The sequence below is a fragment of the Candidatus Centipeda massiliensis genome, assembly GCF_900290285.1.
GTDB classification, from domain to species: Bacteria; Bacillota; Negativicutes; order Selenomonadales; family Selenomonadaceae; genus Centipeda; species Centipeda massiliensis.
In genome coordinates, this window is the sequence record NZ_LT985754.1 from 334514 (window position 1) to 449856 (window position 115343).

At 57.8% G+C, this 115343-nt stretch carries 108 protein-coding genes, 3 tRNA genes and 6 pseudogenes (1 of these 117 cut by a window edge); 85 read left to right on the plus strand and 32 right to left on the minus strand.

Annotated features, from left to right (window positions below; all coding sequences use genetic code 11):
- Window positions 1-4672: 4672 nt before the first annotated feature.
- A pseudogene (locus C8273_RS01640) lies at window positions 4673-4924 on the plus strand (hypothetical protein); the annotation flags it as partial.
- On the opposite strand, the pseudogene C8273_RS12910 reads toward C8273_RS01640, so the two are convergent.
- Window positions 4920-5071: pseudogene (locus tag C8273_RS12910) on the minus strand (secretion protein HlyD). The pseudogenes C8273_RS01640 and C8273_RS12910 sit on opposite strands and share 5 nt — an antisense overlap.
- On the opposite strand from C8273_RS12910, the pseudogene C8273_RS01650 reads away from it, so the two are divergent.
- The 4 genes and pseudogenes from C8273_RS01650 to C8273_RS01665 all read left to right on the plus strand — a co-directional run bounded on the left by C8273_RS01650 (window position 5012) and on the right by C8273_RS01665 (window position 8717).
- Window positions 5012-5637: pseudogene (locus C8273_RS01650) on the plus strand (hypothetical protein). The pseudogenes C8273_RS12910 and C8273_RS01650 sit on opposite strands and share 60 nt — an antisense overlap.
- A 103-nt stretch (window positions 5638-5740) precedes the next feature.
- Entirely contained in the window at window positions 5741-7078 is a 1338-nt protein-coding gene (locus tag C8273_RS01655; protein WP_407695395.1) for a lipase family protein, read from the plus strand.
- Between the two features lie 160 nt (window positions 7079-7238).
- Entirely contained in the window at window positions 7239-7637 is a 399-nt protein-coding gene (locus C8273_RS01660) for an endonuclease domain-containing protein (protein WP_106626104.1), read from the plus strand.
- A gap of 408 nt (window positions 7638-8045) precedes the next feature.
- Window positions 8046-8717 (plus strand): trimeric intracellular cation channel family protein, encoded by a 672-nt coding sequence (locus tag C8273_RS01665; RefSeq protein ID WP_106626105.1) that lies wholly within the window; start codon window positions 8046-8048, stop codon window positions 8715-8717.
- A gap of 111 nt (window positions 8718-8828) precedes the next feature.
- On the opposite strand, the gene C8273_RS01670 is transcribed toward C8273_RS01665, so the two are convergent.
- A complete protein-coding gene (locus tag C8273_RS01670) occupies window positions 8829-9041 on the minus strand; it encodes a TOBE domain-containing protein (protein ID WP_106626106.1) in 213 nt (70 codons plus the stop codon).
- Window positions 9042-9203: 162 nt separating this feature from the next.
- A complete protein-coding gene (locus C8273_RS01675) occupies window positions 9204-10286 on the minus strand; it encodes an LPP20 family lipoprotein (RefSeq protein WP_106626107.1) in 1083 nt (360 codons plus the stop codon).
- A 207-nt stretch (window positions 10287-10493) separates the two neighbouring features.
- Here C8273_RS01675 and C8273_RS01680 point away from each other — a divergent pair, with 207 nt between their 5' ends.
- From C8273_RS01680 to C8273_RS12915, 6 genes and pseudogenes are all read left to right on the plus strand, one after another.
- Complete coding sequence (locus C8273_RS01680) at window positions 10494-11216, plus strand: DUF4198 domain-containing protein (protein WP_106626108.1); 723 nt, start codon at window positions 10494-10496, stop codon at window positions 11214-11216.
- Window positions 11217-11528: 312 nt separating this feature from the next.
- Window positions 11529-12983: a ShlB/FhaC/HecB family hemolysin secretion/activation protein gene (locus C8273_RS01685; protein WP_106626109.1), complete on the plus strand. Its 1455-nt coding sequence runs from the start codon at window positions 11529-11531 to the stop codon at window positions 12981-12983.
- A gap of 881 nt (window positions 12984-13864) precedes the next feature.
- The gene (locus C8273_RS01690) at window positions 13865-16321 is read left to right on the plus strand and encodes a two-partner secretion domain-containing protein (RefSeq protein WP_106626110.1); all 2457 of its coding nucleotides are present in this window, start codon (window positions 13865-13867) and stop codon (window positions 16319-16321) included.
- Between the two features lie 105 nt (window positions 16322-16426).
- Window positions 16427-16699 (plus strand): type II toxin-antitoxin system Phd/YefM family antitoxin, encoded by a 273-nt coding sequence (locus C8273_RS01695; protein WP_106626111.1) that lies wholly within the window; start codon window positions 16427-16429, stop codon window positions 16697-16699.
- Window positions 16692-16958 (plus strand): Txe/YoeB family addiction module toxin, encoded by a 267-nt coding sequence (locus C8273_RS01700; RefSeq protein WP_106626112.1) that lies wholly within the window; start codon window positions 16692-16694, stop codon window positions 16956-16958. Before C8273_RS01695 ends, C8273_RS01700 begins: the two co-directional genes overlap by 8 nt.
- Window positions 16957-17115: pseudogene (locus C8273_RS12915) on the plus strand (ABC transporter substrate-binding protein); the annotation flags it as partial. The gene C8273_RS01700 and the pseudogene C8273_RS12915, both read left to right, overlap by 2 nt.
- Before the next feature lie 60 nt (window positions 17116-17175).
- Here C8273_RS12915 and C8273_RS01710 read toward each other — a convergent pair.
- Window positions 17176-17571: a type II toxin-antitoxin system HicB family antitoxin gene (locus C8273_RS01710; RefSeq protein ID WP_106626113.1), complete on the minus strand. Its 396-nt coding sequence runs from the start codon at window positions 17569-17571 to the stop codon at window positions 17176-17178.
- A 40-nt stretch (window positions 17572-17611) separates the two neighbouring features.
- Window positions 17612-17872, minus strand: coding sequence for a hypothetical protein (locus tag C8273_RS01715; RefSeq protein WP_106626114.1), 261 nt, complete (start codon window positions 17870-17872; stop codon window positions 17612-17614).
- A 365-nt stretch (window positions 17873-18237) separates the two neighbouring features.
- Between C8273_RS01715 and C8273_RS01720 the strand changes: the two genes are divergently transcribed.
- The 11 genes from C8273_RS01720 (at window position 18238) to C8273_RS01770 (ending at window position 26376) form a co-directional block, all read left to right on the plus strand.
- Window positions 18238-18621, plus strand: a complete 384-nt coding sequence (locus tag C8273_RS01720; protein WP_106626115.1) for a hypothetical protein — start codon at window positions 18238-18240, stop codon at window positions 18619-18621.
- Between the two features lie 51 nt (window positions 18622-18672).
- Window positions 18673-19353, plus strand: a complete 681-nt coding sequence (gene atpB / locus C8273_RS01725) for a F0F1 ATP synthase subunit A (protein ID WP_006305518.1) — start codon at window positions 18673-18675, stop codon at window positions 19351-19353.
- A 70-nt stretch (window positions 19354-19423) separates the two neighbouring features.
- On the plus strand, window positions 19424-19675 hold the full coding sequence (atpE, locus tag C8273_RS01730) for a F0F1 ATP synthase subunit C (protein WP_006305519.1): 252 nt from the start codon (window positions 19424-19426) through the stop codon (window positions 19673-19675).
- A gap of 39 nt (window positions 19676-19714) precedes the next feature.
- The gene (atpF, locus tag C8273_RS01735) at window positions 19715-20239 is read left to right on the plus strand and encodes a F0F1 ATP synthase subunit B (RefSeq protein ID WP_106626116.1); all 525 of its coding nucleotides are present in this window, start codon (window positions 19715-19717) and stop codon (window positions 20237-20239) included.
- Window positions 20233-20772, plus strand: a complete 540-nt coding sequence (locus C8273_RS01740) for a F0F1 ATP synthase subunit delta (protein ID WP_106626117.1) — start codon at window positions 20233-20235, stop codon at window positions 20770-20772. The genes atpF and C8273_RS01740 overlap by 7 nt, the downstream gene beginning before the upstream one ends.
- A gap of 17 nt (window positions 20773-20789) precedes the next feature.
- Window positions 20790-22307 carry a F0F1 ATP synthase subunit alpha gene (atpA, locus tag C8273_RS01745; protein WP_106626118.1) on the plus strand — a complete coding sequence of 506 codons (1518 nt, stop codon included), beginning with the start codon at window positions 20790-20792 and terminating at the stop codon, window positions 22305-22307.
- Between the two features lie 17 nt (window positions 22308-22324).
- Window positions 22325-23176, plus strand: a complete 852-nt coding sequence (gene atpG / locus C8273_RS01750; protein WP_106626119.1) for an ATP synthase F1 subunit gamma — start codon at window positions 22325-22327, stop codon at window positions 23174-23176.
- Window positions 23177-23218: 42 nt separating this feature from the next.
- Window positions 23219-24631, plus strand: a complete 1413-nt coding sequence (atpD, locus tag C8273_RS01755; protein WP_106626120.1) for a F0F1 ATP synthase subunit beta — start codon at window positions 23219-23221, stop codon at window positions 24629-24631.
- Between the two features lie 3 nt (window positions 24632-24634).
- The gene (locus C8273_RS01760; RefSeq protein WP_006692487.1) at window positions 24635-25069 is read left to right on the plus strand and encodes a F0F1 ATP synthase subunit epsilon; all 435 of its coding nucleotides are present in this window, start codon (window positions 24635-24637) and stop codon (window positions 25067-25069) included.
- Window positions 25070-25219: 150 nt separating this feature from the next.
- Window positions 25220-25423 (plus strand): helix-turn-helix domain-containing protein, encoded by a 204-nt coding sequence (locus C8273_RS01765; RefSeq protein WP_106626121.1) that lies wholly within the window; start codon window positions 25220-25222, stop codon window positions 25421-25423.
- A 2-nt stretch (window positions 25424-25425) separates the two neighbouring features.
- Window positions 25426-26376: a DNA-methyltransferase gene (locus tag C8273_RS01770; RefSeq protein ID WP_106626122.1), complete on the plus strand. Its 951-nt coding sequence runs from the start codon at window positions 25426-25428 to the stop codon at window positions 26374-26376.
- Here the strand turns inward: C8273_RS01770 and C8273_RS12610 are convergent.
- Window positions 26297-26935 carry a hypothetical protein gene (locus tag C8273_RS12610; protein ID WP_159060727.1) on the minus strand — a complete coding sequence of 213 codons (639 nt, stop codon included), beginning with the start codon at window positions 26933-26935 and terminating at the stop codon, window positions 26297-26299. The two genes, C8273_RS01770 and C8273_RS12610, sit on opposite strands and share 80 nt — an antisense overlap.
- Window positions 26936-26969: 34 nt before the next feature.
- Between C8273_RS12610 and C8273_RS01780 the strand changes: the two genes are divergently transcribed.
- Window positions 26970-27746 carry a TIR domain-containing protein gene (locus C8273_RS01780; protein WP_106626124.1) on the plus strand — a complete coding sequence of 259 codons (777 nt, stop codon included), beginning with the start codon at window positions 26970-26972 and terminating at the stop codon, window positions 27744-27746.
- Window positions 27747-27872: 126 nt separating this feature from the next.
- Here the strand turns inward: C8273_RS01780 and C8273_RS01785 are convergent, their stop codons facing one another.
- From C8273_RS01785 to C8273_RS01800, 3 genes are all read right to left on the minus strand, one after another.
- On the minus strand, window positions 27873-28121 hold the full coding sequence (locus C8273_RS01785; protein ID WP_106626125.1) for a DUF2442 domain-containing protein: 249 nt from the start codon (window positions 28119-28121) through the stop codon (window positions 27873-27875).
- A gap of 13 nt (window positions 28122-28134) precedes the next feature.
- A complete protein-coding gene (locus C8273_RS01790) occupies window positions 28135-28371 on the minus strand; it encodes a DUF4160 domain-containing protein (protein ID WP_106626820.1) in 237 nt (78 codons plus the stop codon).
- Between the two features lie 171 nt (window positions 28372-28542).
- Window positions 28543-28821, minus strand: coding sequence for a hypothetical protein (locus C8273_RS01800; protein WP_106626127.1), 279 nt, complete (start codon window positions 28819-28821; stop codon window positions 28543-28545).
- 298 nt (window positions 28822-29119) lie between these two features.
- On the opposite strand from C8273_RS01800, the gene C8273_RS01805 reads away from it, so the two are divergent.
- The 5 genes from C8273_RS01805 (at window position 29120) to C8273_RS01825 (ending at window position 35262) form a co-directional block, all read left to right on the plus strand.
- Entirely contained in the window at window positions 29120-30151 is a 1032-nt protein-coding gene (locus C8273_RS01805; protein ID WP_106626128.1) for an AI-2E family transporter, read from the plus strand.
- Window positions 30152-30320: 169 nt separating this feature from the next.
- Complete coding sequence (locus tag C8273_RS01810; protein WP_106626129.1) at window positions 30321-31370, plus strand: hypothetical protein; 1050 nt, start codon at window positions 30321-30323, stop codon at window positions 31368-31370.
- Between the two features lie 18 nt (window positions 31371-31388).
- Complete coding sequence (locus C8273_RS01815; RefSeq protein WP_106626130.1) at window positions 31389-33458, plus strand: zinc-ribbon domain containing protein; 2070 nt, start codon at window positions 31389-31391, stop codon at window positions 33456-33458.
- 40 nt (window positions 33459-33498) lie between these two features.
- On the plus strand, window positions 33499-34263 hold the full coding sequence (locus C8273_RS01820; RefSeq protein ID WP_106626131.1) for a vWA domain-containing protein: 765 nt from the start codon (window positions 33499-33501) through the stop codon (window positions 34261-34263).
- Between the two features lie 27 nt (window positions 34264-34290).
- Window positions 34291-35262 (plus strand): PP2C family serine/threonine-protein phosphatase, encoded by a 972-nt coding sequence (locus C8273_RS01825; RefSeq protein ID WP_106626132.1) that lies wholly within the window; start codon window positions 34291-34293, stop codon window positions 35260-35262.
- Window positions 35263-35390: 128 nt separating this feature from the next.
- On the opposite strand, the gene C8273_RS01830 is transcribed toward C8273_RS01825, so the two are convergent.
- From C8273_RS01830 to C8273_RS01855, 6 genes are all read right to left on the minus strand, one after another.
- Window positions 35391-35843 (minus strand): Dps family protein, encoded by a 453-nt coding sequence (locus C8273_RS01830; protein WP_234343784.1) that lies wholly within the window; start codon window positions 35841-35843, stop codon window positions 35391-35393.
- A gap of 186 nt (window positions 35844-36029) precedes the next feature.
- Window positions 36030-37367 (minus strand): L-fucose:H+ symporter permease, encoded by a 1338-nt coding sequence (gene fucP, locus C8273_RS01835; protein WP_106626134.1) that lies wholly within the window; start codon window positions 37365-37367, stop codon window positions 36030-36032.
- A gap of 250 nt (window positions 37368-37617) precedes the next feature.
- Window positions 37618-38307, minus strand: coding sequence for a class II aldolase/adducin family protein (locus tag C8273_RS01840; protein ID WP_106626135.1), 690 nt, complete (start codon window positions 38305-38307; stop codon window positions 37618-37620).
- 12 nt (window positions 38308-38319) lie between these two features.
- Window positions 38320-38763, minus strand: coding sequence for an RbsD/FucU family protein (locus C8273_RS01845; RefSeq protein WP_106626136.1), 444 nt, complete (start codon window positions 38761-38763; stop codon window positions 38320-38322).
- A complete protein-coding gene (locus tag C8273_RS01850; RefSeq protein ID WP_106626137.1) occupies window positions 38757-40229 on the minus strand; it encodes a rhamnulokinase in 1473 nt (490 codons plus the stop codon). The genes C8273_RS01845 and C8273_RS01850 overlap by 7 nt, the downstream gene beginning before the upstream one ends.
- A gap of 14 nt (window positions 40230-40243) precedes the next feature.
- On the minus strand, window positions 40244-42034 hold the full coding sequence (locus C8273_RS01855) for an L-fucose isomerase (RefSeq protein WP_106626138.1): 1791 nt from the start codon (window positions 42032-42034) through the stop codon (window positions 40244-40246).
- Between the two features lie 251 nt (window positions 42035-42285).
- Here C8273_RS01855 and C8273_RS01860 point away from each other — a divergent pair, with 251 nt between their 5' ends.
- From C8273_RS01860 to C8273_RS01880, 6 genes are all read left to right on the plus strand, one after another.
- Window positions 42286-43152: an AraC family transcriptional regulator gene (locus tag C8273_RS01860; RefSeq protein WP_106626821.1), complete on the plus strand. Its 867-nt coding sequence runs from the start codon at window positions 42286-42288 to the stop codon at window positions 43150-43152.
- 72 nt (window positions 43153-43224) lie between these two features.
- On the plus strand, window positions 43225-44514 hold the full coding sequence (locus tag C8273_RS01865) for an O-acetylhomoserine aminocarboxypropyltransferase/cysteine synthase family protein (protein WP_106626139.1): 1290 nt from the start codon (window positions 43225-43227) through the stop codon (window positions 44512-44514).
- A gap of 95 nt (window positions 44515-44609) precedes the next feature.
- Window positions 44610-44698, plus strand: a tRNA-Ser gene (locus tag C8273_RS01870).
- Window positions 44699-44955: 257 nt separating this feature from the next.
- A complete protein-coding gene (locus C8273_RS12615) occupies window positions 44956-45162 on the plus strand; it encodes a hypothetical protein (RefSeq protein WP_159060728.1) in 207 nt (68 codons plus the stop codon).
- Complete coding sequence (locus C8273_RS01875; protein ID WP_106626140.1) at window positions 45131-45667, plus strand: hypothetical protein; 537 nt, start codon at window positions 45131-45133, stop codon at window positions 45665-45667. Before C8273_RS12615 ends, C8273_RS01875 begins: the two co-directional genes overlap by 32 nt.
- Window positions 45664-46050 (plus strand): hypothetical protein, encoded by a 387-nt coding sequence (locus tag C8273_RS01880; protein WP_106626141.1) that lies wholly within the window; start codon window positions 45664-45666, stop codon window positions 46048-46050. Before C8273_RS01875 ends, C8273_RS01880 begins: the two co-directional genes overlap by 4 nt.
- A gap of 66 nt (window positions 46051-46116) precedes the next feature.
- Here the strand turns inward: C8273_RS01880 and C8273_RS13355 are convergent, their stop codons facing one another.
- The 5 genes from C8273_RS13355 to C8273_RS01900 all read right to left on the minus strand — a co-directional run bounded on the left by C8273_RS13355 (window position 46117) and on the right by C8273_RS01900 (window position 48248).
- A complete protein-coding gene (locus C8273_RS13355; protein WP_267895793.1) occupies window positions 46117-46452 on the minus strand; it encodes a tyrosine-type recombinase/integrase in 336 nt (111 codons plus the stop codon).
- Window positions 46368-47222, minus strand: coding sequence for a tyrosine-type recombinase/integrase (locus tag C8273_RS13360; protein ID WP_267895785.1), 855 nt, complete (start codon window positions 47220-47222; stop codon window positions 46368-46370). The genes C8273_RS13355 and C8273_RS13360 overlap by 85 nt, the downstream gene beginning before the upstream one ends.
- A gap of 152 nt (window positions 47223-47374) precedes the next feature.
- The gene (locus C8273_RS01890) at window positions 47375-47608 is read right to left on the minus strand and encodes a type II toxin-antitoxin system MqsA family antitoxin (protein ID WP_106626142.1); all 234 of its coding nucleotides are present in this window, start codon (window positions 47606-47608) and stop codon (window positions 47375-47377) included.
- Complete coding sequence (locus C8273_RS01895) at window positions 47605-47958, minus strand: DUF4258 domain-containing protein (RefSeq protein ID WP_106626143.1); 354 nt, start codon at window positions 47956-47958, stop codon at window positions 47605-47607. Before C8273_RS01895 ends, C8273_RS01890 begins: the two co-directional genes overlap by 4 nt.
- A 20-nt stretch (window positions 47959-47978) precedes the next feature.
- Complete coding sequence (locus C8273_RS01900) at window positions 47979-48248, minus strand: hypothetical protein (protein WP_106626144.1); 270 nt, start codon at window positions 48246-48248, stop codon at window positions 47979-47981.
- Between the two features lie 81 nt (window positions 48249-48329).
- Between C8273_RS01900 and C8273_RS01905 the strand changes: the two genes are divergently transcribed.
- The 3 genes and pseudogenes from C8273_RS01905 (at window position 48330) to C8273_RS12930 (ending at window position 49894) form a co-directional block, all read left to right on the plus strand.
- A complete protein-coding gene (locus C8273_RS01905; RefSeq protein WP_106626145.1) occupies window positions 48330-48668 on the plus strand; it encodes a transposase in 339 nt (112 codons plus the stop codon).
- A complete protein-coding gene (locus C8273_RS01910) occupies window positions 48665-49573 on the plus strand; it encodes an IS3 family transposase (RefSeq protein ID WP_106626146.1) in 909 nt (302 codons plus the stop codon). Before C8273_RS01905 ends, C8273_RS01910 begins: the two co-directional genes overlap by 4 nt.
- Window positions 49574-49743: 170 nt before the next feature.
- Window positions 49744-49894: pseudogene (locus C8273_RS12930) on the plus strand (secretion protein HlyD).
- Here the strand turns inward: C8273_RS12930 and C8273_RS01920 are convergent.
- Entirely contained in the window at window positions 49880-50503 is a 624-nt protein-coding gene (locus C8273_RS01920) for a helix-turn-helix domain-containing protein (RefSeq protein ID WP_106626147.1), read from the minus strand. The pseudogene C8273_RS12930 and the gene C8273_RS01920 sit on opposite strands and share 15 nt — an antisense overlap.
- 191 nt (window positions 50504-50694) lie before the next feature.
- Here C8273_RS01920 and C8273_RS01925 point away from each other — a divergent pair, with 191 nt between their 5' ends.
- A complete protein-coding gene (locus C8273_RS01925) occupies window positions 50695-50913 on the plus strand; it encodes a helix-turn-helix domain-containing protein (RefSeq protein ID WP_106626148.1) in 219 nt (72 codons plus the stop codon).
- Window positions 50914-51127: 214 nt separating this feature from the next.
- Window positions 51128-52204 (plus strand): IS30 family transposase, encoded by a 1077-nt coding sequence (locus tag C8273_RS01930; protein ID WP_106626149.1) that lies wholly within the window; start codon window positions 51128-51130, stop codon window positions 52202-52204.
- Window positions 52205-52852: 648 nt separating this feature from the next.
- Here the strand turns inward: C8273_RS01930 and C8273_RS01935 are convergent.
- From C8273_RS01935 to C8273_RS01985, 9 genes and pseudogenes are all read right to left on the minus strand, one after another.
- Window positions 52853-53272, minus strand: a complete 420-nt coding sequence (locus C8273_RS01935) for a type II toxin-antitoxin system HicB family antitoxin (RefSeq protein WP_106626150.1) — start codon at window positions 53270-53272, stop codon at window positions 52853-52855.
- Between the two features lie 115 nt (window positions 53273-53387).
- A pseudogene (locus tag C8273_RS01940) lies at window positions 53388-54002 on the minus strand (IS3 family transposase); the annotation flags it as partial.
- On the minus strand, window positions 54002-54151 hold the full coding sequence (locus C8273_RS12935; protein WP_106626151.1) for a secretion protein HlyD: 150 nt from the start codon (window positions 54149-54151) through the stop codon (window positions 54002-54004). The gene C8273_RS12935 and the pseudogene C8273_RS01940, both read right to left, overlap by 1 nt.
- A 4-nt stretch (window positions 54152-54155) precedes the next feature.
- Complete coding sequence (locus tag C8273_RS01950; RefSeq protein ID WP_234343790.1) at window positions 54156-54461, minus strand: IS3 family transposase; 306 nt, start codon at window positions 54459-54461, stop codon at window positions 54156-54158.
- A complete protein-coding gene (locus C8273_RS01955; RefSeq protein ID WP_106626152.1) occupies window positions 54458-54796 on the minus strand; it encodes a transposase in 339 nt (112 codons plus the stop codon). The genes C8273_RS01950 and C8273_RS01955 overlap by 4 nt, the downstream gene beginning before the upstream one ends.
- A gap of 209 nt (window positions 54797-55005) precedes the next feature.
- The gene (gene serC / locus C8273_RS01960) at window positions 55006-56091 is read right to left on the minus strand and encodes a 3-phosphoserine/phosphohydroxythreonine transaminase (RefSeq protein WP_106626153.1); all 1086 of its coding nucleotides are present in this window, start codon (window positions 56089-56091) and stop codon (window positions 55006-55008) included.
- A gap of 26 nt (window positions 56092-56117) precedes the next feature.
- Window positions 56118-57434, minus strand: a complete 1317-nt coding sequence (locus tag C8273_RS01965) for a hemolysin family protein (protein ID WP_106626154.1) — start codon at window positions 57432-57434, stop codon at window positions 56118-56120.
- Between the two features lie 397 nt (window positions 57435-57831).
- Window positions 57832-59481 (minus strand): DUF3329 domain-containing protein, encoded by a 1650-nt coding sequence (locus C8273_RS01980; protein WP_106626155.1) that lies wholly within the window; start codon window positions 59479-59481, stop codon window positions 57832-57834.
- On the minus strand, window positions 59474-60340 hold the full coding sequence (locus tag C8273_RS01985) for a ChbG/HpnK family deacetylase (protein ID WP_106626156.1): 867 nt from the start codon (window positions 60338-60340) through the stop codon (window positions 59474-59476). The genes C8273_RS01980 and C8273_RS01985 overlap by 8 nt, the downstream gene beginning before the upstream one ends.
- 151 nt (window positions 60341-60491) lie before the next feature.
- On the opposite strand from C8273_RS01985, the gene C8273_RS01990 reads away from it, so the two are divergent.
- From C8273_RS01990 to C8273_RS02205, 41 genes are all read left to right on the plus strand, one after another.
- Window positions 60492-61280, plus strand: a complete 789-nt coding sequence (locus tag C8273_RS01990) for a molybdopterin-binding protein (RefSeq protein ID WP_106626157.1) — start codon at window positions 60492-60494, stop codon at window positions 61278-61280.
- Window positions 61281-62687 (plus strand): SGNH/GDSL hydrolase family protein, encoded by a 1407-nt coding sequence (locus C8273_RS01995; RefSeq protein ID WP_106626158.1) that lies wholly within the window; start codon window positions 61281-61283, stop codon window positions 62685-62687.
- Between the two features lie 15 nt (window positions 62688-62702).
- Window positions 62703-63389 carry a hypothetical protein gene (locus tag C8273_RS02000; protein WP_106626159.1) on the plus strand — a complete coding sequence of 229 codons (687 nt, stop codon included), beginning with the start codon at window positions 62703-62705 and terminating at the stop codon, window positions 63387-63389.
- A gap of 30 nt (window positions 63390-63419) precedes the next feature.
- Window positions 63420-63836, plus strand: coding sequence for a bacteriohemerythrin (locus C8273_RS02005; RefSeq protein ID WP_106626160.1), 417 nt, complete (start codon window positions 63420-63422; stop codon window positions 63834-63836).
- A gap of 238 nt (window positions 63837-64074) precedes the next feature.
- Window positions 64075-64482 carry a bacteriohemerythrin gene (locus C8273_RS02020; protein WP_106626161.1) on the plus strand — a complete coding sequence of 136 codons (408 nt, stop codon included), beginning with the start codon at window positions 64075-64077 and terminating at the stop codon, window positions 64480-64482.
- Window positions 64483-64857: 375 nt separating this feature from the next.
- A complete protein-coding gene (locus tag C8273_RS02025) occupies window positions 64858-65193 on the plus strand; it encodes a hypothetical protein (RefSeq protein WP_106626162.1) in 336 nt (111 codons plus the stop codon).
- A gap of 259 nt (window positions 65194-65452) precedes the next feature.
- Window positions 65453-66394 carry an Rpn family recombination-promoting nuclease/putative transposase gene (locus C8273_RS02030; protein ID WP_106626163.1) on the plus strand — a complete coding sequence of 314 codons (942 nt, stop codon included), beginning with the start codon at window positions 65453-65455 and terminating at the stop codon, window positions 66392-66394.
- A gap of 257 nt (window positions 66395-66651) precedes the next feature.
- Window positions 66652-77586 (plus strand): autotransporter outer membrane beta-barrel domain-containing protein, encoded by a 10935-nt coding sequence (locus C8273_RS02035; protein WP_106626164.1) that lies wholly within the window; start codon window positions 66652-66654, stop codon window positions 77584-77586.
- Window positions 77587-78017: 431 nt separating this feature from the next.
- A complete protein-coding gene (locus C8273_RS02040; protein WP_106626165.1) occupies window positions 78018-81713 on the plus strand; it encodes a nitrate reductase subunit alpha in 3696 nt (1231 codons plus the stop codon).
- A complete protein-coding gene (gene narH / locus C8273_RS02045) occupies window positions 81703-83124 on the plus strand; it encodes a nitrate reductase subunit beta (RefSeq protein WP_106626166.1) in 1422 nt (473 codons plus the stop codon). The genes C8273_RS02040 and narH overlap by 11 nt, the downstream gene beginning before the upstream one ends.
- Window positions 83124-83654: a nitrate reductase molybdenum cofactor assembly chaperone gene (narJ, locus tag C8273_RS02050; protein ID WP_106626167.1), complete on the plus strand. Its 531-nt coding sequence runs from the start codon at window positions 83124-83126 to the stop codon at window positions 83652-83654. The genes narH and narJ overlap by 1 nt, the downstream gene beginning before the upstream one ends.
- On the plus strand, window positions 83654-84319 hold the full coding sequence (narI, locus tag C8273_RS02055; RefSeq protein ID WP_106626168.1) for a respiratory nitrate reductase subunit gamma: 666 nt from the start codon (window positions 83654-83656) through the stop codon (window positions 84317-84319). Before narJ ends, narI begins: the two co-directional genes overlap by 1 nt.
- A 101-nt stretch (window positions 84320-84420) precedes the next feature.
- A complete protein-coding gene (locus C8273_RS02060; RefSeq protein ID WP_106626169.1) occupies window positions 84421-84765 on the plus strand; it encodes a type II toxin-antitoxin system RelE/ParE family toxin in 345 nt (114 codons plus the stop codon).
- Window positions 84762-84950, plus strand: a complete 189-nt coding sequence (locus tag C8273_RS02065) for a hypothetical protein (protein WP_199820978.1) — start codon at window positions 84762-84764, stop codon at window positions 84948-84950. Before C8273_RS02060 ends, C8273_RS02065 begins: the two co-directional genes overlap by 4 nt.
- 29 nt (window positions 84951-84979) lie before the next feature.
- On the plus strand, window positions 84980-85273 hold the full coding sequence (locus C8273_RS02070; protein WP_106626170.1) for an RpnC/YadD family protein: 294 nt from the start codon (window positions 84980-84982) through the stop codon (window positions 85271-85273).
- A 46-nt stretch (window positions 85274-85319) separates the two neighbouring features.
- On the plus strand, window positions 85320-86723 hold the full coding sequence (locus C8273_RS02075) for a glycoside hydrolase family 1 protein (RefSeq protein WP_106626171.1): 1404 nt from the start codon (window positions 85320-85322) through the stop codon (window positions 86721-86723).
- A 448-nt stretch (window positions 86724-87171) separates the two neighbouring features.
- Window positions 87172-88449 (plus strand): ArsB/NhaD family transporter, encoded by a 1278-nt coding sequence (locus C8273_RS02080; protein ID WP_106626172.1) that lies wholly within the window; start codon window positions 87172-87174, stop codon window positions 88447-88449.
- Window positions 88450-88619: 170 nt separating this feature from the next.
- A complete protein-coding gene (locus tag C8273_RS02085; protein WP_106626173.1) occupies window positions 88620-89198 on the plus strand; it encodes a Maf family protein in 579 nt (192 codons plus the stop codon).
- Entirely contained in the window at window positions 89185-89862 is a 678-nt protein-coding gene (gene radC / locus C8273_RS02090) for a RadC family protein (RefSeq protein WP_106626174.1), read from the plus strand. The genes C8273_RS02085 and radC overlap by 14 nt, the downstream gene beginning before the upstream one ends.
- 329 nt (window positions 89863-90191) lie before the next feature.
- On the plus strand, window positions 90192-90572 hold the full coding sequence (locus C8273_RS02100) for a universal stress protein (protein WP_106626176.1): 381 nt from the start codon (window positions 90192-90194) through the stop codon (window positions 90570-90572).
- A 37-nt stretch (window positions 90573-90609) separates the two neighbouring features.
- A complete protein-coding gene (locus C8273_RS02105) occupies window positions 90610-91617 on the plus strand; it encodes a deoxyguanosinetriphosphate triphosphohydrolase (RefSeq protein WP_106626177.1) in 1008 nt (335 codons plus the stop codon).
- A 12-nt stretch (window positions 91618-91629) separates the two neighbouring features.
- Window positions 91630-93411 (plus strand): DNA primase, encoded by a 1782-nt coding sequence (gene dnaG, locus C8273_RS02110; RefSeq protein ID WP_106626178.1) that lies wholly within the window; start codon window positions 91630-91632, stop codon window positions 93409-93411.
- A gap of 117 nt (window positions 93412-93528) precedes the next feature.
- A complete protein-coding gene (gene rpoD, locus C8273_RS02115) occupies window positions 93529-94671 on the plus strand; it encodes an RNA polymerase sigma factor RpoD (protein ID WP_106626179.1) in 1143 nt (380 codons plus the stop codon).
- Window positions 94672-94709: 38 nt separating this feature from the next.
- Window positions 94710-95828 carry an RNA polymerase sigma factor RpoD gene (gene rpoD, locus C8273_RS02120; protein ID WP_106626180.1) on the plus strand — a complete coding sequence of 373 codons (1119 nt, stop codon included), beginning with the start codon at window positions 94710-94712 and terminating at the stop codon, window positions 95826-95828.
- 647 nt (window positions 95829-96475) lie between these two features.
- A tRNA-Asn gene (locus C8273_RS02125) sits at window positions 96476-96551 on the plus strand.
- 73 nt (window positions 96552-96624) lie between these two features.
- Window positions 96625-97380, plus strand: coding sequence for a tRNA (adenine(22)-N(1))-methyltransferase (locus C8273_RS02130; protein WP_106626181.1), 756 nt, complete (start codon window positions 96625-96627; stop codon window positions 97378-97380).
- A 96-nt stretch (window positions 97381-97476) separates the two neighbouring features.
- A complete protein-coding gene (locus tag C8273_RS02135; RefSeq protein ID WP_106626182.1) occupies window positions 97477-98286 on the plus strand; it encodes a Nif3-like dinuclear metal center hexameric protein in 810 nt (269 codons plus the stop codon).
- A 32-nt stretch (window positions 98287-98318) separates the two neighbouring features.
- Window positions 98319-100118 (plus strand): translation elongation factor 4, encoded by a 1800-nt coding sequence (gene lepA / locus C8273_RS02140; RefSeq protein ID WP_106626183.1) that lies wholly within the window; start codon window positions 98319-98321, stop codon window positions 100116-100118.
- Window positions 100108-101280 carry a radical SAM family heme chaperone HemW gene (gene hemW, locus C8273_RS02145; protein WP_106626184.1) on the plus strand — a complete coding sequence of 391 codons (1173 nt, stop codon included), beginning with the start codon at window positions 100108-100110 and terminating at the stop codon, window positions 101278-101280. Before lepA ends, hemW begins: the two co-directional genes overlap by 11 nt.
- Before the next feature lie 214 nt (window positions 101281-101494).
- Complete coding sequence (locus tag C8273_RS02150) at window positions 101495-101776, plus strand: glutaredoxin domain-containing protein (RefSeq protein WP_106626185.1); 282 nt, start codon at window positions 101495-101497, stop codon at window positions 101774-101776.
- Between the two features lie 186 nt (window positions 101777-101962).
- Window positions 101963-102319 (plus strand): OadG family protein, encoded by a 357-nt coding sequence (locus tag C8273_RS02155; RefSeq protein ID WP_106626186.1) that lies wholly within the window; start codon window positions 101963-101965, stop codon window positions 102317-102319.
- A gap of 17 nt (window positions 102320-102336) precedes the next feature.
- The gene (locus C8273_RS02160) at window positions 102337-103464 is read left to right on the plus strand and encodes a sodium ion-translocating decarboxylase subunit beta (RefSeq protein ID WP_106626187.1); all 1128 of its coding nucleotides are present in this window, start codon (window positions 102337-102339) and stop codon (window positions 103462-103464) included.
- 270 nt (window positions 103465-103734) lie between these two features.
- Window positions 103735-104433, plus strand: coding sequence for a precorrin-2 C(20)-methyltransferase (gene cobI / locus C8273_RS02165; RefSeq protein WP_106626188.1), 699 nt, complete (start codon window positions 103735-103737; stop codon window positions 104431-104433).
- Window position 104434: 1 nt separating this feature from the next.
- Window positions 104435-105364: an ABC transporter substrate-binding protein gene (locus C8273_RS02170; RefSeq protein WP_199820980.1), complete on the plus strand. Its 930-nt coding sequence runs from the start codon at window positions 104435-104437 to the stop codon at window positions 105362-105364.
- Window positions 105361-106332: a FecCD family ABC transporter permease gene (locus C8273_RS02175; protein ID WP_106626189.1), complete on the plus strand. Its 972-nt coding sequence runs from the start codon at window positions 105361-105363 to the stop codon at window positions 106330-106332. Before C8273_RS02170 ends, C8273_RS02175 begins: the two co-directional genes overlap by 4 nt.
- Entirely contained in the window at window positions 106329-107120 is a 792-nt protein-coding gene (locus C8273_RS02180) for an ABC transporter ATP-binding protein (RefSeq protein ID WP_106626190.1), read from the plus strand. Before C8273_RS02175 ends, C8273_RS02180 begins: the two co-directional genes overlap by 4 nt.
- 71 nt (window positions 107121-107191) lie before the next feature.
- The gene (locus tag C8273_RS02185) at window positions 107192-107458 is read left to right on the plus strand and encodes a type II toxin-antitoxin system RelB/DinJ family antitoxin (RefSeq protein ID WP_106626191.1); all 267 of its coding nucleotides are present in this window, start codon (window positions 107192-107194) and stop codon (window positions 107456-107458) included.
- On the plus strand, window positions 107451-107714 hold the full coding sequence (locus C8273_RS02190; protein WP_106626192.1) for a Txe/YoeB family addiction module toxin: 264 nt from the start codon (window positions 107451-107453) through the stop codon (window positions 107712-107714). The genes C8273_RS02185 and C8273_RS02190 overlap by 8 nt, the downstream gene beginning before the upstream one ends.
- 259 nt (window positions 107715-107973) lie before the next feature.
- A complete protein-coding gene (locus tag C8273_RS02195; RefSeq protein ID WP_199820983.1) occupies window positions 107974-109278 on the plus strand; it encodes an S-layer homology domain-containing protein in 1305 nt (434 codons plus the stop codon).
- Window positions 109279-109410: 132 nt separating this feature from the next.
- Complete coding sequence (locus tag C8273_RS02200; protein ID WP_106626194.1) at window positions 109411-109608, plus strand: type II toxin-antitoxin system HicA family toxin; 198 nt, start codon at window positions 109411-109413, stop codon at window positions 109606-109608.
- A gap of 13 nt (window positions 109609-109621) precedes the next feature.
- Window positions 109622-110047: a type II toxin-antitoxin system HicB family antitoxin gene (locus tag C8273_RS02205; RefSeq protein ID WP_106626195.1), complete on the plus strand. Its 426-nt coding sequence runs from the start codon at window positions 109622-109624 to the stop codon at window positions 110045-110047.
- A 59-nt stretch (window positions 110048-110106) separates the two neighbouring features.
- Here the strand turns inward: C8273_RS02205 and C8273_RS02210 are convergent, their stop codons facing one another.
- Complete coding sequence (locus tag C8273_RS02210) at window positions 110107-110292, minus strand: YjfB family protein (protein ID WP_106626196.1); 186 nt, start codon at window positions 110290-110292, stop codon at window positions 110107-110109.
- 11 nt (window positions 110293-110303) lie between these two features.
- Window positions 110304-111131: a flagellar filament capping protein FliD gene (fliD, locus tag C8273_RS02215; protein WP_106626197.1), complete on the minus strand. Its 828-nt coding sequence runs from the start codon at window positions 111129-111131 to the stop codon at window positions 110304-110306.
- Between the two features lie 155 nt (window positions 111132-111286).
- Here fliD and mtaB point away from each other — a divergent pair, with 155 nt between their 5' ends.
- From mtaB to nirJ2, 5 genes are all read left to right on the plus strand, one after another.
- A complete protein-coding gene (gene mtaB, locus C8273_RS02220) occupies window positions 111287-112579 on the plus strand; it encodes a tRNA (N(6)-L-threonylcarbamoyladenosine(37)-C(2))-methylthiotransferase MtaB (protein WP_234343795.1) in 1293 nt (430 codons plus the stop codon).
- Window positions 112580-112637: 58 nt separating this feature from the next.
- Window positions 112638-112715 (plus strand) — tRNA-Arg (locus tag C8273_RS02225).
- 172 nt (window positions 112716-112887) lie between these two features.
- Window positions 112888-113526, plus strand: coding sequence for a TetR/AcrR family transcriptional regulator (locus C8273_RS02230; protein WP_106626199.1), 639 nt, complete (start codon window positions 112888-112890; stop codon window positions 113524-113526).
- A 23-nt stretch (window positions 113527-113549) separates the two neighbouring features.
- Window positions 113550-114740, plus strand: a complete 1191-nt coding sequence (gene nirJ1, locus C8273_RS02235; protein ID WP_106626200.1) for a putative heme d1 biosynthesis radical SAM protein NirJ1 — start codon at window positions 113550-113552, stop codon at window positions 114738-114740.
- Between the two features lie 8 nt (window positions 114741-114748).
- Window positions 114749-115343, plus strand: the 5' portion of a protein-coding gene (gene nirJ2, locus C8273_RS02240) for a putative heme d1 biosynthesis radical SAM protein NirJ2 (protein ID WP_199821004.1). It continues 578 nt past the right edge of the window; the window shows 595 of its 1173 coding nt (coding positions 1-595); the start codon lies at window positions 114749-114751; the stop codon falls past the right edge of the window.

Genomic DNA, 115343 nt, shown 5'->3' on the forward strand with positions numbered 1-115343 from the left:
GCAAATGTGCCGCCCGTGCCCGTGACGGCGTTCTCCGTGAGTGTCGCCTGTACGTCCCCTGCATGGTCCGCCGGCAGCTTCACGGAGGCACCCACCGCGTTCTTTACCTTGCCGCCCGTATTCGTGACCGTATTCTTTGCGGCGGTCGCCGTGAAGGACGCGCCGTCCGCAGAGGTAGTTTGCTGCTCGATCTCTGCGCCCGCGACGCTGTTTGTCACCACACCCGCTGCCGCGACGGTGACGGCGTTCTCGGTCGCCGTGTATGCCGCTGCACCGCCAAAGGCGTTCGTCGCCATCATGTTCACGCCGCTCACGCTGCCTGCCGTGCCCTCCACGAGCCGCGCCGTGTTCCCCGTCGCCGTGAGCGCGGTATCGCCCGCCGCCGTGGCGCCAGGATCCCGCCGATAGGTGATGTATGCACCGCGGATGCTTTCCACGGCATTCGCCTTCGTCACGGTCGCAGCGTTCCTCTCGGCGATTACCGCCGCTGTGCCGTCTTTCTGGCGGACAGAGGTGTCTATGCCATAGACACCCCCAAGCGTCGTGCCGCTCCCCTCGGCGCTGTTCTCCCGGAAGGTCGCCGTGAGATCCGCCGACGCGTCCGTCTGCATCTCCGCATAGCTGCCCGCAAGATCTGCGATCTCCTTGCCCGCCGCGCTCGCACGGTTCTTCTCTGCGAGGAGCTCCGTCTTGCCCGCATTCGCGTTTTGCGCGAAGATATGGCTGCCGTAGATTTGGCCCGCGCTGAGATCCGCCCCGCGCGCCGTGATCATGTTCTCCTCGGCGGTGAGCTTCAGATTCCCCGCTGCATTCCGCGCCTCGATGCTGCTGCCGGCGAGGGCTGCCGAGGTGCTGCTCTCGACATCCGTGAGCGCGGCACTGTTCTTTGCTGCAGTCAGTTCTGCCGCGCCGAACGCCTTGCCCAGACGCAAAATGCCGCCGTAGGCGCTGCCCGCCTTGCCGTTCGTGAGCGTCAGCGTATTCTCCGTGAGCGACCCCGTGACGGTACGCGTCGTCGCTGCCGTCTGCGCCAATGTGCCATAGGCGCCATCTACCTCTGCAGTGGTACCATGTGTGCCAAGCACCTTGTTCTGCGTGACGGTGAGGCTGACATCGCCCGTCGTGCTCCCCGCCGAGGCGTAGCCGCCGTAGCTCTCCCCGTTCGTGACGGCAGCAGCGGCGAGGTTCAGCGTGTTGCCAGTGGTGACGGCGGCTGCCGTACCCGGCGTGCCGGATCCCGCACTATTTGTGCTTGCGTAGGAATTGCCGCCGTAGAGCTGCCCCAGGAACGTTCCCGCATCTGCCGTGACTGTATTCCCCTCTGTCCGTGCGGTCGCCGCCGCATTCACGGCAGTGGCATAGGTATCCGCACCGTAGACCGCCTGCCACGGAGCAGCTGCGGAGAGGGTGACGGTGTTCTCCGTCGCCGCCGCTGTGACGGGGGCGTCGCTGCCGACCGCCTCTGTTTTTCCGCCGTAGACCTTGTTCGCTGCTGTGAGGGTACCGCCCTCGAGGGTGACGCTGTTGCTGTCTGCCGCAGCCGTTGCGCCCGCGCGCTCTGCCGTGCCGGAGGCGGCGCCGCCGATGAGCTCCTGCGCTGTGCCGGAGGCGTTCTTCAGCTGCAGTACGTTTTCATTGGACGCAGCGGATGCGGTCTTCCCTGCCGCCCTTGTACGGGCAACGGCATGGCCCGCGCGGATGTGGGCGTCATCGAGCGCGGCATCCGTGAGATCGACCGTGTTCTTCGTGAGGGTGGCAGTCGCCGTGCCCGTCTCTGCGAAGACGTATGCCACACCGCCCCGCACGTCGCCCGCAAATGTGCCGCCCGTGCCCGTGACGGCGTTCTCCGTGAGTGTCGCCTGTACGTCCCCTGCATGGTCCGCCGGCAGCTTCACGGAGGCACCCACCGCGTTCTTTACCTTGCCGCCCGTATTCGTGACCGTATTCTTTGCGGCGGTCGCCGTGAAGGACGCGCCGTCCGCAGAGGTAGTTTGCTGCTCGATCTCTGCGCCCGCGACGCTGTTTGTCACCACACCCGCTGCCGCGACGGTGACGGCGTTCTCGGTCGCCGTGTATGCCGCTGCACCGCCAAAGGCGTTGTTGATGCGGATCTCGGCACCAAACAGTTTGGACAGCTTGCCCTCGTTGAGGTCTGCCTTGTTGCTCCCAGCGGTGAGCGTCGTATCTCCCGCCGCCGTCGCAGCGCCGTCGCGATTATAGGAAATCTTTGCCCCCGTGAAGCTGCCGCCGTCGTCGGTCAGCTTCGTCACGGTGATGGTGTTGCCCTCTGCGGTCACCTCTCCCGCGCCGTCTTTCTGCTTTGTCTCGGCAAGCGCACCATACGCATGGTACGAAGTGCCGCTCTGCACCTCTGCCGTATTCCCCGTGAGCTTTACCGTGAGGGCGGCATTCTCGGATGAGATGATGTCGGTATAGCCGCCGGCAAGGGTATTGGCAGTTTTGCCCCGCATGAGGGCGCGGTTCGCCGTCACCGTGGTCTCTGTCGTGCCCGCATTGCTGTTCCGCAGCTGGACGTGGCTGCCATACATCTCATTGGCCTTGAGCGCCGCGCCATCTGCCGTGACCGTGTTCTCCTCCGCACGGATCTGCAGACTGCCCTTCGCATCGTGCGCCTCTATGTAGGAGCCGCGGAATGCGACATTGCTATCGCTCTCGCTCACGGCGTTGGTGAGGACGACACTGTTCTTGGCGGCGTGCAGATCTGCCGCGCCGGCCGCCCTGCTCAGGGTCAGCCGACTGCCGTACACCTGGTACGCCTTGCCGCCTGTGAGCGTGACCGTATTCTCGGCAGCGGATGCCGTGATCGCCTGCCCTCCTGCCGCCGCAAGCTGGTCGAGCTTGCCATCGGCGCCGCGTACCACCGACGTAGCGCTCGTGAGCGTCCCGTCGATGCTGTTCTTCTCCGTCGTCAGGCTGAGCTTGCCCGTCTCACTGCTTACGGATGCATCGCCGCCCGTGATGTAGACGGTCGTACCATCCGTCGGAAATGCCGCCGCACCGGCGAGATGCAGCTTGTTCTCGGAAGCGGTCGTCGTCGCCGTTCCCGCCTTTGTCGTCGCATTCCCCCAGCCGGCCAAAATTCTCCTCTGGAACGTGCCCCCGTTCGCCCACAGCTCGTTGCCGCGCGCCGTCGCCGCGGCAGTACCGGTCGCGTCTTCGGTAATCGCCGACGTGTTGCCGCCATAGACGGTCTCCTTGAAGGTGCCGCCTGCGATGGTGAGCTGATTCGCATTTGCCGCAGTGGTGACGGCAGCAGCTTTCTTTGCACTGATGTCGCTGTATCCGCCTGCACTCACATACTTGAACGTGCCGGAGCCCGCCGCGATCGTGACGATGTTCCCGTTCGTCTCTGCCGTGCTCAGTGGAACGTGCGTGGCGCCTGCCTGCTGCTCTGCATGGGCGTAGCCGCCGTAGAATTTGTCTGCGCCCGCCTTTGCGGTCAGGTGGTTCTCATTTGCCTGCAGGGAGATGGAGGTCTTGGTCGGGCGCGCATACGCATATCCGCCATAGAGTTCCGCGACGGTATCGCCCGTGGTGAAGGTGAGGCTGTTGCGCAGCGCCTTCGCCTCGCTGCGTGCATCCGTTTCTGTTATGGCCGTGCCGCCGTAGAGGAATGTCGATGCGGCAAAGCTGCCGCCCGTGACGGACGCCTCACTGTCTGTCACTGCTGCCGTGCTGTTGACGCTCTTGGTCTGTGCATAGGCTGCGCCGCCCGCAACGGTGATCTCACCGCCCTCGGGGACGCTATACGTGCCGCCCTCGATGGTGACCTTGCTGTGCGCGACGTCTGCCACGCCCCGCGTCGCGCCGCCGCCGTCGCCCTCCTTGGACACGGCGAGACCGCCGATGATGCCCCGCTGCGCCTCAGGTGTGGTGGCGTCGAGCTTGAATGTGCAGTTCTTGATGGTGACCTCCGCGCCGGAGATCTTTGCGGTGCCGCCATGCTCCAGCCATGCGTTTGCGCCGATGGCGCCGCCGATCGTGCCGCTGTTCACGATCGCCTTGCCGCCCGCGTTCGTGCCCGTGAACTGGATCGTACCGTCGGTCGCGCTGATACTCCTCCACGCGCCTGCGACGAACGTGGGGCGGTGGTAGCTGCCCGCGAGATAGTAGACCTCGGGCGATGCCCCGCCGCCGTCCGTGCCGACGGTGATGGTCGCCGCCGTGCCGTCCGTGCTGCCCGCGATGCCTTGGGACGCCACGGTATCCGTTGTGACGGTGCTGCTGACCATGGGGTCGGCAAGGGCGTACGGCATGCCGCCGAGCGTGAATGCACCCGCCGCGAGCGCGGCGAGGATGCGCGGGGTGAGGGATTTGGATTTGTGGGTGTGGTGTCGTTTCATGGGGGTGACTCCTTTCTGGATGCGTTTTATTTGTAGGGAGGTGCTTCCTTGTGGCGATGTTGTTTCATGATGTGACTCCTTTCGTGGGTGAAGGCTATTGAGGGGGCGATGGGTGTTTCTTTCCAATTCTTACTGTAGCATATTTCTGAAAAAAGCGTACTGTCACAAATAACAGGGGTCAAACGTCCTGATTTTCTGGAAAGCCTTGTATTTCCTAGGGGAAGGGGATTTTGGGGGAGAAAAATTTTTAGAGAATTTTGTTGGCAATCCCATGGAGAATACGATAGAATGATGACAGGAGGGATTCGATGCTTGATACAGAGGAAGCGCGGCGTGCGCGCTACCGGGAAATCATTCAGAGCCTTACGCTGATGGACGATATATTTATGACGGCGGTGTTTCAAGACAGCCTCCCGTGCGTTGATCTTGTCCTGCAAATTATTCTGGATCGCCCGAATCTCAGAGCGACGCGCGTCGTCACGCAGGACACGCTGAAGAATCTGCACGGGCATGACCTGCGGCTTGACATTCACGCATTTGCGGACGGGCAGGAATTTAAGGAAGCACTGATAAATTCAGCACCGCCATCTTGGCGTATTCTTTTCGCCCTGCCTGTGTCAACAAATCCTCCACATAGCGCAACGGCTATGCGTCCGGTTTGTTTCCTTGGCAGGACAAAAATTCTGCACCAATCTGACGGACTTCATTTTATCAGCGATTCCTTAACATTGAAATCCAGCGTGCAAAGAAGGGCGCGCTACCACAGCAGTATGATGGACGCAAATGCGCTGCCCGAGGGTGCAGACTATGTGAAGCTGCGGAGTCGTATGTAATCTTCATTACGGAGACGGATGTACTCGGAATGGGGCAGCCGCTCTATGTGATTGAGCGTGTGATTCGGGGCGGCGGCGGTCGATTTGACGACGGTACGCATATCATCTATGTGAATGCGTCAATGGCGGATACGACTACGCCGCTTGGGCGGCTGATGCACGATTTTCGGCGTGTGCGGTCTGAGGAGATGTACTATGAGGTGCTTGCAAAGCAGGCGGGAGCGTTTAAGAAACATGAGAGAGGAGAGATTCGCATGAATGCGGCATTGGAGAAGCTGATTGAGGAAGTCAGTGAGGAAAAAGTGGAACGTGCCAGAGAGACGGAGCGCCTTTCGTCTATTCGCCGCATGATGGAAAAACTGTCGGTCACAGCCGAAAAGGCGATGGACGTGCTTGCCATTCCGCAATCTGAGTGGGGACGCTACAAGGCGATGCTTTGAGCAGTGTTTGACAGGAAAGGGACTGTGCCGTGCGCACAGTCCCTTTGTGTCCTGAAAAATTGTTGATGTTTCCGTAGGAATGCAGATATAATAGGGAGAGATTGTGGTAAAGGAGGAGTGGACGGTGGTGCTCGTACGTTTTTTGCTCGTTCTATGCGTCTTTTTGGCGCCGCTGCGTGCTCTTGCCGCTGCACCGAGTGATCTGCCATCGCTCTACTTCGTGTGTGCGGCGGCGTCGGAGGCGGCGTACAGCGGGGAACTGCCGGAGCTGCTGCGTGCGCGTCTCGCGGCGGCGGGGTGGCAGATCGCGTCGTATGAGACGCCGGGGTACAAGGGGACGGTTGGGCGGTTCTTTCACATGGTGCGGAGATCGGAGGACGGGGGCGAGACGCATCTGATCGCCTTTCCGGGGACGGAGCGCGGGAGCGATGTGTGGACGGATCTGCGGCTCGGGCGTGCCGTGTTCGGTGGGACGACGCCCGCAGAGTTCCTTGCCCTGCGCGATGTGCGTGTGACGGATCGCAAGGAGACGCCTCTTGTGCATCGCGGATTCCTCGACTACACGCAGGCGGCTCTCTTTACGGATGTGATGCCCGGTTACGGCAGCCGTACGGCGGGCGAGGTGATGGCGGATGAACTGCGCGCGCATCCTGCGGCGCAGGTGTTCCTGACGGGGCACAGTCTCGGCGGGGCGGCGGCAGTTCTGGCGGCGGCGCGGCTCTCGGATATGGGGGTGCCGGCGGAGCAGCTCGTTGTGACGACGTTCGGTGCGCCTGCGGTCGGGAATGCGGCGTTTGCGCGCCGCTATGAGGGGCGGTTTACACTGCATCGCGTGGTGATGAGCGGCGATCCGATGAAGGATGTGCTGGCCGCGCCGCTCGGGTTTCAGCAGTTCGGGGAGCGTGAGGCATGGACGCCCGCGCGCTCTGTGGCGAAGTTCCCGCACGCGATGATCGTCTATGTGGATGCGGCGATCCGCCGTCTCTACGATGCGTATGGCGGGACGGGCGCCCATCTGTTCCTGCTGGGGCAAGCGAGCCGTACGAAGGGGCGGACGCTCTATGTCCCGCCGATTGAAACGGCACTGGACGAGCCGCTCGCAGAGGATGCACCCTATATGACGGCGGTGCTGCGTGATGCGCTCCATGTGCGGAATGCAGCGGTCGTGTTCGCGGCGGGCAGCGGCGGGCTGTCGGAGGAGGGGCTTCTCAGCGGGCTGAACGAGCATCTCGCGGCGGCGCGTGCCTCGGGCGCGGAGGAGATGGTCGCCTATCGGATTGCGGGGGCGAAAATCCGCGATGCGCATGAGACGTATCGTATCACGCTTGAGCGCGCCGTGTACGATATGGACGGCAATCTGATCGCGGCGGGGTCGCGCTCGGCACGGACGGGGACGCTGACGCCGATTGAGACGGTGCTGTATCTGTTTGCGCAGGATTAGGAGCGCCCCTATCGCCTCGCCGCAGACTGAAGGCCTCCCCCGTGCGCCACCACGGGGGAGGGAGACCGCGAAGCGGTGGAAGGGGTGCCTGTGGGAGCGGCGACTCTTTTTCGATGGAGTACAGGTCGAGGCCTTTGAGCGATGGAGGAAAGGCAATCTCATGCGTGACTACAAGTCAAAGTCAAAGCAATACGCAAAAGAGATGCGGCACAGCATGACGCCTGAAGAACGACGTCTTTGGTATGATTTTTTGTCAAAGCATTCCTGCCATTTTCGCCGACAGCAGCCCATCGGAAAATATATTGTAGATTTCTATGCGGTTTCACTGCGCCTTGCTGTTGAGGTGGACGGAAGTCAGCATTTCGAGGAAGACGTGCGCCTCTATGATGATGCGCGGACGAAATTTTTGGGGGAGCACGATATTCGCCTGCTCCGCTTTACGAATGAACAAATTCAAAGAAAATTTTCCGATGTCTGTGCGGCGGTTGAACGGGCGATTGCCGATATTCAATTAGGGGATGATGTGTGCGGGGCAGAAGAGGATGGGCACGTGTATTGATGTCAGATCGTTGCACGAGTCATAGGCTACTCTATCGACAGAGAGTCGAATGAGCGAGTGGCGCCCCTATCGCCTCACTGCGTTCGGCACTTCCCCCGCATCGGCGGGGGAAGCTAAAAGAGCAGGATGGGCGTACACTAAAAGCCTCGTACGGACGAGGGAAGCTAATATGCCGCAGACGAAAAGCCTCCCCCGTGCGGCACGGGGGAGGGGGACCGCGAAGCGGTGGAAGGGGCGCCTTGGACGATTTGTAATTTTCTGCCGTGAGAGAGCCACATGAGATACAAGCGCCCCTATCGGCTCACTGCGTTCGCCACTTCCCCCGCATCGGCGGGGGAAGCTAAAAGAGCAGGATGGGCGCCGTGGACGGGGCAAGCGAAATAAGTGTCAAAAGGGAAGGATGAAATTATGCTCGTGGAGGATCTATGGCGGCTGTTCGATATCATCGGGACGCTCGCCTTTGCTGTGTCGGGGGCGCTCGTGGGGCTTTCACGGCGCATGGACATCTTCGGCATCTCGGTGCTCGCGCTCGCAACGGCGGTCGGCGGCGGGATGGTGCGCGATATGCTGGTCGGCATCACGCCTCCGATGGCGCTGCGGGATACGACGAATTTTCTCCTCTCGGTGGGGGTTGCGCTCGCGACCTCGCTGCTCTATCAGTGGACGGCGCTGCACCGTATGCGGCGGCAGCGTCTGCTGACGATCTTCAACGTGTCGGATACGATCGGGCTGGCTGCCTTTACGATTACGGGTGCACTGACGGGTGTGCGCGTCGGCGGCGAGGCGAGCTATGTGCTGCCGATCTTACTCGCGGCGACGACGGCGGTGGGCGGCGGCATGATCCGCGACGTGCTCGCGCAGCGGATGCCCGTCGTGCTCTACGCCGAGGTCTATGCGGCGGCATCGCTCGTGGGGGCGTTTGTCTTTTGCACGCTGCGCTTTACGCTCGGAGTGGAGGCGGACTCGTGGCTCGCGTTCCTGCTCGTGCTCCTGATCCGCTTTGCGGCAATCCACTGGAACTGGAGCCTCTATCATCCGCGCCCGCCGAAGCGGCACCGTGAGGATAAAATGGAGGAGTAACGGAGCGCCTCTTCGGTCATGCCGACGCATACTGCTCCCTAACATTGCAAAAAATCCCCGCACGCCGGAATGTCCGATGTGCGGGGATTTCGTGTGTGAAGCAAGTCAGTCTTAGCAGTCGACGGCGACCATAACGGACGTTGCCTTGATGATGGCACAGGCCTCTTTGCCAACGGCAAGACCAAGCTCCTCAATCGCGCTCAGGCTAATGGTCGCGGTGATGACATCGCCGCCCTTCAGTTCGATGCGGACGATACCGTTGACGGCACCCTTCTCGATGGCGACAACCTTGCCGCTGAGCTGGTTACGTGCACTGAGTTTCATACAGTTCCCTCCTTTTTATGTGCTAACTAATACAGTATAGCATAAATCCCCCACAAAGTTTGTGATAAAGGTCACAAGTATTGTGGAGGATTTTAGGAATCACTGATAAAATGAAGTCCGTCAAGATGATGGTGCTGAATTTATCAGTGCTTCCTTTATTGTTTAGCGGATAAATACGACGTTCGTTGCGTCGAGGAAGCCGCTCACGCTGTTTTCGAGGAGGAGGCGGTTCGCATCCGCCGCCGAGAGGACGGGGTTCGCACCGCCGTCGACCGCAACGGCGCGGAGGCGCAGCGGATTTGTACCCGCGCGTGTAGCGTCGGCTGCGCTATGTGCGTAGGATGCCATACCGCTGGAGACGATCTTATCGGCATCGAGGTTCTTGTAGCCGTAGATGGGGCGGCCGTTCTCTGCCTTGACGACGGGGCTCATGACGGGGCGCAGTCCAAGCCCCGTACAGTCGATGATGACGCCCGTGTAGCCGCCGACTGCTGTGCCCGTGGGCGCAATCGCGGCGGGAGGCGTGGTCGGAGCCACTGGAGCGGGAACCGTCGGCGCAGCGGGAACGGTAACCGCAGGTGCCTCCGGCACAGCGGGTGCGGGTACAGTCGGAGCAGTGACGGCGGGTGCCGTGGGTACTGCGGGGACGATGACGACACCAGCGGATGCTGCGGGTGTCGTTGTCACGGCTGGCGCAGGAGTCGCTGTCTGTGGCCGCTCAATTTTCCGATCACCGCGATCGTATGTGCCGCTGCCCGTGGTATCGTAGCTCTGCGGACGATAGGGCGTGTAGACGCTCGCGGGGCTTGTCCACGGCTCGGGCGTCTTGTTTGGCACAAAGATCGTGCTTGCAAGCGAGCTGGCACCGTAGACGGGGACTTCGAGCGTTACGGTGTAGGAGCCGTCGCGCTGCTGCTTTTCCTCGACCACGGAGGCACCCTTGATGAGTGCGCTCACATGGGTGCGTACGGTCGTGTTCGTGAGCATCAAATTTTCCACGGTGGTGGTGGCATCGACGCTGACACCGCCGATCTGCTCGGCGATCTGACGATAGGCGTCGGAGATCGCGGCGCGTCGGGCAAGTGCCTCCGCCTGTGCGCCGCTCGCTCCGGCAGGGGCTACGCCGAGTCCTGTGGCGCGGATGTTGCCGCCGTCCCAGCTGGACGCTGCCTCCGTCATGCCATGCGTACCGATCATAAGTGCGAGCATGAGGATGGCGAGTCCGATGGCTTTTAGAGTCTGCATAGATATTCCTCCTTGAAATTGTTTGAAGAATACGTTCATATCGACTATCTCAAATGAAGGATAAAAAAACATGAGAAAAACATTAGTATTAGATAAGATGGAGTGTGCAATATAGTTGCAAACGGGAATTATTTATACTATAATAAATGGGACACGAGTGACAGTGCGTGTCTCGCAAACAGCCTGTTTTTGATGGGAGGTCATTTGATGAAGAAGAAGTTTTTGGCGGCGGCGCTTGGTGCGGCAATGGGACTCTCTCTGTATGCGGCTCCGACGGATGCACACGGCGTGTTCTACGCGAACCGCCTCGATCAGAAGGCACTCGTACTCGGCGAGGGTCCTCTGGACAATGCGTACGATCCCGCGTGCGTGCAGCGCATTGATGCGTACGATGTGAATTTCCAGCCGACGACGGTGGAGCGTGTCGACACGGACAAGAATGTGCTCATCGTACCCGGAGAGGATCTCGGCGTGACGGCGACGTTCTTCGACTATGGCTATTTTGCCAAGACGACGGACGGCAAGGTGATTCCGACGCGTGACTACTCCGATATCGAGAATCTGGTGTCCGTGACGTACGCATACAAGTACAACGTTCACTATTGGAATCCGTCGGTAAAGCCGGCGGGGCTTTACAATGTGCCGATCCAGATCGTGCCGTCGGTGAATCCGCTGACGCTGCGCCGCGGCGATACGCTCCGTCTGCGCATCTACAAGGACGGTCAGCCGTACGCAAACGCGCCCGTGATTGCGGATGTGCTCGGCGACCTGACGACGGAGACGCAGGCGGATGCGAACGGCTATGTAAACGTGCGCGTTGCGAACAATGGTCTGAACGTCATCGGCGTAGAGGTCGGTTTCCCGACGGACAACCCAAATGTGACGAAGAAGATCTTCAGCTCTCTCTCGTTCATCATTCCGGCGGAGTAAGGAATCGCTAAAAATAGGAAAGCGCAGCTGCGTGACGGCTGCGCTTTTTTTGTGCGGGCTATACTTATCATAGTTTTTTACTATAAAATAAAACAATAATATAAATGGGACAAAAGTCTAGACGGGGGGTGGAACGTGTTATAATTTTAGCACATGTTAGATTGTGGATAAGTGTATTTGATCTGATTTAACATGTGATAAAATGTCGCGCCGCAGACCGTATGGAATGCGGCGAAGCGGAACGAAGTGCGGGGATCGTGTGCGCGTGGAGGCGGCACAGAGCATCGTGCTTCCGAAAGGACGGTAGAGAGCATGAAGAAGAAAGAGGCAAGGATTCTAGCGGCGGCGCTTCTCACAGGCAGCACCCTGCTCGCAGCGGGGAACGCAGGGGCAGCACCTGCGGACAGCGACCGCAGCAGCGCATCGCGCGAGATCCAGCGCGTGGGGAGCGATGTTCGTCAGGAGGCGGAGAAGAACGCAAAGCCCATGGACGTGCGGAACATGAACGTGCGTGTGAGTGCGGTCATTGTCACGGGCGCAGACCGCATGAGCGAAAAGACGGTGCGCGCCCTGCTGCCCGAACTCTCACGCGACACGGTGAACATCCGCAAACTCTCGCAGGAGATCCAGAGCGTCAACGACACGGGTGCGCTCGTCCTCGGAACGGAGTTTACGCCCGCAGGAGCAGGAGCCTATCGCGTCACCGTCAGCGTACAGGAGAAAAAGAGCGATCATGTCCGCCTCTCGGTGAGCAATACGGGAACCGACGAAACGGGCGACTGGCGCACCTCGCTCACCTACCTCAACACGAATTTCTCGGGCAGTGCCGATACGTTCGGCGCGGCATTTGTCACCTCTCCCGGGCACTTCGGCGATGTAAAGGTCGGGGCACTCTCCTATCGGAAACTCATGCCGCAGTGGAAGGGCGCCGTCTCCGCGAGCGTCAGCCACGGGCGCACGAACATCGACAACTATCCCACGGGAACGAGCCTCTATGACCTCAACATCGGCGGCAAGAGCACGAGTGCCGACCTGCACTATCAGCGCTTCCTCTCCTACACCTCGCGCAACAAGGACATCCTCGACTTTGGGATCGGGTATCGGCGCACGGAGAGCGACTATGACTTCAAATTTGGCAGACGCGTCAAATTCGAGAACGACTACCGCGTCCTCCTCGCCACGGCGACCTATCTGCACGCGGAGCGCAAAGCGAACAGCACATTCGCATACAACGTGGGGCTTGCGACCAACATCAATGGGGATGCAGCAGCCTATGAGCGCATTGCGCCGGGCAGCGACCACCAGTTCACCCTCCTGCGTGCGGGGGTAAACTATCAGGCACGCACGGCAGGCGACTGGATCGGCGCAGTGCGTCTCACGGGACAGTATACGAAGGATCACATCGTTCCCTCCGAGCAGATCGGAGCGGGCGGACAGATGAGCGTACGCGGCTTCGACGAGCGTGCGATCGGTGCGGACAAGGGATTCGTCGGAAGCCTTGAGATCTACACACCGGAGATCATGAAGCACACGCGCCTCCTCGCGTTCACGGACTATGCGCATCTCTCGAACAACAAGAGCAGCGCGAACCGCAACCTGATCTTTGACAGTGAGAGCATCGCGAGCGCGGGACTTGGTGTGCGCTATGCGGACGGGCATTTCTCGCTCGCGCTCGACTATGCGCGGATCCTGCGCGACGCGGACAAGGTGAACCTCAATAAGCAGAACAGCCGCCATTGGAACCTGATGGCGAGTGTGAATTTCTAAGGGGCGCCCCTATCGCCTCGCATTCGCTCGGCACTTCCCCCGTAGCGACGGGGGAAGCTGATATAGCGTTTCTCCAAGCCCCCGTCGTGACGGGGAAAGCTGTGAGCCGTACCCCAAAGCCTCCCCTGCCACAGCGGGGGAGGTGGCACGCGACAGCGTGACGGAAGGGGCGCTATGGGCGTTGTGGGCGGTTCTATCGTACGAGAGTCGTATGAGGATGGGGCGCCCCTATCGGCTCACTGCGTTCGCCACTTCCCCCGTAGCGAGGGGGGAAGCTGATATAGCGTTTCTCCAAGCCCCCGTTGTGACGGGGGAAGCTGTGAGCCGTACCCCAAAGCCTCCCCTGCCACAGCGGGGGAGGTGGCACGCGACAGCGTGACGGAAGGGGCGCTATGGGCGTTGTGGGCGGTTCTATCATACGAGAGTCGTATGAGGACGGGGCGCCCCTATCGGCTCACTGCGTTCGCCACTTCCCCCGTAGCGAGGGGGGAAGCTGATATAGCGTTTCTCCAAGCCCCCGTCGTGATGGGGAAAGCTGTGAGCCGTACCCCAAAGCCTCCCCTGCCACAGCGGGGGAGGTGGCACGCGACAGCGTGACGGAAGGGGCGCTATGGGCGTTGTGGGCGGTTCTATCATACGAGAGTCGTATGAGGACGGGGCGCCCCTATCGGCTCACTGCGTTCGCCACTTCCCCCGTAGCGACGGGGGAAGCTGATATAGCGTTTCTCCAAGCCCCCGTCGTGATGGGGAAAGCTGTGAGCCGTACCCCAAAGCCTCCCCTGCCACAGCGGGGGAGGCGGCACGCGACAGCGTGACGGAAGGGGCGCTTTGAACGAGGGAAAGCCAATAGAAGATCGGAAGGAACGAAAGGAAGGAACGGAATGAATCTCAGGAAGAACATGCGCCGCAGCAGCCTTGCGGCACTGATTACACTTGCACTCACCAGCTCCGCACTTGCCATGCCGACGGGCGGTGTTGTGCAGTCGGGCGATGTAAACATCGGCGGCAGTACGGATTTTTCGACGGTAGCAAACGGCGCAACCATCGGAGCGACGACGGACAGTGTGATCAACTGGAACACGTTCAATATTGCAAGCGATGAGACGCTGAACTTCAACATCGCTGATGGCAAGACACTTGTCAACAATGTGACGGGATCACAGCTCTCCAATATCCTCGGCAAGATGAATCAGCCGGGTGGTGGCGGTTACGGCGGCGATCTCGTACTCGTCAACCCGAACGGCATCCATGTTGGCGGGAATGCCGTACTGAATGTCGCCAACCTGACCCTCTCCACACTCGCCATGACGGAGAGCGGCAATCAGCTCAGCTTTGTCAAGGGAGCGACCAACGGGGCGATAAACATTGACGGGAGCGCGACGTTCAACGCTGTAGACAACGTTTCCATCTTCGCAGGCAAGGTGAATGTGGCGGACGGCGTCACATTCAATCTAGGCGATGGCTCGATGAACAAGACGATACTCGAAATCAAGGCGATGGATCGTGCGGACTACACGATGGTGGGGGAAGATGCGAAGGTACAGAACTTTACCCACAATGCGGGCAACGATGTCGTCTTCAACGGCACGGTCAACGTCAAGAACAATCAGGAGGGCGAGGTCGAGATCGGCGGCGCGACGGTCTCCGCGACAGGGGCGAAGTTCTACGGCAATCAGCTTGAGACCACACTCTATGCGGAGGGCAAGATGGGCATTGATGAGCGCGCTGCGAACCGAAATGACCACCGCTACACGGCTGAGACGACGGCGGCAAATACCCTTACGGCAGATGGCATCGAGGCAAGAGGCTCCTCTGCTGATGCAAAGGGCGAACAGCTCAGCCTTGGCGGCGGCGTCGTCACGGTGAAGAATAGTAATGCCAAGGTGGACACGCTCTCCATCGAGGCACTCTCCAGTTACACGGGCAAGGGCGACGGGGTGCTCATCGAGACGAAGGCGGCACCCGACCGCACGGTCAGCGTGGAGAAATCGAGGTTTGACGCGACCGAGGTCTGGGTTCACGGAGGCAAGGTCACGGTCGATGAGAATACGAAGTTCAACGGCGGAGGATCGGAGCGGTCGGTTGAGATCGTTGCGGGCAGTGTTGACGATCGGAACAACCGCTTTACCACGGAGAAGGGCAACGACCTCGCGTTCCACGGCGATATCGCGGGCTACAAGAGAACGGGGAGAAGCCCTGTCACACTTGCCGGCAACACGGTGAACCTCGACCATGCCACGGTCAATGCGGGCAGACTCAACGTCGTAGCCGGCAATGAGCTCGTTGCCAGCGAAGGGGACGGCTTCGCAGGAAAGGCGACGACGGAGAACACCGTAAGCGCTGCGAATGCCGTCATCAATACCACCGATGATACGTGGCTGGTTGGCGGCAAGGTGACGGTAAGGGACAGCAAACTCACAAGCGGCGAGGAGGTCGTCCTGGTCGCGGCACAGAATGTCGACCTTGAGAAGCATACGGGAGCAGCCACGGCGGCGAATACCGTCCGCATGGAGAACGTCGAAGCTAATGTGAAGGGGCTGACCTCGATCAGCGGCAAGACGGATCTGATAGGGACGAAGATTGCTGCGGGAAAAGAGGTTTCCTTCCTGATTGGCAATGAGGTCAATGGCGACAACGCCACCGTGACGAAGGACAATATGCTTACCCTGCGCAGGACGACCATCAATGCCCCCGTCGCGGAGCTTGGCGCTGCAGGCGTCGAGGCGTATGAAGGAAGCACGGTCGATGCCTCGCAGGATCTGAAAGAACTTGCCGTCACGCGTACGGACGGTTCTGCGGGGGTCTATCAGCGCGATGCTGGCTCCCATATTCGCGAGAATGGAAAGGAAGCCTCCGTCTTTAAGGTGGTGAACACAAAACCCGAGCCGAAACCCGAACCGCAGCCGCAGCCACAGCCCGAGCAACCGAAGCCGGTGCCGACGCCTGAACTGTCCAAGGACGATAAGGCGAACATGGCCTCGGGCAAGAAAGCGGTTGAGGAGGCACTCTCCAAGAATGCTTCGCAGGAGAACCGCATTGCTGCTCTGACCGATGTGGTGGCCGATCTGAATGCAAAGGCATCGCGCCGCCAGAGTGCGGGTGTCGTTGTCGGCATCGTGCAGGAGGTTGCCACCTCGGCAGCGCTCTCTGATGGTGAGAAGGTTGCCCTCGTCGAGCGTGTGCTCAGCGCCTACGCACCTGTGCAGGAGGCAAAAGCAAATCAGGATAACGTTGCCACGAACAGCGTGGATGAGGCAGTCGGTGCGGCTGCAACCGTTTCCGCTGCACCGGTCTATCCCGACGAGACCGAGGCGGAGGATGCCATTACGTTCGCGTAAGAGTTGCTTCTTTGACAGAAAAAAGAGCAGTCGCTTTGGCGGTTGCTCTTTTTTCTTGCTTTTTGTACGAGTTTTGGTACAATAAAACTGAAAGGACGTGATCGTATGGTGGCGGTGAATTTTTCGACGCTGCGGAGTAATTTGAAGTCCTATTGTGATGCGGCAACGCGCGATGCGGAGACGATTATCGTGACGCGGCGCAATGAAGAGAATGTTGTGCTGATGAGCCTTGAAAACTATAACAATCTGTTGGAGAATGTCTTTCTGATGAGTGACCGGCGCAACTATGCACACATCGTCGAGGGGGTTGAGCAGCTGCGTGTGGGGCGCGTGACGGCGAAGTCGACGGCGGAGTTGGAGCGGCTGGTCGATGAATAAGGTGTTCTCGGAGAATGCGTGGCGGGACTTCATGGCGTGGGTGCAGGAGGATCGCAAGATCGCACGCAAGATCAACGAATTGCTGAAGGATATCGAGCGAAACGGGCATGAGGGCATCGGCAAGCCCGAACCTCTGCGGCATGATCTATCGGGCTATTGGAGCCGGCGCATCACGCAGGTGGATCGCCTCATCTACACGTTTGACGAGAAGAATATCGGGGGAATCGCTGATAAAATGAAGTCCGTCAGATTGGCGTAGATTTTTTAGTCCGAACGAGGAGGCAAACCGGACGCATAGCAAAAGCTCTGTGGAGGATTTGCCGACGAAGTGCGGGCAAAAAAGATGCGCTAAGATGGCGGTGCTGAATTTATCAGTGCTTCCCCACATCGCCGCCTGCAAGGGGCATTATGAATAAGAGCGGAGCACTTGCCATACGGCAAAGGCTCCGCTCTTATTCATTCAATTTCGGTGCTGATTATACACCAACGCCGCACTCTTTGCAGATCGCATTTTGCAGGAGTTTCGAGAAGTTGATATTGTGCTCGCGTGCGAGTGTGTCCATCCAGCCGGGGAGGGTGACGTTCTTGCGCACGGTGCGCGTATCATTCATCTGACGTACGGGGAGTGTATCTGCCCGCACGAGAGCAACGGAGGCTCCGTTCGGCACATGGAGTGCGGCCGGGACAGATGGCGCAGGGATTGCCGCGTGTTCCTCCTCAAGATGCCAGAGTGCGAGGGCAAGGGCATCCTCTGCGTTCTCGAATGCCTCCTCGATGGTTGCGCCGTCGGTGTAGCAGTTCGGCAGATCGGGAAAGTCAACGAGAATGCCGTCCTCCCCCTCGGTAAAGATGGCGGGATAGATGTATTTCATGGAGAACCCTCCTTTACGACCTTCGTTTTATCAGCGATTCCTACACAATATGATATTTCTTCCACGGGATCTGATTGAGCCGCAAGCCGCTCAAAAAATCCACAATGTCCTTGCGTCCATAGTATTGGGGCTTGCCGTCGTTCGTTAAACTCATCAGGATGATCGGCATGCCGGGAAAGAAGCGCATGAGGGCGCGGCGGGTCTGCGTTGACTTGATGGTGTAGCGCGTGACCTCGGGTGCGACGTGAATGATGGCGAAGGTCACGCCCTTCTCGATGATGACGGCTCCCTCGATGGTCATGTGCGCATCTCCTCTCTATATTTCGCCCATTGTAGCAAAGCGCATCGCACATTACAAATTAAATTGAAAAGAACTATTAAAACAAGGTTGCATAAAAGGCGGGAAGCCCGTATAATAGCGATAAGGGGTATGAATCGCAAATTGGCGCATTCATAGCCATACCTTATGGTATTGACGGAAAATTCAAAAAGCCTTCTTTTGAATGTATACAGTTGTGGAAGGAGTTTCGTTTTTTGCGTCGAATGACGTAAGGGTACTGATATTCAACGATGGCAGTACGCGGCGCGCGGCTCTGCACTCCATAAGCGGGAGGCAGGGGCGATTTTCTTGCGTCTTTTGCGCTGCGGGGCTGTCGGAGGAGGAATATGAGGCAGGTTTTATCGGCGTATCGGAGGCAGATTGTCCTCTCGTTTGCGGTGGCGACACTCGTTGGCGGCGGCACGCTTCTCCTCATGGGGGAGCTGCGGCTCGTGGGTGCTCTGCTCGCAGGCGCGGGGGCGGCGGCGCTCTACTTTGCCCAGCTCGCGCAGCGCATCTTGCGTGCAGCGCGACTCGGCGCAGCGGGCACGTCGCAGGTGCAGGTGGGGCTCGTCCTCATGCTCGTCTTGATCGGTGCTGTTCTCTGGGCAGCGACGACGGCGGGCGTGCACGATTTCTTTGCGGCGGTGGGAGGATTTCTCCTGATGCACGCGATCATGATGGTGCAGCTGATTGTGCGGACGATACGCGCCGATAGACGGGATCGCTGATGGCGGTTTCGGGATGTAAGGTGGGGGATTCCCCCGAGGGAGGTTGAGGTTATGCACGAAATCGGTGTTCGCGAGGCAGTGCAGATCGCCGGATTTACCTTCAATTCACAGACTCTGGTCATGACGTGGATCTCGATGGTCGTCGTCCTCTTCATCGGCTGGCTCGCGACGCGCAACCTCAGGGTTGTGCCGACGTCGAACTGGCAGATGATGCTGGAGACGGTGATCGAGGCACTGCACGATCAGGTCGAGGAGAATATGGGCCCGCGCGGGCGTGGATTCCTGTCCACGTTCATCGTGTCGCTGTTCCTGTTCCTCCTCGTGTCGAATTGGATCGGTCTGATTCCGACGATGGCATCGCCAACAAATGATCTGAACACCACATTGGGACTGGCTCTGCTGGTCATCGTCATGATGCACGTGCTGGGACTTGCGGTGAAGGGAATGCACTATGTGGCACATTTCTTCCAGCCGGTCGCACCGTTCATCATCATCAACATTGTCGAAGAGGTGGCGAAGCCGATCACGCTGTCGTTTCGTCTATTCGGCAACATCTTGGCGGGTGAGATTCTGATTCACATCCTGCTGCAGCTTCTCGGGAATGGCTCCACCATCCCTTCGGTGATCTGGCTCGCGTTCAGCGTGTTCGTCGGCATTGTGCAGGCGCTGGTCTTTACGATGCTCTCGACGGCTTACATTGGAGCGGCGATTAAGACGGACGGCGGGCACTGAGAAAATCGGTTTTACGTGCAAAATGCACATCATCTAGGCTTTTGTTCAACTGTTTAAGGAGGATCTTTTCATGGAAAACGCAATCATGGTCGCAGGCGCTCTTATCGGTGCGGGTCTTTGCTTTGGTCTTGCCGCGATTGGCGCGGGCATCGGTGACGGTCTTGTCACGGGTCGCTTCATCGAGGGTCTGGCACGTCAGCCGGAGGCGGGCGGCGTTCTCTTTACGCGTACGCTGATCTCGGTCGGTCTGATCGAGGCGCTTGCCATCATCGGCGTCGTTTTCGGCATCATCATGCTCTACGCAAATCCGCTGATTAAGTAATTGAGATACAGCATGGATTTTGCAAAGGGGGCATAGGAATTGAGTGAAATTACGCAAGGGCTGATTGATCTCAACGGGACGCTGCCTGTCCAAATCATCAACTTCCTGATTCTCGTTGCACTCCTGCGTGCGGTGGCGTACAAGCCGATTGTCCGCATGATGGATGAGCGCCGGGCAAAGATCGCCGAGAGCATCGAAAAGGCGGACGCGGATGCGGCTGCTGCCGAGGCGACGCTGAACGAATACAAGGCACAGCTTGCCGCCGCGCGTACGAAGGCACAGGAGATCGTCGATCAGGCGGAAAAGCGTGCCGGCGAGGAGCGCGAGGCGAGCATCCAGGCGACGAAGCGCGAGATCGAACAGATGAAGAAGGCGGCCGAGGTTCAGATGGAGCGCGAGCGCGCCCATGCGGTCGAGCAGCTGAAGGCAGAGGTTGTCGCGCTGTCGCTTGCGGCGGCGGGCAAGATCATCCAGAAGAATCTGGAGGCGAAGGACAACGATGCCATCATCGGCGAGTTTATCGCAAAACTCGACGCAAAAAAGATTGGTGATGCGCCATGCTGAACATGGAACTTGCACGCAAGTACGCACGCGCAATCTTCGAGCTTGCCTGTGAGGATCATGCGCTCAAGGAGTACGGTGCAGATCTGGCGAAGGTGCAGCAGCTCTATCATGACTGCCCGGAGCTGAAGGCGTATCTCTGCAACCCGAACATCCAGCCGGAGGACAAAAAGTCCCTCCTGAAGGAGGTGTTCGAGGGCGGCGTGCGTGAAACGGTGCTGAACTTCCTCCTGCTGCTCGTTGACAAGCGGCGCATGATGGTGTTCGACGCGATCCACGCGATCTTCGGTCAGCTCTCGAACGAGAAGCTCGGCATCGCCGTGGCGGATGTCACGACGGTGGACGCGCTCACGTCCGCGCAGCTGAAGGAGCTGACGGAGAAACTCGAACGCATTACGGGCAAGCAGGTATCCCTGCGCGAGCACCGCGATCCCTCGCTCATTGGCGGCGTGGTGGTGCGCATCGGCGACCGCCGCATCGACGGCAGCATCAAGGGGCGTCTCGCAGCAATGACGGCAGAGTTAATGGCGAACTAGCGGGGTGACAGCGAAATATGAAAATGAATCCGGAAGAAATCACTTCCATAATTAAGGAACGGATCAAGAACTATGATGTCGATCTGAACGTCAATGATGTCGGCACGGTTCTTGAGGTTGGCGACGGTATTGCCCATATCTACGGACTGGACAAGGCAATGGCGGGCGAGCTGCTGGACTTCGGCAACGATGTCTACGGCCTCGTTCTGAACCTTGAGCAGGAGAGCGTCGGCGCGGTTCTGCTCGGCGGCGATACCCTCATCAAGGAAGGCGACACGGTCAAGCGCACGGGGCGCATCATGCAGGTGCCCGTCGGCGAGGCAATGATCGGCCGCGTCGTGGACGCGCTTGGTCGCCCCATCGACGGCAAGGGACCCATCGACACGAAGGAGTTCCGTCCCGTCGAGTCGCCGGCACCGGGCATTGCAGACCGCAAGAGCGTCCATGAGCCGCTGCAGACGGGTCTCAAGGCAATCGACGCGCTCGTCCCGATTGGACGCGGACAGCGCGAGCTGATCATCGGCGACCGCGGCACGGGCAAGACGGCAATCGCCGTCGATACGATTCTGAACCAGAAGGGACAGAACTGTATCTGCGTCTACGTCGCCATCGGTCAGAAGGCATCGACCGTCGCACGCGTCGTCAAGACACTTGAGGACGGCGGTGCGATGGAGTACACCATCGTTGTCGCGGCAACGGCTGCGGACAGCGCGCCGCTGCAGTACCTCGCACCCTATGCGGGCGTTGCGATGGCGGAGTACTTCATGTATAAGGGCGGTCATGCGCTCTGCGTCTATGACGACCTCTCCAAGCACGCGGCTGCGTACCGCGCGATGTCGCTGCTGCTCCGCCGTCCGCCCGGACGCGAGGCGTACCCGGGCGACGTGTTCTACTTACACTCCCGCCTCCTCGAGCGCGCGGCGAAGCTCTCCGACGCACTCGGCGCAGGCTCCATCACGGCACTGCCGATCATCGAGACGCTCGCGGGCGACCTTTCGGCGTACATCCCGACGAACGTCATTTCGATCACAGACGGTCAGATCATGCTGGATACCGACTCGTTCTACTCGGGCATCCGCCCGGCGATCAGCGTCGGTCTCTCGGTTTCCCGTGTCGGCGGCTCCGCACAGATCAAGGCGATGAAGCAGGTCGCGGGCACGATGCGACTCGATCTCGCGCAGTACCGCGAGCTCGCGGCGTTTGCCCAGTTCGGCTCCGACCTCGACAAGGCGACGAAGGCGCAGCTCGACCGCGGCGCACGCATGGTTGAGACACTGAAGCAGGCGCAGTACAGCCCTCTCTCGGTTGCCGAGCAGGTGCTTGTCATCTTCACGGCGGTGCGCGGACACCTCACGGACATCCCCGTGGGGAAGGTTGTCACGTTCCACACGGACTTCCTCAAGTTCATGCGTGCCTCGCACCCGGAGATCGCATCGGCGATCACGTCGCAGCAGAAGCTCGACGATGCGCTTGAGGCGAACATCACGGCGGCGATTGCGGAGTTCAAGGACACCATCTCCTACAAAGAAGCGTAAAGGAGAGGTGACTGTATATGGCAAATTTACAGGACATCCGTCGCCGCATCCGCAGTGTCAAGAGCATCCAGCAGATCACGAACGCCATGGACATGGTCGCGACCTCGCGTCTGCGCCGTGCCAAGGAGGCTGCGAACAGCAACCGTCCCTACGCCGAAAAGACCGCTGCGGTCATTCGGAGCGTGGCGGCGGCGGCAAGCGGCATCTCGCATCCGCTGCTTGAAAAACACAGTGAGGGCAAGCGTCTGATCCTCGTCATGGCGGCGGACAAGGGGCTTGCGGGTGCGTATTCCAGCAACGCGCTCAAGACGGCGATGACGCTCGTCGAGGACAAGGCGAATACGCAGATCGTCGCGGTCGGGCGCAAGGCGCGCGATTTCTTCAAGAATCGCGGCTTTGACATCGTGCACCAGCGCGTCGGCATCAGCGAGCGCCCGAAGGCACGCCACGCGCAAAAGCTCGCGGCGGAGCTGATCGGCGCATTCGAGGCGGGCGGCGTGAAGGAAGTCTACATGGTCTACACGCGCTTTATCTCGGCGATCAACTGCGAGCCGCAGATCGTGAAACTCCTGCCCTTTGAGGCGGAGGGTGAAAACGCGGCGCACGCGCAGGCACAGTACATCTATGAGCCGAATGCCGAGGAGGTGCTCGGGGCACTGCTGCCGCAGTACCTGTTCACCACCATCTATGCGGCGCTCCTCCAGTCGGCGGCGAGCGAACTGAGTTCACGCATGAACGCAATGAGCAACGCGACCGACAACGCAGGCGAACTCATCGGGAAGCTCGACCTCTACTACAACAAGGTACGTCAGGCGGGCATCACGAACGAGATCAACGAGATTGTCGGCGGCGCCGAGGCACTCAAGTGACATCCATGCACCGTGCGTACATGGAGGTAAGGAGGTTTTCCATTGGCAAAAGGTAAAGTCGTACAGGTCATCGGACCTGTCGTAGATATTGAGTTTCCGGCGGGCGAACTGCCGGAGATCTTAAGCGCCATCAAGATCAAGGGCAAGGCGGCCGACCAGGAGATCAATCTCACGGTCGAGGTCATGCAGCATCTCGGCGACAGCGTCACGCGCTGCATCGCCATGAGCTCCACCGACGGCCTGATGCGCGGCATGGAGGCGGACGATACGGGCGCACCGATCAAGGTGCCCGTCGGTGAGGCGACCCTCGGACGCGTGTTCAACGTCCTCGGCGAGCCGGTTGACCACAACCCCGAGCCCGTCGGCAACAAGGAGAGCTGGCCGATCCACCGTCCCGCGCCGAAGTTCGACGATCAGGAGACATCGACCCAGATCCTTGAGACGGGCATCAAGGTCGTCGACCTGATCGCTCCGTACTCGCGCGGCGGAAAGATCGGACTCTTTGGCGGCGCGGGCGTCGGCAAGACCGTTCTCATCATGGAGCTGATTCACAACATCGCGACCGAGCACGGCGGCTACTCCGTCTTTGCGGGTGTCGGCGAGCGTACGCGTGAGGGCAACGACCTCTGGTCGGAGATGACCGAGTCGGGCGTTATCGACAAGACCGCGCTCGTCTACGGTCAGATGAACGAGCCGCCCGGAGCGCGTATGCGCGTGGCACTGACAGGACTCACGATGGCGGAGTACTTCCGCGACGTGCAGGGGCAGGACGTGCTGCTCTTCGTTGACAACATCTTCCGTTTCATCCAGGCAGGTTCCGAGGTCTCGGCGCTGCTCGGACGTATGCCGTCCGCCGTTGGCTACCAGCCGACGCTGACGACCGACGTCGGCGCACTGCAGGAGCGTATCACCACCACGAAAAAGGGCTCGATCACGTCCGTGCAGGCGGTCTACGTCCCTGCGGACGACCTGACTGACCCCGCGCCGGCGGCAACATTTACGCATCTGGATGCGACCACGGTTCTCTCGCGTCAGATCGCCGAGCTCGGCATCTACCCCGCCGTCGATCCGCTCGACTCCACCTCGCGTATCCTCGACCCGCACGTCATCGGGCAGGAGCACTACGAGGTCGCGCGCGGCGTGCAGGCAGTGCTTCAGAAGTACAAGGAGCTGCAGGACATCATCGCCATCCTCGGCATGGAGGAACTCTCCGACGAGGATAAGCTGACCGTCTCGCGTGCGCGTAAGATCCAGCGTTTCCTCTCGCAGCCGTTCGCGGTCGCGGAGGTCTTTACCGGCTCGCCCGGCAAGTACGTTGCGCTCAAGGACACGATCCGCGGCTTCCGCGAAATCCTCGACGGCAAGTACGACGAGCTCCCCGAGGCTGCCTTCTACATGGTCGGCGGCATCGAAGAGGCGATCGAAAAGGCGAAGAAGCTCAAAGAGGAGGAGTAACGGATGGCGACCATCAAGCTGGAGATCGTATCTCCCGACCGCATGGTCTACGCCGCCGATATCGACATGCTCATTGCCCGCTCCACGGGCGGCGAGATCGGCATCCTGCCGAAGCACATCCCCCTCGTCACGGGACTTCAGCCGCATGCCATGAAGATTCATGTCGACGCCAAGGAACAGCTCATCGCTGTGGCGGGCGGCTTCATGGAGGTCACACCCGAGAAGATCACCGTTCTCGCAACCGCTGCGGAGGAGCCGATCGACATCGACATCAACCGCGCGCAGCGCGCCTATGAGCGTGCACAGGAGCGTCTGCAGCTCCTGCGCGAGAGCCCGGATACACAGGGCGGCATCATCGACGAACATCGTGCCACCCTCGCCCTCAAGCGCGCCATGGCGCGTCTGCAGACGGCAAAGGCTCCGAACCCCGGAGCGTAAGATTGGCGTGATAAGTGAAACCGCCCCGACCGAAATGGTCGGGGCGGTTTTGTGCTATGGAAATCATTCCTTGGATAAGGGCTAAAATCAACATATAAGTATTGACTTCTCAATATTTATATGATAATTTTGGAATAAGGAGGAACGAACATGCCGTTTTCTTATAAACCATTGTGGAAATTGCTGATTGATAAAGAAATGAGCAAGAAAAGTCTTGGTGAATCTACGGGTATTTCAAAATCAACCCTAGATAAAATGTATCGCGGAGAAAATGTTTCCTTAGAGGTGATTGACCGCATCTGTCGTCACTTAAACTGCGATGTATCTGATGTTATCACTCATCGGAGGACGTGAGCATGGGCTATACATTGATTCATGCCGACTGCTTTGATTGGATGAAAGAACAGAAGCCGCATAGTGTCACTGCGATTGTGACAGATCCTCCCTATGGAGTGAAGGAGTATTCATCTCAAGAGGTGGAAAAACAGCGTGCAGGAAGAGGCGGGCTTTGGCGTATTCCTCCCTCGTTCGACGGACATATCAGGCAAGCAGTACCACGCTTCTCTGTGATCAATGACGATCCGAAAGAGCGGGAGAATGTCTATCAATTTTTCCATCAATGGGCACAAGAGGCAGTTCGTATTTTAGTTCCCGGTGGGCATGTTTTGATCGCCTCGACCCCTTTGTTGTCCGATATATTGAGCAGGGCGATGAGAGATGGGGGATTTGAGCGTCGCGGAGAAATCATACGAACGGTTTCTACACTTCGCGGCGGTGATCGTCCCAAGGGGGCAGAACGGGAGTTTGCTGACCTGTCCGTAATCCCCAAGGGGCTGTGGGAGCCGTGGGGGGTCTACCGGAAGCCTCTCTCTGAACGAACCGTTGCTGAAAATCTGAAAAAGTGGGGGGCAGGTGCGTTGCGCCGCGAACATGTTGATGCTCCTGTTGTTGACTTGATCGAAAGCACCAAAACGCCGCAACTGGAACGGAAGATTGTCGCACATCCAAGTCTGAAGCCCCAAAAATTCCTTCGTAAACTGGTGTATTCATCCTTGCCGCTTGGATGTGGTGTGTTGTTTGACCCCTTTGCAGGGAGTGGGTCTACATTGGCGGCTGCGGAATATTTTGGATATGATTCGATTGGTACGGAGCGGGATCTCACATTCTATAACGATGCGCAGATGGCAATACCAAAGCTGGCAGGTCTTTATCCGGAACAACTGGAGTTCAACCTGCAAAAGGTGAAAAAGACGGAATCGGAAGAAGGTCGGAGGACTTCTTTCGCCTGTGCCGTAGATGTGGTGTGATGTTTACATATTCCGGGTTCAGATAAACAGATCCATCCCGCAGCTTTGCTGTACCGATACTGTTTGTCATGTATGTTTCCGTGCGTTGTGAGTCATTTTTGTTTCGCTTGCTGCCACAGTATTTCCAGTCGCTGTTGGGATGTCCGAATCCGTTTAGTTCGGCAATCTCTACATATGTGAATTCAATGTCGCCAATGGGAAGTATATGATAGCAGACAACAATATGCCATCCGCTGTGACCGTTGTGCCCTTCGCCGCCCTTCATAGGTTTGTTCGATGCTTTTACCTCCAGGCCTATGGGGACAGCTTTGTGCATCAGATCAGGATAACGCTGATCGTGATAGGGCTGGTAAATGCTCGCGTCGCCCAGTTTCTTTGTGAATACATTGGATACCACACCGCTGAAGTTATTTGCCTGAATAATTTCGCTGAGATTGGTGCCTGCATTTTTGCGAATTGATGTAAAAAACGACTCTGTTTCGACAAGTGCCGTAAAAATATCATCGTTTGTTAAATCCTGCGGCAATGGGACTGTCCGCAGATAAGCAGGAGAAAGCATAAGTGTACTCCTTTATGAAAACTTTGGAGGGAATATGACGGATTACGAAAAGCTGAAAGAAATATATGATGAGATTGATCGTCTGATTGAGATGCGAGTAAGTTCCTCTACACCACGTTTTCGAGCTTGGAAAGTTAAGGCAAAAAGATTTCTTATAAAGCGATATGGGGAAGAGAGCTATGAGGTCAGGGAGTTTCAAAAAACAAGTTTTTCATTAGGCGCAGGATATTATGCCTCGGAAGAAGCTTTTATCCAGGCTTGTAGAAACGGACTAGCTACAATGAAGGAAATTTTTGATATATACTTAAATGAGATCAGGGAAGGTTCAAAACAACAAACTGAAAGCAAGAAAGAAATAGGTGTACTGAAACGAGACTTTAGCCGTGTCTTTATCGTACATGGACACAATGGAGAATTAAAGGAAGGTGTTGCCAGACTGTTGGAGCAACAGGGGATTCAGCCCATTATCTTGCACGAGCAGGTCAATCGCGGTGCGACTATTATTGAAAAGATCGAATCCAACAGCGATGTGCAGGCGGCGGTGTGCCTGTTCACGGCAGATGATTATGGGCATAGCGCAACAGACCAGGAGAAACAGCCGAGAGCACGCCAAAATGTCGTGTTTGAAGCAGGATATTTTATGGGGAAACTTGGCAGGGAGAACATCGTCATTATATCGGACAAGGGGGTAGAGTTGCCATCCGACTTGCAGGGAGTGGTCTATACAGATACGCAATTTTGGAAAATGGAACTTTTGAAGGAATTAAAGGCGATTGGGTATAGCATTGACTTCAATAAGGCTATGTCATAGTGATACATGGATAATATATTGATTTATGCGTCCACGGGCAACCAGATGGGCGCGTTATCCGCTGAAGAAAGAAATCGTTTTATAATAGAAGCGCCCTTGTACGTTCGTTATACAAGGGCGGTTTTGTTATACGAACGTCGGGGCTGGTACAGAATCGTCATAGAGCTCGTGCGGAGCGATGTCTCTGCCGTTTTTCCATTCGACTGTAAAGTCGTTGACAAAGACTTGTTGAAACTGCTCGACGTTTTTGAGCGGAGTAAAAAAGGGGATGTCCAAATAGGGCTTTACATCGAAGTGCCGGTGCTCCCCGTTGGAGAAAGTCACGCTCAGAATGTAATCGCTCAAGGGCTTCACGGTAATGGGATGAATTCGCATAATGTACCTCCGATCATAACTGTCCAAAGTGCTGATACCAAGCGAATACAATGCTTTCTTTGTTTGCCGAGATGCCTTTGAGAAGTCGATTCAGATCCTTTGCGGGAATATTTCCGTGGTTGTGTGCAACGACGGGATTGCCGTCTGCCGGAATCCATATTTTCGTTGTGTTTGGAGAGGGCGCACCCTTGCAGACATGAACGTGAACAGGCTCATTTTCCTCGTGCGACCCAAGGAAGCACTGATAAATTCAGCCGCGCCATCTTAACGCATCTTTTTTGCCCTGTCTGTGTCGACAAATCCTCCACATAGCTTTGGCTATGCGTCCGGTTTGTCTCCTTGACAGGACGAAAAAATCTGCGCAAATCTGACGGACTTCATTTTATCAGTGATTCCCCAAAAGATACGATAACCGAACAAATCACCCCACGTCGGCAATCCTCTCACCATCCTCCCGCGCAATCTCCCAGATCAGCGCACTGTTATTCCGTACAAATTCGGTTAGTTTTGCACGCTCGTCCTCAGTGAAGCCACTGTACTTCGTGCAGGTAATACTCGGAAGCAGGAATTCAGCCGTGTCAAATCCGTGCTCCTGTGCGCGCTCCATGTGTACGAGAATACTCTCGCCTTTTGCGGCGGAACAGTGAATATCCGAAAACGTCGTGACAATGCCGTCGATCGTGCTGTAGTAGTGCTTCATAGCGACACCTCCTTATCAAAAGTATACGTCAGACCGTGTTTTCGGTCAATAGATTGAGGGAAGCACTGATAAATTCAGCTTGTGTTTCTTGACGCATCTTTTTTGCCGCACTTCGGTGGAAAAACCTCCGCATAGCACTACTCTGCGTCCGGTTTTCCACCTTGTTCGGACGAAAAAATCTGCGCAAATCCGAGGGGCTGTTTTATCAGCGATTCCTTAATGCGACAGAAGTATGATAGACGGCGCACACGGAATATGCTATCATGAGCGCATACACGCCACAGAAAGGAGGCGTCTAATGAATCTTGCCAACTACCGTACGTCGATCATCCTCGCCGTGACCTTTACAATCCTGCTCTCGACGTTCTGGTTCTATCAGGACTTTGCATTCATCATCTTCCTCTCACTGCTCCTGCAGCTCCTCCTAAAGCCCGTCGTGGACTTCATGGAGGCGCGGCGTATGCCGCGCGCGGCCGCGTCGGCAATCGCCATCATCGCGTTCATCTTCGTGCTCGCCGCACTCGTGAGCATCATCTCGCGTTCCGTCCTCCCGTCCTTTCAGCGGTTCGTGGCGGAGCTGCCGACCATCGGACAGAGCATTCAGCAGCTTCCCCTTCTTTCGGACACCGACTTTATCAAAGATGAGTTTGTGAACATCCTTGACCGTTTGCGCAGCGTCGGTGCGGAACTCGTGCGTGCGTCGCTCTCCTTCCTGCTCGTCGCGTTCGGGAAGGTGATGGACTTCGTCATTATCATCTTTGTATCGTTCTATCTGCTGAAGGACGGCGCGGATATCAAACTCTGGCTGGCGGGACTCTTTCCGCATAACTCCCGTGCGCGCGTCCTCCGCCTCTTCGATACGCTCCTCATCGCACTGCGCGTCTATATATGCAGCCAGCTTGTTATGTGCTTTATCACAGGGGTGGTCGTGTTCGCCTACTTCAAACTGATGGGACTCCCGTATGCCTCCGTCTTTGCGCTGCTCTCGGGGGTCAGCGAGTTCATCCCCGTGCTCGGACCCACCGTAGCCTCGGCGCTCGGCATCCTTATGACTGCCTCTGCGATGCGTGAGCTCACCGTGCAGACTGCGCTCTTCTACGTTGCGCTCACGCAGGTCAACCACAACGTTGTCTATCCTGCACTCGTCGGCAAAAGCCTCCACCTTCACCCCGTCGCCGTCATCCTCGGCGTCGTCTTTGGCGGCGAACTGCTCGGCGCGGCGGGGATGTTCCTCGCCGTCCCCTTCATCGTCATCATCAAGATCGTCATCACCGACATCTACCGCGACCGGCAGGAGATGAAGGGGGAGGAACAGGCAGAAAATTCATAAACACAAAGAACCTCCTTTGCATAACGTCGTGTAAAGGAGGTTTTGTTAAAATATGAAATATAGAAATGTGTAATTTACAATGAAAAATAAAATATGTTTTTGTAAAATATATTGACATAAGGAAAAACATCTGCTATTATACAAAAAACAGGACAGAAAGGAGATTACAATGTTGGATAAAGACCAGAGGAATGTGATTGTCGAGAACTTCCAAAGTCTCCTGCGCCCCATCCGCAACATCATGGACTGCAGCATTGCAGAGATGGCGGAGGCGATCGGTGTCACACGTCAGACGATGAACAATCTCGAGACACGCAAGACGGGGATGTCACAGACGCAGTACATCGCACTCGCGGCGTTTATCGACCACTACTTTCGTCAGAACGGGCGGCTGCTGCCTGCCGTTCAGACAATCATCGATCAGGAGGGGACAAAGAACGCTGCGGACTACGATACGTCGTTTCGCGACGGCTCTCTCATCGAGCGGTGGTTCGAGGGGATGCACGCGTGTGCGGAGGATATGGAGACGGCGGACGATGACGGCTTTACCGAGGAGCTGGGGATCATCGCACGGCAGTATAGAATCTTCATGGATACGAACATCCTGATGACGGAGAACGCGGGGAATGTCGTCGACGATCTCGTGGATGCGCTGCGTACAGCAGAGCGGAGCGTGATCGTCCCGCTGCGTTTGGTGGAGGAGCTGCGCACGCAGCGGGGAAATCCTGCTGCACAGACGGCGATCAAATATCTGAAGCAGATGCAGACGCAGGAGGTTTTGGACATTCGCGGCGAGGCGGGGGATCCTGATTTTGCCGATATTATTCTCTCAGTGTTTACACGTTTCCGCAGTGCCCACCGGCTCTGCCTCCTGACGAATAATCGAGAGCTCGCCCGGGAGGTACTGCGCTTGAATGAAACGGGGCTTGAGAAGGAGAACAATCCCATTGTTGTCGGCTGGGTTCGCGACGGCAGGCTGCACTCCTACGCGGAACAGCCTATTGCGGTCGAGTCGAAGGAGCAGGAGCTGCTTCTGGATACGAGCGGACTTGCGGGGTGGGAGGAGATGGAGGAGGAAGTCTCTAAGGATACATATGTGCCCGATGCGGAGGCAGTGAGGATGATTGAGCCCCCCTGTGCGCCTCCGGATACGTTATATGATACCAAGGCGCGGGCGCTGCCACACACAACAATCCCCAATGGATGGGGAGAGGTCTAGGAGAGAGGAGCATCTACGATGAAGGACGGACCCGTTGGCTATCTCGAAGCCTATGTGAAGAAGTACAAGATTTTCATTGATACCTGCAGCTTGCTCTCGGGCGGTGCGGATCAGTTCTGGCAGAAGATCGTCCCGATTCTCGAGCGGACGGGGAAGAGCGTCATCGTTCCCAAGAGTGTCTATGACGAACTCGAGAAACTTGCTGATCCCAACTACATGCCGAAAACAAAGAAGAAGGAGACGGGAATCGAGAAAAAGGCAGAGCACGCACGCCGCACAGTGGTCAATTTGCAAAAGAGAAATCTTGTTGCGGTCGTTGGCGATCCAAACGATGATAAACTTGCTGATAATGTCCTGCTGAGCATACTCACGCGTTTTCGTCTCACCTATGATATGCTGCTGATCACGCAGGATTACAAGCTTGCTGCCAGAGCACTTCCCATTGGTAAGGACAGTGATGCAGTACGCGGGGTCAAGACGATCCGCGTGAAGCGCCTTGATGGCAGCGGCAGTCTGCAAGATGTCTTTGTCGGGGGCGCCCAAGGCTGCGGAAAACCTCCTGTGCCAAGTAATGCCCCCGAGACCGAGCTTGACGAAGAGGAAGCGCGCTTTGCGACGGTGACGACGGTCACGGATGTGCCGGATACGGTCATCCCTGTCTCGTCGATCCCAACAGCGGGAGACGAGGTGATGATACGCCGTGCGGGGCAGAGCGGCACATTGCGGCTCGGGACACAGATCGGCGCCGGCGGCGAGGGCATCGCCTATCGGACGAACAAGTCCGGCATCATTGCGAAGATCTATAAGCGGGACAAGATCACGCGCCGCAAATACGAGAAGCTGCGCCTTATGCTCACACGGGAGATCGACTGCGATGGCGTCTGCTTCCCGATGGCGATGATCTACAATGCACAGGGCGAGTTCGTCGGCTATCTGATGAAGGAGGCTGCGGGCAAGGAGCTGCAGAAACGCTTTTTTGTCCCGAAGCCTGTCATTCTGAAGAACTTCCCGCAGTGGACAAAGGTGGACACGGTCCAGCTCTGCATCACGATCCTCGAAAAGCTGAAGTACCTGCATGACCGCAATGTGATCCTCGGTGATATCAACCCTCTTAACATTCTTTTTGAGTCTCCGACGAAGGTCTACTTCGTGGATACGGACAGCTATCAGGTGGAGGGCTTCCCGTGCCCCGTCTGCACCGTCCCCTTCACTGCGCCGGAGATTCAGAAGAATAACCCCGTACTGCGCACGATTGAGCACGAGCGCTTCGCCGTGGCGACCCTCCTTTTTATGATTATGCTGCCCGGAAGACAGCCATACTCCATGCAGGGGGGCGAGGGGGTGCAGGAGAATATCATCAAGGGGGACTTCTCCTACCCACTTGGAGACAAGAAGAACGGAAAGGTGCCGCCGGGCTCGTGGCGGTACTGTTGGAGTCATCTCCCGTACGAACTGAAGCAGGCATTCTACGAGACGTTCTGCCGTGGGGAGGCGCACTACGGCGGCCGCAGCCGTTACACCACAGGGGAGTGGCTGCAGATGTTTCGCCGATACCACTACCTCCTCACGAGCGGTAGAATGGCGGAGCAGGATGAGGAGTCCCTGCTGCTCTTTCCGACGCGGTTCAAAAGGCAGTTGGGCAGGACTTATGCGAAATGCAAGCTTTGCGGACGGGAGGATGACGAGGAGCGTCTGAAGGAGGGGATCTGCCCAACCTGTCTGCGACAGGGTGAGATTTACCGTTGCAATACCTGCGGTGCGGAGATTCGCTATACGAACTACGATAAGTACGTCAAGCACTCGAAGAAGCATATGAGCTGTAGGACCTGCTACGAGAAGCGAAACATGGTCGCTGAGCGAAGGACGTGCAGCATCTGCGGTGAATCCTTCGGCATCACCAACGGGGAGAAGGAGTTCTACGCGAAGAAGAGCTTCTCCCTCCCTAGAACCTGCAAGAACTGCCGCGGTGGCGGGCATCATGCCCATACCCTTACGTCAAGCCCGACGCGCGTATGTGTTCCGCAGAGGGAGAGCGAGAGCAGGAATGCATCCTTCCTTGAGATCGTTCTCAAGAGCCTTTTCGGCTGATCATTATGGATAAGAGATTTTGCAAAGGAGTAGTGTCATCATGAACGATTTGCTGAGACAACAGGATCTGGTCAACAATCCCTCGACGCGTGTTCCCATCTGCCTCTGCCTCGATGTCAGTGGCTCGATGAACCGCATTGTCGGCGGCGAGACACGGGATACGGGGCGCACTGTCTTTCGTGACGGGCAGCAGTGGAATGTAGTCGAGGGCGGTGTCACTGCTCTGAACGAACTGGTCGCGGGGGTGCGCAGCTTCTATGCGGCACTGAATGCGGACGAGGTCGCACGCTACTCTGCCGAAATCTGCGTTGTTACCTTTGGGGGCAGCTCCGCGCGTCTCGTCAAGGACTTCGCAAGCCTCGATCTGCAGCCGGACTTTCCTGACCTCACGGCGGACGGTGAGACTCCGATGGGCGAGGGCGTCAACCTCGCACTCGACCGCCTTGAGACGCGCAAGCAGGAATACAAGGATGCGGGGGTTGACTACTTCCAGCCGTGGCTCGTCCTTATGACGGACGGCTCACCGAACGGCAGCCCCGCAGAGTTCCAGCGTGCCGTTTCCCGCACCCGGGAACTGGACGGCAATCGCAAGCTATCCGTATTCCCCATTGGCATCGGACCGGAGGCGGATATGGTGAATCTCGGCGCATTCTCGCAGCGCCGCACGCCACTTAAGCTCAAGGGGATGAACTTCGGGGCATTTTTCGAGTGGCTCAGCCAGAGTGTTGCGCATACCTCGCAGTCCATGCCGGGCGAGGAGATCAAGCTGGATGTCGAGAAAATCAAGGGCTGGGCGGAGCTGTGATGACTTCCGAGGAACGAAGGAGTATGTATGACGTGGAAATCCATTGGCTGCGCCGTGCAGGGGAGGGGGCATAAAAAGTCCGACGTTCCCTGCCAGGACGTAGTACATTATGACGCGGTGAGCGGCGTTCATGTGATTGCCCTCTCCGACGGCGCAGGCTCGGCGCGGCTCTCCCTCTATGGGGCGGATGCAGCTGTGTGCAGCGTGGGATCCCTCCTTGCGGAGGAGTTTCGCGCCTTTATCGGAAACAGCAACGGCGTTGCTGTCAAGCAGCACATCCTAAATACAGTTCTCGCAGCACTGCGCGCAAAGGCGGATGAGCTCGGGTGTGAGATGCATGATCTTGCTGCAACCCTCCTCGCTGTCGCCGCGGACGATGAAAACTTTCTCGCGGTACATATCGGGGATGGGGTCATCGGCTGCTACGGTATGGATGGGCTGAAAACACTCTCTGCACCGGATAACGGGGAATTTGCGAATGCGACTACCTTTGTGACCTCGCGGGATGCGCTACAGCGTATGCGCATCTACAAGGGGAGCGCGGCGCGCCTTTCGGGGTTCGTCCTTATGTCCGATGGGACGGAGCAGAGTCTCTATCACAAGCGCAATCGCGTGCTCGCACCTGCTGTGATCCGCCTCATGCACCGCACCTGCCTCATCGCGCACGATGTCCTCCTTCTGCAGCTTGTGGCTGCACTTGAGAATGTCATTGCAATGCAGACACAGGACGATTGCAGCATTGCCCTCATGGCGCGCTGTTCGCACGCACTGCCCCCGATCAGGGCGCTGTCTCCGACGCAGCGGCGGGAGGTCTTCGGCGGCTTTTCTCTGCCGCTTGCCGTCCCTCTGCGCATTTGCCGAAAGCTAGGGCTGCGCCTTGCACCGTGTCAGATCATGCGCGCCATGCGTGGGAATACCACACTGCGGCAGAAGGATGTGCAACGGTTCGTGAAGACCGCTGCTATGACGCGAAAAAAGGAGCGTGATCGGATTCTGTAAATCCTGTGGAATCCATGACCGGAAAATATAACCCTTGTTGGGAGCATTGCAGACACATAAAAACCGCCGCACCAATCGGTACGGCGGTTTCGTGTATATGGGAAGTAAGGAAGAATGGGGGAAGGAATTTACGCGAGCATGGAGCGGAGGAACCAGATCTGCTTTGCGTAGTTGGTGACGTGATCCTCCATGAGGTTCGCAACGCCGAAGCAGTCATGTGCATCGGCAGCCTTGCGGATCTCGAGCGCCTGATTCTGGAGGAGTTCGAGGTCGGCGAGTACGATCTCAAGCACCTTCTTCTGGTCAATCTTCTCGTCCGGGAGCTCCTTGATCGTTGCGATTTCCAGGTAGCCTTTGAGGCTCGCGACCGGCTGTGCATCTGCCATCTTGAGGAGCTCCGCCGTCTCGTCGAGCACATCCGCGAAGGAATCATAGAGAGACTCAAGGTACTCGTGTACCGCCTTGAACTGCGAGCCGACGACGTTCCAGTGGAGGTTGTGCAGCTTGATGTAGCTGACGCCGATGTTGGCGATGTAGCCGTTGATTGCATTTGTGAGTTCAGACATATTCGTGTGTTTCATAGTAGTAAATCCCCTTTCGTTTTGTTGTTCCGCAGATGCCGTGGCATCTGTTTCATATCTCATTACGTGTGTTATTATATCCCACCGTGTTTTATTTGTCAATAGTTATTATTAAATAGTTTTGCGAAAAAATATCTCTGCGGTAATTTCTGCCGCAGAGATATGGAAGGTGGGGTATATGTATCTTCAATCCTTTACCTTGCGGAATGCAAGCGAGTAAAGGAGGACGACGGCAAAGCAGAGGACGGGGAGGTAGAAGGCAGTCCGGATGGCGGCGACCTCAGGGGTGAAGCCGCTGACGAGTCCGGAGAGTGTGCCGCCGTCGACGAGTGCGCCCATCATCGGGGTGATGATCGCGCCGCCGAGGATTGCCATGATGAGTCCCGCTGCGCCGAATTTGACCTCAGGGCCAAGGCCGCGCAGGGCGATGCCGTAGATGGTGGGGAACATGAGGGACATGCAGCCTGAGATGCCGACGAGGCAGTAGATGGAGGTCTCAATGGGGAGGTAGATGGTGCCGAGGCAGCAGAGGATGCCGCCGAGGGCGAAGACTGCCATCATCTTTGCGGGGACGATGTACTTCATGAGCCACGTGCAGATCCAGCGGCAGCCGATGAAGAGGAAGATGGAGTAGATGTAGTAGTTCGCTGCCTCCGCCTCGACGAGGTTCATGTTCGCCATGACGTATTTGATCGTCCATGTCCAGACGGCGATCTGTACGCCGACGTAGAAGAACTGGCTGACGACGCCGAATGCGTAGCGCGGGCGGGCGAGGAGGCGGCGGATTGCCTCACCGACGCTCATGCTGTCGCCTGCGTCGCGGTCACTGAGGGTGCTGCGATAGAAGAACATCCATATAATGAAGGCGATGAGGATGAGTCCGACGTAGGGGACGCAGACCCAGAAGAGTTCGGCGTCGCGGACGGCGGTGAGCGCTTCCGTGCTCATGGTGAGACGGTCGTCGAGGGTGGCGGGGTTCAGATGCGCGAGGATGACGTATTTCGCGAGGAACAGCCCTGCCATTGAGCCGAGCGGGTTGAACGCCTGTGCAAAGTTGAGGCGGCGGACGCTGGTCGACTCATCGCCGAGGGAGAGGACGAACGGGTTGCACGTGGTCTCAAGGACGGAGAGTCCGCCCGCGAGGATGAAGATGGAGACGAGGAAGAGGTTGTAGCTCTGCAGGATCGCCGCCGGGATGTAGCCGAACGCGCCGATCATGTAGAAGCCGAGTCCGACGAGGACGCCCATGCGGTAGGAGTAACGCTTGATGATAAAGGCGGCAGGAAGTGCGAGGACGGCATACGCGCCGTAGAACGCGACCTGCACGAGGGAGGAGTCGACGGCCTTAATCATAAAGATCTTGGCAAAGGACGGGACGAGGTTGTCCGTCATGTTGTTGAGCAGTCCCCAGAGTGCAAAGCAGGAGACGAGCAGGAAGAAGTATACGCGGTACTGGTGGGGCACGACGGGGGTATCGTCCACGTCGCGCACGTCCGCTGTGAAGGCGGCGGTATCTTTGGTCATGTGAATCACCCTCTGCTTGAAATAAAGTTCTATTGTCTGCCCGTTCTATGCCCCTTTCGCGAACGCTTAGTTGTGCAGGTGATCGCGTGCTCATTCGCCTAAATACCGGCGCACTTCTTAAACGCGCTTCGCTTGAACGAAAGAAGTACGCCGGGGGCGAGTCGCTCGCTTTTCTCACCTGCTCCACTAGGGTTCGCTCCAAGGGGCATAAAATCAGGCTTCGTAGACCATTTACAAAAATAGATCCTCCTTAGTCCTCCGCAGCGTAGTGCTTGTAGCCGGGGTGGCGTCCCTGAACGCCGTAGTAGCTGCGTAGACCCACGAGCTTGTCGATGTTCGCACGCGAGATTTCCTTCGGCCCGCCGAGCATGTAGGCGGTGAGGTTGATCTTGGCGAACAGTTCGAGTGTCTCCATCTTGTAGTAGGCGTCGATGAGGTTCGCTCCGAGGGTGAGTGCGCCGTGGTTCTCAAGGAGTACGGCATCGTGCTCTTGGATGTAGGGCGCAATCGCCTCGGGGACTTCGTACGTGGACGGCGTGCCGTACGGCGTGATGGGGATGGAGCCGAGCGAGACGACAGTTTCGATCATGTCGTAGCGGTCAAGCGGGATGTGCGCGACGGCAAAGCCGGTCGCCGTGGGCGGATGCGCGTGCACGACGGAGCGTACGTCTGCGCGATCCTTGTAGCAGCGCAGGTGCATCTTGATCTCGGAGGAGGGACGATAGCCCTCGTTTGCCTCAAGGATATTGCCCTCGCGGTCGATGCGGACGAGTTTCTCCGGTGTGATGAAGCTCTTGCTGATGCCGGTCGGCGTTGCGAGCAGGGTGTCGTCGTCCAGAAGGACGGTGACGTTGCCGTCGTTCGCGGCGACCCAGCCGAGCTGCCACATCTTGTGACAGACATCGCAGATCGCGTCTTTGATTTCCTTTATATTTTCCATTTCTCTCACCTTTCAGGCGTCTGTGACGACACCCTTTTGCAGTATGATGTTGGCGTACAGCGCGGATTCACCCGTGGTGACAATGGCGTACGCCGTGCGCGCCTCGTCGTAGAAGCGGAACCGCTCGATCGTGCCGACGGCTGCCGCGCCGCGCGCGTCATGCTTTGCAATGATCTCCTTGTACGTGTCCCAGATCGGGGTTCTGACGGGATCGCCCGGCATGACTTCCATGAGGCTGACCGGTTTGTCGACGTAGGGGTCGAGCGGGAACAGCGTGAGGATCGCGTCGAGGAGTTCGGGAACGCCGTGCCCGTCGGCGCGGATGACGATGCAGTCCTTGCCGACCGATTCGGCGGGGAAGTTGCCGTCGCCGATGACGATGCGGTCGCTGTGTCCCATCTCGGCGAGTACCTTGAGCAGAGCGGGGGAGATGATTTTCGGGATTCCTTTCAGCATGGGGTCAGCCCCTTCCATTTTTCAAAATGTGCGTCCCATTGGTCGGTGTTCTTCGGCTCGTACGCCGTGATGTCGGAGGAGGCGCGGATGAGTGCCCGTGCCTCGGCGAGATCCTTGACCTCGCCCGCCGCAATCAGCTGCAGGGCGATATTGCCGAGGACGGTTGCCTCGATGGGTCCCGCGAGGACGGTGCGTCCGCACGCGTCCGCCGTAAGCTGGGCGAGGAGCCGGCTCTGGACGCCGCCGCCGATGAGATAGATCTTGTCGTAGTGTTTGCCCGTGCAGGTCTCGATCTCCGCGAGTGCTGCGCGGTAGGAGAGGGCAAGGCTCTCGTCGATGCAGCGGACGACTTCGCCGACGGTCTCGGGGACGGGCTGTCCCGTGCGCTCACACGCGGCGCGAATGCGGAGCGGCATATCGCCCGAGGGCAGGAACGCGGGATCGTCGGGGCGGATGAAGGAGCGCTGTGTGGGGGCTGCCGCCGCCATTTGCTCCAGCTCGCCGTAGGCGTATTCGTGCCCTTCGCGCATCCACTGACGGCGGCTCTCCTGAATGAGCCAGAGTCCGATGAGGTTCTTGAGGAAGGAGATTCGCGCACCGTAGCCGCCCTCGTTCGTGATGTTGCACGCAGCGGAGGTCTCGTTGATGATCGGCTCCCGCAGCTCTGTGCCGAGGAGTGACCATGTGCCGCAGGAGAGGAAGATGAAGTCCTCCTCTCCCGTGGGCACGCCCGCCATGGCACTCTGGGTGTCGTGTCCCGCGACGGCGATGATCTGAGGTCTGCCCATGCCGAGCTCGGCGGACAGTTCCTCGGTCATGCGCCCGATGGGCGTCGCCGTGGGGACAATGTCCGTGAGGATGTGCGCGGGCAGGTCGAGTGCGGTGAGTACCTCACGCGACCATGTACGCCTCTGCGCATCGAGCATCTGTGTCGTCGTTGCAATCGAATACTCGGTCTTCTTCTCCCCCGAGAGGAAGTAGTTGAGGAGATCTGGCATGAGCAGCAGCGTCTTTGCACGCGCGAGCAGCTCGGGGCGCTGCTGCCTGAGGGCGAGCAGCTGAAACACGGTGTTGATCTCCATGATCTGATTGCCCGTGATGCGGTAGAGTTCCTCGCGTGAAATTTTTTGGAATGCCGTGCTGCTCATGCCGACAGTGCGGCGGTCGCGGTAGTGGACGGGGCTTTCGAGGAGACAGCCGTCAGCGTCCAAAAGCCCGAAGTCAACGCCCCATGTGTCTGTGCCGATGCTCGCGATGTTATGCCCGCGCGCCTTCAGCAGTCCCTGTTTCATCTCGTGAAAGAGGCGCAGGACATCCCAGTACATCGTGCGTCCAAGGTGGACGGGATCGTTTGTGAAGCGGTGCAGTTCCTCCATGCGGATGCGGCTGCCGTCGTACGCGCCCAGGACGGCTCTGCCGCCCGAGGCACCGAGGTCGAAGGAGAGCACATATTTTTCCGTAGCCATGGAAGCCTCCGATGTTATTTATACATTGGCCCGTAGGCGGCACAGGCGCGATAGTCCTGTCCCTCTGCGTCCATGCCGAATGCGTTCCATGCCGCCGGGCGGAAGACATCGACGTCCGCGACGTTGTGCATGCAGACGGGGATGCGCAGGATGGAGCAGAGTGTGATGAGGTCGGCGCCGATGTGTCCGTAGCTGATTGCACCGTGGTTTGCGCCCCAGTTGTTCATGACATCGTAGGCGGAGCGGAATGCGCCCGCACCCGTCAGGCGCGGGGTGAACCAGGTGCACGGCCAGGTGTAGTCCGTGCGCTTCCAGAGCTTGTCCGAGACCTCGTCGGGTAGATTCACCGTCCAGCCCTCAACGAGCTGCAAGACGGGGCCAAGACCCTTGACGAGGTTGACGCGCACCATGGTCGCGGGCATCTCGCCGCGCGTGAGGAAGCGGGAGGAGAAGCCGCCGCCGCGGAAGTAGCCGTTGTCCGCCGGGCACCACTCGGTCGCATCGAGGCACGCCTTCTGATCTTTTTCCGTGAGCTCCCAGAACGGCTTGATGACAGAATCTGCGCCGTCCTTGACCGCGCCGCACGCATCGAGGCACGCTGCACCGGAGTTGATGAGGTGGATGAAGCCCTTGCCTTCCTTTGCGCGTCCTTCCAGATCGTAGCCCGTCGCCTTTTTGACCGCCGCGGGGCTCCAGTAGGTACGCACGTCGGCAAAGATCTGAGCGCGGTTCGTGAGCAGCTTGTTGAAGAGCATCGCAACGCCGTTCAGCGTGTCGTTCTCCGTGGCGAGGATGTACGGCTCACGCGCACCATTCCAGTCGAACGAGGAGTTCATCATCGCCTCGGCGAAATCGCCGTTCGGGTAGAAGTCCGTCCACTGGCGCTGCCCCTGGAAGCCGCCCGCAATCGCGTTGTGCCCGAGCACCTCTTCCTCGCAGCCCTTCGGCAGATTCTTGTTGCCGTTGTAGAGGTCTTTGATGATGCACATCATCTTGACGACGAATTCCCACGCCTCTTTCTTTTCGGCGTCGGACTTGCGTGCAAATTCGGGGTTCTTGTCAAAGCCCTCCTTGCAGTGCTCCTTCGTCCACGCGAGTGCCTTCTTGTACTCCTCCGGGTCGTAGACTCCCTCCGTCATGCGGCGGATGATCTCGACCTCGTCGACGGACTCGACGCGCATGCCGAGGTACTCCTCAAAGAACTCGGGGCTGATGATCGAGCCGCCGATGCCCATGGTGATCGCGCCGATCTGGAGGTAGGACTTGCCGCGCATCGTGGCGGCAGCAACGGCGGCGCGGCCGAAGCGGAGCAGCTTTTCCACAACGTCGGCGGGAATGCCCTCGGCGTCTGCCTCCTGCACGTCATGACCGTAGATGCCGAATGCGGGCAGCCCTTTCTGCGCGTGGCTCGCGAGGACGGAGGCGAGGTAGACCGCGCCCGGGCGCTCCGTGCCGTTGAAGCCCCAGACTCCCTTGATCGTCATCGGATCCATGTCCATCGTCTCCGAGCCGTAGCACCAGCACGGCGTGACCGTCAGCGTGATGTCCACGCCCGCGCGGCGGAACTGCTCTGCGCACGCCGCCGCCTCAGGGACGCGGCCGATGGTCGAGTCCGCGATGATGACCTTTACGGGATCGCCGTTTGTGTAGCGCAGGTTCTCCTCGAAGAGCTTCTTCGCTGCGCGTGCCATGCCCATCGTCTGCTCCTCAAGTGCGCCGCGCACATCGAGAACGCCGCGCCGCCCGTCGATCGTCGGACGAATGCCAATGACGGGATAGCCGCCGATGCACCTTGTTTCTGCCATGATGATTTCCTCCGTTTCATCTGTGATTCATCGTGTTGATGAATATTTACTTTTTTCTGTCATGCCTGTATTATAGCGTTGAACGGAGGGCGGCGCTTGTGCTATACTATGTAAAAATTGTACGATTTTATCTTTTTGCAAAACTCAATATATCTTGAGAAATACTATCATCAATGGGAGAACGTGAAAAACATAACGATCTTGGCGGAAAATGCGACGATATTATCTTTTGCAATAAGGGGGGACGGACGGTGAAACACGAGGGGTACAACGAATTCCGCACGCGCGGGCGCTTTGATTTTCCAATCGAATTCCATCATGTCGACTGCACGCACCCGCGCTTTCACATGCCCTATCACTGGCACATCGAGTACGAGATTGTCTACATCGTACGCGGCGGTCTGAAGCTCGCGCTGAACGAGGACACGGTGCAGGCGCAGGCGGGGGATATCATCTTCATCCGCGACGGCATCGTGCACGGCGGCGCACCGCTCGATGAGGAGACCGTCTACGAGTGCATCGTCTTCGATATGAAAAAGCTCCTGCACGGCAGTGAGTGCACGGGCGAGGGAGTGCGCAAGGTCTTGGAGCATGAGCTGCTCATCAACAAGCATATCCCGCGCGAGACGCGCGATGTGCCGCAGATCATCGACACGCTCTTCGCCGCGATGAAGGCGGCGCAGACGGGCTATGAGCTGATCGTGACGGGCATGCTCTACGCCTTTCTCGGCGTGGTGCTGCAGCACGGACTCTGTCACGAACCGAATGCGGCTCTGCGCGAGAGCAGCCGGCGGCGCGTCATGCAGCTCAAGAAGACCTTTCAGCTCATCGACGACGCATACGATCAGCCGCTCACCCTCGGCGATCTCGCGGCTGCGGCGGGTCTTACGCCCAACTACTTTTGCCGCTTCTTTCAAAAGATCACGCACCGCAGCCCCATTGACTACCTCAACTACTACCGCATCGAGATGGCGTGTATCCGCCTCGCGCACAGCGATGAGAACATCACGGAGATCGCGCTCGCGACGGGGTTCAACGACATCAGCTACTTTATCAAGACGTTCCGAAAGTACAAGGGAATCTCGCCGCTGAAGTATCAGAAGACAATTTCCTCTTGACAAAAAATAACTTTTGTATATAATTCATATCAACAAAATATGTGTTTTCGGAAATGGAAAAGGGGACTTACCATGAGCGAGAAAAAATACCATTTTGAAACCCTGCAGGTGCGCGTCGGACAGGAGGCGGCGGATCCCGTGACGGATGCGCGTGCCGTGCCGATCTACCAGACGACCTCATACGTGTTCCACAATGCGCAGCACGCCGCCGACCGCTTTGCGCTCAAGGATCCGGGCAATATCTACGGGCGTCTCATGAACCCAACGCAGGATGTCTTCGAGAAGCGCATTGCGGCGCTTGAGGGCGGCGCGGCGGCACTCGCATTTGCCTCGGGGGCGGCGGCGATCACGGCGACGTTCCAAGGGCTTGCCCATGCGGGCGATCACATCGTCGCGCAGCAGACGATCTATGGCGGCTCGTACAACCTCCTCGCGCATACGGTGAAGGAGTGGGGCATTGACGTGACCTTCGTCGATCCGAAGGCGGGCGCACAGGGCTTCGCGGACGCGATCCGCCCGAATACGAAGTGCGTCTTCATCGAGACCGTCGGCAACCCGAACGCCGACCTCATCGACATCGAGGCGGTTGCTGCGGCAGCACACGCGCAGGGCGTGCCCGTCGTCATCGACAACACCTTTGCAACGCCGTACCTCCTGCGCCCGATCGAGCACGGCGCGGACATCGTTGTGCACTCGGCGACCAAGTTCCTCGGCGGACACGGCGCGAGCCTCGGCGGCGTGATCGTCGACGGCGGTACGTTCGACTGGAAGGCGTCGGGACGTTTCCCGCACCTCACCGATCCGAACCCAAGCTATCACGGTGTGAGCTTTGTCGATGCGCTCGGCCCCGTCGCATTCGTCGTCTATATTCGTGCACTCATCCTGCGCGACACGGGCGCAGCAATCGCACCACAGAGCGCGTTTTACTTCATTCACGGGCTTGAGACACTGTCGCTGCGCGTCGAGCGTCACGTCGAGAACGCGCTGAAGATCGTGGACTTCCTTGCAAAGCACCCGAAGGTCGCGAAGGTCAACCATCCCTCCCTGCCCAACCATCCCGACCACGAAATCTACAAGCGGTACTTCCCGCACGGCGGCATCTCCATCTTTACCTTTGATATCGTGGGCGGGCGTGAGGCGGCGTTCCGCTTTATCGACAAGCTGACCCTCTTCTCTCTGCTCGCGAACGTCGCGGACGTGAAGTCGCTCGTCATCCACCCCGCGACCACGACCCACTCCCAGATGAACGAAGCCGAGCTTGCCGCCTCCGGCATCGGCGAGGGAACGGTGCGCCTCTCCATCGGCATCGAACATGTCGATGATCTGATTGCTGATCTTGAGGAGGCACTCGCGGCGGTGTGACGGATTGCCGTTTGCCCCACGTCGCAGTATCCTGAAAAAAACCTTGCCAATCTCGCCCCGCCTGTGCTATAATGCGTCATGTCGCATAAGCGCATGGAGAGGTGTCCGAGTGGTCGAAGGTGCTTGACTCGAAATCAAGTGTGGTGATGAGCCACCGTGGGTTCGAATCCCACCCTCTCTGCCAGTAAAATCAAGGCTTCCGGGGTTTTTACCTTGGAAGCCTTTTCTGTTCTGTTTTTATTTTTGACATCATTTTTGACATCATGGCATTTATCGACCGTATTTCTCTTCACACTTGACCGCTTGAACGGTAAAATGTATAATAAACGTAAAAGCTACTATCATATAAGCAATCGCCTCAAATGGTGTATGAGAGAACCCGATAACTTATCAGACGGGTCTAGTTGTTTTATTCGTGTACGCTTTTTTAGGGGGGTCACTGTGGCAGCAGTAATTAGAAGACTTTCCCGCATGGTTGTACATGGCGTCGGAAGTATTGCTCTCACTCAAAAACGGAACTATATGCAGCACATCTCTACGCCTGCAAAAATGACGCAGAAAATCTGGCGACGGACAGGCGATATGCTTAGGACGTCGATGGAGTATGTAGGTGACTATGCCGAAGCAAAGCAAGCAAAAGAAGGCTGATGAGCAGTCTTTGCCGGATAACCGTAGGATTCTGATGTTTCCGACTGCTTCCGCAGATACGCCTAATGCCTTTGCACATTTAGGATTCCGATTTTGCTACACGGTTATTGCTTGGTTCGTTTTAGGGAGAGGTATCAATGAAACCTCGTTCTTTGTTTCTTTGAATTTGTTTGTCGTCCCCATTCTAATGGATTGTTTGAAATTTACACCTACTACAAGAGTTCGTATGTATATTCGTCGTGCGGAGATTTTTGTATGCGGCTTTTGGTTTTTGTTTTCCGTTTTGGGGATGACGGGAGTGTTCACTGTCATAAAGTTGGGGGATCAGTACCTTTTATCGACAGCAGAGGACTTTATCGGCTTTTATCTGTCGGGAATTGACTTGCGTTATGTATGGCGGGCTGTTGTAAGTGTTACTTTTGTGACACTGATAGATTGGCTTTTCAAGCGAACACGACGCGATGAGGTGTTTGCAGGAACTCACAGAACGGGGGGAGACTCATGAGATTCGAAGATGTGATATTTATTCTGTGTGTCTGTGCTATCGCCTTTTACGTTGCCACTGTTATTAAATTTAAGGAACAGGGAGCAGGTGTGTTTTTTGGTGTGATTCTTTCACCGGTAATCCCCTTTTTTATGCTATTGGCACTGTATGTCACTTTCCCCAAATTGTATAGTGAGCTTATAAAGGGACTGCCTATGAAAGAGCAGTTTATATGGACGGTTCGTCTTATACGGGCGATTTTCTCGAGTATACCGATTCAGCACACCGTGTGTATCGCATTTGTGTGTGATGTGTTGAGAGAGAACAGGCGTGATGCTGCGACACAGAATAATTCATTATCGGGGCGGCTATATGCTGACATTGAAAGCCTCGTTATGGCGTAAAAATTAAAAGCACTTTGCAAATAATGCAAAGTGCTTTTCTTGTGCGCGGATTCTATTGCTCCGAGATCAACGCTCGTACCTTTCCTCAACCTGCACGATTCTCTCCGTCACACCCTCCTGCATCTGCTCCGTGTTGTGCACATATCTATCCATCGTAAAGGATGCTGACGCGTGCCCGAGGCGCACCTGTATCTTCTTTGCGCTGATCCCCTGCTCCGCAAGGAGCGTCGCGTGGGTATGGCGGAACGAGTGAAAGCGCAGATCTGCGGGGAGATTCAGCCGTCGCTTGAGATCGGCGAAGAGATGTGTCACCGCCGTCAGCGTGATCGGCTGTGTCTCGTCGCGCAGGGAGCGGAAAACATAGCTGTCCTTTGTGAGAGGGACGCCCTGCCGTAGGAGGATCGCCGTGAGCTTCTTCCTCCATGCGAGGAGATTCTGCACAGCAGCAGGGGAAAGCGTGACCGGCGGGCACTGTATGCCGTCTTGGTCGTGCCCTCGTACTCCTCTGCAGCGCGTTTCCGAGCCTTTGAGACGCGGATCGTCGCTGCCTTTGCGTCAAAGTCCGACCAGCGGAGCGCGACGATCTCACCCCGGCGCAACCCTGTGCCCCACGCGAACTTAAAGAGATGTTCTGCCTGTGATCCACGGATCGCATCAAGGATCGCGTGATAAATCTCCGGTGTGACAATGCCCGCCGCCGTCGCCTTGTGCTTGGGTTTACGGATGTACTCCATCGGGTTATTCTCGATCATCCGCTCGAATTTTGCTGCCCGAAAGATCGACTGCAGCAACGTATAGACCGCTTGTCTCGTCCGATCGCCATCGATCTTGGCGAGGATGTGCTTCAGCAGGGCGGGCTTCACATCGGCGATCTTCATCGTCGGCGAGATTTGCGGTAGAATATGGCGCGTGAGAAAGCCTTGATAGGTGGAGAGCGTCGAAGCCTCTAGTTTATCCACGTCGCGCTTCATGGCGATGAACTCGTCAGCGAAGCGGTGAAACGTCTCGACTAGCAGGAAATCTGAGATGTTCGCGTTCATGATGCGTCGCCGTTCTGCCTCGAGTTCCTGCAGCGTGTAGGCGTAGAAATAGCGCCGTACCTTCTCGCCCGTGATCGGGTTCTCAAGGATGACGCTCGACTGGTAGCGCCCGTCCTTGCGTTTGGTTGGCATAATAAAACACATCCGAAGATTCGTTGTGGAATAATCCCCGAAGGTGTGATATACTTTCGCTTGAGAGTGCGGGCATATCTCCTCGGGGATTGCTTGTATCGCCGCTCATCGTGTTGGCGCACGGTGGGCGGTTTTTATTTTGTGCTGAAATGTTATGCTGCGGGCTTGCTCTTGTAGTTGACGACGGACATTTCCGTTGGGACCTTCCGCAGGGAGTTTACGATTTGCTCGAGCATATGAGCAACCTCGTCGCTGTATGTCGTGTCTCCGCATTGGGAGCAGACAAACGACGGAACATCTTTGATAATGATGATGTGCTCGCCGATCTCGACCATAAACGTCGTTTTTTTCTCCTCAAGCGATCCTTTGCACATGAAGCAGCTCATTGTGATTTCTCCTTTCGTGTCTTTCCGTCGGATTCCCAACGCTCGGGATCCGGATAATATGCGGTGATGAGATGAAGGTAATCTGAACCGATGCCACAAACGATGTGGAGCTGTTCGTTCGCCGCGGTTCGGCCAAGTATCAAATAGCTTGGGTGTGGATAGTCCTCCGGATAGTGCTCGACGATTTCGCCCGATTCAAGTGCGTGCGTCACATCGTCGATGGCTATGCCACGCTGAAAGAGCCGCAGAAGAATGTGATTCGTCCATTGGAGCCTATGCGCAGCGCATCGCTCTTGAATCGTTTTCAGTATGGCAGCATCTTTCGCGCTGTCAAAGTCCAATATCTCCATATAGCCCCCTTCCTGCTTGATTAGTCCAGCCCTAGTTTTCGCTCCAAAAGCGTTCTCAGATTTCTTGCGGGATGCGCATTGAGAACGTAAAGTACCTGAAAGGTAGAAGTGTTGTTATAAATTTCCTCGGCAATTATACGCGCTACGGTACCTACATCCGCAGCACAAGGATTTTCTTCCTCAAACTTGCGTAGTGCCTTATTGAGGTGCTTGACAAAGTCGGGATTGAATATAATAGCGAGTGCTGCGTTTGTATTTTTGTATGAAGGTGCATCCACCTCTTTGTTCAAATACTGATGTTGTATAAATAAAGTTGACAACTTCTTCGCAAGGATTTTAGATAAGGTCAAAGAGGAGAAGGAGAGGTCAAAATGGCAGCAAACAGGCAATACGATGACGAATTTAAGGTGCAGGCAATCAAGCTGGCGCAGGAAATCGGTCAAGCGAAAGCCGCCAAAGAGCTAGGAATTTCCAAGAATACGATGTATACATGGACACGCGCACAACGTCTTGGATATTTGGATCTTGGGTGTGGCACGCAAACACCGCAGAGTGCCCTGAGCTTGCACGAGGAGCTCGTGCAGCTTCGCGCCCAGCTCAAGGCGCAGGATAAGGAAATTCGACGTTTGAAGAAAGAGAATGACTTTCTGGAAGAAGCAAGCGCTTTTTTCGCCGCGAGCCGTCTGAAGTCAACAAAAACGAACGTATGAAGTTTATTGCGTTCAAGACAGCAGACGGCACACACAAAGGGAATATCAGTTTTTATTGCAGACTGCTCCATGTCACAAGACAGGGATTTTATCAGTATCTGGTAAGCAAAGACCGCCCATGGAAATATCAGGAGCTTGCCGATGCCATGATGCAGATCCATGCAGAGGATGAATGCAACGATACCTACGGAAGAATCCGCATGTATCAGGCACTCAAGATCAAGCAGCCAGAAGGCATCCATGTTCCGAGTGAACGCACCGTTTACCGCATTATGGAAGAGATCGGCTTGAGTCATCGTCCCAATCATAAGCCGAACGGTATCACAAAAGTAGATCGGCAGGCACAGATGTCGGAGGATCTCCTGCACCGTGATTTTCATGCCGACACACCGCTTTCCAAGTGTGTCACTGACCTGACAGAGATTCCAGCGTGTGACGGAAAACTCTATATTTCAGCACTCTTTGACTGCTATGACGCCGGCGTGCTCGGACTTTCTGTGGATACGAATATGAGGGCTTCTCTGTGTGTGCAGATGCTTGATAACGCCATGATTTCCTACCCGATGCTCAGGGGAGCAATCCTGCACTCGGATCGCGGCAGCCAGTACACGAGTCAGCTGTATCGGGAGGCAATCCAACACTATGGAATCCGTCAAAGTATGAACAGTGCCGGTGGACGCTGTCATGATAACGCGCGTTGTGAGAGCATGTGGGCACGCATGAAATCGGAGCTTCTCTATGGACGCTATGACACAAAGAAAATGACAACGGAAGAGTTGAAGGTTCTGGTTTGGCGATACTTCATGAGCTATTGGAACAACCGCCGAATTTGTTCAACAAACGGTGGGCTTCCTCCGATGGTGAAGCGTCGACAGTTCTATGACTCCATTGCCGCGACTGCTTAAGCATTCGTTTCCTTGTGAGAAATTTGTCAACTGTTCTTGACAATATCATACTCTGCCAGAGCAATCAGAACTTGATACGCATTCCCTTCAGCCCTGAGATTAGAATCTAGTGCTTTTGTTAAAAGATTCGCGACAGGCTTCGGCAGGTTCTCTAAGGAATCGCTGATAAAATGAAGTCCGTCAAATTGGCGTAGATTTTTTCGTCCGAACAAGGAGACAAACCGGACGCATAGCAGGGGCTATGTGGAGGATTTGTCGACACAGTGCGGGCAAAAAAGATGCGTCAAGATGGCATGGCTGAATTTATCAGTGCTTCCCTAAATTGACTGCAAAAGCGTTCGTAACGGGATCTTCAGTAGGCGCTGAGGCCGATGCTATAGTTTTCGGTGGTGCTGTCGATACCTCGCTCTCAAAGAACAACTTCACGACATCGGTGCCAAAGTATGCGGCGATACGCTCCGCCTCCTCGGGGGTAGTCCATACAGTTTCGCCCTGCATGAGCTTGCCGACACGGGGAAAATCCAGACCTGTCTTTTGCATGAAGCCGTTGACATCACCAGAATCCATCAATAGCTTGCTGACGTTTTTCGAGAATGTCACATCCAGCCGATCAAGGCGAACGAGGATCTCGTCCTGCACGGCTTTCGGATGGCGAAGATACGCCTGTGTCAGATCGTGCATGGGGGAGTCCCCATCAAACGTCATGGTGGTTGTCACCTTTGGCGGTGGAGCTGCCCAGCCCATAAGCACGGCGGGGGTAGTATCTAATGCAGCTGCGAGTTTTTCTATATTATCTGAAGGGATGTTGCTTATTACCCCGGATTCATAGCGTTGGATAGTTTGACGACTTACGCCAACTTTTGCAGCTACTTCGTCAAGAGTAAATCCTTTAGCTGTACGAGCAGCTTTGAGCCTGTCGTTTAATGCCATTCAGAGCACCGCCCTTCTAAAAGTATTTCTTCGTAGCACCATTATAACAGAAATTACCTAATATGCAACAAAAAATCACATCTAACAGAAAAACTTATTGACTTGTTACGCAATGGGTGCTATCATAATTCCGTGAGACGCAACAAAAGGACTTGAAGTTTATGATGAATTGGTAGGGGGTGGTATTGGGCATGGTAAACACAAATGCGCTTAGAGGGCTCATAGCAGAGAAAGGTTTAAGTCAATCTGAAGTGGCTAAACACTTGGGTATAACGCCTAAAACCTTCTATGCGAAGATGAACAGAAGAGTTTTTGATTCTGATGAAATCGAGGTCATGATCAATCTGCTTGAGATTCCTTCGGAAAATTTTGTAAGGGTTTTTTTGCCTCGAATGTCTCTTGATAAGTAACAAAAGGAGGAAATCAAACATTGAGCAACAAACTTCAGATTTTCGAGAGCACCGACTTCGGCAGTAGCCGAAAGGCATTTTAGGAGAGACAAACTGAAAGGAGTAAATGGTTCGTTGTAAAATGAAGTTGAACAGCTAAACAAAAACAAAATCCATAGTGACATCCCGTGCTATAATGGTTCCGCTACAAAACATCAGCAAAGGAGCAATCACTATGGATTACGCCTATTCTACCACAATGGAAGCTGTTCGTAAATCGGGAAAGCACTTTACCCTTGACGAAAGGGGGCAAATACAGGCACTTCACCGCGAAGGATTCTCCCTTCGCGCCATAGCCGCACGGGTTGGATGCTCGCACACGGCGATCCACTATGAGCTTAAGCGGGGGACACCCGAACGCCAAGCTGCTCGCGGGCGGTCTCCACAATATACGGCAAGGCGTGGGCAACGGGCTTACCTCGAACATCGAAAGAACTCCAAACGACCGTATAAGGTTGACAGCGCAGGCTGTGCGCCATTCCTGCGTTGGATGACCGAAAGAATCCGTAAGAACAAGCGGTCGATCGACATGTGCGTCGGGGATGCCAGGGCGAACAAACGGTTCGACGAGGATGGTATCCCATGCACCAAGACGCTTTACAATATGCTGTGGGCGGGTAGGATTCCGCTGACGCTGTTCGATGTCCCGCAAGCGCTCGGACGAAAGTGCAAGCGCAAGCGAAACCGCAAGAACAAGCGCCTGAAAGGGCGCAGCATAGAGGATCGTCCTGCCATTGTGGACGAAGGCACGGAAATCGGACACTGGGAAGCCGACACCGTTGTCGGATCGCGAAAAGGGCGCGGCGCAGCCGTATTTACCGCTGTGGAAAAGGTGACGCACGACTACATTGCAATCCGCATCTCGGGTCGCACGTGCGCCGGCATTGAAGAAGCCATCGCCCATTTGAAATCGGAATATGGAGAGGACCGTTTCAGCCAAGTGTTCAAGACGATTACCGTTGACAACGGGACAGAGTTCGAGACGTTCACGCAGCTTGAGAGCCTCGGCACGAAGGTGTACTTCGCTCACCCCTACAGCCCATGGGAACGCCCGCAGAACGAGCGTCACAACGGCATCCTCCGCCAATATATCCCCAAAGGAACGGGCATCGACGGATACAGTGACGAGGACATCCTAAACATAGCGGATGAGATAAACAGCCGCCCTCGTCGAGTGCTCGACTATCAAACACCAGCAGAACTGTTTAACACCTTCTTGGATGAAGTATACGCTATTGAAAATGTTTCTTAATTAAATCACTGTTCAACTTGCTCTTGCAATTCACGTATAATTGCTGATTTAACAGAATCTATGAGATTGGCTGCAGAAAATGCAAGTTTGATCCATACTGCGGATAGAGAAGGTTATTTCGGCTACAATACATCCCGAAATGCATATATAGAGGTGATTTCGTACGACAAGCTTATCAAGGATGCTAAGCAACGTAATAATATCTTATTTGATAAGTTGTTTAGACCCAATGTACGAGAAACTCTGAATGGGAGACTTCTATAAGGAGATGAAATGTTGATAACTCAATCATCTTCCCAACGGTATTTTTAACCGGGTTTTTGTTCCTTTTTACTTCCTTTTTTTCATCGGAAAACCTGTTATACTGTTATTGTGAGTGACCTGGAGATGAGTCAGGTCGCCACTACCTCCTTCATCCATTCCCTCTCATAAAGCCGTCTCACATGAGGCGGCTTTTTTGTTGGGGGAGACGTAAGTTTTGGCGATTTTTTATAGGTCGTCGACGGGAGACATAAATTTTATAGGGGATAGAGCGCGGTACTGAGGGAAACGCTCGGAGGGCGCTGTTGCGGCAGTGTCTTTTTTGTTGCAGAGGAGGCGGATGTGTGGACGATATGAAAAAACCCGCCGTGTGGCGGGTAGTACGTCTTATGCAAGAGCTGTTTTTTTCTCGTAAAGAGCGGTAAGCGCGTCCTGTAGGACTTTGGAAATGTTGAGTTGCTCGGCTTCGGCGAAGGTGTTGAGCCATGCGGGGATCGTGAGATTCTTACGAACGGATTTGCTGCCGTACTTTGCGGCGTATGCGTCCATGTCGAGAGAAAGCAGGGAAACAAAGCCCTCGCCGATTTCGGGGTCAGGGTGAATGTCTTTGATGTCGCTTGCGGGCGGAACTTCGTTGCCGTTCTCAAGTTCACCGAGGATCCACCCCGAGGCGGCATCTTCGCCCATGGCAATCGCATTTGTAAGGCTATCCCCTTCGCTGATACAGCCGGGCAAATCGGGGACAACGACGGTAAAGCCGGGGTTCACTTCACAAGGATAAAATACGGCGGGATATACGAGGTTCATATAAAAGCCTCCTTTCGGAGACGGGCTTTATTTTAAGCCCGTCATCCGCAAGACAGATTTGACAGTTTGATATTGTCAAGAACAGTTGACAAATTTCTCACAAGGAAACGAATGCTTAAGCAGTCGCGGCAATGGAGTCATAGAACTGTCGCCGCTTCACCATCGGAGGAAGTCCGCCGTTTGCGGAACAGATCCGGCGGTTGTTCCAATATCTCATGAAGTAACGCCAAATCAGAACCTTCAACTCTTGTGTTGTCATCTTCTTTGTGTCATAGCGTCCATAGAGAAGCTCCGATTTCATGCGTGCCCACATGCTCTCACAACGCGCGTTATCATGACAGCGTCCACCGGCACTGTTCATACTTTGACGGATTCCATAGTGTTGGATTGCCTCCCGATACAGCTGACTCGTGTACTGGCTGCCGCGATCCGAGTGCAGGATTGCTCCCCTGAGCATCGGGTAGGAAATCATGGCGTTATCAAGCATCTGCACACACAGAGAAGCCCTCATATTCGTATCCACAGAAAGTCCGAGCACGCCGGCGTCATAGCAGTCAAAGAGTGCTGAAATATAGAGTTTTCCGTCACACGCAGGAATCTCTGTCAGGTCAGTGACACACTTGGAAAGCGGTGTGTCGGCATGAAAATCACGGTGCAGGAGATCCTCCGACATCTGTGCCTGCCGATCTGTTTTTGTCTTACCGTTCGGCTTATGATTGGGACGATGACTTAAGGAAGCACTGATAAATTCAGCACTGTCATCTTAGCACATCTTTTCCGCCCTCTCTGTGTCGACAAATCCTCCACATAGCCTTTGCTATGTGTCCGGTTTGTCTCCTTGACAGGACGAAAAATCTGTACCAATCTGACAGACTTCATTTTATCAGCGATTCCTTAAGCCGATCTCTTCCATAATGCGGTAAACGGTGCGTTCACTCGGAACATGGATGCCTTCTGGCTGCTTGATCTTGAGTGCCTGATACATGCGGATTCTTCCGTAGGTATCGTTGCATTCATCCTCTGCATGGATCTGCATCATGGCATCGGCAAGTTCCTGATATTTCCATGGGCGGTCTTTGCTTACCAGATACTGATAAAATCCCTGTCTTGTGACATGGAGCAGTTTGCAATAAAAACTGATATTTCCTTTGTGTGCGCCGTCTGCTGTCTTGAATGCAATAAACTTCATATGTTCGTTTTTGTTGACTTCAGACGGCTCGCGGCGAAAAAAGCGCTTGCTTCTTCCAGAAAGTCATTCTCTTTCTTCAAACGTCGAATTTCCTTATCCTGTGCCTTGAGCTGGGCGCGAAGCTGCACGAGCTCCTCGTGCAAGCTCAGGGCACTCTGCGGTGTTTGCGTGCCACACCCAAGATCCAAATATCCAAGACGTTGTGCGCGTGTCCATGTATACATCGTGTTCTTGGAAATTCCTAGCTCTTTGGCGGCTTTCGCTTGACCGATTTCCTGCGCCAGCTTGATTGCCTGCACCTTAAATTCGTGATCGTATTGCCTGTTTGCTGCCATTTTGACCGCTCCTTCTCCTCTTTGACTTTATCTAAAATCCTTGCGAAGAAGTTGTCAACTTTATTTATACAACATCACTGACCTATTCCTATTTTATCGGGAAAGCAAATCTTTGGCAAGGGAATCACTGCATTTATCCGTGCTTCCCACATCTTTCCGCATACAGAAAAGCGCGGCGTGTCTGCCGCGCTTTTAGTGTGCAGTCAAAATCAGTGCTTCTTGCGGAACTCCTCCATAAATGCCGCGAGTTTCTCGACGCCTGCGAGGGGCATAGCGTTGTAGATGGAGGCGCGCATGCCGCCGACGCTGCGGTGCCCCTTGATGCCGCTAAGTCCGAGCTCTTTTGCCTGCGCGATGAAGTCCGCCTCAAGGGATTCGCTCGGCAGTCGGAAGGTGACGTTCATGCGCGAGCGGCTGCCCTTCTCTGCGTGTCCGCGATAGAAGCCGTCGGAGCTGTCGATGGCGTCGTAGAGGAGGGCGGCTTTCTTTGCGTTTGCCTCGCCCATGGCGGCAAGTCCGCCGTGCTCCTTGATCCAGCGGACGGTCTTGCCGACCATGTAGATGGCGAAGACGGGCGGTGTGTTGTAGAGGGAGTCGTTCTTTTGGAAGGTGCTGTAGCGCAGCATGGTCGGGAGCTCCGCAGGGGTTGCGGCGAGGAGTTCCTTCTTTGCGACGTTCAGCACAACGCCCGCAGGACCGAGGTTCTTCTGCACGCCCGCATAGATGAAGTCATAGGAGGAGAAATCCCACGGGCGCGAGAGGATGTCGGAGGACATATCGGCAAAGAGGGGGACGCCGCCCGTCTCGGGCGTATAGTGGTACTCGGTGCCGTAGATGGTGTTGTTGAGGCAGAGGTGGAGGTAGGCGGCATGCGGGAGAACGTTGAGTTCGTCCTGACGTGGGACGCGGACGTAGTCCTCCTCCTTGGTCGAGGCGGCGACGGTGCCGACGCCGAGTTTTACGGCCTCCTCGTATGCCTTTTCGGAAAATGAGCCGGAGAGGGCATAGCTGCCGGGATGTGCGACGGTGGCGAAGTTCAGCGGGATGAGGGCAAAGGTCTGGCTTGCACCGCCGGCGGTGAAGACGACATCGTAGTCATCGCCGAGCCCCATAAGCTCCTTGATGTCCGCCTTTGTCTGCTGATGTACCTCGTCGTAGGCGGGCGCGCGGTGGCTGATCTCGAGGATGGACATGCCGGTGCCGTTGAAGTTCAGGAGCTCCGCCTGTACCTCTCTCAGAACGTCCTCGGGCAGGACAGCAGGGCCGGGGTTGAAGTTATAAATGCGTTCATTCATCATGTTTCTCCCTCTCTATCGTTCCATTATTCTTCGGGCGGTACTTCCGTCCGTGTCATGCGGATCTGGGCGACGCGCGCACGATCCATGCGCAGCACCTCAAAGGTGTAGTCGTCCCATACGCAGGTCTCGCCGACGGTCGGTATGCGCCCAATCTGGGCAGTGACGAAGCCGCCGAGCGTGTGAAAGTGGTCGTGATCCTCGTCAGGCAGCTCATCAATGCCAAACTCCTCCTTGAACTCGTCGATGGGGAACAGTCCGTCAAAGACCCAGTTTGCCGTCTCCTCCGCGCCGGTACGCGTGCCGGTGGGGGCATCCTCGTCCGCGCTGCCGATGATCTCGTCCACGATGTCACCCATGGTGATAAAGCCGACGACACCGCCGTACTCGTCGAGGACGACCGCCTCGTGAATCGCGCCCGTGCGGAATTTTTCGAGGACACGCAGCCCCTCCATCGTGCGCGGCACGAAGAGCGGGCGCCGAATGTAGTCTGCGAGGTTGAGCTGTGCGCCGTCCAAGACCGCGTCGAGGAGCTCCTTTGCGTAGACGACGCCGCGAAAGTCATCGAGGTTCTCGTACGCGACGGGGAATACGTCGTGCTCTGCCGCGCGGATGACGCGCAGCTGCTCGGCGCGTGTCTCGGCAAGGTCGATCCACGCGATCTGCGTGCGCGGAGTCATGAGGGCGGAGGCGGTCTGGTCGCTCATGTGAAAGATGCGGTCGACCATGTCCTGCTCCGCCTTTTCAAACGTGCCGTCCTCCGTGCCCTGCTCCATGAGATCCTTGACGGCATCCTCCGTGACGGAGGCGCGGTTCTCGGGATTGATGCCAACAAGGAGCAGCAGTCCGCGCGAGACGGAGACGAGCGCAGCGCTCGGCAGTGCTGTCAGGCGCGTGAGCAGACGGATTGTTCGGTGGCTGCGCATGAGAATCCCCTCGGGATCCTGCAGGGCAATCTGCTTTGGCAGGAAGTCACCGAAGAGCAGGGTGAGAGCTGTCATGACGAGAATGCTGAGGACGAGCGCGGCGGCAAAGACCTCCATGCCGGGCAGGAGCCTCGCAAGAAATCTGCCGAAGGTGGGAGCCGCCAACAGTCCGATGCCAAGCCCCATGAGGAGGCTGGTGCAGGTGACGCCCGCCTGAGCCATGGCAAGCGGCGGCGCGGGGTGCTCAAGGATGGCGAGTGCTGCCGCTGCGTCCCTGTCGCCGTCATCGGCGAGGCGCTCAAGCCGGCCGCGGTGCGAGGCGGTGAGTGCGGCCTCAATCTGTGCAAAGTAGGCGTTTGCCAAGAGGCAGACAATGAGCAGGATGAGTGCAAGCAGGTCGGATAGGGAACTGTCCAAGGCTGTATGCCGCTCCTTTCCATAAAGATACGGAAGCACTGATAAAGGAAGCACTGATAAATTCAGCCACGCCATCTTGACGCATCTTTTTTGCCCGTACTGTGTCGGCAAATCCTCCACATAGCCCTGCTATGCGTCCGGTTTGCCTCCTTGTTCGGACGAAAAAATCTACGTCAATCTGACGGACTTCATTTTATCAGCGATTCCTAAATTCAGCCGCGCCATCTTAGCGTATCTTTTTTGCCCGCTTTTCGTTAGCAAATCCTCCACATAGCTTTGGCTATGCGTCCGGTTTGCCTCCTCAATCGGACAGAAAATCTACGCCAATCTGCAGGACTGTTTTATCAGCGATTCCATAAAAATTCCGCTTGTATTGTAGCACAGATGCGATGAAATGTCATTTTTCCACGACAATATCCGTCAGCCCAAAATACTCCTTTGCGCCGTCGCTGGTCACCCTGTTGTCCCAGTCCTCGTAGAAGACGTGGCGCAGGGCGCGGTTCGTGTTCGCAATGGGGGTGAAATGTACGACGGTCTCACCGCGGGCGCGTGCTGCCTCGATCTGTGCGATGCGCGCCGCATCCTCTGCACTCATCTCATGCGTGATGAGGAGTGCCGCTGCCGCCGTGTAGGCGACGAGCACGCTTGCCGCCGTGCGCAGGAGCAGCCCCCCGCGCGGCAGAAGTGCGGCACGGATGGTGCTGTCATGCAGGAGGGCAAGCGCCGCCGTGATGAACATGGTCGCCGAGCTGAATGTCGCACGCCCCGGAAAGGTCGGCGCGGCGAACATGACGAGGTTGTTGCAGACGGCAAGTCCCATCAGGAACGTCGCATAGCGTGCGGCGGGATAGGCGCGCAGCACTGCGGCAGTGGAGATCTCGGCTGCCGCAGTGCGCATGAAGGCGCGTGTCAGGCCGAGCTGCTGCTTCAGCCGTGCGTAGCAGAGCAGAATGAGGAACCAGTAGATCGCCATCTCCTCAAAGCCGTTCATGACATTCGTGAACAGGTGGATCGTCTTGGGCTTGGTCAGCCCCAGCGGTGTCAGCACGCCCCCGATCAGAGCGTCGCGGAGCGCGGCGGCGAACCAGCCGCCCGTGAAGTAGGAGACGGTGAGCAGCACGAGCACGGCGGTGAGGAGGATCATGCCCTTGCCCGCCGGTGCGGCGGGCGGCAGCGCACCGCCGGCAAGGCTGCGGCGGCAGAGGCGCAGCACCGTCAGGATGAGGAGCAGGACGGGCAGAAGATAGAGGATCATCTCCCCCTGTCCCGCAAACTGATTGCCGAAGTGCAGGAGGATTCCCTTGCCCGCACCCTGCTCATCGTAGCGCACATAGTTGCCGGGGGCGGCGACAAGTCCGACGAGTCCCGTGAGCGCACCGAGCGCGCCCGCTGCCATCCACGGCGGCAGAAAGGCGTAGTGCCGCCATGCGTAGAGAGAAGCGCCGCAGGTCACCATGACCACCGTCACCGCGAGATTTTCAATCGACCAGCCGCCGAGGATCCCAAGCAGGAACATGGGGAGCACAGCCCACGTGCGGCGCAGACGATGCCCCTCGCCCAGCTCCCGCAGGCCGATGTTGTACGGCAGGAGACTGAGCAGCCCGAGCACGGCAGACCAGAGGTAGACCGTCGCGCCGCATTTCCATATCGTCACCTCGGCGAAATGCGGGATGCAGAGCCATGCGAGCACAAAGGCGGCAGCAAACAGCCCCGGCGCCTGCCAAAAGGACGTGCTGCGCCGCGCGTGCATCGCGAGGAGCACGACGAGCAGCAGGAATACGAACGCGTTTGCAGCATCGAAAGGCACCTTGCCGGCGAGCAGCAGCGTGTCGAGGAAAAAGAAGGTCACCATGCGCCCGCCGTGCTCGTAGTAGTGGTGCAGGAGAGAGTCGATCACATCGGGGAACGTCGTGATATGTACCCCCGTGTGCCAGATCATCGAGTAGTCATAGTCGTCGCGGTGCAGCGGCATAAAATAATTGAGCGCGAACATCAGGGCGAAAATGAGGAGCGCCGTGAGCACCGTCCACATCGTATTTCTATTCATGCAATCCTCTCTCTCTTGGTGAGTATGCGCGGAAATTTACGATCTGTGCGCCGTTTACCGCAAGTGCCGCAGCGACCTCCGGCGCGCAGACGGCAGCAAGTTCCGCCTCGAAGTCGTGATCCCAGAGGCAGTCGCGCACGAGCACGGCATTGTCCGTACCGGGGTGGAGCATGACCTCCGTCGTCCCCTCTCTGAGATTTGCTGCGACCGCGGAGAGGGCAGACGTATCGACTGCCTCGCCCGCGACGATGCCGGCGAAGTGCTCGGGCGTACGGATGCCGCGTTGCCGTGCCTTCGCCGCTGCACGACGGGCGAGAACGGCAAGCCCCGTGCGGCCGATGAGCTGTCCGATGCCGCCGAACTTCCCTGCAAAGAGCCGGGCACGCGGCGCGCGCATCGCAGGAATCCCTGCCGCACAGCAGAGATCGAGCACGATGCCCAAGACGCCCGGCAGGACGTGTGTGTGCTGATGGCTGTCCGCGTGCGTCGGGCGGATGCCCGCTGCCTCCACGCGCCGCAGCTGTGCCGCCAGCTCCGCGCGCACCTCTGCGAGATTTACCGCGCCGCGCAGGACGCGGAGGGTGAACGCCGTGTGATCGTCGACGAAGACGCCCGCCTCCGTGACGAGTGACGGGATCTCGGCGGGCGGCAGGACGGGATTGCCGTTGACGAGCGTGAGATGAATGCCGACGCCGAGGGCGGGTGTACGTGCGGCAAGTGCCGCCGCAGCATCGAACGCTGCGCCGCCCGGCATGATCGTCGCCGAGCGCAGAACACCGTCGCGGACACCCCGTTCGACGGCATGGTTGATCTGTGCGTGCCGCCCAAAATCGTCGGCATTCAGAATGATTTGCTTCACGTTGTTTTCCTCTGTGTTTTCAGGATCCTGTGCTATGATAACCGATCATAGCAATATTTTCGACAAAAAACATGAAATTACCTTTTCTCTATAGGTCTTTTGTAGTAAAATAGCATAGAAAATCTCTATATATTTCACAAAGGAGCATCTTATGATCGTTGAAATCATCAGCGTGGGCACGGAGCTGCTCATGGGCAGCATCGTGAACACGAATGCGCAGCACATTGCACGGAAACTCGCACACATGGGACTGGACTCGTACTATCAGACCGTCGTCGGCGACAACCCGGAGCGGCTGCGCGCCGCGCTTGACATTGCGTACACGCGCGCGGACTGCGTCATTACGACGGGCGGGCTTGGCCCGACGAAGGATGATCTGACGAAGGAAATGCTCATCTCCTATTTCGGCTGTGTACCCGTGGAGAACGAGGAGACCCTGCGCCGCCTTGAGGAGCGCGCTGCAAAGCGCGGCGTGGCACTCACGGAGAGCATGCGCAAGCAGGCGACCGTACCGTCGGGGGCGCTGGTGCTGCAGAACGACCACGGCACGGCGCCCGGCGTCATCATCGAGAAGGACGGACGCGCCTGCATCATGCTCCCCGGTCCGCCGAAGGAGATGGTGCCGATGTTCGAGACGGCGTGTGCAACATTCCTGCGCAAGAAGAGTGACAAGGTCTTCGTCTCCATGAACATCAAACTCTATTCGATGGCGGAAAAGGGACTCGTCGTCGGAGAGTCACCCGTCGCCGACCGCCTCGGGAGCCTCGTGGACGGTGAGAATCCCTCCGTTGCGACTTATGCGAAGGACGACGGCTGCCTCGTGCGCGTCACGGCGGCGGCGCCGACGGCAGAGGAGGCGCGGGTGCTGCTCGCACCGACACTAGCCGCCACGCGCGAAGCGATTGGGGAAGCGTACATCAGATATGTGGAAGAGGACTAGATGCAGATGGGGATGCTCGGACGGGGCATGGGAGTGCTCCTTGCCGTTCTTGTCGTATGTGCGGTGCTGCCTGTGGATGCAGCCGCGCGGGAAGTACCGCGCCATACGGCGCAGTCTGCGGGAAAGGCGGAGCGCGCCATGCAGGAAATAACCGCGCAGATCGCAGCCATGCAGGAGGGGACGCCTCAGACCCCGTCCGTCTCTGCGGTGCCGTCTGCCCAGCAGCCCACGGATGCCGTCCTCCTGCAATGGCAGCCCTACCCTGCGGCGGTGCGCTATGCCGTGCGCGTCCTGCGCGGCACGCCGGGCGCGTCCATGACCGTACTGGCGGTCATGGAGCAGATCTATACGACAGGGCTGCACCTGCCGCTTGCGGCGTATGGATCTGCCGACGAACTCTATTGGACCGTGCAGCCGCTGGGCTATCAGGGGACACCGCTGGCACCGCCGTCGGCGCCGCACCCTGTGCGCGGGGAAAAGGAAAACCCTGCAGCACCCGTGCTGACAGCGGAGTACGACAAAATGGCGTATGCGCCGCTCTATCCCGTCTACGCATGGATCCCGCTCGCGGGGCAGCAGCATCACGAGGTCGAAGTCTACCGCCGCGAAGCGGGGCACGACCGCTGCCTGCATACCCTGCGTGCGGGCGAGTACGACGTCTATGACGACGCGCCGTTCACCGTGCCGGGACATTATTTCTACCGCGTGCGCGGCGTGACGGAGCTTGGGACACCGATTTCGGACTGGTCGAACTACGGGACATTCACCGTCGCAGATCGTACGCCGATTGCAGCGCTCGGGGACAGCATCACCCACGGTGGCGGCGCGATTACCGTACCGCCCTCGTACACCCTCTACGACTGGGAGACCTACTGCTCCATCCCCGTGAAAAACCTCGGACACAGCGGCGATACCACGGCGGAGATGCTCGCGCGGTTTGACCGCGATGTCCTTCCCTTTTCTCCGCGCGTCCTCATCATCATGGGCGGGGTCAACGACTTCCGCGCCGGCATCTACGGCGCGGAGAGCGTACGCAACCTCGCCGCCCTGCGCGAAAAGTGCAAAGCACGTGGCATCACGCCGATCTTCCTGACGGCAACGCCAATCCGCCCCGCCATGATGACCGCGCGCATGACCATCCAGACCCCGCCGTCCGATTGGTGGGCGCACCGTGACTACATCAACAACTGGGTCATGCAGCAGGAGTACAGCATCGACGTCTCCACCGTCCTCTCGGACGAGGAGGGGCAGCTTGAGGCGGACTATACCACCGATGGGCTGCACCCCGACCTCGCGGGCAAGAAATACATCGGCGAGCGCGTCGACGCCTACCTGCGCGAGCATTTTGCCTATGCCGCGGGCGAAGCGCAGCGGCGTGTGCAGATCATGAAACAAACGAACCAATAAAAGGAGGGGCTTTCCATGAAACCCGCTATGCGCCTTGGCGCGATCCTGCTCCTCGTCCTCACACTCATCGGCGGCGCGTACACGGGCTACTGCTGGCAGCGTGACCGCACGCCCGAGGCGGCACTCTACCAGATCGCACGCGCCGTGACGAACGAGGATCGCGCACTCTTTGACGAATACGTGGACGAGGATGCCGTACTCGCCTCTATGCACACAGATGCGAGCACCCTTCTCGCGGACAACATAGAGGCACTCCACGCGCGGCACCCTTCCGACTGGTTCTTCCGCCACGACACCGCCTTCATGCGGGACTACATGGCGCAGCACCGCACGGAGTACATCGGTACGGCACGCATGGCACTCGACTTTTATTTCGATGCGCAGCGTGTACCCGTGACGAAGGTGGACGGCAATGCACGGTGGGGATCGGACGAGATGCGTGCCTTTGCCGCGCACTATACAGCCAGCCTCGAGCCGGCACAGATCACGGGCGACCATGCGGCGGTGAACGTCCGCGTGCGCGGTGACGATAGTGATTATGGGAGACTCCTGCCGGAAGGCTCGCTCACGATGGAACTGGCGCGGCAGGAGGACGGACGCTGGAAGCTCGTCCGCATCTACACCGACACTGCGCGCACGAACGGCTTTTATGCCTTTGTCGATGCGGCAGAGCACTACTGGACACTGCAGGGCTGGGACTGACCCGCTTTTTATAGGAAAGGAGAGAAAAATATGAAGTATGAACTCACAAAAGACTACTTGACAGGCATTGATGAGATTGACAAAGAACACGCGAAGCTCTTTGAGCTTGCCAATGAATGCTACGACCTCGTGATGGACGATGCGGCGGTAGATCGGTTCGACAAGATTGTCGCGCTTCTTGAGGAACTGCGCTCGTATGCAGCGACGCACTTCGCCCACGAGGAGGAGTACATGGAGCGCATACAGTACGAGCGGCGCTTCAGCGAACGCTACCAGCACCTGCGCTTCATCCAGAAGCTCAGTGAGATCGACCTCGACGACATCGACGAGCACCAGCAGGAGCATTTGCTCGGCATCCTCGACTTCCTCGCACGCTGGCTCTACGGACACATCAAAGTCATGGACTGCCGCATCCCGAAAGAGGAGACAGCCGCTGCGGCAAAATAGGAAAAGCAAGGACTCGCTGATAAAATGAAGTCCTGCAGATTGGCGTAGATTTTTCGTCCGATTGAGAAGGCAAATCGGACGCAGAGTGGTGCTCTGTGGAGGATTTGCCGACAAAAAGCGGGCGAAAAAGATGCGTCAAGATGATGCGGCTGAATTTATCAGTAATTCCGCAAATCTCATACAGGCAGAAGATCGTATGCGCGAATTGGACATCGAACGAAAGAGAGAAAGATGCACCATGAAGTATGAGTTTACCGATGATTATTTGACGGGAATCCCATCCGTGGACGAACAGCACAGCAAGCTGTTTGATCTCACAAACGAGTGCTATGAACTCGTGATGGAGAGCGCGGTGGATGACAAGTATGACAAAATCGTAGCGATCCTGGACGAGCTTGCCGCGTATGCCGGCACCCATTTTGCGAGCGAAGAGGCATACGCGGAGAGCGTGGGCGATCCGCATCGCTTCAGTCACCGCGCACTGCACCTGCGCTTTATGAAGAAGGTCAGTGAGATCGATCTCGATGCCATCGACGACAACCAGCAGGAGTATCTCCTGAACATCCTCGACTTCCTCGCACGCTGGCTTTACGACCATATTAAGGGACGGGACTGCAAGCTCCCGCATGAGGCACCGCCGAAGTAACAGCACACAAAAACACCCCGCAATGAGCAGTTGCGGGGTGTTTTTGCTGTGTATTATATTTTAGGAGAGCTCTGGAAACCATATCCCTTCCACAGGGTATGGTCAAACGAAAGCCTGTAGATAATATAGCACACAGGAGAATGAAAATCAATAGCATGATAAAAAATAAAATCATATAAATTTTATATAATGGAAATAAAGGAAGGTTATTTTTCAATAAAAAGTGAAAAATAGGAGAAAAGGACTATGTTCAATACGCAAAAAATTTCCTATAATGAATACAGGACAAAGGAAATGTCTCCCCGTCAGGTCGTGTGCAGAGCGCATCGTCCTACGGGAAATCCACAATACTCATAAGGAAATGAGGTGGCTGTAATGGCAGTCATATCAATCGCATCGGTGCTGGACGATCCGGCAAAACGGATCCCGATTCATGCGATGGTGCGTGCGGCGGCGGCATATCCCGCGAAGGATGACGAACTCCTTGAGGGGATGCGCGCACAGCGGCTCGCCTACCGTGAGGAAATCAGACAGCTGCACCGCATGGACAGCGAGGCGTACGAGCTCGATATCGAGTCGCTCACGCGGTCGCTGCGCTCGTTGGAGGAGGATATCCACGTAGACGCAACGCGTGAGCTGTTCGGTGACCCGTACATCGTCGAGCTGGGAGGGCACCGTCCCTCAAATGATGCCGAAGCGGCATCGGCATAGTTCTCTCGCAGGAGGGGATCCATCTGGAAAACTGCATAGGTTGTCACGCGAAAAGCGCACGAGATTGATCGGTGGAATACCGTCGTAGTTCTCGTGCGCTTTTTGTGTGACCGCTTGTGGATTGTGTGCTGTGATCCACGCCTGCCTCTCTTTTATTTGACCCCAATGGCTGAAAACTTTATAATAAAGGAAAGCAACGCGTCCGATTGGCGCAGATGAATTTATTCGTGTTTCCGAAAGGCAAATAGAGGTGATCGCAATGAATGAAGCGGAAAGATTCAATCCGATGAACGATGTGGCGTTTAAGTTCATATTCGGTAAGGAAGAACGCAAACAGATTACCATCGATTTCCTCAACACCGTCCTGCACAAATCCCTCTCGCATGAAATTAGGGACATCACATTTCGTCAGACAGAGATGATACCAGACGGAGACGAGGGAAAGATGTCGCGTCTGGATATCGCCTGTGAGCTGGATACGGGAGAACTCGTAGACGTAGAGGTGCAGGTCATCAACTTCAACAATATGCAGCGACGCACACTTTTTTACTGGGCGCGGCTGTATCTGCTTTCGCTGACGCGCGGCGAGGGGTATAATCTTTTGCGACCTGCAATCACGATCAACCTCCTCGCATTTGAGCTGCTGCCGCAGCTGGAACCCGTCGCGATGTATAGTGTCTACAACATCGCGACCGGGGATCGGCTGAACAGCGATATGGAACTTCATTTTATTGAAATCCCAAAGTACATCAAAGCCCCACATAAGACGATACGCGAATCATCGAAGATGGAACGGTGGCTCGCGTACTTTGCCAACAGACTGACCAAGGAGGAAAAGGAGGAACTGGCGATGAGCGAACCTGCAATCCGAGAAGCGATGCAAGCAGAGAGGATCTTTATGAGCAACCCGGACGATTACCTCCGCTACGTCAACCGACAGATCGCACTGATGGACTATCGCTCCGGGATGCAGGGAGCTGTAGAAGAAGGGATAAAGCAGGGAATAAAGCAAGGAATGAAACAGGGAATAGAGCAAGGAATAGAGCAAGGAATCAGTCAGGGACGACAGCAGGGCATCACGCATATAGCGATGAATATGCTGCGTGTCGGAACACCGCTTGCGACAGTGGCGCAGATGGCGGAACTTCCGGAGGCAGTTATTCGAAAAATGGCGGAGGAACATGGGCTTCAAGTTTCCTAATTGGGAAGGGCGCCATAAGCGATCTGCCCGATAGGAAGACGGAGGGGGTGTTGCATGAAGTTTTTTAGCTTCATGCAACAGCCTCTTTTTATTACAGGGAAGAAACATACGGCATTGCGCTCACATAAGAACACAGAAAATGAAATGACACAAGTCATAAGATCATATTGACACGAGATGAGAGGAAGAGTATAGTTGGGATTATAGTACTATAGAATAGCTATAGGTTGGAACGGAATAATATGGAGGGGATCGTCATGTTAAAGGAATGGAAAAACAAACGACAGCTGTCGCTTCTCGTTGCGTTCGCTCTGTCCGCGGGAGGGACACTCTTTTCAGATTTAAAATACACATCTGCTGCGGATGTGACGGGCGGCGACGTGACGTATGATAGCGGACATCCTCTGCCTGCTGACCCGATTACAGGCGGGGCGATCAGTCCCTCTACGACGGATCCCGGAAATGTGCATCATAATACGCTGACAATCGATGGGCTGAATATCATTAGTCGCAACTTGTATGGCGGTTATACAACGGGGCTTGGGAATGCTGCGGGCAATGAGGTCATACTGAAGAATACGACGGCGAATAATTATTATGGGCAGGCGCAGGTTTATGGGGGGTGGTCTGCCCAAGGGGATGCGACGGGGAATACGATCACCTTGGCGGGCGGCGGTGCAAATTATTATCTGAATCTTTACGGAGGAGGGGGAACCGGCAGCGGCAAAGACTTCACTACGGGAAACACGCTGCAGATCAAGGGCAAGGAAAACGAAGCCTATAACGTTCAAAACTTTGAGAAACTGAAGTTTGTGCTGAATAATGCTGTGGCGTCCGGGGACACGATGTTTAGGACACACAACTCGGTGCAGAGCTTTGACTGGTCAAAGATCAGCGTGGAGGGTGCGTCGACGTGGCTGTCCGGAAGCAGCGGGACGAAGCGCGCCTATCTCTACGATGGCAGTGGTGTGACACTGACGAACTATGGGACATCACCGGTCAACGGCACGTCGGGCAACTATGAGTATGGCATTACGACGGATACGACGACACCGAGTGCCACGTCAGTCAGTGCAAGCAAGATCTATTTTGACCGAAACCAGTTTCAGCATGCAGATGTAAAATATGATACAGATCCGTCCTCACCGGCGCTCCCGTCAACAAGCGCGTTATTTGATGGCGCGATTTATGGCGGCACCTCGACCCTGGGCAATACGACCAAGGCCAACAAGCTGACGGTGGATGGGCTGAATATCAGTGCTCGCAACTTGTATGGCGGCTACACGCAGTCGATTGTTGGAGACTCTATAGGCAATGAGGTCATACTGAAGAATACGACGGCGAATCAGTATTATGGGCAGACGCAGGTTTATGGGGGTTGGTCTGCCCAAGGGGATGCGACGGGGAATACGATCACCTTGGCGGGCGCAGCAGGCGGCGGTATAAATTATTATCTGAATCTTTACGGAGGATGGGGAACCGGCAGCGGCAAGGACTTCACTACGGGAAACACGCTGCAGATCAAGGGCAAGGAAAACGAAGCCTATAACGTTCAAAACTTTGAGAAACTGAAGTTTGTGCTGAATGATGCTGTGGCGTCCGGGGACACGATGTTTAGGACACACAACTCGGTGCAGAGCTTTGACTGGTCAAAGATCAGCGTCACCGGGCTGCCGGAATGGGTAAGAAAGTTAACTTCTGAGGGTGTCAATAATCCTACGTTGACACTTTATACAGGTTCGGGCTTCACTCTCACCAACTACACGCCTACTCTTATCGGCACGGTCGGCGACTATGAGTTTGGCAAGAGAGCCAATACAACTGCTACGGGGACGGTAGGGGTTTCCGTCCTTTCTCTCGACGGCAATCGTTTCCAGAATGCAACGGAGACGCCGGCGGTGAGCGGAACGGACATCCATGCGGGCTATTCCAAGTATGGCAACACCACGAATCACAACACGCTGAACATTCAGGAGACGTCTGCGCATGTGCCGATCAGCTACACAAACGCGCGTGCAGGCTATACGAACGCACTCAATGGCGGATCGGACGACAACACGCTGAACCTCAACACAGGCGGTACGGTGACGAACGGCTATGCAGGCTACACGGAGGGCGTGCATCTGCTTGTGGATCCGACGAGCGAGACGAATCCGACGGCGGTCGACACCACGAAGAACGCCGATGCGAAGAACAATACCGTCAACATCAAGGGCGGCACGCTGAACGCGGGCGGCAAGCTCTACGGCGGGTACATTGCCCCGAACGCGGCACTCACACCGCCGAACAATGTCTCGGCGGGCGATGCCAAGGGCAACACGATCAACATCGAGAACGGAACATTCGGCGGCAGTACCGAAATCTACGGCGGCTACACGAACGGCACGGGCAAGGCGACGGGCAACACCGTCAACCTCGGATCGGATGCAGGTGTATTTACTGCGCCCACATTCAGCAACGTCACCCTCTATGGCGGCGGCGGCGCATCGGCGAGCGATGTCATAACGGACAACACGCTCAATATCAACGCGCAGGGCATCACGGCCGCAGGCATCCATAACTTTGGCAAGATCAAGGTCAACCTCAAGGACGCCATGACGCCGTACACGCCGACGAATCCCCTCCTCACGGTCACGAACGCATCGGGCCTGGACTGGGCGGGCGTCGAGGTGAATCCCGAGGACTACAGCGGCTTTACCGCAAGCACCTACGAAGAGAAAATCTTTAACGCCATCCACAAGACGGGCGGCATCAGCTTCATGAAGGGATCGACCAACACCTACAATCCCATCGGCGCGACGGGGCGGCTCAAGGGGAACTACGAATACGTCATCGACACGGACAACCATACCGTGAACACCACAAGCGACGTCGTCGTCAAAGGATTCCAATACAAGAACCATAACGCGACCTTCACTGCGGCGGACGGCAGTAAGACAAACGCATGGAGCGGACGCACGCAGCTCGGCACGAAGGTGCAGGACAACAAACTCACCGTCACGGGCGGCACGATCACAGGCGCAGCATACGGCGCCCTCGTTGAGAACAAACAGCACAACGCGGACGGCACGTTCCAGACCACGGCGGGCAAAGCGGAACGTAACGCGCTCGAAATCTCAAACGGCAATATTGTCAATGCCTACGGCGCAAAGGTAACGCCGAAGGGCGGCAGTGCGGACGAAAACAGCGTCAAGATCACGGGCGGAACCATCAGCGGCTCTGCTTATGGTGCGGAGCTTTCGGATGCGGCAAGCACGGGCACAGGAACCAAGAACAAAGCCGAAATGACCGGCGGCACGCTGACCGGCTCTCTTTATGGTGCGCATACGGCGGGCAGCGGCACGCTCACCGAAAGTAAAGTCAAAGTCTCGGGCGGCACGATCGGCGGCTCCGTGTACGGCAGTGATATTGCCTTGGGGGCGGGTGATGCAACGGGCAGCAAAATCACCATATCAGGCGGCTCTGTCACCGGCTCCGTCTACGGCGGCAAAACCGCAGGAACAGGCGCAGCGACCGGACACACACTGAACCTCTACGGCGGCACTGTTTCTGGTTCTGTCTATGGCGGACACACCGCGTCTGGCGCAACCACGGGCAACACCGTAAACCTCGGCGATGGAGTGCACAGCCTTCCGAGCGGCACCACCGTTACGGGCACCATCTACGGCGGCAATCAGGCGGCGGACACCAATAACGTCCTGAATGTCAACACCAACGCCACAGCGGGCAATATCGCGAACTTCGGCATGGTGAAGTTCAACTTCAACAGCACCTTCAACCAGGCGAATCCCATGCTGAATCTCGTCGGCGGCTCTGCAACCAGTTTTGACTGGAACAAATTTACCCATACCGGCGATGCACCGAGCGGAACATCCGTCCTCATGCAGAACCTCAGCAATATTAACATTCCTAATTACAATGGTGCGAAGGAAATCTCCTCCACGGGGACGAACGAATACACCATTGACACCGACACCGGCACGGGAACGGCAAAGCAGATCCTCTTCGGCGGCTACCAGTTCAAGGGTGCAGTTGTCACGCCAACGACGAGCGATGCGGCGAAGGATGTCTGGGCAGGGCGCTCCGTCATCGGCAACACGACTACAAGCAATACTCTCACCTTGAACGGCACGAACCATCGTGACGCATATGGCGGTTGGACGGCAGGCACGGGCACAACGGCTGCGGCAAAGTTCGACAGCACGGGCAATATCGTGAACCTCCAAGCGGGCAACGTGCGCACAATCTACGGCGGCTTTACCTCCGTGCAAAGTGGCAACGCAACGGGCAACAAAGTGAATATCTCGGGTGGAGAAGTCGGCAATAGCGTACACTATGGCGCAGGCTATGGCAACGTCTACGGCGGCTATCTTTCCCATGCCGCGGCAGCAGGAAATGCCACGGGCAATACCGTCACCGTCACGGGCGGCAGGATGAAAGACATCTACGGCGGCTTTACGGTGGGGACGGGTGCAACCACGGGCAACACCGTGAACCTCGGCACGGAATCCGATGCCGTTGCTTCGAGTACGAGCATTTCGGGCACCATCTACGGCGGCAGCAAGGCAGATGCGACAAACAATACGCTCAACGTTTACGACACTGTGTCGGCGGGCAACATTGCGAACTTCGACACCGTTCACTTCAAGGTAGTCAACCCGTCCCGCGTTGCGGTCGGCGGCAGCTTCCTGACGCTGAATGACGGCAACGCTACAAATCTTGACTGGAACAAGCTTTCTGTTGAAGGACTTGACAGCGTCACAGCGAGCGCGACAAGCGACCACATCTTCACGCTTTTGCACAACGCAAATAACATCAACCTCAGCAACTACAGCACGACAGGAACGCGCGGACGCATCCAGTCCGCCGACTACGAGGCGGACATCACGACCGACGGCAACAATGCCACAAGTCAGAACGTCTACCTCAAGGGCTACCGCTTCCAGAACAACACAGGGGCGAACTATGCGGGCGGCCCGGCCACGGACGCATGGGGCGGACGCTCCATCATCGGCAAGACCGTCACGAACAACAAGCTGACGCTCACGGGCGGCAGTGCGACACTTACGGCGCGCGGCGGTATGGTCGAAAACACGGAGCGGGATTCGGGCGGCAACTACAAGACCAATGGCGATGCGACGAAGAACAAGCTCATCCTGAACACGGGGGCACAGACCGGCAATGCCTACGGTGCCGAGGTCAAAACCAAGGCGGGCAGTGCTACGAAAAACATTGTCGAAATGAATGACGGTACCGTGCATGGCAATCTCTATGGTGCGGCACTCACCGATGCGGCAGCTACGGGAAATGCCGATGCCAATGAAATGACCATCAACGGAGGCACCGTAAGTGGTACTGTTTATGGTAGTCATAATGCCGGTGCGGGCAATGCCAAGGGCAATACCGTTACTATCAAGGGCGGTTCACTGCATGGAATCTACGGCGGCTTTACGAACGGCTCCGGTGCAACGACGGACAACACCGTCAATCTTGGCGACGGGGAGCACAGCCTTGCCGCAGGGACAACGATCAATGGCACCATCTACGGTGGCAACCAGGCGGATGTTACAGGCAACACACTGAACGTCAACACCAATGCACAAGCAGGGAACATCCAGAACTTTGGGAAACTGCAGTTCAACCTCAACAGCAACGCACTCACACAGAGTGCGCCCATGCTGGGGCTCAGTGCCGTCGGCGGAACGAACAACCTCGACTGGCGCACACTGGACGTCAACGCCGAGAAATTCAACGCCCCGATCAAGACCTATGAGGCGTACAACCTCGTTCTCATGGAGAATACACACGGCATCAGCTTCCAGCAGGGGGCGACGAACACCTATACGGCGGGCGGCGGTGTCAAGAGCACGACGAGCGGGGACTTTGAGTTCACCATCGACACACTGAATCATACGGCATCCTCGACGCAGGTCACAGCAGCGGGCTACAAGTACAAGAACCACAGTGCAACGTATAACGAGGCGGCACCGCACGCAGAGGCATGGGCAGGACGCTCTGCTGTTGGCAATAAGGTAGAGAACAACAAACTCAGTGTAACGGGCGGCACGATCAATACAGCGGCATACGGCGGACTTGTCATCAACAACAAGCCGGGTGTTACCACGGGTGACGCCGAAAATAACAAGATCGTTGTTAACGGTACGGCAAACGTGGCAGACGCCTACGGTGCGCAGGTACGTACGAAAGACGGCAATGCCACGGAGAACAGTGCCGAGATCACGGGCGGCTCCGTTACGAACGTTTACGGTGCGGCACTTACCGCTGCGGGCGCAACGGGCAAAATTGAAAAGAGCAAGGTCAACATCGCGGGCGGCAATATCAGCGGCTCTGTTTACGGCGGTCAGATTCGTGATACAGCTGCAACGGGAAGCATCTCGGGCAGCACGCTCACGCTCACGGGCGGCTCTGTCACTGGCTCCGTCTACGGCGGCGACAATGCCGGCTCGGGCGCGGCGAAAGACAACGTCCTCAACCTTTACGGCGGCAATGTCACGGGTGGCGTATACGGCGGTCATACGGCAAGTGGTGTGGCAACCGGCAACACTGTAAATCTTGGCGACGGCACGACCAATGCTGTGACTGCGGTGACGGGCGTGATTCACGGCGGCAATCAGGCAGATGTTACGGGTAACACGCTGAACGTCAAGACCAACGCGACGGCGGGCAATATCCATAACTTTGAGACCGTCAAATTCCACCTGAACAGCACCATCAATCCTGCAAACTCGTTGCTCACACTCAATAACGGCGCGCAGACCACAGGGCTGAACTGGGCGAAGCTCGAAGTTGACACATCGAGCCTTACGGGTGCGGGCATCAAGACCTACGAGCCGTACAAGCTGAACCTCATCGAGAACACGGCGGGCATTGCGACGACAGGGTATGCGGGCGCAAAGGACAACTCCACGGACAAGTTCGAGTATGTGATCAACACGGATAACAATACGGCGACAGCGGATCATTACGTCACACTGGAAGGCTACCAGTTTAAGGACAATGATGCAGCGTCCTACACCACAGCTGACGGCACAAATGCCGCGGCATGGGCAGGACGCACCAAGGTCGGTCATACCGTCGAGAATAACACACTCAAAGTCACGGGCGGCACGATCAATACAGCGGCGTACGGCGGAGTTGTGGAGAACAACAAGCTTGATGCGCATGGCAACCCCCTCCAGACGGGCGATGCGACAAACAATAAACTCCTTCTGGAAGGCGGAAGCATCCAAAACGGCTATGGTGCAGATGTACGCACACAGGCAGGGAATGCCACGGGCAACGTCATTGACCTCAAGGGTGCGACCGTTAGTGGCAGCCTCTACGGTGGGGCACTCACGAATACTGCTGCAAGTGGAAACGCCACGGGCAACACCGTCAACATTCTGAGCGGTTCTGTGGGCGATGTCTACGGCGGCTTTGCAAACGGCACGGGCAAGACCACGGGGAACACCGTCAACCTTGGCACGGAGACCACGGCATTCACAGCGACTTCCGTCGGCACCATTTACGGTGGAAACAAGGCAGAGGCAACAGATAATACGCTGAACGTCAACAGCCGTAATGCAGGTGCGGCGGATGTCAAGAACTTCGAGAACGTCAACTTCGACGCAGCGCACAACGTCAGCCACGGGGATACCATGCTGACGCTCACGAACGGTGCAGGAACCAGCATTGACTGGTCGAAGATGAAGCTGAAGAACCTGGATACCATCACGGCAAGCCCGACGAGCGACCATATCCTGACACTCCTTGACAGCGCAAACGACATAAACTTTACGAACTACGATGCGGCACGTGCGCGTGAGACGAAGAAGGACGGCGACTACGAATACGTCCTCAACACGGAACACGAAACAGACAGTGACAAGAAAGTCGACGTCACAGGCTACCGCTTTGCCAACAACCATCCGACCTACAGCGCGGGCACTGCTCCCGAGGCATGGGGCGGACGCTCTAAGGTCGGCAATACGGTCACAAAGAACGCGCTCGACGTTACGGGGGGCACGATCACCAAGGCAGCCGGCGGCATCGCCCAGAACCTTGAGGCGGGCGACGGTGTCGGCGGCTACAAGAAGACGGGCGATGCGGCGGAGAATACGCTGACACTGAACAGCGGCGCAATCATTACCGACGGCTATGGTGCCGATGTCCGTACCGAGGCAGGAAATGCCACGGGCAATATCATCGACCTTAAAGGCGCAAATGTCACAGGAAACCTCTACGGAGGCGCACTCACACACGCCTCAGCCAGCGGTGCAGCCACACAGAACAACATTAACCTCTACAGCGGAAGTGTCACGGGTGATGTCTACGGCGGCTTCGCGAGCGGCAATGGCACGACCACGGGCAACAAGATCACCATCGGTGACGGCACGAATGATGCTGCTGTCACCGTCACGGGCAAACTCATCGGCGGCAACAAGTCTGCCGAGGGCAACGTCCTCAACCTCAAGAGCAAGGGAGCACAGGTAGGAAGCCTCGAAAACTTCGGCAAGATCACATGGAGCCTTGGCTCGAATCTTACCGATGGGGATACCGTCCTCACACTCAATCAGGATACGACTCTTACCTACAGCACCATCGAAAAGCCGGCAGGCGCAGACGTTTCCAACTGGCTTGGTAGCGTCATGGAAAAGAACGTCCACCTCTTCCAGATGGCAGCGGGCAAGAAACTCACCCTCAGCGGCTACACCAGCACAGGCAGTGAGCGCACGGGCGATGCCGAGTACAGCCTTGTCACAGACAACAACCAACAGGAAACCACAGGCGGCAGCCTCAATCTCTCCGCCTATAAGTGGCAGAATGCCAGCGTCGACGTAAACAGCAACGCACGCAGCGACGTATTCGGCGGCAAGACCGTCTACGGCACAGATGGTGCGACCAAGAACAACAAGCTCACGCTCAAGACAGGTGCAGCCGTCAATAACGCCATTGCGGGTGCCACACAGACCGCAAACGGTGCGGCAGAGGAGAACATCCTCACCGTCGAAGACGGCAGTGCAGTGAATGCCTACGGCGCAAAGACCGTGGGCGGCAAAGCCCTGAAGAACAAAGCCATCCTCACGGGCGGCAGCGTCACAGACAAACTCGTCGGAGCACAGAGCCAGAGCGGCACAGCCGAAGAGAACACAACAGAAATTAAGGGCGGCAGTGTCACCAACGCCATTGGTGCGGAAACCGTGACCGCAGGAGACGCGGCAAATAACCATGCCATCATCTCCTCCGGCACAGTCACGGGCAGCCTCAAGGGCGCACAGAGCGCGGGCAAGGCGACAAAGAACACGGCAGAGATCAAGGGCGGCACTATCAGCGGTGCAAGCGTTATGGGCGCAGAGGCGAAGAACAACGCCGAAGAGAATACGGTAACCATCTCCGCAGCGCCGACCTCGAACGCTTCGACCACGATCACCGGCGGACACTCCACACACGGCAATGCCGTTAAGAACGTGGTCAACGTCAACGCAGTCGTCACCGGCAACATCGTCGGCGGCTCCACGGACAGCACGAATGGCTTGGATGCCATTGAAAACACCGTCAACGTGAACGCAAACGTCACGGGGAATGTCTACGGTGGACACGCACATAACGCATCTCTGCGCAACACCGTGAACATCGCGGACGGCATCACCGTCGACGGCAGCGTCTTTGGCGGCAGCTGCATCACCGCCGTGGGGAACATTGTGAACATCGGCAAGGGATCCACCGTCACCGGAGATGTCGCTGCGGGCAACGCCACCGGCAGCAACCGCGACAACATCATCAACCTCACGGGATCGCGCGTCAATAGCACCATCAAGGGCGGCAACGGCGGCGCAAACGACAGCAACAACACCCTTGCCGTCCACCATGACCTGACGCAGCAGTCCTACGCCGGCGACTTTACGGGCATCAAGAACCTCCAGTTCTACCTGAATGAAGGCATCACCAACGAGAACCCGACCATACTGAACCTCGGTACCACGAGCAAAGACATCCGCGGCATCGACGTCGGTGTCGGCGTCAATGGGCTTGCACGGGGACTGAAGGTCAATGACGTCATCAGCCTCATGAAAGTTGCAGGAAACGGCACACTGACCACCGATGCGGACAGCATCGCGCCGCCCGCACCGCAGACCCTCGTCAACCACGTAGAGACCATGCAGGGCGTCTCCCTCCTCTACGGCTTTGACATCATGAAGCGTAACAGTGACGAGCTGATCGCAACCGTTACGCGGGCAGCCATCAGTGAAGAGACCAAATCCTTTACCGAAACCAGAGCAGGTGCGACCAGTTTCATCAACGGCGGCGCAGACCTTCTTGCAGGCGCGGGCATGACCTCTGCCAAGAAAGAGGGAAGCGGCGACAAAGACAAGGACGCACGCGGCTACCATATCTGGGCAGCGATGGAGCAGAGCGGCATGACCGTCAAATCCGGCTCCTACAGCGACACGCAGGGCTACGGACTTGCCGTCGGCTGGACGCGGGAACTCGGGCAGACGGGCAGCACCCTCCTCTTCAGCCCCTTCGTCGAATACGGCAAGGGCAAATACGACTCCTACCTCGACAGCGGCGTCCATGGCAGCGGCAAAGTCAGCTACCTTGGACTCGGCGTCATGGGACGCGTAGAGAATGCACAGGGACTCTGGGCAGAGGCGGCACTGCACGGCGGCAAGACGCGCAGCGACTACAGCGGCTCGCTCTATTCGGGCACCAGCTCAAGCTATGACAGCTCGAATGCGTACTATGCGGCGCATCTGGGCATTGGCAAGGAGATGAAGACCAACGAGAAAGACAGAGTGAACGCATACCTGCGCTACTTCTGGTCGTACCAGTCCGGCATGCAGGCAAAGATCCATACGAGCGGACGCAATTCGAACGTCGATGAATATAACTTCGGCGCAGTAAACTCGAACCGCGTGCGTCTGGGCTTTAGCTACACGCATAAGGACAGCGACAAGAGTGAGATCTTCGCAGGACTTGCGTGGGAGTATGAGCTGAGCGGAAAGGCGACGGCAAGCTTTATGGGGTATGAGACCCCGAGTCCGTCACTGCGCGGCGGGAGCGGAATGCTCGAAGTGGGCTACCGCTTTGCACCGAAGGACAGCCGCTTCTCGTATGACCTGCGGTTTGCGGGCTGGCAGGGCAAGCGTCAGGGCTACTCCGGCGGCGCTCATGTGAACTGGGCATTCTAAGGAATCGCTGAATTTTTAAACAACATAAGTAAAGAGGGGCGTTGTACGAAGCGAAAACTTCGTACAACGCCCCTTTCTCGTGTCGTTCGGGAGATCCCGCAGCAACGACGACATAGGAAGCACTGATACATTCAGCCATGCCATCTGGACGCATCTTTTTTGTCTGCGCTGTGCCCGCGATCCTCCACATAGCCCCTGCTATGTGTCGGACTCTCTCCTTGTTCGGACGAAAAATCTACGCCAATCTGACGGACTTCATCTTATCAGCGATTCCTATACAATAGCAAGAGTTAATAGAAAGAATAATTTTCGATTATAAAATTTTATGGAACTGTGACTTTGCTCACAGCGGGACCAACGTCGTTATAGTAAAATCGTATTGTGTATATAAGTCTTTTCAATACAAATGAAAATAATGGAGGGGTGAAGGCGTGAGCAGTATCTTCAAAAAGTTCAAGTATCTGATTCCTACGTCGGAGCTTGCGGGCGGCCATGCCCAGATGAATGAAGGCGGGCGCACATGGGAGAACATGTACCGCGACCGCTGGTCGTTCGACAAGACAGTCCGCACGACGCACGGGGTCAACTGCACGGGGTCGTGCAGCTGGAACGTCCACGTCAAGAACGGGATTGTGGCGTGGGAGAATCAGGCGACGGACTATCCTGAGACGGCGCCGGATATGCCGGACTTCGAGCCGCGCGGCTGCCCGCGTGGGACGACGTTCTCGTGGTATCTCTACAGCCCGCACCGCGTGAAGTACCCGTATATGCGCGGGGAACTCGCGGCTCTTTGGCGTGAGGCGCGTGCGGCGCATCCGAGCGCGTACGAGGCATGGAAGAGCATCGCCTCCGATCCCGCAAAGAAGAAGCAGTACAAGCAGGCGCGCGGCATGGGCGGCTTTGTGCGCTCGAACTGGCAGGAGGTCAGCGAGCTGATCGCTGCGTCCGTGCTCTACACGGCGTACACCTACGGCTCCGACCGCATCTTCGGCTTCTCCGTTATCCCGGCGATGTCGATGCTGAGCTATGCGGCGGGCATCCGCTTCATGCAGCTGATGGGCGGCGTCGGCCTCTCGTTCTACGACTGGTACGCCGATCTGCCGCCCGCGAGCCCGCAGATCTGGGGCGAGCAGACGGACGTGCCCGAGTCGAGCGACTGGTACAACGCGGGCTACCTCATCACATGGGGCTCAAACGTGCCGCTCACGCGTACGCCGGACGCACACTTTATGGCAGAGGTGCGCTACAAGGGGACAAAGGTTGTCTCGATTGCGCCCGACTACGCTGAGTCCTCGATGTTCGCGGATACGTGGATCCCGCTCAAGGTGGGTAGTGACTCCGCAATGGCGATGGCGATGGGTCACGTCATTCTGAAGGAGTACTACGTAGATAAAACCACGCCGTTCTTCCTCGAATACACGCGGAAGTATACGGACTTCCCGTTCCTTGTGCGCATCGAAAAGCGTGAGGACGGCACGTACGTCCCCGGGCGCATGCTCTCCTCACGCGATATGGGGCGCGACGAGAAGCACGCGGATTTCCGCTACTACGTGGTGGACGACAAGACGGGCGAGATCGTCATTCCGAACGGCACGCTTGCCGAGCGCTGGAGCGATCAGGAGAAGTGGAACATCCGCGAGGAGAACCGCGACACGGGCGCAGAGATCTGCCCGCGCCTCTCTGTCTGGAACGACAAGACGGGGACGGTGGAGGTTGAGCTGCCGTACTTTGGCAATGACCGCGCCAAGCGTACGCTCTCGCGCGCTCTGCCCGTACGTAGCGTAAAGACTGCGGACGGTGAGGTGCTCGTGACGACGGTCTACGATCTCACGCTTGCGAACTATGCGATCGACCGCGGCATTGGCGGCGAGAGTGCAGGCTCGTACGAGGACGACACGCCGTACACGCCCGCATGGCAGGAGAAGTACACGGGCATTTCGCCCGATCTCGTCATCAAGACGGCGCGCGAGATCGCGGACAACGCCATCAAGACGAACGGGCGCACCATGATTATCATGGGCGGCGGCATCAACCACTGGTTCCATGCGGATGCGGTCTACCGCACGATCATCAACCTCCTGCTCTTCACGGGCTGCGAGGGGCGCAACGGCGGCGGCTGGGCACACTACGTCGGGCAGGAGAAGCTCCGTCCGAACGAGGGCTGGGCACGCATCATGAGCGGCTCGGACTGGCAGGGTCCGCCGAAGCTGCTCAACTCGACCTCGTTCTACTATTTTGCGACCGATCAGTGGCGCAGTGATGAGATCCAGACGGATGCGATTACGGCGGCAAACGAGCCGGCGCGTTACAGCCACGCAGCGGACTACGCTGTCATGGCGGCACGTCTCGGCTGGGCACCGTCCTATCCGACGTTCAACCGCGGCTCGAACGATATCGCCGCGGATGCAAAGGCGGCGGGCTTCGAGGGTGCGGACGGCATCAAGAACTACATCGTCAAGAGCCTGAAGGACAAGAGCCTGAAGTTCGCATGGGAGGATCCCGATGCGCCGGAGAATTTCCCGCGCAACCTCTTTGTCTGGCGCTGCAACCTGCTTGGCTCGTCCGCAAAGGGCAACGACTACTTCCTCAAGTATCTCCTCGGCACGGAGAACAGCATCTTCCAGGAGGAGGACTGCGCAACGCGCCCGCAGGAGGTCAAGTGGCGCGAGAAGGAGGAGCTGCAGAAGCCGGGCGGTGCGCTTGAGGGCAAGCTCGATCTGCTCGTTGCGCTCGACTTCCGCATGGCGGGCAACGCGCTTTACTCGGACATCGTGCTGCCGACGGCGACGTGGTACGAGAAAACGGATCTTTCCTCGACGGATATGCACCCGTTTGTCCACCCCTTCCAGCCCGCAGTGGATCCGCTTTGGGAGTCGCGCACGGACTGGGATATCTACCGCACGCTGGCACAGGCGGTGTCGCAGGTGGCAAAGGACGCAAAGCTTACGCCGTACACGAACATCGCCGCGACTCCGCTCGGGCATGACAGCGAGGCGGAGCTGGCACAGCCGGACGGCGTGGTGCGTGACTGGAGCAAGGGCGAGTGCGAGCCGATCCCCGGCAAGACGATGCCCAACATCGCCTCGAACACGATTGACTACACGAAGCTCTATGAGAAGTGGATTGCGCTCGGCCCAAACGCGGGCGGCAAGACGGCGAGCCACGGCAATACATGGGACTCGGCGGAGGACTACGAGGAGATCCGTCAGCGCAACGGCATCATCCAGAACAAGGACTATGTCTCGTACGGCTGCCCCTCGATCTACGAGGCGCGTCAGGCGATTGACGCGGTGCTCGGGATGTCCCCGACTACCTGCGGCAGGACAGCGGTCCGCGCATGGGAGGCGGTCGAAAAGCGCACGGGTCTCGACAACCTCGTGAAGCTCGCGAAGGATCGCGAGGAGGATCGGTTTACCTACGATCAGGTCATCGCGCAGCCGCGTGAGACGATCACTGCGCCGACCTTTACGGGCAGCAACCAGAACCGCCGCTATACGCCCTTTACGAACAACGTGGAGGAGCTGATCCCGTTCCGCACGCTCACGGGGCGCCAGCACTTCTATATGGATCATGAGGTCATGCGTGAGTTCGGCGAGGCACAGGCGGTCTACCGCCCGATCCTCGACTTCCGTCCGATGAACAAGTCGCTCAATGGCACGCAGAAGGAGATCACGCTGAAGTACCTCACGCCGCACAACAAGTGGAGTACGCACAGCATGTACTTCGACGCGCAGCAGATGCTCACGATGTTCCGCGGCGGACAGAGTGTCTGGATGAGCGAGAAGGACGCGGCGGAGATCGGTGTGAAGGACAACGACTGGATCGAGCTGTATAACCGCAACGGTGTCGTCGCCTCGCGCGTCGTCGTGTCGCCGCGTCTCCCGCAGGGCAGCGTCTTTATGCACCATGCGCAGGATCGTCACATCAATGTGCCGGGCTCGAAGATCTCGGGCACGCGCGCGGGTACGCACAACACGCCGACCCACATTCATCTGAAGCCCACCCACCTCATCGGCGGCTACGGGCAGCTCAGCTACGGTTTCAACTACTACGGCCCGACGGGCAATCAGCGCGACTCGTACGTCGTCGTGCGGCGCATGGAGGAGGTAGATTGGCTTGAAGATTAAAGCACAGATTGCGATGGTCATGAATCTGGACAAGTGCATTGGCTGTCACACGTGCTCCATCCTCTGCAAAAATGTCTGGACGAACCGACGCGGCGCAGAGTATATGTATTTCAACAACGTCGAGACAAAGCCCGGCATTGGCTACCCAAAGCAGTGGGAGAACCAGGAGAAGTGGAAGGGCGGCTGGGAACTGAAGGACGGTCAGCTTGGACTCCGTACAGGCGGCATGATGACGCGTCTGGCGAAGCTGTTCTACCACCCGCAGCAGCCCGAGATGGACGACTACTATGAGCCGTGGACGTACGACTATGAGACGCTGATCCACACGAAGAGGCGCAACCATCAGCCGGTGGCACGGCCGCGCTCGCTGATTACCCAGAAGCGCATGGAGATCAAGTGGGGCCCGAACTGGGAGGACGACCTTGCCGACGGACAGTCCGCACGCAAGGACTACAACCTCAGCAAGATGGAGCAGGAGATCACGCTTGAGTTCCACGACATCTTCATGAAGCATCTGCCGCGTCTCTGCAACCACTGCCTCAATCCCGCGTGCGTCGCGGCGTGCCCCTCGGGTGCGATCTACAAGCGCGACGAGGACGGCGTGGTGCTGATCTCGCAGGACGGCTGCCGAGGCTGGCGTCACTGCGTTCCGTCGTGTCCCTATAAAAAAATCTACTACAACTGGGAGACGAACAAGGCGGAGAAGTGCACGTTCTGCTTCCCGCGCCTTGAGAACGGTCTGCCGACCGTGTGCAGCGACGGCTGCGTCGGGCGTATGCGCTATATCGGCGTGCTGCTCTACGATGCAGATAAAGTCAAGACAGCGGCATCCACGCCCGACCCGAAGGATATCTACAAGGCATACCTCGGTGCGCTCTGCGACCCGAACGATCCCGAGACCGTAAAGGCGGCGCAGGCGGCGGGCATCCCTGACCGCTGGATCCGCGCGGCGCAGAACTCGCCCTCGTACAAGCTGATTGCCGAGTGGCAGCTCGCGTTCCCGCTCCATCCGGAGTACCGCACGCTGCCGAACGTCTGGTATGTACCGCCCCTCAGCCCGATTGCACGGCGCGTCGAGGAGAAGGTGTTCTTCCCCGGCGCGGCGGAGATGCGCATCCCCGTTGCCTACCTCGCACAGCTCCTCACGGCGGGCGATGAGGCGGCGATTGAGCGCGTGCTGCGCGTCCTGCTCGAACTGCGCGCCGTCATGCGCACGAAGCAGACGGGTGAGCCGCTGCCGGAGAACCTTGCATACGATGTAGAGACCTACGAGGCGATGTACCGTCTGCTCGGCGTTGCCAAGCGCCGCGACCGCTTCAACATCCCCGCAGGGCTGCAGGATGTCACGCATGAGAAGCTGCGCGAGCTGCAGGGCTCGGTCGGCTATGCCTGTCCCGGAGGGTGCTGCTGATGGATACAAACTGCATTCAGACGCCGCTCCTCCTCACCTCCTACCTGTTCGAGTACCCCTCGGCAGAGTGGTGGGAGGGCGTTCCCACCCATGCGGCGGCAGTTGCGGATGTCGAGCGTCCGCAGTCGCGCGAGGTGTTCGAGGAGTTCTTCGGCTACATCGGGGAGAGTGACCGACAGGAGTACGAGGATGCCTACGTGCGCGCCTTTGACTTCTCGCAGAACACGAACCTCTACCTCACGACGCACAACCGCACGGATTTCGGCAAGCAGTCTGAGGAACTGCTCGCATACAAGCAGCTTTTCCTCGATGCGGGCTATGATCTCGATCATGAGCTGCCCGACTATCTGCCCGCGATCTTGGAGCTTGCGGCGGCGGTGCCTGAGCGGGAGGCACTGCACATCCTGACCGAGGTGCGTCCGAAACTGGAACTCCTGCGTGACCGTCTGATCGAGGCGAAGCTGCCCTACGCATTTCTCCTTGATGTCGTGCTCACGGAGGCGGCGGGACTCGAAGGGAGGACAGCATAATGAAACAATTCGTTTGGGGCGTCCTGCCCTACATCGCGTTCACGTTCCTCATCGTGGGGACGATTGTGCGCTACACCGTCTTTGAGCGGAACTGGACGACGAAGTCCAGTCAGTTCCTCTCCAAGAGTGACCTGAAGATCGCTGGGCCAATGTTCCACCTCGGTCTTCTCATGGCATTCGGCGGTCACGTCATCGGCGTGCTCATCCCGAAATTTGTCACCGAGGCGGCGGGGATCAACGAGCATCTCTACCACATGATCGCGCTCGGCGGCGGTGCGCCCGCAGGCGTGCTCTTCTTCGGGGGCTTTATCCTCCTGCTGATCCGCCGCTTTGGCAAGGATCGCATGGCGGTCAATACATCGTGCATGGACAAGTGGCTCTATTTGTTCCTCTTCCTTGCGATCTTCTCTGGCTGTGCGTCCACGACGCTGAACGCCGTGCAGGGCGGCTTTGACTACCGCGAGACGATTTCGCCGTGGTTCCGCTCCGTGCTGATGCTCAGTCCGGACATCTCCTATATGGAGAACGTACCGCTCATGTTCCGTATCCACATGTTCTCGTGGATGGCAGTCGCGTTCCTCTTCCCGTTCACGCGTCTCGTCCACTGCCTCAGTGCACCGTTTGAGTACCTCGTGCGCAGTCCGATCATCTATCGGAAGAAATAAGAATTTACAGCCGTCCCTTGCGGGGGACGGTTTTGCTTTATTGCAACAGAATTGCACTCTGTGGTATAATTCCGATAGAAAGAAACACTGGGGGAATATCGATGAACATCGTCTTCTACGAGAAAGAGGATGGAACAATCCCCATCGTGGAATTCTTGGACTCCCTTGATGCGAAGATGTATGCGAAGGTCTCGCGTACCATTCGCTTACTGGAACTGAAAGGACATCAACTTCGCGCACCGCACTCTAAGGAACTCACGGATGGGATTATGGAGCTGCGCATTTCCTTTGGTGGGAATATCACACGCGTACTGTACTTTTTTATCGTTGGTGATACGGCGGTTCTGACGAATGGATTCGTCAAGAAAACGCAGCTGACCCCGCCGCAGGAAATTGCGCGTGCCAAAGAGTACCGAGAGGATTATCGAAGGAGGAATCCGTCATGATGACATTTGCCGAATACCATAAAGAAAAGATGAAGGATCCTGACTTCAAGCGTGAATACGATGCCTTGGAGGATTGGTTTCAAGAAGAACTTGCGGTGCAGGAAAAATCTGCTCCCCGTGATGCGCATACGGAAATTGTGGCGAAAGGAAAGGAAATCCGAACCGCACATGTTTCCTTTGCATAAGCTGTGGATAGAAAGGATGAGCGTATACAATGAGTGAGGTCAAGGTGGAGGAGTTTGTGCGGTCGCTGAGTGCGCAGCGTGTGGAGACGCTGCGCGGCGTGATTGAGGCAGACCTGCAGGCGGCATGGGAAAAAGGCAAGGCTGCGGGCAAGCTGGAGGGCATCAGCGAGGGGGAGTTCCGCGGGCGCAAGCAGGGCGTGATCAGCGTTGCGCTGAATCTCCTGCGTGCGGGTACGGACACGGCGACCGTTGCGAAGGCGGCGGAGCTGCCTGAGCCGCTCATCCGCAAGATCGCGCAGGACAACGGCGTCGAACTGGCGTAAAACAATAGACGGCACGTGCTGTCATCGAGCGGCAAAGGAGCACGATATGGCATTTCCGAAGGACTTTCTCTGGGGCGGTGCGGTCGCGGCGAATCAGTGCGAGGGCGCATACAATGCGGACGGCAAGGGACTCGACATACAGGACATCATGCCACGCGGCATTACGGGCGCACCGACGGAGGAGCCGACGGCGGACAATCTGAAACTCACGGCGATCGACTTCTACCACAAATACAAGGAGGATATTGCCCTCTTTGCCGAGATGGGGTTCAAGGTCTTTCGCACGTCGATTGCGTGGAGCCGCATCTATCCGAACGGCGACGATGCCGAGCCGAACGAGGCGGGGCTGCAGTTCTACGACGATCTCTTCGACGCGTGCCGGAAATACGGCATCGAGCCGCTCGTGACGATCTCGCACTACGAGACGCCGCTCCATCTCGCAAAGGCATACAACGGCTGGATGAACCACGACCTCATCGGCTTCTACGAGCGCTATGTGCGGACGATCTTCGCGCGCTACCGCAGAAAGGTGAAGTACTGGCTGACGTTCAATGAGATCAACTCCGTGCTGCACGAGCCGCTCCTCTCGGGCGGGATACTGACGCCGAAGTCGGAGCTGTCGCTCCAAGACCTCTATCAGGCGTGCCATCATGAGTTCGTCGCCTCGGCGCTTGCGACGAGGATCGGGCATGAGATCATCCCCGAGGCGCAGATCGGCTGCATGATCCTCGCGATGCCGACGTACCCGCTGACGCCCGCGCCCGATGATATGATCGCCGTCATGCGTGCGGAGCATTTTAATGACTTCTTCGGGGATATGCACGTGCGCGGCGTGTACCCGGGCTATATGAAACGCTATTTCCGCGAGAACGGCATCGAGATCCGTGCGACACAGGAGGAGCTGCAGCTGCTGCGGGAGCATACGGTGGACTTTGTGTCGTTTAGCTACTATGTTAGTATATGTGAGGGCGCGGGCGGCACGGCGGGCGGCGGCAATCTCCTCGGCGGGAAAAAGAATCCGTATCTCAAGGCGAGCGAATGGGGCTGGCAGATCGACCCGCAGGGGCTGCGCCTTGTGCTAAACCGCTACTACGACCGCTGGCAGAAGCCGCTGTTTATTGTCGAGAACGGTCTCGGAGCGAAGGATGTGCTTGTCGCGGACGGTGCGGGCGGCATGACGGTCGCGGACGACTACCGCATCGCCTATCTCAGCGACCATCTCGTGCAGGTGGAGGAGGCAATCGCCGACGGCGTGCCCGTCATGGGCTATACGACGTGGGGCTGCATCGACCTCGTGAGCGCGTCGACGGCGCAGATGTCAAAGCGGTACGGCTTTATCTATGTGGATCGGAACGACGATGGGACGGGAACGCTCGCGCGATACCGCAAGAAGTCGTTTCACTGGTATAAGGACGTGATCGCGACGAACGGGGAATGTTTGAAGGGATAGCCCCGGTGCTCCTATCGGCGATTCGAGCGAGCGGTGCATCTCTATCGCAAGAGAGCCGTACAAGCCACCGGCGCCCCTATCGCCTCACTGCGTTCGGCACTTCCCCCGCAGCGGCGGGGGAAGCTAAAATACCATGATGGTCGTACGCCAAAAGACGCCCGTGCGGCGGGAGGAACATACGCGGATGCCGCTCCCCAAGCCTCCCCCGTCGAAACGGGGGAGGGGAACAGCGCAGCGGTGGTGGGGGCGCTTTGAACGAAGGAATGTGCAGGTATGCGGAACAGCTGTGAGATCTCATGACCTCACAGCTGCTTTTTTGCACGCGGATTCAAAATTGTACGCGGAAAAAAACTTGTCACACTTTTGAACTTTGTGATAAACTGAACAAAGTCGTGTGCGGCGGCATCTGTGGAGCCGCCCGCAAATTGCGTACAAAGGAGGCGCTTACATGGAAACGTTGGCCGCGATTATCTTTGTTGTGATGTATATGGTGATTGTCTCGGAAAAGATCCACCGCACGGTCGCTGCGATGATCGGCGCGGTGCTCATGATGCTGCTCGGTATCCTCTCGCAGGAGGTCGCACTGCATCATGTGGACTTTGAAACGCTCGGTCTTCTCGTCGGTATGATGGTGCTCGTCGGCGTGACGAAGGAGACGGGGCTCTTTGACTACGTGGCGATTGCTGCGGCGAAGGCCGCAAAGGCAGAGCCGCGCCGCATTCTTGTCTATCTCTGTCTGATTACGGCGCTGTTTTCTGCATTCCTCGACAATGTGACCACGGTGCTTCTCATGGTGCCCGTGACGTTCAGCATCACGAAGATCCTGAAGCTGGATCCCATGCCATACCTTCTGACGCAGATCATTGCGTCGAACATCGGCGGGACGGCGACGCTGATCGGCGACCCGCCGAACATCATGATCGGCAGCGCCGTGAAGGAACTGACCTTCGTCATGTTCATCGAGCATCTCGCACCGATTGCGATCATTTCGATGGTGGTTGTCATGCTCATCATGTCTGCGATCTACCGCAAGAGCCTCGTCACAACGCCCGAGCTGCAGGCGGAGCTGATGCAGATGGACGAAAAGGCGGCGATCACGGATCATAGACTCTTAAAGCGTTCTCTCTTCGTTCTGGGGCTGACGATCCTCGGATTTTTCACACACTCCTTTACACACATCGAGTCCTCGCTGATCGCGCTGACGGGAGGCTTTTTGCTGCTGCTCCTTGCGGGCGGGAGCGAGCATCTCGTGGAGAAGGCGATGCACGCGGTTGAGTGGCCGACGATCTTCTTCTTCATCGGTCTCTTTATCGCCGTCGGCGGTTTGATTGAGGTCGGCATTATTGCGCAGCTTGCGGAGACGGCGGTCGATGCGACGGGCGGTGATCTGACGGCGACGGCGCTGCTGATCCTCTGGATGAGTGCGATCATCTCGTCTGTGCTCGACAACATCCCGTTTGTGGCGACGATGATTCCGTTGATTCAGAATATGGGCGCGATGGGCATCACGAATCTCGAACCGCTCTGGTGGTCGCTCGCACTCGGCGCGTGCCTTGGCGGCAACGGCACGCTTGTCGGCGCGTCCGCCAACCTCATCGTGGCGGGCATGGCGGCGGAGCGCGGCGTGCACATCAGCTTTATCCGCTACTTCAAGATCGGCTTCCCGCTCATGATCCTCACGATCGTGCTCTCGACGGTCTATGTCTATCTGCGGTATTTGTTGTAAAGGGGCTGTTGCACGAAGTTTTCTAGCTTCGTGCAACAGCCCCCTAGAAATAATGCACAGGATGCAGGAAAAATCCGCATGGAGGCGAATCCATTCCATAGAGAAATGTGTGAGAGGCACCGACACAGTTTCGGTGCCTCTTTTTGCCCCATAGAAAAGGGAGATGAACTATGTTTATACTGGCATCCGCTTCACCGCGCAGGCGTGCGCTCCTGCGTCAGATTGGGGCGCGGTTCGTCTCGATCACCCCTGCCGTGGACGAGGTGAAGGACGGGGAGCACCCGCGCGATGCGGTGATCCACAATGCGCTCATCAAGGCGCGCAAGGTGGCGGAGGAGTATCCGGAGCATGCAGTGCTCGGAGCGGATACGTCTGTCGTGCTGAGCGGACAGGCGTTTGGAAAGCCGAAGGACGCGGCGGAGGCGCGCTCTATGCTCGCGCTGCTTGAGGGTCGGCAGCATACGGTGCTGACGGGGATTGCATGGGTGACAGGCGGACGCGAATACACGGACGCAGCGGAGACGATTGTGCGTTTTGCCCCTATGACGGCGGCGGAGATCGCCGCGTATGTTGCGACGGGGGAGCCGATGGGAAAGGCGGGCGCGTATGCGATTCAGGGGCGCGCGGCAATCTATATAGAGGAGATGCACGGATCGTTCTCGAATGTGGTCGGGCTGCCGCTCCATGCGGTTGCGGCGCTTGCGCGCACGGCGGGGGTCACGATGGAGGACGCGGATGAACCTGCGTGAGCTGCCGGCGGGGGAGCTGCCGCGTGAGCGCCTGATCGAGCACGGGGCAGCGGCGCTCAGCGATGCGGAGCTGCTTGCGATCCTCCTGCGCACAGGGCGTGCAGGGGAGAATGTGCTCGATCTTGCACGTGGGATTGTCGCGCGCTTCCGTGCGATGGGACTCTCCGAGATCCTAGCGATGCCCTGTGCGGAGTTCGCACGGATCCCGGGCGTTGGCATGGCAAAGGCGGCGACGGTGCTTGCCGCGCTTGAACTCGGCCGGCGTGCGCAGTGCACGGCAAAGACCCGCCCGCGCATACGCGCGGCAGAGGATGTTGCGGCGCTGCTGCGCCCGCGTCTTGCTGCCGAGAAGCGGGAACACTTTCTCGTGCTGCCGCTCTCTGCGAAGAATGAGGTGCTGATGGTCGCAGATGTGTCCGTGGGGACGCTCACGAATACACTCGTGCACCCGCGCGAGGTCTATGAGCCCGCGATTCGCTGCGGTGCGGCGCACATCATTCTCGCGCACAACCATCCGAGCGGCGATCCCATGCCGAGTGCGGAGGATCATCGCCTCACGCGCGTGCTCAAGGAGGCGGGGAACCTCCTCGGCATCCCCGTGACGGATCATGTGATTCTCGGAGGCAATGAATTTTTCAGCTTTGCAGAGGAGGGGGTGTTGTGAGTGGTCGGAAGCCCCTGCTCTGGTGGAGGAAAAGCGTGTATGCCGTACCCACAAGCCTCCCCTCCGTCGATACGAGGGAGGTGGAACGCAACAGCGTGACGGAAGGGGCGCCTTGGGCGATGTTTGATTTCTATCGTGAGAGAGTCGCAATAGGCAGTGGCGCCCCTATCGTCACGCCTACGGCGTGCCACTTCCCCCGCCTCGGACGGGGGAAGCTAATCTACTGCGTTATTTTTTTTCGCAGAGAGAGGATTTCCCCCCTCAATCATCGAAATATACTGATACCTTAGGAAATGATTCTTGTTAAAACGTGATTAGGAGGGATTGAGATGAGCAAGATCAAAAAAATTCTTGTTCCGGTCGATGGATCGGTGAGTGGCTGCAAGGCTGTTGATGAGGCATTGTTTATCGCGGAGAAATGCGACGCGGAGCTCGACTTCGTGTACGTCGCGAGCAATATCAATAAGGACATCCCGAGCCACATCGTCTTTGATCGTATATGGGAAAAGCTGTCGGGGAATCGCAAGGCGCGCAAGCACGTCAAGAGCGGCAACGTCCCCAAGAGTATCCTCGAAGTGGCGGAGGAGGAGCAGAGCGACCTGATCGTCATGGGCAGCCGTGGGCTTGGTCTTCTCAAGGGCGTGCTCATCGGCAGTGTCAGTCAGAAGGTGATCGAGGAGTCGAAGATCCCCGTTATGGTGATTAAGTAGGTTCGTATATCCTATGCGTAGGCGGGAGGTGGCAGCCTTGACCGTTCGACAGGGTCTTGAGGAGCAGGAGGACGCACTCCTCTCTCCCTTGGCGGCGCGCAGCAAAGATGCCGGGCGCAGTCATCCGATGGAGGAGTGCCCCTTCCGCACGAAGTTTCAGCGTGACCGCGACCGCATTCTCCACTCCAAGTCGTTCCGGCGGCTCAAGCACAAGACACAGGTCTACATCGTGGCGGGGGATCACTATCGCACGCGCATGACGCACAGTCTTGAGGTGGCGCAGATCTCGCGCACGATTGCGCGGGGGCTCCGCCTCAACGAGGATCTGACGGAGGCAATCGCACTCGGGCACGATGTCGGCCATACGCCGTTCGGTCATGCGGGCGAGGCGGTCATGGAGGAGATCACGGGGCATTTCGCCCACAACGAGCAGAGCCTGCGCATGGTCGAGATCCTCGAGCGCGGCGGACGTGGGCTGAACCTCACGAACGAGGTGCGCGACGGCATCCTCAACCACACGGGTAAGGGCGTGCCGACGACGTTTGAAGGGCGGATTGTGCGCATCGCCGACCGCATCGCCTATCTCTGCCACGACTACGATGACAGCATCCGTGCGGGGCTTCTCTCGCCGGAGGAACTGCCCGCCGAGGTGCGGGAGTCCTTTGGTACGGATACCTCGGCGATGATTACAAGCATGGTGTCGGATATGATCGTCACCTCGGAAGCGCGCGGCGATGCGGTACTCTCGCCAGCGGTGCAGCGCGTGATGGATGCGTTCCGTGCCTTTATGTTCGAGCGCATCTACCACTCCAAGACGCTCGCCCATGAGCGTGCACAGGCGGGGTTTGTCCTGCGTGCGCTGATGGATCACTTCACCGTCTATTTCGACACCCTCCCGCGCGAGTTTATCGAGCGTGCGGAAAAGTGGGGGCGCGAGCAGTGCGTGGTGGACTATGTGGCGGGCCTGACGGACAGCTACGCCGTCGCACTCTTCCGCGAGATCTACATCCCGCCCGTCGATCAGATGACGATCAAGCCAATATAAAAGGAGATAACAATGCGTGACCCGAGTATGGAGGCCTTTGTGCAGCAGGTGCGCGCGCAGACCGACATCCTTGCCGTCGTGCAGGGCTATGTTCCTCTGAAGCGCAGGGGCGGCCGCTACTGGGGCTGCTGCCCTTTTCACAGCGAGAAAACGGCATCGTTCTCCGTCGTACCGGACGACGGTTTCTTTTACTGCTTTGGCTGCCATGCGGGCGGCGACGCCTTCAAATTCATCTCGCTGATCGAGCAGATCACATGGTTCGAGGCGGTCAAACGACAGGCGGAGCAGCTCGGTATTCCGCTGCCCGCAGAAAAGCGCGATCCCCATGCGGAGGCGCGTCTCAGGGAGCTGGACGATCTCAGAAAGGTCAATGCCCTCGCGCGTGATTTCTTCCACAACTGCCTCACGATGACGCGCTACGGGGCGGCGGGAAAAGCCTATCTCGCGGGGCGCGGCATCACGGAGGAGGCGATTGTGCGCTATGGGATCGGCTTTGCGCCCGACGCATGGTCGAAGCTCTCCGATGCGTTCCAAAAGCGCGGAATCGCCGCACACCTCCTCGTGACGGCGGGACTCGCCGTCAAACGCGAACGCGGCGAGGGCGTCTATGACCGCTTCCGGGGTCGTGTCATCATCCCCATCGCGGACGAGCGCGGACGCGTCGTCGGGTTCGGCGGGCGCGCGCTCGGCGACGTGCAGCCGAAGTACCTCAATACGGCGGAGACGCCCGTCTTTAACAAGCGCAGGCTCCTCTTTGGGCTCGACCGAGCATACCGTACAATCGCGAGCGAGGGGACGGCGATTGTGGTCGAGGGCTATATGGATGCCATTGCCGCATGGGAGGCGGGCGTGACGAATGTCGTTGCGACGCTGGGCACGTCGTTCACAAGCGACCACGCCGCAATGCTCCTGCGCCGTGCGCCGCGCATCGTCTTTTGCTACGACAGCGATACGGCGGGACAGGAGGCGACGCTCCGCGCCCTCGCTGCGGTGCGTGGGCGTGCGGCGGAAGTGCGTGTGCTGCTTCTGCCGGACGGAAAGGATCCCGACGAATACGTCCGCACGCATGGTGCGGAGGCGTTTCGTGCGCTTGTGGAGACCGCAGTTCCTGTTCCAGTCTTCCGTCTGCGCCATGTGCGTGCCCACATGGCGGAGAGTGTGGATGGGCGGCGCGCGGCACTCACGGAGATGCTGCCCGTCCTTGCCGAACTCGACCCCGTTGCGCGGGCTGCCTACATACGGCAGACGGCGGCGGAGCTGTTTCTGGATGAGGGCGTCGTGACGGATGCCCTGCGGCGCTTCCTGCGGCAGGGCGGCGGCGTGGCGGAGAAGACTGCCCCCGTCCAGCACGCACCTGTGCGGCAGGCAGATGATGCCCTGCGACGTGCCGGACGCGGTCTCGTCGCGGCAGTCTGGCGTGATTCCGCGCTTCTCACTGAAATTTTATCTTCCATTCCACTGGAGAAATTTCCCGATGCGGGCATTGGGGAACTGCTCCGTGCGATGGAGGCGCATCGCGCTGCGGGCGGTGCATTTGACGTGGGCTTTATTGCCGCGCAGCCTACGGCGGCGGGGGCGGAGCTTACTCGTGCACTCGCCGAGGAGGGGGATATGGCGGCGTCCTTTCGGGAGTCTCTGGGGGTGCTTCGACGTGCCTATCTGACCGCAGAACTTGCACGGCATACACGCCGCGCCGAGGAGATGATGCAAGAAGGAAAAGCGGCATACATTGACGAATTAAACGAAGTAAAGCGTATACAGGACGAGATCGCCCGTGGGGATTCCAATGAATGACGCGGGCAAAAATTGGCTTGTTTTATCCGTGATACCTTTAGCCCCCGTGAATTTACAACGATATATTAAATAATAAAACTTATTAAATAATACTTTGAACTGAAAGGAGGGGGCACGATGGCAACAGCAGCGGTGCGCATGCAGCGGGACGAGATGAACGAAACGGGAACATTGGGAAAGCTTGTGGCAAAGGGAAAGGCGAACGGAGGAACACTGACCTGCGGAGAAATCATAGAGGCGATTGATACATGGCATGCGACCCCCGACGAGATGGATGGGCTGTATGGGCGGCTCAGTGACGAGAATATCGAGGTTGTGGATGACACCGTTGTCGCAGCGGGACTCGATGAGGTTGTGTTGGAGCCGGTTGACGATCTGGACAAGGACGAGGCAGTTGTCGAGCTGGATCTCTCCATCCCCGAGGGCGTTGCCCTCGACGATCCCGTCCGTATGTATCTGAAGGAGATCGGCCGCGTGCCGCTTCTGACGGCGGAGGAGGAGGTCGAGCTCGCACGGCGTATGGAGGCGGGCGACGAGAAGGCGCGGCATCGGCTTGAGGAGGCGAACCTGCGCCTTGTCGTGAGCATTGCCAAACGCTACGTCGGGCGCGGCATGCTCTTTCTCGATCTCATACAGGAGGGCAATCTGGGTCTCCTCAAGGCGGTCGAGAAGTTTGACTACAGCAAGGGCTACAAGTTCAGCACGTATGCGACGTGGTGGATCCGTCAGGCGATCACGCGCGCGATTGCCGATCAGGCGCGCACGATCCGCATCCCCGTGCACATGGTTGAGACGATCAACAAGTACATCCGCATCTCGCGGCAGCTCCTGCAGGAGCTCGGGCGCGACCCGACGCCGGACGAGGTGGCAAAGCACATGGGTCTCAGTGCCGCGCGTGTACGCGAGATCATGAAGATCGCGCAGGAACCCGTTTCGCTTGAGACACCGGTCGGCGAGGAGGAGGACTCCCACCTCGGCGACTTCATCGAGGACGAGGCGGCACCGGATCCTGCGGATGCAGCGTCGATGATGCTGCTCAAGGAGCAGATTGCGGATGTTCTCGGGACGCTCGCCCCGCGTGAGGCGGAGGTGCTGCGGCTGCGGTTCGGACTTGAGGACGGTCGCTCGCGCACACTGGAGGAAGTCGGGCAGAGCTTTGGCGTGACGCGTGAGCGCATTCGTCAGATTGAGGCAAAGGCACTCCGAAAGCTCAGGCATCCTGTGCGCTTGCGCAAACTACAGGGGAATTTTGACCTTTGAGACAGGGGTCTCAGGGAATACGACAGGAGGATCGTGCTATGACTGAGGGGACGGAGCAGAAAAAAGCACCGGGCGCCGAGATCATTGAACGCCTGCTTGCCAAGGGCAAGAAGAATGGCGGAACGCTGACGTACGGCGAGCTGATTGATGCACTGCAAAAACAGGATATGTCCCCCGATGAAATGGACGATATGTACCAGCGTTTCAGCGATGAGGGGGTTGAGATCGTCGATGATGTACCGGCGGTCGTAGAAGAAGAACCCGTGGACGATGATCCGCCCGAAAAGGAGGAGGAGGTCGAGATCGACCTGACCATCCCGGAGGGGATCTCTCTGGATGACCCCGTCCGCATGTATTTGAAGGAGATCGGTCACGTACCGCTCCTCACGGCGGAGGAGGAAGTCGATCTCGCGCAGCGCATGGAGGCGGGCGACGAGGAGGCGCGGCATCGCCTGGAGGAGGCGAACCTGCGCCTTGTCGTGAGCATTGCCAAACGCTACGTCGGGCGCGGTATGCTCTTTCTCGATCTCATACAGGAGGGCAATCTGGGGCTCCTCAAGGCAGTCGAGAAGTTTGACTACAGCAAGGGCTACAAGTTCAGCACGTATGCGACGTGGTGGATCCGTCAGGCGATCACGCGCGCGATTGCCGATCAGGCGCGTACGATTCGCATTCCCGTGCACATGGTTGAGACGATCAACAAGCTTGTGCGCATCTCGCGGCAGCTTCTGCAGGAGCTCGGACGCGACCCGCGCCCCGAGGAGATCGCAAAGGAAATGGGCATCAGTGTCTCACGCGTGCACGAGATCATGAAGATCGCGCAGGAACCCGTCTCGCTTGAGACGCCAATCGGCGAAGAGGAGGACTCCCACCTCGGCGACTTCATCGAGGACGAGGCGGCGCCCGCGCCCGCCGAGGCGGCATCGTTCATGCTCCTGCGTGAGCAGCTTGAGGAAGTGTTGGAGACGCTGACTGACCGCGAGAAGAATGTCCTGCGGCTGCGGTTCGGACTTGAGGACGGGCGGTCGCGCACACTGGAGGAGGTCGGGCAGAGTTTTGGCGTCACGCGTGAGCGCATCCGCCAGATCGAGGCAAAGGCACTCCGAAAGCTCAGACATCCGAGCCGCAGCAAGGTGCTGCGGGACTTCTTGGAGTAGTTGACGCGTGCGAAGAAATGTCGTATAATAAGCATACAAAAAGGGCACTGCCGGTAAAACGGTCAGCCCCTACTTGACGAAGAACCCCGCCGAAAGTTTGGGGACTGTGCGGCGGGGCTTCTTATTCCTTAATTGTGACGAGGATCAACAGGGTTACGAGAAGTAACGCAAGCAAATCATAAAATGTCATAGGATCGCCCCCTCTCAGGGGCTAAGAATCGACCGCCTACCGTTGACAGTGCCTATGTGCATTATAACACGCATGTTTCCCATCGACAAGCAATATTTCTCTTGTGATAGGGCGTTGACGAGTAGTGCAGAATATCGTATAATAAGCATACAAAAAGGGCACTGCCGGTAAAACGGTCAGCCCCGAAATCTACATTGGATAAGATTACCCGCTAGAGTTGGTGGCTACAGGCGGGTTTTCTTATGCTTTTGACATCACGATACAGATCGTAACGAGGAACACCAGTGAAAGAAATTCGTATGGTCCCATAAGCGTGCCCCCTTTCAGGGGCTAAGAATCGACCGCCTACCGCATGGCAGTGCTTGTTTTGATTATAACACGCATGTTTGTCCTGCACAAGCAACATTTTACTTGACACACGGGCGTATTCCCCTTATAATACGCTTGTCTGACACATTCCTCGATAGCTCAGTCGGTAGAGCGTCTGACTGTTAATCAGAATGTCACTGGTTCGAGTCCAGTTCGAGGAGCCATTTGTAAAAACAGGAGTGTAACGCAGCAGTTACACTCCTTTCTTATGTTCGGGAAATGGAAGGAAGGGGACGTATGCAGCTTGACGCGCGGCTTGCGGCGATTGCCGCATTTGTTCCGCACGGCACGACGCTCGCCGATATCGGCGGCGACCACGCGTATCTTGCGGCAACCCTCGTCATGGAGGGCACGGCACGCCGCGCCGTGGTCGGTGACCTCAGCGCAGGTGCCTGTGCGGCAGCGCGGCGTACGGTGGGCTTGCAGCGTCTCACGCGCGAGATTGACGTGCGGCAGGGCGACGGTCTCTCCGTCCTCCTGCCGGGCGAGGCGGAGTCCATCGTCATCGCGGGCATGGGCGGCGCACTGATCGTGGAGATCCTTGCGGGTGCGCCCGCTGTTCTCGCGGACGTGCAGACGCTTGTCCTGCAGCCGATGAACGGCGCGGCAAAGCTGCGCCGCTGGCTCTATACAAACGGTTGGGACATCGTTGACGAGACACTTGCGCGTGCGGGCGGACGCCTCTACGAGATCATCCGCGCCGCGCACGGTACGGCGGAGCTGCCTGACGACGTGCTCCTCCACATCGGAGCGCAGCTCTTTGCAAAGCGCGACCCGCTCCTGCGGGAGCATATTGCGGCGAAGATCGCAAAGCTCATGCGTGCGGCAGACGGAATGAATGCAAGTGCGACGGCACGACAGAGCACCGCGTATCATGAAACGGTGTCGCGTCTCGCGGCACTGCGGACAATGTTGGCGTTGTGGAGCGCCCCTATCGGCTCGCGTTCGCTCGCCACTTCCCCCGCTCTGGCGGGGGAAGCTAAATTGCCGTAACCCCAGCCTCCCCCGTTCGCAACGGGGGAGGGGGACCGCGAAGCGGTGGTGGGGGCGCTTTGAACGAGGAAGCCAATATACAGAAGGAGGACGCCCATGCTTAGCTGCCAAACGATAATGAATGCACTGGAGCGCATTGCACCGCGCCGTCTCGCCGAGGACTGGGACAACCCGGGGCTGCTCGTCGGGAGCTATGCGCAGCGCGTGGAGCGCGTGCTCATCGCACTCGATGTGGACGATGCGGTAACAGAGGAAGCCATCGCGCGCAAGGCAGATATGATCGTTGCACACCACCCCGCGATCTTTCGCGGCATGAAGCAGCTGCGCACCGATCTGCCGCTGGGCAGGCGGCTCGCCGCTCTCCTCACGCACAACATCGCCGTCGCGGCGGCGCATACGAACCTCGATGTGGCACGCGGCGGCGTGAACGATGTGCTTGCCGCGCAGCTCGGGCTTGAGAAACTCTCCTCCTTCGTCATCACTGCACAGGAGGATGGCGTGACCGAGAGCATCGGACGCGTTGGGACACTCCCCATGCCTACCTCCATCGAGGACTTCGCCCGTGCGGTCAAAGAACGCCTCCACGTCTCGCACGTTCGCCTCGCCGCTGCCGCGCCGCGCCCCGTGCGCCGCGTCGCCGTCTGCGGTGGAGCGGGCGCCGACTTTATCGACAATGCCGTCCGCCTCGGTGCGGATGCCTACGTCACGGGGGATGTAAAGTACCACGATGCACAGCGTGCCGTTGAGCAGGGCATGCACATCATCGACGCGGGGCATTTCGGCACGGAGAGCCCCGTTCTCCCCACGCTCGCCGAACATCTACGTGCGGAGCTTGCATCCGAGCGCGGAGAGATTGAGATTTTTGTCACAAACACACAGCGCGACGTGTTCGATGTGATTGTATAAGCAAGCAAGGAAGCGAAGGAGAAACGAAACCTATGGAGCAGAAGCGTATACGCAATTTTTCCATCATCGCCCACATCGACCACGGCAAATCCACCATTGCCGACCGCCTCATCGAGTACACGGGCACGCTCTCTGAGCGCGAGATGGAGGCACAGGTGCTCGACAGCATGGATCTTGAGCGCGAGCGCGGCATCACGATCAAGGCGCAGACCGTCCGTCTCGATTACCGCGGCGAGGACGGAGAGATGTATGAGCTGAATCTCATCGATACACCGGGGCACGTCGACTTCAACTACGAGGTCTCGCGCAGCCTTGCCGCATGCGAGGGCGCACTCCTCGTCGTGGATGCGGCGCAGGGCGTGGAGGCGCAGACGCTTGCGAACGTCTACCTCGCGCTGGAGCACGACCTTGAGATCGTGCCCGTCATCAACAAGATCGACCTGCCGAGCGCAGAGCCGGATCGTGTAAAGACGGAGATCGAGGATACCATCGGCCTCGACACGAGTGCCGCCGTTCTCGCCTCGGCAAAGACCGGGCTTGGCATCAAGGAGATCCTCGATGCCGTCGTCGCCTACATCCCGCCGCCGGAGGGCGATCCCGAGGCACCGCTCAGAGCGCTCATCTTCGACTCGTACTTCGACCCGTACAAGGGGGTCATCGCGAACGTGCGCGTCAAGGAGGGCACCATCAAGAAGGGCATGAAGCTGAAGCTCATGGCGACGGGCAAGACCTTCGACGTGACCGATGTCGGCTGCTTCCGTCCGCAGCCCGTCGATACGGGCGTACTCGGGACGGGTGAGGTCGGCTTTATCGCGGGCGCCTTGAAAGATGTTCGAGATGTGCGTGTCGGCGATACCGTAACGACGGCAGAGAACGCCGCGCAGGAGGCGCTGCCCGGCTATCGCGGCGTGACACCGATGGTGTTCTGCGGCCTCTACCCCGAGGACAGCAAGGACTACGACAACCTCCGCGAGGCACTGGAGAAGCTGCAGCTCAACGATGCCGCGCTCGTCTTTGAGCCGGAGACCTCCATCGCGCTCGGCTTTGGCTTCCGCTGCGGCTTTCTCGGGCTCCTCCACATGGACGTGATCCAGGAACGGCTCGAGCGCGAGTACAACCTCGGGCTCATCATGACCGCGCCGTCCGTCGTCTACCACGTCTACCGCACCGACGGGACGATGGTGGAGGTCAGCAATCCCGCCGATCTGCCGCCGACGACCGAGATCGACCACATCGAAGAGCCGTGCGTCAAGGCGACCGTCATCGTGCCGAAGGACTACGTCGGTGCGGTCATGGAGATCTCGCAGGAAAAGCGCGGCGTGTTTCAGACCATGGACTACCTCGATGCGACGCGCGTCACCGTCATCTACCACATCCCGCTGAACGAGATCCTCTACGACTACTTCGACCGGCTGAAATCCGCCACGCGCGGCTATGCGTCGCTCGACTACGAACTCATCGACTATCAGACCTCGAACCTCGTGAAGCTCGACATCCTCCTCAACGGCGATGCCGTGGATGCCCTCTCGACCATTGTCCACCGCGACCGCGCCACCCAGCGCGGCCGACAGCTCGCGACCAAACTGAAGGAGATCATCCCGCAGCAGATGTTTGAGATCCCGATTCAGGCGGCAATCGGCAGCAAGATCATCGCACGCGAGAACGTACGCGCACGCCGCAAGGACGTGCTCGCGAAATGCTACGGCGGCGACATCACGCGCAAGCGCAAGCTTCTCGAAAAGCAGAAGGAGGGCAAGAAGCGCATGAAGGCGGTCGGCAGCGTGGAGCTCCCGCAGGAGGCGTTTATGGCGGTGCTGAAAATTGACGAGTAACGCACCGATCAGACCGTGGGGCATCTATGCCCACATCCCCTATTGCGTGAAAAAATGTTCATACTGCGACTTCGTTTCCTCCGCCGCAGGCAAAAACGCGCGGGTGGAGATGGAGAACTATGCGGCGGCGCTTCGGGCAGAGATTCTGCGCGAGGTGCCGCCGCTTCGCGCACGGTGGGGCGATGCAGCGACCGTCTACCTCGGCGGCGGTACGCCGACCGTGCTGCCCGTCGCACTCCTCACGGGGATTCTCGGGGCGCTCATCGCGGCGGCAGGCGTCCCCGTTGAATGTACCGTCGAGGCGAATCCCGGTACGGTAGACGAGCCGTACCTCGCACGCATCAGGGCGGCGGGTGCGAACCGCCTCAGCCTCGGCGTGCAGAGCTTTGACGACAGGCTGCTCCACATCATCGGGCGCATCCACACGGCAGCGGAGGCACGCGCGGCGTTTGGCGCAGCGCGTGCGGCGGGATTCCGGAACATCAGCCTTGATCTGATGTACGGGCTGCCCACACAGACGCTCGATGATCTGAAGGCGAGTGTCGCGGAGGCACTTGCGCTCCGTCCCGAGCACATCTCCGTCTATGGGCTGATCGTCGAGGAGGGGACGCCGCTGGCGACGGCAGAGGCGGCGGGACGGCTTGTGCTGCCGAGCGAGGACGCGGCGGAGGAGATGTACGACTACCTCATGGCAGAGCTGCCCGCACGCGGCTACGCACGCTACGAGATCTCAAACTTCGCGCGGCAGGGCTTCGAGAGCCGCCACAACCTCGGCTATTGGCGAAACGTCCCGTACCTCGGCGTCGGTGCGGCGGCGCACGGCTATGTGGACGGGGCGCGCTGGGGAAACGAGTGCGACAGTGCCGCCTATATACGTGCCATTCGCGCGGGCAGGAGCGTCCGCACGCCCGAGGATACAGAGCGCACGCAGGAGAACGCGATGGAGGAGTACGCCTTTCTTGCCCTGCGCACGGCACGGGGGATGGACGAGGCGGATTTTTTATGCACCTTCGGCGTTGGGATTGATGAGGTTTATGGCGCGGTGATTGAGAAATATAGCATGCAGGGGTTTCTGCGCCGCGCAGACGGCTTCGTCGCGCTGACGGAGGCGGGGATGAAGCTGGGCAATGAGGTCTTTGCGGCATTTTTATTGGACGCATAATTCCATTTACGATAAATTTGTGCTATGATAGAAATCGCTTGTGGGTGCCCCTATCGGCTCGCGATGCTCGCCACTTCCCCCGTTTCGACGGGGGAAGCTAATATGCCGTATCCTAAAAGCCTCCCCTGCCACAGCGGGGGAGGTGTCACGCGTTAGCGTGACGGTGGGGGCGCTTTGAACGATTCGTTGTTATCTTCCGAAAGGAGACCTTTCTATGAAAACACTGACCATGATCGAGATGGAGGGCTGCCCCTACTGCGCGAATGCGCACCGTGCGATGGAGGCGCTGCGCGCCGAGGGCTATGAGGACGTGCAGGTCGAGTTCATCGACGAGAACCGCATGCCCGAGAAGACGCAGCCGTTTGCGGGGCAGTACTACTACGTGCCGAGCATCTTTTTGGACGGAAAAAAACTCTACGAGGCGCAGCCGGGACAGAGCTACGACAAGATCTTTGTCGAGGTGAAGCGCGCCTTTGATGCGGTGCGTGCGGAGTAGTCTTTCTGTGCATGGAAACTATGCACAGGTTGCATAGGAAAATTAAAAATAAACCTTGTAAAATCATTTGAAATCAAGCATAATAAAGAAAGTGCTATTTTCACAATATACATAAACCTTATGAATGGCAACGGAAACGGGTACCGCACGGCATTCATGAGGGCAAAAACAAGATGAGGTGAGTTTATGCATCAACCCGTAACCGACAACCCGTTTGTCATCATGTTCATCAACATGGTCATTGTTTTCGCCGTTCTGACGGCAATCTGGGGGCTCATCGAGCTGACCCACATGCTCGACCCGACGAAGAAGAAGGCGGAGTCGCCCGCAGCGGCACCTGCAGCACCGGCTCCGGCACCCGCACCTGCGGCACCGGCCGCACCCACCGTTCCGGCAGGGCTTTCTGCGGAGGTTGTTGCCGTCATTGCGGCTGCCGTTACCGCCTGCGGCTACAGTGCAGAACAGATCCACGCCATTCGTCCGGCGGAGCAGCCCGCGTGGCGCGATTTCGGCCGTGCAAAGGGCATGCGCATCGCGCGCTGAGGAGGGAGTGAGAGATTATGGATTTTATCAACGCATTTACCGTCTCCCTGCAGGCCGTCGTCGAGGGCAGCGGATTTATCGGGATGTCCTCCGGCAATGTCATCATGATCGTTGTCGGACTCGTTCTGCTCTACCTTGCGTTTGCACGCGACTTCGAGCCGCTGCTCCTCAGTCCGATTGCATTCGGCTGCATCCTCGCGAACATCCCGTTCAACGGCTTTGAGGAGCCGGGTGTCATGTCCGCGATTGGCATGGGTATCAAATACGAGATCTTCCCGCCGCTCATCTTCCTCGGCGTCGGTGCGATGACGGACTTCGGCCCTCTGATTGCACGTCCGTCGAGCCTCCTCATGGGCGCGGCGGCACAGTTCGGCGTGTTCGTTGCCCTCCTCGGTGCAATGATGCTCGGCTTTACGGCACAGGAGGCAGGCTCCATCGGCATCATTGGCGGTGCGGACGGCCCGACCTCGATCTATCTCGCCACGAAGATGGCCCCGCACCTCCTCGGCGCGATTGCCGTCGCGGCATATACATACATGGCACTCGTTCCGCTGATTCAGCCGCCCGTCATGCAGCTCCTCACATCGAAGAAGGAGCGCGAGGTCGTCATGGAGCAGGCGCGCGAGGTCACGAAGTTTGAGCGCATCGCGTTCCCGATTGTCTCGACCATCTTCATCAGTCTGCTGCTGCCGTCCATCACGGCGCTGCTCGGCATGCTGATGCTCGGCAACCTCTTCCGTGAGAGCGGTGTGACGGATCGTCTCTCGGATACGGCACAGAACGCGCTCATCAACACGGTCACGATCTTCCTCGCACTCGGCACGGGGCTCACGATGAGCGCGGAGAGCTTCCTTGTCAAGGAAACCCTCCTCATAATATGCCTCGGTCTCGTCGCCTTCATCTTCGGTACGGCGGCAGGCGTCGTCCTCGGCAAGATCATGTGCCGCGCGACGGGCTGGAAGGTCAATCCACTCATCGGCTCTGCGGGCGTTTCCGCCGTTCCGATGGCGGCACGCGTCAGCCAGATCGTCGGCATCAAGGCAAAGCCGGGCAACTACCTCCTCATGCACGCCATGGGGCCGAACGTCGCCGGTGTCATCGGCACGGCGGTCGCTGCAGGTACAATGCTCGCGATGCTGATGTAAACGAGCGCTCCTATCGGCTCGCTATGCTCGCCACTTCCCCCGTTTCGACGGGGGAAGCTAATATTCCGTTCCCTTTAAGCCTCCCCCGTTTACGGGGGAGGGGGACCGCGTGAGCGGTGGAAGGGGGATAGGAGACCTGACGTGCATGGCATAGACCTTACGATTTGACAAAATCCTTCCTCCTATGTACTATGGGGGAAGGATTTTTAATTGCTTGCACTGTTCTTCCACCGGTGCGAGAAACCGTGTTTGATATGGAAGGAAGATTTTATGCGCGGAACATTCTATGGCATCGGCGTCGGCCCCGGCGACCCCGAGCTGCTCACCGTCAAGGCGATCAAGGCAATCGAGGCGGCGGACGTGCTCATCGCCCCGAAGACCGAGAAGAAAGAGGGCAGCGTCGCCCTCCAGATCGCACGTCCGTATCTGAAAAAAGAGATCGAAATTGTCTACCAAGTATTTCCCATGGTCAAGGACTTTGCGGAGGACACAGGCGCATGGGAGCGGAACAAGGAGGAGATTCTTGCGCTGCTCGAAGCGGGCAAAAATGTCGCCTTCCTGACCCTTGGCGACCCCATGTTTTACAGCACCTACATCTACGTCTTCCGCCTTCTGGAGCATGAGGACGTGGAGATCGTGACGATTCCCGGCGTGCCCGCATTTGCCGCGATTGGCAGCAAGATTGGCCGCCCCATCGCCCTTGGCAACGACGTGCTCGCCATCATCCCGGGGACAGCGGACAAGGAGCACCTTGAGAAAGTCATGGCAGTCGCGGGCAGTGCCGTCATCATGAAGGTCTACCACAACTCCGCCGAGATCATCGACCTGCTGAAACGCAACAATATGACGGAAGACGCCGTCCTTGTCAGCCGCGTCGGGCTTGATGGCGAGAGAATTATTCATGACCTTGAGGAGCATGCGGACGAGAAGCTGAACTATCTCTCCACCATCCTCGCGCGGAGGAACTGACATGATGAAATATATGGCATTTGCACTCCTCGCCGCATGCACCCTCGTTCTCACTGCATGCGGTGCTCCTGCGACACAGCAGGCAACACAGGGCAGCTATGCAACGATCACCGACGACAACGGGCGCACCGTCAGCTTTGACAAAAAGCCGGAACGCATCGTCGTCACCTCCGCCTCCTTCCTCGAACCCCTCTACGCCGTCGGCGGCACCGTCGTCGGGCGGCCGGACTCAAAGTCCAAGATCCCGGAGGCGGCAAAAAGTGCCACGAACATCGGCAGAGTCTACCAGATCGATGCAGAAAAAGTTCTCGCGCTTACGCCCGACCTCGTCATCCTCAACAGGGGCATGAACGAAAAGCTCGTCGAGACACTTGCGGCGAACAACGTCAGAACACTCGTTCTCGATATGAAGAGCTACGCCGACGTAAAGCGCGAGATCGGCATCTTTGCCACGCTTACCGGCGAAAAGGCAAAGGGCGATGAGCTGATCCAAAAGATGGACGCGGATATCGCGGCAGTGCGTGCCTCCATCCCGCAGGAGAAAAAGCGCGTAGCCATCATCCACAGCACGGGGCAGGGACTCTCTGTCCAGCTGGACGGCAGCATTGCGGGCAGCATTGCGAATATGCTCGGCTGGGAGAACACGGCGGCGGGCATGCCCGCGCTCGACAAGAACCCCGACGCCGCGCCCTACAGCATGGAGACGCTCGTCGCGCAGAATCCCGACATCATCTTCGTCACAAGCATGGGCGAGGAGGCGGAGATTCGCGCCTCGATGGAGGCAATGTTCGCCGAGAGCCCCGCATGGCAGAGCGTCAACGCCATTCGTGACGGACGCGTCTACTACCTGCCGCAGGAGATGTTCCTCTTCAGTCCCGGCATCGAGTATCCTGCCGCCGTCAAGTATATGGCGAGGCTCGTCTATCCATGAAAAGGCGTATCCTGCTCCTCGGCTTCTTTGCCGTCCTTGCAGTGTGCTCCATGCTCCTGTCGGCGGCAAAAGGCTCGGTGGATATCCCCCTCGGAGAAATTCTTGGGATTCTGGGCGGCGTGCGTGACACGGCAAACGCGCAGATCCTCTGGAACATCCGCCTGCCGCGCACGATTGTAGCGGCACTCGTCGGCATCAATCTCGCGCTCGCGGGCGCGATCCTGCAGGCGATCCTCAGAAACCCGCTCGCCGACCCGCACATCATCGGCATCTCCTCGGGCGCGGGGCTTGCGGGCATCTTCATCATGCTCCTCCTGCCGGGAGCAGCGTGGCTCATCACCCCCGCCGCATTCGGCGGTGCGATGGTCGCCGCGCTCCTCATCTACATCCTCGCGTGGCGCGACGGCATCCGTCCGACGCGCATCATCCTCGCGGGGGTCGCGGTGTCCGCATTCCTCGGCGCGGGCATCTCCGCGATGATGATCCTCTACAGCGACCGTGTGCACAGTGCGCTGATGTGGATGGTCGGCGGCCTGTCGGCGCGCAGCTGGCCGCACGTGGAACTCCTCCTGCCGTATACCTGCGTCGCAGGACTCCTCGCGCTCCTTGCGGCGCAGCGACTCAACATCCTGCAGCTCGGCGACGACATGGCGCGCGGCATCGGGCTTGCCGTTGAGCGCACACGCATCCTCCTCACGGCGGTCGCCGCGCTCCTCGCTGCGAGCGCCGTATCCGTCGTGGGGCTTTTGGGCTTTGTCGGACTGATCGTGCCGCACGCCGCACGGCTCATGATCGGGGCGGACTACCGCTTTCTACTTCCTGCGGCGGCGCTCCTCGGCATTGCCGTCGTCACCCTCAGCGATACGGCGGCGCGGCTGATGTTCGCCCCCTTGGAACTTCCTGTGGGCATTATCATGGCGGTCGTCGGTGCGCCGTTCTTTCTCTATCTTCTCAGGAGGCAGCTATGAGTGCCGGAATGATCGCCCGCGATCTGCACGTAAAGATCGCGGGCAGGGAGATCCTGCACGGGCTGAACGCCCAAATCACCGCAGGACGGCGCACGGCAATCGTGGGTCCCAACGGCGCGGGCAAGACCACCCTCCTGCGCGTCCTCGCAGGTCTCTCCCGCCGCTATACGGGCGAGGTCATACTGGACGGGCGCGAGCTCAGTGGGTATTCGGAACGGGAACTCGCCCGCGTGCGTGCCATCCTGCCGCAGGAACGCACGGCGGCGCAGGGACTCACCGCACGCCAGCTCGTCACGTATGGGCGCTTTGCCCATGCGGGACTCTTTCAGACGCGTTCGGATGCAGAGGACAGAGAGGCGGTCGCGTGGGCGATGGAGATGGCGCACGTCTCTGCCTTCGCAGAACGTGAGGTGCATACCCTCTCGGGCGGCGAACGGCAGCGTGTCTTTCTCGCGATGGCACTCAGCCAGCGACCGCGCCTCCTCCTGCTCGACGAGCCGACCACCTACCTCGATGTCGCACATCAGCTGCGCGTCATGGAGATCATCACGCAGCTCAACTGCGTGCACGGCATGACCATCCTGATGGTGCTGCACGACATGGCGCACGCCATGCAGTACGCCGATGAGATCGTCCTGATGCAGAGTGGTCGCATCGCAGCAACGGGAACACCGACCGCCGTCCTCACCGAGGAACACATCGCTGAGGTCTTTGGTGTCCGCGTCGAGATCTTCGAGAACTCGCGCGGCATCCGCGTTCCATCCCCCGTGGCACTCGTAGGAGAATAGCACTTGCATCAAAATAAATTGACAACGCATGAAAAATTTCGTACAGTGTAGAAAAGAATGGAGGTGATACTATGGCACAGGCAAGTGTGAGCATTCGTATGGATGCCGACCTCAAACGGCAGTTTGACGAGTTCTGCTCCGAGATCGGGATGACGATGACGACGGCGTTCTGCGTCTTTGCAAAGACGGCGGTGCGCGAGCGCCGGATCCCGTTCGAGATCTCGGCAGAGCGCAGCGATCCGTTCTACAGCCCTGAGAATATGGCGCGTTTAAAGGCGTCCATTGCCCAGATGGAGGCGACAGGCGGCACAATACATGAGGTTGATTTGAATGGTTAAGGCGTGGACAGACTCCGCATGGGGGGACTTTGAATACTGGACGAGGCAGGACAGGAAAACCTTGAAGAAGATATTGGATCTGCTGCGGGATATTGACCGCAACGGTTATCAGGGAAAGGGGAAGCCCGAACCGCTCAAAGGAGATCTGTCAGGATATTGGAGTCGGAGGATAGACGACACAAATCGTCTCGTCTATCGTATCGAGAATGATATGGTGCAAATTGTCCAGTGTGGCTCCCATTACCGGGATAAGTAATGTGGTGCGTACGATTGAAGGGATGCGGATGGGGGCATTCGTTTTCTTTTGCGCTCAAATGAGCGAAGATAAACTAAAAATTATAACCTGCTATAAAGTTTTTTGACGATTGGGACTTGCAATCTGATTCTGCATGTGCTATGATGAAGTCGTTCCAAGGGAAGAGAATGAATCACAAAAAGGAAACATGGATACTTTTGTGAAGTCTCGTTCCTTTGGAAATCAGATACAATCTGTTTTACAGAAGGAGGAGTTTCTTATGAAGAAGACTCTCGTATCCGCACTCGCAACGGCTCTCGTTGTCGGTGCAGCAAGCACTACGTTCGCTGCTGCGAACCCGTTCTCCGATGTGCCCCGCGATCACTGGGCATACGATGCTGTAACCCAGCTCGCTGCTGACGGCGTTGTCGAGGGCTATGGCGACGGCACCTACCGCGGCGACCGCAACATCACGCGTTACGAGATGGCGCAGATGGTTGCAAAGGCAATGGCAAAGAGCGGCAACGTTCCTGTGTCGGACAAGGCTCTCATCGACCGCCTCGCAGCTGAGTTCGCTGATGAGCTGAACAACCTCGGCGTCCGCGTCACGAAGCTCGAGCGCAATGCTGACATGGTGAAGTGGAACGGCAAGCTCGAGTACACCTACACGAGCACGCGCTATGAGAATCAGCGCCGCGATAACGATGACAACCTTCTCTTCCGCCTTGAGCCGAGTGCAGAGGTCAACAACCACTGGCATGTCAATGCGCGCCTCGATGCTGAGACCAACATGCGCCGTGACAGTGGTGTTACGACGAACGACTACAATGAGCCTGAAGATACCGCTCGCGTTAAGCTCAAGCGCGCATGGGCACAGGGCGACTACGACGATTTCACGGTGAAGTTCGGTAAGATGGAGCTTGTTTCGGCAGAGGGACAGTATCAGTCTCCCGGCTCTCTCATACTCGACGGTGAGTTCTCCGGTGCAGAGGTCAGCTTCGGCAAGGATCTGAAGGTAAAGCTGCAGGCTGGTCGCGAGTACTTGGGGCGGAAACCGATCACTGGTCTTTACCCCATGCAGTATGAGGATAAGGATCATGCCAACTATCAGGGTGTTGAACTCCAGTATGAGAAGGGCAGCCTGACGGCGGGCGCAGGTTACTATCGCTTTGGCTCGGATGATCTCGAGAACCTCAAGGCTGGTAAGTCGAAGCTCAATATCTGGGGGCTGAATGGCGCATATCGCTTTAATAAGAACATTGCTCTTACGGGTGCGTATGCAGACAGCAGTGATCTCGCGACCTTCAAGAAGTCTGGACAGGTTTCCTTCCAGTACAAGGGCGCAGATGCGGCGGACAAGGGTTCGTGGGGCGCTTATGTTTCCTATCGTCACCTCGGTAACTCTGCACTCATGCCGACAACGGATGGTGTGCAGGCTGGAACGAAGGGCATCGAGCTCGGCACGAGCTACACGCTCTGGAACAATGTCGTTCTCTCCGCAAAGTACTTCAAGGGCAAGACGCTTGAGAAGCAGCCGGACGACAAGGTTCAGAAGCTCTTCGGTCGCGTTGAGTTCCTGTTCTAATCGACTTAGGTTACAAACTGCGGCGCTCGCCGCATAGGAAAATCCCCCTCCGGTTGGAGGGGGATTTTCTTATGTAAAAAATATAGCACGTATAAAAATATGTGCTATAATAAAGGGCAAGGAGATGATGCCATGCGTAGCTATTCATCAAGAGAAGTCATCAAGATGCTCAAGGCTGATGGATGGTATGAGGTGCATTGTGTCGGCGATCATCATCAATTCAAGCATCCAACGAAAAAGGGACGCGTAACTGTACCGCATCCCGTGAAGGATGTCACTCAGTTTGTCTTGCGACGTATTTCAGAGCAGTCCGGCATTGTGTTTTCCTAGGAGGCTGATTCTTGTGAAGGATACCTATATTTTCCCTGCTGTTTTTCATGTGGATGAGGATGGCGTGTCTGTGTACTTTCCAGATTTGCCGGGGTGTCTGACCTGTGCAGACACAATGGAGCAAGCTTTTGTACGTGCGAAGGAGGCACTGCAGCTTCATCTCTATGGAATAGAAGAGGATGCGGAGGCGGTTCCCTCTCCCACGTCTCTGATGGAGATCAAGACAACACATGGGGAAAGCATCGGGATCATCGAGGCGTGGATGCCACCGTTCCGTGAGAAGATGAGCAACAAGGCGACGAATAAGACGGTTACCATTCCTCGATGGCTTGATGTTCTTGCACGTCGCGAAAAGGTAAACTACTCGCACCTTCTGCAAAATGCTTTGAAATCCTACCTTGGTATTGCTGAAAATCCCTCAGATCGCATGAGGGCATGAATGACTACATGAAAAAACCCCGCCGCACAAATGTCCATGCGGCGGGGGTTTTCATGTAGTTATGCAGATACGTCGATGCTGTTTCCAAGGCTCGGGTCGAGGCTCGCGGTGGTTTCCTCGATGAGATCGAGGGCATCCTTGCCGGAGTCCATTGCCATCTTTGCGACGGCGATGCCAAGGCTCTGCTGTGCCTGCATCTGGTGCATTCCGACGGACATCTGTGCTACATCCATTGTAAGATCCATTTCTTTTCTCCTTAGACATAGATGCTGAAGAGGTTCAGCATATTCGAGTAGCGCGACATGGTGGGCAGCGATCTGCCGTTCAGCAGATTCGATGCGTAGTTCAGCTGGCTGCCGATTGCCTGCTCCATCGAGGGGATGACGCGGCTCTTTGCCATCTGTGCATACTGTGCGTGACGGTCTGCGCGTCCGGCGAGTCCGCCTTTGCCGAGAATTGCTTCGGACTGTGCGGGCGAGTCGGTGAGTGCACGGGCGAGCCGGCTCTCGTTCACGCTCATCTTGCCCGTCTTGGCATCGACGGTGATGCCCATCTTCGCGTAGGAGTCCGCCTTGTACGTGGTGTCGGAGAACTCGGTCGTGAGCTGACGGACACCCTTGCCGAGGCTTTGGTTGTCCCGCAGGAAGTCACTCGTCTCGTTGTACTGGCTGACGAGATCCTTGACGTTGCTGATGGCGGACTTGAGCTTGTCGCTGTAACTCTTCGAGCCGTCTGCATTCGTAGTGATGTCGGAGCTGCTCAGCTGGTAGTCCATCCCGCCGACCTTGCCCGCAGCCTTGCGGAGATCCTTCATATTCGTGTCGTACTCCGCGTAGAATTTGGAGCTTGTCTCCGTGTAGGACTTGCGCAGCTGTCGCGCTTGGTTCGCAATGTCCATGATCGAGCGAAGTTCCTGCGCACTGGAGTCGTTGCCGCGGTACTGCGCGGAGTAGAGGCTTGAACCGCGCTGTCTGCGGGTCTGATCGCCGAAGAGTGCCGCCGTTGCGTCCGTGCGCGAGTTGTTGGCGTAGAGCGAGCGGTAGATGCTGCGCGCTGCGCCGGTCATCTGTGTAATGGTCGCCATGTATGTTCCCCCTTCCATGGTCATGGCATGGGAATAAAATCCTATCTACTATTATATCGTTTTTTGCAAAAATGTCATTAGTTTTACGAGAAAAATTTATTGCGGAGCGTTTGATTTGTGGTAGAATAGGAAAATATTTGTGGAGGAGGTGCGGCGTGAAGGCTGCATTTATGACGCTCGGTTGCAAGGTGAATCAGTTCGAGACGGAGACGATGGAGGGGCTGTTCCGTGCGCGCGGCTACGATGTCGTGCCGTTCGAGGAGCGGGCGGATGTCTACGTTATCAACACGTGCTCGGTGACGCATCTGAGCGACCGCAAGTCGCGGCAGCTGATCCGCCGTGCGGCACGCACGAATCCTGCCGCGTGCATTGCGGTGACGGGCTGCTATGCACAGGTCGCACCCGCCGAGATCCGTGCGCTCGAAGGGGTACGCGTCGTGATCGGGACAAAGGAGCGCGCGCGGATCGTAGACTATGTGGAGGAGTCCCTGCGCGCAGACGCAGGGACGGTGGGCACGATCACGGACATTATGCAGGCGCGTGTCTTTGAGGATATCCCGCTGCACGCGATGCCGCACCGTACGCGCGCGTTCCTCAAGATCGAGGATGGCTGCCAGAACTTCTGCACGTTCTGCATCATTCCCTACGCGCGCGGTCCTGTGAAGTCGCGCGAGCTCTCCGCTGTGGCACGGGAGGTCACGCTGCTGACGGAGGCGGGCTTTCATGAGGTGGTGCTGACGGGGATCCATCTCGGGGCGTACGGCATTGACCTCGCTGCACGTCCGACGCTCGCGGATGCGTGCCGTACGGCACTTGCCTGCAGGGGGCTGAAGCGGCTGCGGCTCGGATCGCTTGAGTCGGTGGAGCTGTCGGCGGAGCTTCTCGAACTCATACGGACGGAGCCGCGCTTCGCCGCACATCTGCATCTGCCGCTGCAGGCAGGCTGTGACAATGTTCTGCGTGTGATGAACCGTCACTATACGACGGAGGATTTTGCGCGCCTGATTGAGGGCGTGCGTGCGGCGGTGCCGGGCGTTGCGATCTCGACGGATATCATTGTGGGCTTTCCAGGGGAGACGGAGGAGGATTTCGCGGCGGGGGTGGACTTTGTGCGGCGCATGGGCTTTGCACGGATGCACGTCTTTCCCTACTCAGCGCGGCGGGGGACGCCTGCGGCGCAGCGCACGGATCAGGTGCCGCCGACGGTGCGCAAGGAGCGTGCGGCGCGGATGCAGGCACTTGCACAGGAACTGGCGGAGGCGTATCACCGCAGCCAGCTTGGCAGTGTCCAAGAGGTGCTGTTTGAGACGCAGGAGGACGGCATCACGGACGGTCTGACGGAGACGTACGTCCGCGTCTATACGGATGCAGATGTCGCACGCGGGGAGATCGTGCCGATGCGTTTGACGCACCTTTATAGAGATGGGCTGTGGGGAGAGATCCTTTGAAAAAATCTCTTGACACACGCTCACGTATCTGCTATTATAATCAAGTCGCGAGACACGTGACTCAGTAGCTCAGCTGGATTAGAGTATTTGACTACGAATCAAAGGGTCGGGGGTTCGAATCCCTCCTGGGTCACCATAAATCGGATGCAGGGCGTTGGTAAAGACCAACGCCTTTTTCTTTGTTCTCAATTACATCGATGAGAATGAAAATATGAACGCCGTTCATTTTTTCCTTTTCAAATGGATTGTTTTTCGCTATAATAACAGGGAAGGTCAAAAGAAAGGGTGAAGTTCTTTTGGAGGAAAATATGGGCCGCCGCGAGCGCAAGAAGCTGCAGTCTCGGCGCATGATTCTTGAGGCGGCGATCAGTGAGTTCTCGAGGAAGGGATACAAGGAGACGTCGGTCGCCGATATCATGAGTACGGCGGATCTCGGGATCGGGACGTTTTACAATTATTTCAACTCCAAGGAGGATCTGCTGTTCTCCCTGCTTGGGCGGCTGGGCGAGACGATCCGCATTGCGCTTGCAGAAGCACGCGCGGCGGAGCGCAGTTCGCTCGAACTGCTTGAGGTGGGGGCACGCGTGACGGCGAAGTTCCTCGACGAGAATCGCTTCGTCATGCCGCTCTTTCTCTCGGCTTCCCATCACGCAATGCACGGCGGAGCGGAGGCAGGAGAGCGGGAGAAATACGAGGAAAAACCGGCGAACAGCCGCATGACGCCGCAGATCAAGCAGGTCTTTACGGAGATCATACGCGCGGGGCAGGAAGCGGGCGAGATCCGCTGTGATGTGCCGGTTGATCTCATTGCGGAGATGTTTCACTCGCTCTATCAGGCGGCGGCGTTCAGCCAGCTTGAACTCAGCTTTCAGGAGAACATCGCGCTCAAGACGCGGCTGCTTCTCGATGGCATCCGCAAGCGGAATGAGCAGCCCGCTTGTGATTAGATTTTGTGTATTAGGAGAACTCAATGATTAGTGTAACGAAGCTTCTTTTTATGGATGAGTATTACGGCGACGCGCTGCGCTACGGGCATAACGCGCACCGTATGAAGAGCGGTGCGGCGGAGGGCATGGGTCCTGTCGTGGTCTGGAACTCGACGCGCACGTGCAATCTGCGCTGCCGCCACTGCTATATGGAGTCGGACGGGCAGAAGTACGAGGGTGAGCTGACGACGGAGGAGGCAAAGCGCTTCATCGACGGGCTTGCCGAGTTCAAGGTTCCTGTCCTCCTCTTCTCGGGCGGTGAGCCTCTCATTCGCCCCGATTTCTTCGAGCTGGCGGAGTATGCGCGTGATGCGGGCGTGCGTCCGACGCTTTCGACGAACGGCACGCTCATCACGCGCGAGGTGGCGCAGCGGATCAAGGATCTCGGCGTCGGCTATGTCGGCATCTCGCTTGATGGGCTTGCGGATGTCAACGATATGTTCCGCGGGGTCGAGGGCGCGTATCAGCGCGCGATGGAGGGCATCGAGAACTGCGTCGCCGTGGGGCAGCGCGTGGGGCTGCGCTTTACGATCAACCATCACAATATCATGGAGCTGGATAAGATCTTCGACTTCATCGAGGAGAAGGGGATCAACCGCGTCTGTTTCTACCACCTCGTCTACTCGGGGCGCGGCGGTCAGATGATGGACGAGGATGTGACGGCACAGGAGTCGCGGCGGGCGATGGATACGATCATCGCGCGGACGAAGGACTTTGAGGCGCGCGGGCTCAAGAAGGAGATCCTGACGGTGGACAATCACTGCGACGGGGTCTATATGTATCTGAAGGCGCTCGCCGAGGGGAACGATGCGGGGGCGGAGCAGATCAAGAAGCTGATCGGCGCAAACGGGGGCAACCGCTCGGGGATTGCGTTCGGCGAGGTCGATCACCTCGGCTATGTGCACCCCGATCAGTTCACGCAGCATCATACGTTCGGCAATGTGCGCGAGCGCAAGTTCGGCGATATCTGGCAGGATATGACGCATCCGATTCTCGCGGGGCTAAAGGATCGCAAACCCCTCCTCAAGGGGCGCTGCGCGAAGTGCCAGTACCTGAGCTGGTGCAACGGCAATTTCCGCACGCGAGCCGAGGCACGGACAGGGGACTTCTGGGAGTCGGATCCGTCCTGCTATCTGACGGATGAGGAGATCGGCGTGCGGAGGGCGGCTCTGTGAGCGCCCCGATGGAGGCGGCGCACGCCGCACAGGGCGCGATGGGCGGGCACCCACACGCAGCGGTGGGGCATCCGCACGCGATGGGACATCCGGGCGGACATCCGCACGGTATGGGACACCCCGGCGCCCATCCACATGGGATGCCGAAGGGACACCCGCAGGGCGTTGCGGGCGGCGGGGTGAAGATCATCTCGTGGAATACGACGAACGCGTGCAATATGTACTGCGCGCACTGCTATCGCGACGCGGGCTGCCGCGCGGACGAGGAGCTCTCGACGGAGGAGGGCAAGAAGCTCCTGCGCGAGATCGCAAAGGCGGGCTTCCGCATCATGATTTTCTCGGGCGGAGAGCCCTTGACGCGCCCCGACATCCTCGAACTCGTCGCATACGCGCGCGGACTCGGTCTGATCCCCGTGTTCGGCACGAACGGGACATTGATCGACCTGCCGATGGCAAAGGCGCTGAAGGAAGCGGGCGCGTGCGGCATGGGCATCTCGCTCGACTCGCTCGACAAGAATAAGCACGATACGTTCCGCTCGTTCCCGGGCGGCTGGGACGGCGCGGTGCGCGGCATGATGAACTGCCGTGAGGCGGGGCTGCCGT

Coding starts and splice junctions, on each gene's coding strand:
- C8273_RS02180 (WP_106626190.1), top strand. CDS start 106,329: ATGAGTGCCGGAATGATCGCCCGCGATCTGCACGTAAAGATCGCGGGC.
- C8273_RS01700 (WP_106626112.1), top strand. CDS start 16,692: ATGAATAAGGTGTTCTCGGAGAATGCGTGGCGGGACTTCATGGCGTGG.
- C8273_RS02195 (WP_199820983.1), top strand. CDS start 107,974: ATGAAGAAGACTCTCGTATCCGCACTCGCAACGGCTCTCGTTGTCGGT.
- C8273_RS01850 (WP_106626137.1), bottom strand. CDS start 40,229: ATGGCTACGGAAAAATATGTGCTCTCCTTCGACCTCGGTGCCTCGGGC.
- narJ (WP_106626167.1), top strand. CDS start 83,124: ATGGATACAAACTGCATTCAGACGCCGCTCCTCCTCACCTCCTACCTG.
- C8273_RS02190 (WP_106626192.1), top strand. CDS start 107,451: ATGGTTAAGGCGTGGACAGACTCCGCATGGGGGGACTTTGAATACTGG.
- C8273_RS01695 (WP_106626111.1), top strand. CDS start 16,427: ATGGTGGCGGTGAATTTTTCGACGCTGCGGAGTAATTTGAAGTCCTAT.
- C8273_RS01720 (WP_106626115.1), top strand. CDS start 18,238: ATGAGGCAGGTTTTATCGGCGTATCGGAGGCAGATTGTCCTCTCGTTT.
- C8273_RS02185 (WP_106626191.1), top strand. CDS start 107,192: ATGGCACAGGCAAGTGTGAGCATTCGTATGGATGCCGACCTCAAACGG.
- C8273_RS12935 (WP_106626151.1), bottom strand. CDS start 54,151: ATGAAGTCTGTCAGATTGGTACAGATTTTTCGTCCTGTCAAGGAGACA.
- C8273_RS01675 (WP_106626107.1), bottom strand. CDS start 10,286: ATGCAGACTCTAAAAGCCATCGGACTCGCCATCCTCATGCTCGCACTT.
- atpA (WP_106626118.1), top strand. CDS start 20,790: ATGAAAATGAATCCGGAAGAAATCACTTCCATAATTAAGGAACGGATC.
- C8273_RS02170 (WP_199820980.1), top strand. CDS start 104,435: ATGATGAAATATATGGCATTTGCACTCCTCGCCGCATGCACCCTCGTT.
- C8273_RS02100 (WP_106626176.1), top strand. CDS start 90,192: ATGAGCAAGATCAAAAAAATTCTTGTTCCGGTCGATGGATCGGTGAGT.
- C8273_RS02080 (WP_106626172.1), top strand. CDS start 87,172: ATGGAAACGTTGGCCGCGATTATCTTTGTTGTGATGTATATGGTGATT.
- nirJ1 (WP_106626200.1), top strand. CDS start 113,550: ATGATTAGTGTAACGAAGCTTCTTTTTATGGATGAGTATTACGGCGAC.
- C8273_RS01670 (WP_106626106.1), bottom strand. CDS start 9,041: ATGAAACTCAGTGCACGTAACCAGCTCAGCGGCAAGGTTGTCGCCATC.
- C8273_RS01680 (WP_106626108.1), top strand. CDS start 10,494: ATGAAGAAGAAGTTTTTGGCGGCGGCGCTTGGTGCGGCAATGGGACTC.
- C8273_RS01925 (WP_106626148.1), top strand. CDS start 50,695: ATGGTAAACACAAATGCGCTTAGAGGGCTCATAGCAGAGAAAGGTTTA.
- atpB (WP_006305518.1), top strand. CDS start 18,673: ATGCACGAAATCGGTGTTCGCGAGGCAGTGCAGATCGCCGGATTTACC.
- C8273_RS01980 (WP_106626155.1), bottom strand. CDS start 59,481: ATGAATAGAAATACGATGTGGACGGTGCTCACGGCGCTCCTCATTTTC.
- C8273_RS02155 (WP_106626186.1), top strand. CDS start 101,963: ATGCATCAACCCGTAACCGACAACCCGTTTGTCATCATGTTCATCAAC.
- rpoD (WP_106626180.1), top strand. CDS start 94,710: ATGACTGAGGGGACGGAGCAGAAAAAAGCACCGGGCGCCGAGATCATT.
- C8273_RS01895 (WP_106626143.1), bottom strand. CDS start 47,958: ATGGAGATATTGGACTTTGACAGCGCGAAAGATGCTGCCATACTGAAA.
- C8273_RS01785 (WP_106626125.1), bottom strand. CDS start 28,121: ATGCGAATTCATCCCATTACCGTGAAGCCCTTGAGCGATTACATTCTG.
- atpG (WP_106626119.1), top strand. CDS start 22,325: ATGGCAAATTTACAGGACATCCGTCGCCGCATCCGCAGTGTCAAGAGC.
- C8273_RS01935 (WP_106626150.1), bottom strand. CDS start 53,272: ATGAACCTCGTATATCCCGCCGTATTTTATCCTTGTGAAGTGAACCCC.
- C8273_RS02070 (WP_106626170.1), top strand. CDS start 84,980: ATGAGTGAGGTCAAGGTGGAGGAGTTTGTGCGGTCGCTGAGTGCGCAG.
- C8273_RS02065 (WP_199820978.1), top strand. CDS start 84,762: ATGATGACATTTGCCGAATACCATAAAGAAAAGATGAAGGATCCTGAC.
- rpoD (WP_106626179.1), top strand. CDS start 93,529: ATGGCAACAGCAGCGGTGCGCATGCAGCGGGACGAGATGAACGAAACG.
- C8273_RS02030 (WP_106626163.1), top strand. CDS start 65,453: ATGAATGAAGCGGAAAGATTCAATCCGATGAACGATGTGGCGTTTAAG.
- C8273_RS01715 (WP_106626114.1), bottom strand. CDS start 17,872: ATGACCATCGAGGGAGCCGTCATCATCGAGAAGGGCGTGACCTTCGCC.
- C8273_RS02075 (WP_106626171.1), top strand. CDS start 85,320: ATGGCATTTCCGAAGGACTTTCTCTGGGGCGGTGCGGTCGCGGCGAAT.
- C8273_RS01910 (WP_106626146.1), top strand. CDS start 48,665: ATGAAGTTTATTGCGTTCAAGACAGCAGACGGCACACACAAAGGGAAT.
- C8273_RS01950 (WP_234343790.1), bottom strand. CDS start 54,461: ATGAAGTTTATTGCATTCAAGACAGCAGACGGCGCACACAAAGGAAAT.
- C8273_RS02130 (WP_106626181.1), top strand. CDS start 96,625: ATGCAGCTTGACGCGCGGCTTGCGGCGATTGCCGCATTTGTTCCGCAC.
- C8273_RS02230 (WP_106626199.1), top strand. CDS start 112,888: ATGGGCCGCCGCGAGCGCAAGAAGCTGCAGTCTCGGCGCATGATTCTT.
- lepA (WP_106626183.1), top strand. CDS start 98,319: ATGGAGCAGAAGCGTATACGCAATTTTTCCATCATCGCCCACATCGAC.
- C8273_RS01800 (WP_106626127.1), bottom strand. CDS start 28,821: ATGAAGCACTACTACAGCACGATCGACGGCATTGTCACGACGTTTTCG.
- C8273_RS01890 (WP_106626142.1), bottom strand. CDS start 47,608: ATGAGCTGCTTCATGTGCAAAGGATCGCTTGAGGAGAAAAAAACGACG.
- C8273_RS02160 (WP_106626187.1), top strand. CDS start 102,337: ATGGATTTTATCAACGCATTTACCGTCTCCCTGCAGGCCGTCGTCGAG.
- fliD (WP_106626197.1), bottom strand. CDS start 111,131: ATGGCGACCATTACACAGATGACCGGCGCAGCGCGCAGCATCTACCGC.
- C8273_RS01765 (WP_106626121.1), top strand. CDS start 25,220: ATGCCGTTTTCTTATAAACCATTGTGGAAATTGCTGATTGATAAAGAA.
- C8273_RS01805 (WP_106626128.1), top strand. CDS start 29,120: ATGAATCTTGCCAACTACCGTACGTCGATCATCCTCGCCGTGACCTTT.
- C8273_RS01905 (WP_106626145.1), top strand. CDS start 48,330: ATGGCAGCAAACAGGCAATACGATGACGAATTTAAGGTGCAGGCAATC.
- C8273_RS01690 (WP_106626110.1), top strand. CDS start 13,865: ATGAATCTCAGGAAGAACATGCGCCGCAGCAGCCTTGCGGCACTGATT.
- C8273_RS01685 (WP_106626109.1), top strand. CDS start 11,529: ATGAAGAAGAAAGAGGCAAGGATTCTAGCGGCGGCGCTTCTCACAGGC.
- dnaG (WP_106626178.1), top strand. CDS start 91,630: ATGCGTGACCCGAGTATGGAGGCCTTTGTGCAGCAGGTGCGCGCGCAG.
- C8273_RS01810 (WP_106626129.1), top strand. CDS start 30,321: ATGTTGGATAAAGACCAGAGGAATGTGATTGTCGAGAACTTCCAAAGT.
- C8273_RS01855 (WP_106626138.1), bottom strand. CDS start 42,034: ATGGCAGAAACAAGGTGCATCGGCGGCTATCCCGTCATTGGCATTCGT.
- C8273_RS01760 (WP_006692487.1), top strand. CDS start 24,635: ATGGCGACCATCAAGCTGGAGATCGTATCTCCCGACCGCATGGTCTAC.
- C8273_RS01820 (WP_106626131.1), top strand. CDS start 33,499: ATGAACGATTTGCTGAGACAACAGGATCTGGTCAACAATCCCTCGACG.
- C8273_RS01825 (WP_106626132.1), top strand. CDS start 34,291: ATGACGTGGAAATCCATTGGCTGCGCCGTGCAGGGGAGGGGGCATAAA.
- C8273_RS01665 (WP_106626105.1), top strand. CDS start 8,046: ATGCTCGTGGAGGATCTATGGCGGCTGTTCGATATCATCGGGACGCTC.
- C8273_RS01740 (WP_106626117.1), top strand. CDS start 20,233: ATGCTGAACATGGAACTTGCACGCAAGTACGCACGCGCAATCTTCGAG.
- C8273_RS02025 (WP_106626162.1), top strand. CDS start 64,858: ATGGCAGTCATATCAATCGCATCGGTGCTGGACGATCCGGCAAAACGG.
- C8273_RS02175 (WP_106626189.1), top strand. CDS start 105,361: ATGAAAAGGCGTATCCTGCTCCTCGGCTTCTTTGCCGTCCTTGCAGTG.
- C8273_RS01880 (WP_106626141.1), top strand. CDS start 45,664: ATGAGATTCGAAGATGTGATATTTATTCTGTGTGTCTGTGCTATCGCC.
- radC (WP_106626174.1), top strand. CDS start 89,185: ATGAACCTGCGTGAGCTGCCGGCGGGGGAGCTGCCGCGTGAGCGCCTG.
- C8273_RS01930 (WP_106626149.1), top strand. CDS start 51,128: ATGGATTACGCCTATTCTACCACAATGGAAGCTGTTCGTAAATCGGGA.
- C8273_RS01780 (WP_106626124.1), top strand. CDS start 26,970: ATGACGGATTACGAAAAGCTGAAAGAAATATATGATGAGATTGATCGT.
- C8273_RS01840 (WP_106626135.1), bottom strand. CDS start 38,307: ATGGAAAATATAAAGGAAATCAAAGACGCGATCTGCGATGTCTGTCAC.
- C8273_RS01830 (WP_234343784.1), bottom strand. CDS start 35,843: ATGAAACACACGAATATGTCTGAACTCACAAATGCAATCAACGGCTAC.
- fucP (WP_106626134.1), bottom strand. CDS start 37,367: ATGACCAAAGATACCGCCGCCTTCACAGCGGACGTGCGCGACGTGGAC.
- C8273_RS01995 (WP_106626158.1), top strand. CDS start 61,281: ATGCAGATGGGGATGCTCGGACGGGGCATGGGAGTGCTCCTTGCCGTT.
- C8273_RS01815 (WP_106626130.1), top strand. CDS start 31,389: ATGAAGGACGGACCCGTTGGCTATCTCGAAGCCTATGTGAAGAAGTAC.
- C8273_RS01660 (WP_106626104.1), top strand. CDS start 7,239: ATGCGTGACTACAAGTCAAAGTCAAAGCAATACGCAAAAGAGATGCGG.
- C8273_RS02005 (WP_106626160.1), top strand. CDS start 63,420: ATGAAGTATGAACTCACAAAAGACTACTTGACAGGCATTGATGAGATT.
- C8273_RS02060 (WP_106626169.1), top strand. CDS start 84,421: ATGAACATCGTCTTCTACGAGAAAGAGGATGGAACAATCCCCATCGTG.
- serC (WP_106626153.1), bottom strand. CDS start 56,091: ATGAATGAACGCATTTATAACTTCAACCCCGGCCCTGCTGTCCTGCCC.
- atpE (WP_006305519.1), top strand. CDS start 19,424: ATGGAAAACGCAATCATGGTCGCAGGCGCTCTTATCGGTGCGGGTCTT.
- C8273_RS02000 (WP_106626159.1), top strand. CDS start 62,703: ATGAAACCCGCTATGCGCCTTGGCGCGATCCTGCTCCTCGTCCTCACA.
- C8273_RS01865 (WP_106626139.1), top strand. CDS start 43,225: ATGAGCGAGAAAAAATACCATTTTGAAACCCTGCAGGTGCGCGTCGGA.
- narI (WP_106626168.1), top strand. CDS start 83,654: ATGAAACAATTCGTTTGGGGCGTCCTGCCCTACATCGCGTTCACGTTC.
- C8273_RS01990 (WP_106626157.1), top strand. CDS start 60,492: ATGATCGTTGAAATCATCAGCGTGGGCACGGAGCTGCTCATGGGCAGC.
- C8273_RS02150 (WP_106626185.1), top strand. CDS start 101,495: ATGAAAACACTGACCATGATCGAGATGGAGGGCTGCCCCTACTGCGCG.
- C8273_RS01770 (WP_106626122.1), top strand. CDS start 25,426: ATGGGCTATACATTGATTCATGCCGACTGCTTTGATTGGATGAAAGAA.
- C8273_RS01845 (WP_106626136.1), bottom strand. CDS start 38,763: ATGCTGAAAGGAATCCCGAAAATCATCTCCCCCGCTCTGCTCAAGGTA.
- C8273_RS02135 (WP_106626182.1), top strand. CDS start 97,477: ATGCTTAGCTGCCAAACGATAATGAATGCACTGGAGCGCATTGCACCG.
- C8273_RS02035 (WP_106626164.1), top strand. CDS start 66,652: ATGTTAAAGGAATGGAAAAACAAACGACAGCTGTCGCTTCTCGTTGCG.
- C8273_RS13360 (WP_267895785.1), bottom strand. CDS start 47,222: ATGCCAACCAAACGCAAGGACGGGCGCTACCAGTCGAGCGTCATCCTT.
- C8273_RS01955 (WP_106626152.1), bottom strand. CDS start 54,796: ATGGCAGCAAACAGGCAATACGATCACGAATTTAAGGTGCAGGCAATC.
- C8273_RS12610 (WP_159060727.1), bottom strand. CDS start 26,935: ATGCTTTCTCCTGCTTATCTGCGGACAGTCCCATTGCCGCAGGATTTA.
- cobI (WP_106626188.1), top strand. CDS start 103,735: ATGCGCGGAACATTCTATGGCATCGGCGTCGGCCCCGGCGACCCCGAG.
- C8273_RS01920 (WP_106626147.1), bottom strand. CDS start 50,503: ATGGCATTAAACGACAGGCTCAAAGCTGCTCGTACAGCTAAAGGATTT.
- C8273_RS01710 (WP_106626113.1), bottom strand. CDS start 17,571: ATGAAATACATCTATCCCGCCATCTTTACCGAGGGGGAGGACGGCATT.
- C8273_RS02085 (WP_106626173.1), top strand. CDS start 88,620: ATGTTTATACTGGCATCCGCTTCACCGCGCAGGCGTGCGCTCCTGCGT.
- C8273_RS02020 (WP_106626161.1), top strand. CDS start 64,075: ATGAAGTATGAGTTTACCGATGATTATTTGACGGGAATCCCATCCGTG.
- C8273_RS02210 (WP_106626196.1), bottom strand. CDS start 110,292: ATGGATCTTACAATGGATGTAGCACAGATGTCCGTCGGAATGCACCAG.
- C8273_RS01875 (WP_106626140.1), top strand. CDS start 45,131: ATGCCGAAGCAAAGCAAGCAAAAGAAGGCTGATGAGCAGTCTTTGCCG.
- C8273_RS02200 (WP_106626194.1), top strand. CDS start 109,411: ATGCGTAGCTATTCATCAAGAGAAGTCATCAAGATGCTCAAGGCTGAT.